The sequence below is a fragment of the Flavobacterium sp. 2 genome (assembly GCF_049949195.1).
GTDB lineage: Bacteria > Bacteroidota > Bacteroidia > Flavobacteriales > Flavobacteriaceae > Flavobacterium.
Window position 1 is genome coordinate 2,076,172 of sequence record NZ_CP188206.1, and the last position, 115,343, is coordinate 2,191,514.

A 115,343-nucleotide genomic window follows, 5' to 3' on the forward strand; every position below is an offset into this window, starting at 1 on the left:
ACGCACAAATATCTAGTTATGCGAATAGCGGAAACGAATATTTAGTATTTTCATCGGCTACAAAAGATCCTTTTGCAGAGAATTATATCAGAAGTATTTCTGTTGGTATTTTGATTAATCCGACAATGAAAAAGAAATTCAAATTCATTGACGGAAAACCTTTGGTGAAACGAATTGTTGGTGTAACTTGTGAAACTTGTTCCGTAAAAGATTGTTTGGAAAGAAGCGCTCCGCCGACTGTTTTGGAGAAAGAGAAACGTCATGAGAATACGGATGCAGTTGTTCAGCAGTTTATAAATCAATATAGTTAAACCATTATGAAATATTTTGCCTTATTAATAACCTTGTTTTTCATCAACTTCAACCAAAAAACGGACAAACTTACTGGCCGTTACAATTATTTGATTGAAGACGACAATTCTTATATCCAAAAAGATAAAATTACTTTTAAGGATAGCGTTTTTGTTTTTGATAACAAGTATTTGCCAAAAGGAAAAATTTCTTATGGTAATGTAATAGTATTGGATCATTTCATTAATCGGGATTTAATTATAAGTATTCCGAAAGATCAAATTGCAAAAGATACTATTGATTTTTTTATGCATGATAAACAAAGTCCCGTTTCTAATTACCTTGATGTAGTAACTGGAAAAGGGAAATTGATTAGGATTAAATAATTCGAGACAATCTTGTCATCTCGACGAAGGAGAGATCGCAATAGAAATTCCAATCCTATAGTCGCCAATCTTTGTCGAGCCACTTGTGAAGAATGGATTAAAATCCATCCCTACAATATGTATTGTTCCTTCGGAACGTTTTCCCTTTATGTCTATTCAACTTCTGAAAACAAAAACTTCTAAATTAGCCCCGATAGAAGTGGAAATCCTTTTGTGTCCGCCGCGGCGGACACAAAAGATTGCAACGGATAGCGGGACTAAACGTCTTTTGAAAACCAAAATTTCTGCTCCTAAAAAACCTTAGAATCTTAGCCACTTAGCACCTCAGAACCTTTCTTAACCTAGATTAAGTGCTTTTCCTCGACCTTGACCGTATCTTTGTACTATAAAAATAACAAAAGGACAAAGTCATGGAAAATATAGTATTGCACAAAGCAGAAACAAGAGGAAATGCAAATCACGGTTGGCTAAATGCTTATCATAGCTTTAGTTTTGCGAGTTGGTACAATCCGGATAGAATTCAGTTTGGAGCACTTCGTGTTTTGAATGATGATACAATTGCTGGTGGAATGGGCTTTGGAACGCATCCTCACGATAATATGGAAATTATTACGATTCCATTAGAAGGAGATTTGGCACATAAAGATAGTATGGGAAATACTGAAATCATCAAAAATGGTGATATTCAGGTGATGAGTGCAGGGACAGGAGTTCAGCACAGTGAGTTTAACCCAAATGCAGATCAACAGACTAAATTATTACAAATCTGGTTGTTTCCGAACAAAAGAAACGTTACGCCACGTTACCAACAAATCACTTTAGATGTTGCTGACAGACATAATAAATTGGCTCAAATTCTATCTCCAAATGCAGATGATCAAGGAGTTTGGATTCACCAAGATGCCTGGTTCAACATGGGGAATTTTGATGCCGGAATCGCAACCGAATACAAAATTAAAAAAGAAGGAAACGGAGTTTATGCTTTCGTTTTGAAAGGAAACGTAACCATCAACGGTCAGGAATTAAACACTCGTGATGCGGTTGGAATTTCAGGAACTGACACTTTAACAATCAAAGCAAATACAGATGCTGAATTTTTATTGATGGACATTCCGATGAATTACTAATTCAAAGATTACAATTAATATTTTTTTTCAGAAACGATATTTAAGTTGATTTTCAACTTATTATCGTTTCTTTTTTTGCTCGAATTTCATCAAAACTCAAAAAGAAAACGTAATTTTATTAGATGAAAATTGGTCTTAATTTACTTAAAACTAACTATTTAAAATTTTCAATCATGAATCCAAATAACCTAACTAAAGAATACACAAACGGCGAAGTAACGATTGTTTGGCAATCCGGAAAATGCATACATTCTGCCAATTGTGTAAAAAACAATCCGGATGTTTTTCATCCAAAAGAAAAACCATGGATTTTACCTGAAGCTTCAACTACAGATAAAATTATTGAGACGATTCATAAATGTCCTTCGGGAGCGTTGAGCTTTTATATGAATAAGAAAAGCTAAGCTTTACGCATTAGTTTTTTTTTGCCACAGATTACACAGATTAAAGTGATTTTTATTCGCCATGAATTGTACAAATTACCACAAATTTTAATTCAATTTATTTTGTGGGAATTTGTGCAATTCGTGGCAATATTTTTTTTAATCCTTTTAATCTGTGTAATCTGTGGCAAAAAACATCCCATTTTTATTTCTTAATCTAGGTTAAGTGCGTTACGCTTACTACCACCGTAACTTTGTCCTATCAAAATGAAACAAATAAATTAATTATTTAAAAAAATAAAATTATGGCAACTACAAAATGGTCAATTGACCCAACACATTCAGAAATTGGTTTTAAAGTTAAACACATGATGTTTACAAATGTTTCAGGTAAATTTGGAACTTATGACGCTACAATTACTACACAAGGAGATGACTTCGAAAATGCAGATATCCAGTTTTCTGGTGATATCGCTTCTATCGACACTGCAAATGCAGACAGAGACGGACACTTGAGAAGCGCTGATTTCTTTGACGTTGAAAATAATCCGAAATTGACTTTCAAAGCTTCATCTTTCAAAAAAATTGATGCTGGAGATTATCAATTAACTGGAGATTTAACAATCAAAGGAATTTCAAAAGAAGTAAAATTCCCAGTAGAATATAGCGGAATCTTGACTGATCCTTGGGGAAATACTAAAGTTGGTTTAAGCATCGAAGGAAAAATCAATCGTAAAGATTGGGGTTTAAACTGGAACTCAGCTCTTGAAACTGGAGGTGTTTTAGTTGGAGAAGAAGTAAAATTAAATATCGAATTACAATTCGTAAAACAAGCTTAATACTTTATAATAGGTTTTAATTTGGTTGGTTAAGAAGCCTGCACTTTTTCTCGGGAGTGCAGGCTTTTTTTATTAGCCACGAATTATTGTTTTTGCCACAGATTTCACAGATTAAAAGGATTTTTTTATGTTTTATGGGAATTAAATAATCAGTGAAAATCCTTTAATCTGTGGCTAAAAAAAACTATCGCACAGTATTTCGAAATTCTGTTGGCGAGATTCCTGTCTGTTTTTTGAAGAATCTGGAGAAATACGAGTAGTCTTCGTAGCCAACTTTGAACGCTACTTCGTTTACAGCTAATTGTTTGTCGATTAACATTCTTTTAATTTCCAGAATTACACGATCCGTGATCACTTCTGTGGCGGTTTTTTGGAGGATTTCATTGCAGATTCTGTTTAAATGTTTTAGCGTGATATTTAATTTTTCTGCGTAGAAAGATGGGAGTTTTTCTGTTCTGAAATATTCCTCTAAAAGCGATTCGAATTTGTTGATTTTGATATTGTACGAATGTGTTTGATGCGAATAGGTTTCGCTGTATTTTCTGGAAATTTCAATGTGAATACAATCTAATAAATTCAACATTTTATCCAATTGCAATTTATTATTCTGATTGTTTTCCTGAATCAGCAAATCAAAATAAGGAAGAATTTTTGGGATTTCTTTTTCTTCAAAAACCATTTCCGGCCGGTTATGAATCGAATGATAAAAATTATAATCGTTGATGTTCTTCTGTCCGAAATACAGATTATACAATTCCTGCGAAAAGATAATTACAAAGCCTTCAATATCTTCAGACAAACTCCAATGATGCATTTGTCCAGGCTGAAGCACAAATAAACTTCCTCTTTTTATTTCGAACTGATCAAAATCGACTTCATGTTTTCCCGAACCTTTTGTGAAAAATACCATTAAATACGAATCATGACGATGCGGTTCTTCGACAAAACTGTGGCTTTTTAAATGCTCTTTAAAAGTATTTACATAAAAATCGCGATGAATATCATTACAGCTAAAATTCTGAACACTATAAACGGGATATTTTTGCATAAAAATGTCTTTATTGTGCTATAAGTAGCGAAGATACTAAAAAGACTTTTACCCAACTCCGAATTACCTTTGTATAAATAAAAAACATTAAAGTCATGTCAAATGCATTAACTCATATTTTAAGCAACGAATGTCCGATTTGTCACAAAGGAAAAGTATTTACAGACAAAAGTATTTTTTTGACTTTCGGTCTTCCAAAAATGAACGAATACTGCAGTCATTGTAATTACAAGTTCCAAAAAGAACCTGGTTATTTCTTTGGAGCGATGTATGTAAACTACGGATTAACAGTTGCTCAGGGAATTGCAACCTATTGTATTGCACAATTTTTCTTTGAGAAAAATTTCGATTTAAGAATCATCCCGATTATTGCTGTTGTGATTACTTTGCTCACTTCTTTCAATTTAAGATTTTCAAGGTTAACATGGATTTACATGTTTAAGGATTATACGAAATAAAAAAGTGTTATTTTTGCCTTTCAATTGAAACTAATTTTCAATTCCAAAAAAATAAAAAACAAATTAGACAAATGAAAGCATACGTATTTCCAGGTCAGGGCGCACAGTTCACAGGAATGGGTAAAGACCTATATGAAAACTCGGCTTTAGCCAAAGAACTATTCGAAAAAGCCAATGAAATTTTAGGCTTTAGAATTACAGATATTATGTTTGAAGGTACTGCCGAAGAACTAAAAGAAACTAAAGTGACTCAGCCAGCTGTGTTTTTACACTCGGTTATTTTGGCTAAAACTTTAGGCGAAGATTTTAAACCAGAAATGGTTGCAGGACATTCTTTAGGAGAATTTTCAGCTTTGGTTGCTAACGGAACTTTATCTTTTGAAGATGGTTTGAAATTAGTTTCTCAGCGTGCTTTGGCTATGCAAAAAGCTTGTGAAATTACTCCATCTACAATGGCTGCGGTTTTAGGTTTAGCGGATAATATTGTGGAAGAAGTTTGCGCTTCTATTGACGGAATTGTGGTTGCTGCCAACTATAACTGTCCAGGACAGTTAGTAATTTCAGGAGAAACTTCAGCTGTTGAAAAAGCTTGTGAAGCTATGAAAGCTGCAGGAGCAAAACGTGCTTTAATTTTACCTGTTGGAGGAGCATTTCACTCGCCAATGATGGAACCAGCGAGAGAAGAATTAGCTGCTGCAATTGAAGCAACAACGTTCTCTACTCCAATTTGCCCAGTGTACCAAAACGTTACTGCAAATGCAGTTTCTGATGCAAACGAAATTAAAAAGAACTTAATCATTCAATTAACTGCTCCGGTAAAATGGACACAATCTGTACAACAAATGATCGCTGACGGCGCTACTTTGTTTACCGAAGTTGGTCCAGGAAAAGTTTTAGCTGGTTTGATTAATAAAATTGATAAAGAAGCAGTTACTGCTAATGCTTAATTTTTAAGTTTTTAGTGATGAGTTGAAACTATACTCATAAAAAATCCTCATTAACGAAATGTTTATGAGGATTTTATTTTATAGCTCTTTTGCTTCTGCCTTGTAATTATTTAAAATTCCAGTAATCAGATAATTTTGATTTCTTTTTTCAAAAAACACATACCAAGTTGTTCTGGCGTTGGGTTTATAAAAAATATATTCTGAACCTAAGTAACTAAAGGGTTTTGGAGTTTTCTTATGCGGAGATTTTTTTATTCTTTCTAGAATTGCATTATGTATATCAGAAACATAATCTTCCGCAGATTCAATAAAACCAAAATATTCCTTTTTATATAACGTTACAACTAAATCATCTAGATATCGAATTACTTCTGGTGTAAAGATAACTTCTATTTTCCCCACCATTCTCTAATTCTTCTAATAGATTCAGCTTTTGCTTGCTCTGGTGTCAATCCTTTTGCAAACTCTGCATCAAAATCAAAAGTTTCAGGATCTATTCCTTTGAATTTCGTTTTTTGAACTTCATATTCTACTCTTGGTTCTTCAACCTTGTTTTTTTTATTTTCTTTGTCCGAATCCATTATTCTTACATTTTATATTCTTACAAATTTACAAAATAAATTAAATCAAAATCTATAAAGCTTTCTTTTCCTTCTTCTTGTAATTCACAATAAAAACCCCAAGAATAATAAGCGCTGTCGCAATAATAAAATCAATTGTAATGACTTCATCCAAAAGCAACCATCCGAGGAAAACTGCAATTATCGTGTTTATATAAGCTAAAATAGAAACCTGAACCGCTGTAACATGTTTTAAAGCATAACTATAACTAAAAAAAGCAATTACAGATCCGAAAATCGACAAATACAAAGCCGCCAAAATACTTCTGGAAGTCCACGAACTAAAATCTGGATTTGGAGAAAAAATGGAAGCCAAAACCAACTGAATACAAGACGCCGTTGTAAATTGATAAAACAAATTGAGTACAATATTATTCGATTTATTGGCGTGTGTTTTGGTATAAATTGTTCCAATAGCCCAAGCCAAAATCGCAAATCCCATAAACATCATTCCGGTTCTGTAATCAGCATCCAAAAACGATCCAAGTCCGTCTTTGAATATAAAAACGACTCCCGAAAATCCAATTAATACTCCAACAAAACCTTTAAAACTCATTTTTTGCAAGCCCACTAAAATGCTTCCAAGAAATATCAATATCGGAGATAAAGCACTTATTACAGAAGCTAATCCACTTGGCAAAGTCTTTTCGGCAATTGTCGTAAAACCATTTGCAATTACTATCATCAAAACCGAAGGAATAAGCTGTTGCTTGAAATTTCCCCAACCAATCCATTTTAATTCTTTTTTGAACAACAAAATAGTCATCATAATCAGTCCCGCCAATCCTTGACGAATTGAAGTTACAAACCAAGGCGGAATCGTTTCAACCGCAACCCTGATTCCTAAAAATGTTGTACCCCAGATAATTCCAACAGCTGCCAGAGCAAAAATCAATTTATAATCTAAACTTTGTTTCATGATAATATCATCTAAAAAAAATCCCAAACTATATTACTATAATTTGGGACCTTAAAATTTTATAATTTTAATGTAAAGGATTATTTATTCCTCACTTTTTGTTCCCATTTCCACGCGCTTGCCATAGCTTCGTCTAAACTTAATTCAGCTTTCCATCCTAAGACATTATTCGCCTTATCTGTGTTTGCATAAGCTTCAGTAATATCACCTTCACGACGTGGCTTAATAACGTATGGTAATTTTTTATCGCTCACTTTTTCAAAACTGTGAATCACTTCAAGAACTGAACTTCCTTTTCCTGTTCCTAAATTAAAAGTTTCAACTTTTGCTAAATTCTTTTTATTCAATAAACGCTGTAAAGCAATTACGTGTGCTTTTGCCAAATCTACAACGTGAATATAATCACGAACTGCAGTTCCGTCTGATGTTGGATAATCATCTCCAAAAACAGATAATTCCTGACGAAGTCCCACTCCCGTTTGCGTAATAAACGGAACTAAATTTTGAGGAACTCCTAAAGGCAATTCTCCAATTTCCACTGATTCGTGTGCTCCAACCGGATTAAAATAACGCAATAAAATAGCACTGATGTTTGTTACTTTAGCAGTATCCGTAATAATCTCTTCTCCTATTTGCTTTGTATTCCCGTAAGGCGACATTGCTGTTTGAACAGGAGCATCTTCTGTAATTGGCATTTTTTCGGCTTGACCGTAAACCGTACAAGACGAACTAAAAATAAAACTTGCCTCAGGTTTTTGCTGTAATTCCTGTAAAAGATACACTAAACTGCTAATGTTGTTTTCATAATACAACAATGGTTGTTCAACACTTTCACCAACTGCTTTTGAAGCTGCAAAATGAATTACTCCAGTAACATCATTATATTTTTTAAAGAAATCCTGAACGGCACTTTTTTCTCTTAAATCAATTTTTTCAAATAAAGGTGTTTTTCCCGTAATGGCTGTAATTCCTTTTAAAACATCTTCTGAAGAATTTGAAAGATTATCGATTATCACAACTTCGAAGCCTTCATTTTGCAATTCGACTACTGTGTGAGAACCAATAAATCCTAATCCTCCTGTTACTAATACTTTCATTTTTTTTGGTTGTTTTTTATGTAGTTAATTTATACGCTTGTCTACCAATAAGAATCCATTTGTTTTTCTGTTTTTGCCAAACGAGCATTATTCCTATTTTAATATCTTTATCAACTCCGCCATCTTTAGTATGAGCTGCGAGTATGTGCCTAACAATCGCAACATCATTTTGAATTGTGATCGTTTGGTCTTGAAAATCGATAGTTACAAAATCGGATTTCCCGCTAACTATTCCCTCAATAAATTCTGTCTGATTTTGAAAATTGCCATTTGAATGGACATAACTCAGCTTTTCTGAAGTTAATGCTTTTAATTTTGCTCCATCAGCATCAATCATAGCCTGGCGCAAAATTTCAACTTGATCAATAACAGCTTTTTCTTCTTTCGAAATTACTTTTTGAGCAAAAGCCGAAAACTGAAGAAAAATCATTAAAATTAAAAGACTACTTCTTCTCATTTTTTATTTATTTAAAAATTCTAAAACAGAATCAGTAATAAATTTAATTTGTTCATCATCAAGTTCTGTGTGCATTGGCAAAGCAATTACTTCCTGAACCAGTTGATTCGTAACTGGAAATTGCTCTTCTTTATAACGAGGATCCAAATATGCTTTTTGAGAATGCAACGGAATTGGGTAATAAATTGCACACGGAATTCCTTTATCTAACAAATGCTGCATTAAAGCATTTCTGTCAGCATCAATAATTCTTAAAACATATTGATGAAAAACGTGATCGTTCTCATTTACATCAAAATCTGGTGTAATTATATGTTTGTTTCCAGCAAAAGCTGCATTATATTTTGTTGCCGCTAAACGACGTGCTTTATTATATTCATCAAGCAAAGGCAATTTTGCATTCAAAACTCCAGCCTGAATACTGTCTAAACGAGAATTCACCCCTACAACATCGTGGTGATAACGCTCATACATTCCGTGATTTACAATTCCGCGGATAATATGCGCCAATTTATCGTCATTTGTAAAAATTGCTCCACCATCTCCATAGCATCCTAAGTTTTTAGAAGGAAAAAATGAAGTTGCTGCAACGTGACCGATTACTCCAACTTTAGTTTTTGCACCCGATTTAGAAATATAATCAGCTCCAATTGCCTGCGCATTATCTTCGATTACATATAAATTATGTTCGGTTGCAATTTCCATAATCGCATCCATATTTGCAGCGCGTCCAAATAAATGCACCGGAACAATTGCTTTTGTTTTTGGTGTAATTGCTTTTTTTACAGCTTCAATATCGATGTTCATATTTACCATATCAACATCAACCAAAACCGGAGTTAACTGCAATAAAGCAATAACCTCAACAGTTGCGGCAAAAGTAAAATCGGCAGTGATAACCTCATCACCAGGTTTCAAACCTAAACCCATCATTGCTATTTGCAAAGCATCTGTTCCGTTTGCACAAGGAATAACGTGTTTTGCACCTAAATAATCTTCAAGATTCTTTTGAAACTGATGAACCAAAGGTCCGTTAATATAAGAATTTGTGTCTAAAACTTCCTGAATTGAAGCGTCAACTGTAGATTTTATTTTTTCATATTGACTCTTTAAGTCAACCATTTGTATTTTTTTCATTTTGAATAACATTTAAAATAAAGACCTGATTTTTAAACATAATCTTTAAAAGGAGCAACAAAAATAGTTATTTAATACCTGCAAACCAATGAAAATAATCGAAAGAAATGTAATTTAGCCACAAAAATAAACAGATGCTTTTTTTATATAATTTAGTTGTTTCTATTGCGGGGTTTTTTCTGAAAATCGTAGCGCTTTTTAGTCCGAAAATTAAGCTTTTTACAGAAGGCCGAAAAAATGTTTTTGCAATTTTAGAAGAAAAAATAAAATCATCAGACAAAACGATTTGGTTTCATTCTGCCTCGCTTGGCGAATACGAACAAGGACTTCCTGTTATTGAAAAAATCAAAGAAAAATATCCGTCGCATAAAATCATTGTAACCTTTTTTTCACCATCTGGATACGAAGTGCGCAAAAATAACACAGTTGCAGACGTCACGATCTACCTTCCATTAGACACAAAAAGCAATGCAAAAAAATTCATAGAATTAGCACATCCCGAACTCGCATTTTTTATTAAATATGAATTTTGGCTTAACTATTTGAAAGAATTAGAAACAAATAAAATTCCAACCTATTTGATCTCTGGTATTTTCAGAGACAATCAAATGTTTTTTAAATGGTATGGTGGTTTTTACAGAAAAGCATTAAAAGCCTTTACTTATTTTTTTGTTCAGAATGAAAAATCAAAAGAAAAAATCGAAGCTATTGGATTTCAAAATGTAATTGTATCTGGCGATACTCGTTTTGATCGCGTTGCTGCCATTTTAGAAAGAGACAATACAGTCGATTATATTGAAAAATTCAAAAATAATCACCCAACTATAGTCATAGGAAGTTCTTGGCCAAAAGATGAAGCAATATTAGCTGAATATATCAATCAAGCTTCGGAAAAGGTGAAATTCATTATTGCTCCTCACAATATCAAAGAAGATCAGATTTCAAGCTTAAAATCTCAAATCACAAAATCAACTGTATTATTTTCCGAAAAAGACCAAGCTGGTGATTTATCAAATTATAATGTTTTTATCGTAGATACTATTGGACTGCTGACCAAAATTTACAGTTACGGAACAATTGCTTATGTTGGCGGAGGTTTTGGAAATCCCGGAATACATAATGTCCTAGAACCTGCTACATTTGGAATTCCAATTTTAATTGGGCCAAATTATTCAAACTTTGCAGAAGCAGTTTTATTGGTAAAACTTGGAGGCTGCATTTCTATTGCTGACGGCAACGAATTAAAAAGTCATTTTGATCGATTACTTACTGATGAAAAATATTTAGAAGAAAAAAGTAAAATTTGCAAAAGTTATATTCAAGACAATAAAGGCGCAACGGATTGCATCATGAAAACAGTTTCAGAAACGATTTAAAAGCCCTCAAAGCTCACCTAATAGCATTATTACCCTAAAAAGCTCTTAAAAGAGCCCATTTTAAGCTTAATGCATTAAATGCTTTTTGCCCAAAAAACAAAACAAACTACAAGTAATACAAACTCAAACGTTATTTTTATTGCCGAATCAGCAACAAAAAATAATTTCTTCGAAAAATACAATAATATAATATTTTTTTACTATTTTGGCATGTTTTTTGATAAATAGAATAATCGTGAGCGATGAAAATATTTTAAAAAAAAAGTGAAAAAATATTTTACATATTAAAAAATTTATATCTTTGCCACGAATTAATAATTAACCTTTTATAATAAAGTAAGATGAAAAAAGTATTTTTAAGTTTAGCTGTTGTTGCTGTATTAACTGTTGTATCTTGTAAAAAAGCTGACGCTGCAGCTACTGAAACTGTAGATTCTACTGCTGTTGCTGTTGATTCTGCTGCTACTGTAGTTGATTCTGCTGCTGCAACTGTTGATTCTGCTGCTGCTAAAGTTGATTCTGCTGCTGCTAAAGTAGAAGAAGTAAAAAAATAATTAGAACCTAAGTTCTAAAAATTTTAAAACCATCATAGCGATGGTTTTTTTTATGCAGAAATTTAAGCCTCTGCAAAAAGCACAAAAAAAGTGTTTGCAATCGCAAACACTTTTTTTTATTTCACATTAATCCATTTCTTCTTCCTCAACAACCTCATCTTCAAAAATCGATTCATTTGACGAAAAATCCAAAATTTCCGATTTCGAAGCATAAGTCACAATCTCTCTTATTCCTTTCTGCAAAAGCAACTCAGTACTATATTTACGACTTGTAGCAAAATGAAGCTCTCCAAGCATCAATTTAAAAAAATACTTTCCCCCAGAACCTTTAAACTTTAAAAACTTCGCAAGCTCAATATTTTCCTTGAATTTCTGTATATCTTCTTCACACTCAAATCTTAATTCATAACTCAAACTTGTAAAAATCACCTTTCCTTTCCTTGAAGTAAACGTGAATTTATATTCGTCATTAAATCGCCTGCTGATTACAAAAGCACCCATTTAGAAATATTAGATTTTAGATTGTTGATTTTAGAATTCTTAGATTCTTAGATTTTTAAAAGAAACCCACTTTACCAATTTCTTTTAAATGCAGTTTTACACAATAAAAAAAGCCTCTTCAAAAGAAGAGGCTTTAGTACTCAGAGCGGGACTTGAACCCGCACGAACATTGCTGTTCACTGGATTTTAAGTCCAGCGTGTCTACCAATTTCACCATCCGAGCATTATATGGTTTTGAGCGAAAAACGGGGCTCGAACCCGCGACCTCGACCTTGGCAAGGTCGCGCTCTACCAACTGAGCTATTTTCGCATTTCAAATTTTTCTTAAAGAACTTGCAACACTTGATTTGTTTCGTATTGCGAGTGCAAATTTAGGACATTTATTCAATTACACAAGCGTTTTTTGAAAAAATATTTTAGTTATTCTATAACATTCTGATAACCTAAACTTTAAACTTGAAAATTTTTATTTTTATTTTTTGACTAACATTCTTTTGATCTCATTCAACTTCATCAGTGCTTCGACTGGCGTTATCGCATTTATATCAAGACCTAGAATTTCTTCTTTTATCTCTTCCAATAAAGGATCATCTAAATTAAAGAAACTCATCTGCATTTCATCATTAGCTGATTTTATTCCGTTTAATACTTCACTGGAATGATTTTTTTCTAATTTCTTTAAAAGCTTTTGCGCTTTTGAAATTACCAACTGAGGCATTCCGGCCATTTTTGCAACATGAATTCCAAAACTATGAGCACTTCCTCCTTTTACCAGTTTACGAACAAAAAGAACAGTATCTTTTAGCTCTTTGACCGCCACATTAAAATTCTGAATTCTCGGAAGCGATTCTGTCATTTCGTTTAATTCATGATAATGCGTTGCAAATAATGTTTTAGCTTTTGAAGGATGCTCGTGTAAAAATTCGGCAATAGCCCAAGCAATCGAGATTCCGTCATACGTACTTGTTCCTCTTCCAATTTCATCCAGAAGCACCAAACTTCTATCTGAAATATTATTCAAAATTGAAGCTGTTTCATTCATTTCCACCATAAAAGTAGATTCGCCCATCGAAATATTATCAGAAGCTCCTACTCTTGTAAAAATCTTGTCCACAATTCCCATTCTAACGCTGTCTGCCGGAACAAAACTTCCCATTTGAGCCAATAACACAATTAAAGCCGTTTGTCTCAAAATAGCCGACTTACCCGACATGTTTGGACCGGTAATCATTATAATTTGCTGAGTTTCCCTGTCCAAATAAACATCATTAGAAATATACGGTGTACCAACTGGCAATTGCTTTTCAATTACCGGATGCCTTCCTTCTTTGATTTCCAACTCAAATGTGTCGTCAATTTCCGGGCAAACATATTTATTTTCTATTGCCAATTGCGTAAACGAACACAAACAATCTAGTTGCGCCACTAAATTAGCATTCATTTGAACCGGTTTAATATAAGTCGCAATCCAGGCAACTAATTGTTCAAAAAGATCTGCTTCAATTTTATAGATTCTTTCTTCGGCTCCTAAAATCTTGGTTTCGTACTCTTTTAATTCTTCTGTAATATAGCGCTCTGCGTTAACCAAAGTCTGTTTACGAATCCATTCTACAGGCACTTTATCTTTATGTGTATTTCGAACTTCAATATAATACCCAAAAACATTATTAAAAGATATTTTCAAAGAAGAAATTCCTGTACGTTCAGATTCTCTTCTTTCAATTCCTTCCAAATATTCTTTTCCAGAAGTTGATATCGCACGAAGTTCATCCAATTCTTCATTTATCCCGCTTGCGATAGCATTCCCTTTTGCAATCGCAACTGGCGCATCTTGATTTAAGGTTACTTTTATTTTTTCTCTTAATAAATCACAAGCATGCAGACTGTCTCCAATAACTTTTACAGCTTCTTGCGGACTTTCAAGCGCCAGCGTTTTAATTGGAATAATAGCATCCAGCGATTCTTTTAGATAGACAATTTCACGAGGCGAAACTTTTCCTGCAGCAATTTTAGAAATCAAACGTTCCAAATCTGAAATTTGCTTGATTTGATATTGAATGTTATGAAGGACTTCCGAATTTGATTTTAAATACGAAACCACATCATGACGTCCTTTTATTTTGTTGCTGTCTTTTAAAGGAAGAGCAAGCCATCTTTTTAATAAACGACCTCCCATTGGCGAAAGCGTTCTATCAATTACATCTAAAAGCGTAACTGCATTTGGATTGTAGCTGTGATACAATTCTAAATTTCGAATCGTAAAACGATCCATCCAAACATATGCATCTTCTGCAATACGCTGGATCGCTGTAATATGTTGTACACGATTGTGCTGTGTCTCTGATAAATAATACAAAATTGCTCCAGAAGCAATAATTCCTTCTTTTAATTCTTCGATTCCAAATCCTTTTAAAGAATTCGTCTGAAAATGTTTTGTCAGCGTTTCTAAAGCATAATCTTCTTTATAGATCCAATCTTCTAAGTAAAAACTATGAAAATCTTCACCAAAAGCAGCTTTAAAATCACCTTTATTATTCTTCGGAACTAAAACCTCACTCGGATTAAAATTTTGCAACAGCTTATCAATATATTCGGCATTTCCCTGTGCCGTCAAAAACTCTCCTGTTGAAACATCCAAAAAGGAAATTCCGATATTTTTATTAGCAAAATAAACCGATGCTAAAAAGTTGTTCGATTTAGACTGCAAAACCTCATCGTTTAAAGAAACTCCCGGAGTTACTAACTCCGTAACACCTCTTTTCACAATAGTTTTTGTCATTTTTGGATCTTCAAGCTGATCACAAATTGCTACGCGAAGACCCGCTTTAACCAATTTTGGCAAGTACGTATTAATAGAATGGTGTGGAAAACCTGCCAAAGCTGTCTCGGTATCTGAACCTGCACCTCTTTTGGTCAATGTTATTCCGAGAATTTTAGAAGCTCTAATGGCGTCTTCCCCAAATGTTTCATAAAAATCCCCTACTCTGAAAAGCAGACATGCATCAGGATATTTTCTCTTGATTTCGTTGTACTGTTTCATTAAAGGTGTTTCTTTCACCACTTTTTCTTTAGCTGCCAAATCGATATATTTTTAAATGAAAATTAAGACAGCGAATTTATAATTTTTTAGCGGCATATCGAAGGCTTCAAAAATTAAAATATTTTAAGAGATTTTTAAGTTGACATTTAAGAATTTTACATAGATTTGTTCTATCATTTAAACAAAGACTATAAAAATGAAAAAAATAATTTTATTTGTTATGCTTGCTGTAGCTGGAGTTACGGCTTCTAACGCGCAATCTGCTAAAAAAGGAACTGCAAAAGTTGCTAAAGTAGAAGGAGCAGGAATGCTTTTTGAAACAGAAACTATTGACTATGGAACAATTGCTCACAATGCTGACGGAAAACGTGAATTCGTTTTTGTTAACAACGGAACAAAACCATTGATCATTACAAACACGCAAGGTTCTTGCGGATGTACTGTTCCTACTACGCCAAAAGAGCCAATCGCACCAGGTGCTAAAGGAATCATTGGTGTAAAATATGCTACTGACAGAGTTGGACAATTTACAAAAACTGTAACTGTTACTTCTAACGCTGAAGGACAGCCAACAAAAGTACTTACTATTAAAGGTACAGTTTTACCAGATCCAGTAAAAAGCTAATCTGAAAATAAAACAAAATAAAATAATTGAAAAAGCTTCCTTATCTTTGGAAGCTTTTTTTATGATTAGAATATAGCAAAAATGAGAAAACTAGAAAATAGCGAATTGGACCGCAAATCGATTGAAGATTTTAAAAAATCAGACAAAACACCTTTAATTTTAGTTTTGGATGACATTCGCAGCTTACACAATATTGGTTCTGTTTTTAGAACAGCCGATGCTTTTTTGATTGAAAAAATCATTTTATGCGGTATTACAGCTACTCCACCAAACAAAGAAATTCATAAAACTGCTCTTGGCGCTACAGAAACCGTAGCTTGGGAACATCATGAAAATGTACTTGAAGTCATTGAAAATCTTAAAAAAGAAAATGTCCTGACTCTTGCTATAGAACAAGTTGAAAGCGCTATTTTTCTTCAGGATTTTAAAACAGAAAAAAATCAGAAATACGCTTTGGTTTTTGGCAATGAAGTTTATGGAGTTGCGCAAGAAGCTGTAGCCATTTGTGATGGCTGTATTGAGATTCCGCAATTAGGAACTAAACATTCCTTAAATATTGCTGTAAGTGCCGGAATTGTAGTTTGGGATTTATTTCAAAAACTAAACTGGCCAGCAAACAATTAAGAATATTTTTACTTAAAAATTGTGATTATTACCTCATTTTTAGACTTTAATTGTTAGAAATTGAAATATTTTTTTTTATTATTATAAAAGTGATACTTTTATAAAATGAAAAATAAGAGTTCCCTAAATATATATATATTATTTATTTTATTGCTGTCCAGTTCTTTTGGATTTGCTCAAATTACGACAACTGCACCTATTGTTAAAGCAACCGGAGATCAGCTTTATTGTCCTCAAAATACAATAAAAATTGTAACTGATTTCTCCATTACACACGACCCTTTAGAAACAGGAACTGAAGGCGTTTTTATTCAGGTTTCATCTGGTTATTCAAGTGGTTTTGATCAGCTTGCTCTTGCAAATCCTGCAACACATCCTAATGTAACTACAAGCTGGGATTCAACAGCAGGAAAATTAAGTATAACAAGTCCAACAGGCGGTAATGTTTTATATTCCGACTTAGTTGCTGCAGTAAAAGATGTGGTTTTCACAAATCCTTCAACTTCAGCTTCGGGAACCAGAACATTTTCAATAACAATTGGTAATGCCAATTATTTACCTTCAACGCAGCACTTTTATTTATATGTACCAAATACTGGTATTACCTGGACTTCAGCACGAGATGCTGCTGCCGCAAGTACTTATTACGGACTTAAAGGATATTTGGCAACCATATTATCAGCAGATGAAGCTAAATTAATTGGCGAGCAAGCATCAGGAACGGGATGGATTGGTGGTAGCGACGCAGAAACCGAGGGAGTTTGGAAATGGGTAACAGGCCCTGAAGCCGGAACTCTAATGACTTATACTTTCTGGAACAATGGCGAACCTAATAATCAAGGAGATGAAGATTATGCGCATATTACACAACCAGGAGTGGGTATAAGAGGTTCATGGAATGATTTATCAAATACGGGATCATTAACCCCCGGAGATGCTTATCAACCTAAAGGGTATGTTGTTGAATATGGCGGATCTACAGGAGAATCGCCTTTAGAAATTGCTGCAAGCACTAAAATTACAATACCTGAAGCAAACGTATTGACACCAAATCCAATTTGTGATTCGGGAAGCTTTACAATAAATGCAACAGCTACGGCTGGAGTGACAATCAGCTGGTACAATCAGGCAACCGGAGGAACGGTAATTGCAACTGGAAGTTCTTATACAACACCAGTAATAAATAATACTACAACTTATTATGTAGATGCTGGTTGCGAATCTAACCGAAAATCAGTTACAGCTGTAGTAAATAAAACTCCTAATACACCAACTGTGGCTTCATCAAATGTTTCCCGTTGCGGACCAGGAAGTGTTGATCTTCAAGCAACAACTAATGTTGGCGTTATCAACTGGTACACTTCTTCAACAGGAGGAACAAGTCTTTTTACAGGAAATAATTTTACAACACCAACAATTACTTCATCAGCCATTTATTATGCAGAGGCATCAAACAGTGGTTGCTTAAACACCAATCGTACCCCTGTAAACATTACCATTTATACTCCGCCGGCTGTTACGGATGAGACAGTTGTATTATGCCAATCTAAAAAGAAAATACTTAATGCTGGAATAGCTGGCATGACTTATTTGTGGTCAACGGGAGCTACAACTCAAACTATCGAGATAGGAACTGGCGGTACATATACTGTTGATGTAACAAGCCCTGCTCCTCAAAGTTGCACGAGCCGAAAAACAATTATAGTTGAAGAACATGAAATTCCGCAAATAGATCGTATTGATGTTGAAGGAACCAGAGCAATAATTTATCTTAAAAAAGAGCAGCCTTATTTTGAATATTCTGTTGATGGTTCAAATTTTCAGGATTCTAATATTTTTTACGATGTTCCAGGCGGATTACAAACTGCTTATGTAAGAGAAAAAGGTGGTTGTGGTGCTACTGCAAAAAACTTTGTGGTTTTAGTTTTTCCAGCTTTCTTTACTCCAAACAACGATAGCTATAATGATGTCTGGGAAGTAACCGGAATGGAGAATTATCCTCAGGCACAAGTCACCATTTTTGATCGCTATGGAAAATTATTAGCGCAATTAAGTACTTCAAGAATGAGCTGGGATGGAACTTTTAATAAAATACAACTTCCTGCATCAGATTATTGGTATGCCTTAAAAATTGATGATACACACCCTATCTTAAGAGGTCATTTTTCATTAAAAAGATAAAATTCATTTTTTATTGTTTCCAAAGCAGTTTTCAATTAAAAAATGTAATTTTAAATATGAAAACCAAATTCTCTTGTGGCTATACTATGGCAATTGTACTACTATATTGTAATACATTATTTGCCTTTAAAAACACGCCTTTGCATGAACGGGAATTTAAAAAAGAAAACAAACCTAAACTTACAACGGCCGCATCTATAATCACTGCAACTGGAAATCAAGTTTATTGTCCGCAAAGCAGTATAAAAATTGTAACAGACGTAACAATCAGCGCAACAGAAGAAATTAATGCGGTCTACATTCAAATTTCTTCCGGATATATAAATAATGAAGATCAATTAAGTCTAATCGGCACTCATCCTAATTTAATTTCAAGCTGGAACCCTGACTCAGGCACACTTACTATTTCGAACAACGCAGGAAAAACAGCTTCACTTTCTGAATTCATTTCAGCCATAAAAGCAGTCGAATTTAGAAATAGTTCCGTAAGCCCAAGCGGAATCAGAAATTTTTCGATAAGCTTGGGACAAGCCAATTATTTACCTTCATCAAAACACTATTACCAATTTGTTTCCAGTCCAGGAATTTCCTGGGGCGATGCTAAAAGAGCTGCAGCTGCGAGCAAATATTATGGGCTTCAAGGCTATCTCGTAACTATCACAACTTTAGATGAAGCAATATTTGTTGGAGAACAGCTTTCTGGCACAGGATGGATTGGAGGAAGCGATACCAGAAAGGAACCTTATTGGCGATGGGAAACCGGCCCTGAAGAAGGAACTGAATTTTGGTACGGCCGTGAAAGCGGATCAACCACAACTTTTGCTTATTGGAATGATTTCAAAGAACCAAATAATGGTGGTGAACTAGCCCTGATAGGAGTTGAAGATTACGCCTATATCACACCACCTGGATATGGCCAAAAAGGAAGATGGAACGATGCTTCTCTTTATGGAAGTTCAGATCCAACCAATGTAAATTATCCGAGAGGATATATCGTAGAATATGGCGGAATGCCCGGAGATGTTTATCCTCAAATAAGCGCCAGCACTTCGCTCACCATGCTTTCAATTACCGAAACAAAAGCTCCAGACATCTGCGGATCTGGAACTACTCTATTAGAAGCCAAAAGCTCAGCAGGAACAATAAATTGGTATGCCGATGAAACAAGCACTGGCATAATAGCAACCGGAAATAATTTTACAACGCCAGTTTTAAATGCAAGCCAAATGTATTATGTTGCAGCCGAATTTGAAGGCTGTCTCACTAAAAGAACTGCTGTTGTAGCAAGAGTAAATATAGTTCCAGAAGTAACTTCTGTTTCAAATCCCGAGCCTGTTTGCGGTTCTGGAATCTTCTTTTTAGAAGCGACTGTTTCTGCAGGCGAAGCAAACTGGTATGATTCAAAAACAGGTGGTTCTCTTTTAGGAACTGGTCCTTTGTTTGTTACACCTAATATTTCTGCAAATACAATTTATTATGCCGAAGCCAATAATAACGATTGCCGTTCTGTTACGCGAACCCCAATAGAAATAAAAATCTACCCACTTCCTGAAGTTCAAGATGAAGTAGTCGTTTTGTGTGCTCCTAATTCGGTTACACTGGACGCTGGAATCAGCAATATGAGTTATTTGTGGTCAACAGGAGAAACGACTCAAAAAATCAACGTTTCTCAATTAGGAACATATTATGTCGTTGTAACTGCTTCTACTTTGGGTAATTGTACAAATCAAAAAAACATCAAAGTAATTGAACTTCCTGCACCTGAAATTCAAAAAATTGAAGTTGACAATAGAACAGTGACTATTATTCTCAGCAATCCTGAAAGCTATTTTGAATATTCTATTGACGGAATAAATTTTCAGAATTCTAATGTTTTTGAAAATGTTTCTGGCGGTTTGCAAACCGCTTATGTGAGAGAAAAAAGTGGTTGCAAAACGGTTTCAAAAAGTTTTATTGTCCTAATTTTTCCTGCGTTTTTTACTCCAAATAATGACTCTTTCAATGATGTTTGGGAAATAACAGGATTGGACAATTATCCTAAAGCCCAAATTACTATATTTGATCGCTACGGAAAATTACTAGCACAGTTAAGTGCTTCAAAAATGAGCTGGGATGGGACTTTCAACAAAATACAGCTTCCGGCATCCGATTATTGGTACACCTTAAAAATTGACGAAAATCATCCTGTTGTAAGAGGTCATTTTTCATTAAAAAGATAAAAATGGATATAGAAACAATTCGCGAAATATGTCAGAAACTGACTGGAACAACAGAAGATATAAAATGGGATCATGATCTTGTTTTTTCAGTAGGAACTAAAATGTATTGTGTTGTTGGCCTTGACCAAAATCCAACTTCGGCTTCTTTTAAAGTTTTGGATGAAGAATTTGAAGAAATGAGTAACAGACCGGGATTCAAACCTGCTCCGTATGTTGCCAAATACAAATGGGTTTTGATTGATGATATTACTCGAATGAAAAAATCAGAATGGGAAAAATACATTCAACAATCGTATCGTCTGGTTAACGAAAAATTATCTGCAAAACTGAGAAAACAACTCGGAATATTATAATTAGATAATGTGTCAATTAGAGAATTAGGAAATGCTCTCGAAACCGCATAAAAAATTATCTAATTTTCTAATTGGCATATTTCCTAATTGAGGTGTTACCCTATTTTTTTCTTGATTTCACTTAAAATATAAAGATAATCCTCATGTTTTTTTACAAAATCGCGATCTGAAACATCTATAATCAAAACATTCAAGTCGGTTTGTGATTTTATATAATCCAAATAACCAGTATTGATTTTCTCCAAATAACTAGCTTCTATATTTTGTTCGTAACTGCGGCCACGTTTTTTAATATTCTGAAGCAAGCGTTCTGTGTTTTGGTACAAATAAATATACAAATCGGGTTTTGGCATTTCTTTGTAGATAATATCGAACAGATTTCTGTACAAACGATATTCATCTTCTCCAAGTGTAATTTTGGAAAAAATCAGTGATTTAAAAATATGATAATCGGCTACAATAAAATCTTTAAATAAATCAAATTGTTTCAAATCATCGGCTAATTGCTGGTAGCGATCGGCCAAAAAAGACATTTCTAACGGAAAAGCATATCGGTTCTGATCCTTATAAAATTTAGGCAAAAACGGATTATCGGCAAAACCTTCCAAAACTGTTTTAGCATTAAAATCTTCAGCAATTTTATGAACCAATGTTGTTTTTCCCGCGCCGATATTTCCTTCAAAAGCAATATAATTGAAGTTTTCTAATGCAATTTCCTGCAACGGACTTTTCAAATTCTGAACGGCTGTACAAACGCTGTCATCCGGAGAAACGGCTATTAATTCGGGAATCGTCTTTTGAAGAATTGGATGTTTCCAATCTAATTTTAAATCTTGAACCGGCAACAACACAAAATTTCTGTTTTGCATCAACGGATGCGGAATTTGCAGTTTTTCAGTTTCTATAATTTCATCATCAAAAGCAATTAAATCAACATCGATAATTCGGGATTGATATCCTTCCTGATTCGATCTGATTCTTCCTAATTGTTTTTCAACTTTTAAAACCTGATTTAATATTTTTTGTGCCGATGAAGTACTGTGCAAAAGCAGCGCACAATTATAAAAAGCGTCACTTTCAAATCCCCAGGCAGGAGTTTCATATAGTTTTGAAACCCTAATAACAGTTCCTACTTCCTGATGTATTAAGGCAATACAACTTTCAATATTTGCTAACCTGTTTCCCTGATTGCTTCCTATAGATAAAACGACTTGATGCTGTGACTTCATAATTAATGCAAAGTAACTAAAACTATTTTAGAATTGAATACATTATTTAGCTGGTTTAAAAATGTAAAATCAACAAATATTTAATAAATCGTATAACGGAGTTAATTCCTATTTAAATATATTTGTAACGAAGCAGTCTTTTTTGCTACTTATTAAAAAAATATACTTATGAAATTTTTAGGAAATGTAATTGCCACTGTGATTGGTATTTTTGTATTTATCATGTTATTCTTTTTCGGAGTAATCCTTATTGGGGCTATTTTTGGAGGAGATGATGCGGTTTCCGTAAAAAGTGATTCGGTTATCGAACTGAATTTAAAAGATATTAAAAATGACTACGCCGGAAAGTACAAAGATCCTTGGGTAACTGTTTTTTCAGAACAAAAAGGAATCGGAATCTCGGATGTTATCAACGCTATTGAAGCTGCAAAAACAGATGACAAAATTAAAGGGATTTCTATTTTAAATGATGAATCTTCTTTAGGTCTTGCTCAATACAAAGACTTAAGAAATGCGCTTGAAAGTTTCAAAAAATCAGGAAAATTTGTTTGGGCTTACGCCAATACTTATTCTCAAAAAGAATATTATTTGAATTCTGTAGCCAATACTATTTATTTAAATCCTGCTGGCGATTTAGATTTCAAAGGCCTTTCGTCTGAAGTAATGTTTTTTAAAGATTTCCAGGACAAATCTGGAATTCATATGGAAGTTATTCGTCACGGAAAATATAAAAGTGCGGTAGAACCATTTTTAGAAAATAAAATGAGCGATGCCAACAGAGAACAAGTTACTGCTTTATTAAATTCTATTTGGGAGACAGTTTCTGCTGATATTTCAAAAAGCCGAAATATTCCGCTTCCGAGATTAAACGAAATTGCAAATGGTTTGCTTGCAAGAACTCCAGAATTGGCAAAAGCAAATGGTTTAGTTGATATTATAGCTTATGAAGATGTTTATCATAACGCGATCAAAAAACAGTTAAAAGTAACTGGCGATGATGATTACAATAAAATTTCAATTGAAGATTATACTCAAAACAATGTTACAACAGCGTTAACTAATACAGCAACTGACGAAATCGCAATTATTTACGCTCAAGGCGAAATTGAAAGCGGTGAAGGCGATGTTACCGTTATTGGAGAAGGTTCAATGCGACGTGCACTTCAGGAAGCCAGAAAAAATGATGACGTAAAAGCAATTGTTTTAAGAATTGACAGTCCGGGAGGAAGCGCTTTAACTTCAGATTTGATTTGGAGAGAAATTGAAGTAACTAAAAAAGTAAAACCTGTCGTAGTTTCAATGGGTAATTACGCAGCTTCCGGCGGTTATTATATTGCCTGTAACGCTAATAAAATTTTCGCAGAAAGCAACACAATTACAGGTTCTATCGGGGTTTTTGGAATATTGCCAAATTTCAGTCCGCTAGCAAATAAATTAGGAATTAATAGTGAACAAGTAAAAACACACGAAAACTCGGCTAATTATAGTCCGTTTGTTCCTGTTGATGAAAAATTCAAAGCTTTCACTTTAGAAGGCGTTGAACATATTTACAAAACTTTTGTAACGCATGTTGCCGAAGGTAGAAAAATGACTTTTGCCCAAGTTGATTCCATTGCTCAAGGAAGAGTATGGTCTGGAAGTCAAGCTTTGAAAATTGGTTTAGTAGATAAAATTGGTGGTTTGAATGACGCTATTGCTGAAGCTGCGAAAATGGCTAAAATAAAAACATACAGCACTCAAAATTATCCAGAATACGAAAAAACATTTGGTGATATTTTATCAAAAATGCCTTTTGCTAAGTCCAAAGAAGCTTTTATAAAAGAGGAAATTGGAGAAGAAAATTATCTGATGATTGAACAGATTAAAAAACTTCAAAAACAAAAAGGAGTTCAGGCGATGATGCCTTTTGGAATTAATATTAAGTAATTCAAATCTTAAAAAATGAAAAAGATATTTTTGTTTTTGAGTGTTTTATTTCTTTCTGCAACAAATGCGCAAAACGCAAAGCAAGACACTTTTAAAGAAACCAATGTAACTTTAAAAATCAATATTGATCAGCTTTACGGAACATTGACCTTTCCTGATGTTACCAAAAAATGTCCCGTTGCTTTAATCATTGCAGGTTCAGGACCAACGGATCGAAACGGAAATAATCCGATGATGAAAAACAATTCGCTGAAAATGCTGGCGGAAGCTTTAGCAAAAAACGGAATTGCATCTTTACGATATGACAAAAGAGGAATTGGCGAAAGTAAAGCTTCAGCTCCAACAGAATCGGCTTTGGTTTTTGAAAATTATACCGAAGATGCCAAAAGCTGGATTAATTTTTTAAAACAAGACAAACGCTTTTCTCAACTAATTGTAATTGGACATAGCGAAGGGTCCTTAATTGGAATGATAGCCGGAGCAAAAGCAAATAAATTTGTTTCGATTGCCGGTGCCGGAGAATCTGCTGACAAATTATTAAAAGAACAGATTTCTTCAAAATCAAATAAGCAGATTGAAGACATGACTTTCCCAATTATCGACAGTTTGAAAAGTGGCAATAAAGTAAACAAAGTTGATCCTCTTTTAAATTCACTTTTCAGACCAGGTATTCAGCCTTATTTGATTTCGTGGTTTAAATATGATCCGCAGACAGAAATAAAAAAAATAGCGGTTCCTGTTTTAATCATTCAGGGAAATAAAGATTTGCAGGTAAATGTTGCAGATGCTGAAAGTTTATCAAAAGCAAGCAAAAATGCTGAGTTGGTAATTGTTGACAAAATGAACCACATTTTAAAAATTATTGACGGCGACAATAAAGCCAATTTTGAAAGTTACAATAATGAAAGCCTTCCTATTTCGGAGGAATTGACCAATAAAATTGTTTCGTTCATCAAAAAATAAATAACATTAAAAAGTAAATCCGTTTGAAATTATCAAACGGATTTTTTATTTCTATAAAAATAATCTATTTCTTACTTTTTAAGAAAACTTTATCTTCGCCCTTTGGCAAAAAAAACTATTTTTGCAATATCCGATTTTAAGTAAACCCTCAAATCTATAAATATGTTTAAGAAAATTTTAAAAATAACCGCCATTGTAATTGTGGTTTTTGTGGCCGCCCTATTCGCCATTCCTTACTTCTTTAAAGACCAAATCAAAGCAAAGATTTCTGAAGCAATTAACGAAAGCGTCGATGCCAAAGTAAGCTTTGCAGATGCCGATTTAAGTTTGTTCCGAAACTTTCCAAACGCTGCAGTTGGAATCGAAAAACTGGTGATAATCAACAAGGCTCCTTTTGAAGGTGACACTTTGGTTTCATTAGGCCAATTAAACTTGAAAATGAGTATTAAAGAGCTTTTTAAAGGAAAAGATGAGCCTTTAAACATTCAGGGAATTACCTCTGAAAATGGTTTGATCAACATTATTTTCAATAAAGATGGAGTTGGAAACTTTGATATTGCTTTAAAAGACAAAAAAGAAGAAACCAAAGATGACAATAGCAAACCGCTTTCTTTAAAAATCCAGAATTACAAAATTGAAAATTTTACGTTCAGATATATCGATCAGGGATCTAAAATCAAAATGGTAATTGACAGTTTGAACCACGAAGGAACAGGAGATTTTACTAATTCAAAATTAGATTTGACTACAAAATCGACAGCAAAAGTATCTTTGGATATGGATAAAGTAAATTACATGAAAAATGTAAAATTGACTTTAGATGCTGTTTTAGGAATCGATCTTGATAAGAGCAAATATACTTTTAAAGAAAATAAAGCTTTAATTAATCAATTGCCTTTAGAGTTTGACGGATTCATTCAAATGACGGACAAAGCTCAGATTTATGATTTGAAGTTTAAAACTCCAACATCTTCATTTACAAACTTCTTAGGTTTAATTCCTTCAGCTTATGCAGCCGGTTTGGATGGTGTAAAAACAACTGGAGATTTTACCGTTTCAGGTTTTGCAAAAGGAGAATTGACAGACACAACAGTTCCAAAATTCAATATTGCGATTGCATCAAACAACGGTTCATTCCAATATCCGAACTTGCCAAAATCAGTTCAAAATATCGTAATTGATACCAAAATCATCAACGAAACAGGAATTCTAAATGATACCTACGTCAATTTAGACAAACTGACTTTCAGAATTGATCAGGACGTTTTCAGCGCTAAAGCGAATATTAAAAATATTACGGTAAACCCAATTGTTGATGCTGCATTAAAAGGAACAATCAACTTGGCTAATCTTTCAAAAGCGTATCCAATCAAAATGGATAAACCGCTTGCAGGTATTTTAAAAGCTGATGTTACGACGAATTTTGATATGGCTTCTGTAGAAAAAAGTCAATATCAAAACATTAAAAATGCAGGAACGATGAGTTTGTCAGGATTTAAATATACTGATGAAAACAATAAATCGATGAACATAAGCATTGCACAAGTTGAGTTTAATCCGAGTAAAATCAACTTAAAACAGTTCAATGCGACAACAGGAAAAAGTGACATTGCCATCAACGGAATTTTAGAAAACTTCTATGGTTTCATGTTTAAAAAACAGGAATTAAGAGGAAACTTCAACATGAGTTCAAATCAATTGGCTGTTGATGATTTTATGACGGCTGGCGAACCTGCAAAAGAAGAAACAAAAACAGCTGCAAAACCAGCTGAGGCAATGAAAATTCCTGCTTTCTTGAACTGTACTTTAAACGCAAAAGCAAATACTGTTTTATATGATAACTTAAAACTAAAAGATGTTTCTGGAAAACTAATTATTAAGGATGAAAAAGCACTTTTAGAGAACTTTAAAACATCGATTTTTGGAGGAACAATTGGTTTGACCGGAGCTGTTTCAACAAAAGAAAAAGTGCCAACATTTGATATGAACTTAGGTTTCAATCAAGTTGATATTGCGCAGACTTTTACGCAATTAGATATGATGAAAAAAATTGCGCCAATTGCAGGAATCATCAACGGTAAATTAAATTCGACTATAAAATTGAACGGAAATCTGGATGCAAATGAATTAACTCCGGATCTGAAATCTATTTCAGGAGATTTAATTGGACAATTACTTTCGACAACTGTAAATGCTAAGAACTCAACTTTACTAAATTCTCTTAGTTCAAACATTAAGTTCTTTGACATGAACAAAGTGAATTTAAATGATATTAAAGCTGCTTTAACTTTTGACAACGGTAAAGTAAATGTAAAACCTTTCGACATTAAATATCAAGATATTAAAGTTACTGTTGGTGGAACTCACGGTTTTGACCAAACGATGAATTACAACTTGAAATTTGACGTTCCAGCTAAATATTTAGGAAGCGAAGCAAATGCTTTCATTGCAAAAATGTCTCCTGCTGATGCTGCAAAATTGGAAAACATTCCAATTAATGCTTTGGTTACTGGTAATTTTTCTAGCCCAAAAATCAGTACTGATATGAAAGCTGCTGTTAGCAGTTTAGCGACTCAGGTTGCAAATCAGCAAAAAGACAAATTAACGCAAAAAGGTACTGCTGCTTTAACGGATTTAATCAATAAAAACACAAAAGCAAAAGATACTACGCAAGCTGCAAAAACAGAAAAAGAGCAAAAAACTCAGGAAGTAACCAAAAAAGCAAGTGACCTGCTTAATGGATTATTTAAGAAGAAGAATTAAACAAAAAAAGGCATCCAAATGGATGCCTTTTTTTATGTTTTAGTTTTTTATATTGCTTTCGAATAGCTATTTAATTTACCGTTATTCAAAATAGAATTTATAGTTTTTGTATATTCTCTTTCTGTATAAGTATTGATATCTATTGCGATGCTGCAATTATCATAGGGTTCATATTTTTTAATATTTGCTCCCGAAAACAATCCTATAGTTGGAGTTTGTACCGAACTAGACAAGTGCATAATACCGCTGTCAGCACCGATAAATAAATCTCCATTTGCAATAACAGATCCTATCTCCCTAATATCTTTACTATAAAATGTTGGCGCTTTAAATCCAATCTGTGAAACGTTTTCGACAGGCAAAATTTCAACAATATTGTAATCTTTATATTCTGTTGTTATTTGTTCGTAGAACTTCTCCCACCAATCTTCGGAAAGACATTTTGCTCCGGTTGCATAAGTAAAAATGAAAATTGTTCTTTTATCATTGTTTACCAATTCATTCAAAATCTTTCTTCCATTTGCAACTTCAGAAGCTGATAATTTCAAATCTAAAGGAGCAATTATTTTATTGCTATTTGTAAATAATCGCAATTTTGTTAAATAATGACGGAAATTATAAACCGGATATTTTGCAATATGCTCAAAATCCTTTTTTTTCTCGGCCTGTTCATCTATTGCATCTCCAAAAAATTTATATTTTGCATTTGAAAACTGAACGGCCAATCTTCCCGATGAAGAGTTTTGATCCACATTGATTACCATATCATAGGATTCATTTTTTATTGAAATCCAAACCTTTAAATATTCAAATAAACTTTTAAAAGGCTTTTTAGGCAAATGAATTGCTTTATTTACGACAGAGTAATTTTCAAAAATAATGGGTGCTAATGTGCCTTTTACGAATAAATCGATTTTACAATTTGGAAACGTTTCAGCAACTTCCTGAACGAGAGGTGTGATCAATAAAAGATTACCTAATCTTCCGTTGGGTCTGCAAATCAGGACTTTTTTGATTTCAGCTTTATCAACCAAAATAAAATCATCCTGCATCTTTGGTTTCCCAATGTTCTTAGTCAAATTACGCATTATATTGCGTCTGTAAACATTTACTTTGCTTAAAACACTCATCTATTAAATAATTTACGAATTATTAAATCTTAAATTTAATTTTAGAAATAATACCTGAAATGATTCGACTCAAATCTAAGGTCTTTTACTTTCTAAAAGTAAATTCTTCCAATAAGCATTTGTTACAAAATTGTAACCAAATGTATTAACATTCACACATTTGTGCTCTTGGAAATTGACTTAAAATTACAGCAAATTATTTAATAATCAACAACTTAATATACTATTAAGCAAAAAACAATCGACGGTTAAGGGAATTCTCTAGACGTTTATTGTGACAACATAACCTTCAGAACCGCGAACATTAAAAACAGTTCCGTTCTCAAATAATAAATACTGCCCTTTAATTCCAACCAGTTTTCCTTGAAAAGAAGGTGTCTTATCTAAATTCAAACTATTAATTTTTGCAGGGTAATTTAGTACCGGATAATTTAATTCGTAAACATCATTTTTTTGGCTGTAAAAATAATCTTTTGCTTCAGCTGGAATTAAGTTCTCCACTTTTGCTTTCTCAACGATAAGATCGCATGTTTCTGATGTAGCTTGAAGCATTTTTCTCCAGTTTGTTTTATCTGTGTAATGATCTTTTAGAGCGACTTCGGTAATTCCGGCTAAATATCTATTTGGAACCTCAACAATAGAAATTGCCTGAGTTGCGCCTTGATCAATCCATCTTGTCGGAACCTGAGATTTTCTTGTAACGCCTACTTTTACTTCTGTTGAAAAAGCCAGATATACAACGTGAGGCTGAAGTTGCGCTTTTGATTCAAATTCTAAATCACGATCTGCAATTCCTAAATGAGCAGTACTCAATTCAGGTCTCATAATCCAATCACCAGCCGCTGCGCTTGAATAAAAACAATCATAACAAAAACCTTGTCTGTATATTTTTTTCTTTTTTCCGCAATTTAAACACTGAAAACCCACAAAATTTATTTCAATATCTTTATTCAATAATTGATTCATACTTAAGAAACTATCTTCGAAAACCAAATAATATTGAATTGGATTTCCCATTTCAGTTTGCATTTTTGTAAGTACTCCTTGATATTGCATGTGATTTTTAATTTTAAATTGCTAATTTTAGATTTGTAACAACTCCGAGAAATTAGAGTTTTTATTGTTAAATTTCCAATTTATGCATTGGAATCTTTGTCTCAAATAGGACTATTTTTGCAAAAAAATACTATTTTTGATACAAGGACAAAGTTAATGTTTGTCTGCCGATATTCAAATCTTAAATTTATGAGTTTTGCTTTTTGAGCAAAAATTCAAAATCTAAAATAAAAATCTTCATGCCTGTATCTATCATAAATTCTTTCGCATCTTGGGTCCTTAAACAAAGGATACACCAAATCGAGCTTTTTCTAAAATACCCGAATGAAGTTCAGGAAGAGCTATTGCATAATTTATTGACGGCTTCAGAAAATACTGTTGTGGGGAAAAAATATGATTTTGCATCGATAAATTCATACAGGACTTTTGCCGAAAGAGTTCCCATTTCGACCTATGAAGAATTACAGCCTTTAATTGAACGCACACGCCAAGGCGAACAAGGCGTTTTTTGGGAAACACCAATAAAATGGTTTGCAAAATCAAGCGGCACTACAAATGCCAAAAGCAAATTTATTCCGGTAAGCAATGAAGCTCTTGAAGATTGCCATTATAAAGGAAGCAAAGATTTGCTTTGTTTGTATTTGAATAATAATGAAGATTCTGAATTGTTTTTAGGAAAAAGTCTTCGCTTGGGCGGAAGCTCTCAGATTTACGAAAACAACAATACTTTTTTTGGCGATTTATCGGCAATTTTGATTGAAAACATGCCTATTTGGGCCGAATTCAGCAGTACGCCAAGCAGCAAAACTTCGCTTATGAGCGAATGGGAAAGCAAAATCGCAGCGATTATAAATGAAACCAAAAACGAAAATGTAACCAGTTTTGCAGGAGTTCCATCCTGGATGCTGGTTTTAATGAATAAAGTTTTAGAAAATACCGGAAATCAGAATTTGCTTGAACTTTGGCCAAATCTTGAAGTTTACTTTCATGGAGGTGTAAGTTTTTCTCCTTATAAAGAACAATACAAGAAAATTTTGCCAAGTTCTGATTTTAAATATTACGAAATTTACAACGCTTCCGAAGGCTTTTTTGCTATTCAGGACTTAAATTATTCTAGCGATTTATTACTGATGCTGGATTACGGAATTTTCTATGAATTTATTCCGATGGATACTTTTGGAACTCCAAATCAAAAAGTGGTACGTTTAGCCGATGTTGAATTGAATAAAAATTACGCCATCGTTATTACGACCAATTCTGGTTTATGGCGTTATTTAATTGGTGATACCGTTCGATTTACATCATTAAATCCGTACCGAATTCGAGTTACCGGAAGAACTAAACATCATATTAATGTTTTTGGGGAAGAATTAATGGTTGAAAACACCGATCAGGCAATTGCTAAAGCCTGTCAAATAACACAAACTGAAGTTATCGATTATACGGTTGCTCCTATCTTTATGCACGACAAAGAAAAAGGTGCGCACGAATGGATGATTGAATTCAAGAAAAAACCGGCTGATGTTGGTCTTTTTCAAAAAGTTCTCGACGAAACTTTGCAAACTTTAAATTCTGATTACGAAGCGAAACGCTACAACAATATGACATTAAATCCTTTGGTGATAAATGTTGCGCGCGAAAACTTATTTTATGATTGGTTGAAGGAACGTGATAAATTAGGTGGACAACATAAGATTCCGAGACTTTCTAATCAGAGGGATTATTTGGAACAGTTGAAAGAGATGTAAATGATAAAATATTTTCCTTAAGATTAAAAACTAGATTTTATATAACAAATTCAATAAAAAATAATGTCAGCAAAAGATTATTTCGAAATTACTTATTGGTTAATTAGCTTATTAATTTTAGGATTTACAATTTATTATATTAAAACTTCACCTATTAAGGCTGTAGAAACAGGGCGTAAACTTAATGACGAACAGAATAAATATAATGCAAAAAGTGAATTATTTCTAACTCTTTTTTCTCTCCGAGGCAATCCTACAAATTATAATTTCGTAAATGGTCTCAATCAAATTGATATCGTTTTCGAAGATGTACCAGCTGTTTTAGAAGCTTGGGAGAGACTTTATAACTCTTTAAATACAAAAGATCAAGTTAATCCTATTCAAGAGTGGAGTTTATTACGAACTGAACTTTTATCTGAAATGGCTCAAAGCTTAGGATATCAAAAACTTAAACAAACTGCTATTCAGAGAAATTATTCTCCACAAGCTCATGCAAATCAGGATGATGAAAATTGGAGCTTTAATCAAGCCGCAAAAAAGTTTTTTGAAACGGGCACGATATTATATAATATGCACATCGAATCTCTGGAATTAATGAACGAGAATAAAAAAGCTAATCCTGACAATAATCAATAAAACAAACTTTACTACTTCTTTTAAAAACACATAATTCCACTAAATCCGCATGAGGGATAGAAGTGGAAATCCTTTTGTGTCTCGTTTTTTTTTTAACGAGACACAAAAGATTGCAACGAATAGCCCGACCCGGAGGGGCATGCCCATATAAAAAAACCTCAGCTCTTTGAAAAGACTGAGGTTTTGTTTTTTATTCTGATTGTAGAATTTCTAGTGTGATTTCTCCTTCGTCGAAATGACAAACTAAACTTTACATCATATCAATGTATCGATCGTGATATCCTAAAAGATATAAAACACCATCAAGTCCTAAACTAGAAATTGACGTTGAAGCGCTTTCTTTTACTTTTGGTTTTGCGTGGAAAGCGATTCCGAGGCCGGCTAAGTTTAGCATTGGCAAATCGTTTGCTCCGTCTCCTACTGCGATTGTTTGATTGATGTGGATTCCCTCTTTTTCAGCGATTGCTTTTAGTAATTCGGCTTTCTTTTCTCCGTTTATAATATCACCTAAATATTTACCAGTTAATTTACCGTCTTTAATTTCCAGTTGATTGGCGTGAACGTAGTCGATTCCTAATTCTTTTTGCAGATAATCTCCGAAATAAGTGAAACCTCCCGAAAGGATTGCGGTTTTATATCCATAATACTTAAGCGCTTTCATCAAGCGATGTGCGCCTTGGGTAATTGGTAAATTTATTGCAACATTTTGTAAAACTTCTTCACTCAAACCTTCCAGTAAAGCCATTCGTTGTTTGAAACTTTCGTTGAAATCAATTTCACCATTCATCGCCGACTCAGTAATTGCACGTACCTGATCGCCTACTCCATTTAATTCTGCCAATTCGTCAATAACTTCGGTTTGGATTAAAGTCGAATCCATATCGAAGCAAACCAAACGGCGGTTTCTTCTGTAAATATTATCTTCCTGGAACGAAATATCGACATTTAAAGTTCTTGAAATCTCCATAAAACTTGCCGTCATGACAATTTTATTTACAATTTCGCCTGTAACCGATAATTGAATACAAGAACGCGGATATTCTTCTTTTTCAACAATTGAAGTTCTGCCTGTTAATCGTATAATCGAATCAATATTCAGGTTTTGATCTGACATAATTTTAGTCACTGCAGCCAACTGAGAAGCAGCCAGTTTTTCGCCTAAAATATTGATAATATAACGTTGTTTTGATTGTGATTTTACCCATGTTTCGTAATCTTCGATAGAAATTGGAATAAATTTCACTTTGATTTCTAATTCGTAAGCCTTGAACAATAAGTCTTTTAAAACGGGCGCTGAAGATGAACCTGCAGCAATTTCAAACAAAATTCCTAAAGAAAGTGTATCGTGAATATCGGCCTGACCGATATCTAAAATATTAGCATCATAAGCCGCCAATACAGCTGTTAAACCTGCTGTAACCCCTATTTTATCATGTCCTGAAACCTTTAATAAAATAATTTCTTTATCCTCTATTGCCATTTTTCCTTTATTGATTTTGAAGCGACAAAAATCGGCAATCTATTGGTGATAAAAAAGAATAATCTTTGTTTTTTTTGCAAACAAAAAGCGCATATACATGCGCTTTTTGAAGTAATTTAACAATTATGTTCCGCTTTTAGAATAACATAACTTATTGTTATTTAGCTGGCTGATTTTCATCAAAGTTTACCATCCAGTTGATTCCAAACTTATCTTTGAACATTCCGAAATAAGCGCCCCAAAATGTTTTATTCAAAGGCATTTCTACTTTTCCGCCTGCTGAAAGTCCGTTAAAAATTCGATCTGCTTCTTCAGTACTTTCTGTATTGATCGAAATTGAGAAGTTTTCTCCAAAAGGCAAATCGCCAAATCGTGTCGAGCTGTCGCTTCCCATTAAAATAGTATCACCAATTGGCAATGAAACGTGCATAATTCTTTCAGCATCTGCTTCAGAAACTTCGTCACAGCCTTCTTCTTTAGGCATGTCTTTAAATTTTCCGATGTATGGGAATTCACCTCCAAAAACGGATTTATAAAATAGAAATGCTTCTTCGCAATTTCCATTAAATAGTAAATAAGGGTTTACTGCTGCCATGATTTTTTTTATTTAATTGTTGATTGTTAATTATTTTTTTGATTCTCTCTATTCTATTTCTCTGCTAATTCTTTTACTTTCTCTAATCCTTTTGGAAAAGCTTCTTTAAAATAATCAATATACTTTTCGACAACATCAACTTGAGCTGTCAAATCAGTAAATTCATTATCTGGCGTTAATCTATAGGTTTCCATTGCTCCACTCCATTTTTTTGTTTCTTCGTCAATAGGCAATTCTTTAAAATCTTTAATCTCTCCTATATGTTTGAAGGCCATATATTCATTTGGAATTTTAGTTTCGATAACGCTGTTCATTCCTTCGCCGCTTGGTGACATAAAATGTATTTTGTCGCCTTCATTCCAATCACTTATTGCATACGAGCCTTCGCAAAAAGCGCCCGTCCATTCTCTATAAGTGGCATCGTTCCATAAAATCTCCCAGACCTTTGCAGAAGGAGCTTTAATTCTAATTTTAAATTCCAATTTTTCCATAACTACGATAGTTTACTAAAATCCATAAACAAAACATTCCAGCGATGTCCGTCTAAATCTGCAAATCCAAAGCCATACATCCAGCCTTGGCTTTCTGCTGGTTCTGCAAAAACAGTTCCTCCGGCTTCAGTCACTTTCTTGGCTAATTCGTCAACTTCTTCTCTGCTTTCGGCATCAATCGATATCAGAACCTCAGAACTTGATTTTGTATCTGTAATAGCATTTTGCGAAAAACTTGAAAAAAGCATTTCTTCAAAAAGCATAACCACAAAATGTCCTTCACCAACCACCATGCAAGTAGAACTTGGTGTATCGTGCTGTTCATTGAAAGAAAAACCTATTTTCCAGAAAAAATCTTTCGCTTTTGCAATATTCTTAACAGGCAAATTCAACCATATTTGTTTTGTCATTTTTTTGATTTTTTTGTGTTAAACAATTTATTTTAAAACATTAGTTATGTAAGTCAATTTGAGTTTAATCTGTATTACAATCTTTAAACCTCTGCACCATTGAGGTTTTGCATCTAAAAAAATTAATTATTTTCAATATAATTTTTAAAATTATCTAAAATCGCCTGCCAGCCTGCGCGCTGCATTTCTTCAGGATTTACGGTTTCAGGATCAAAACTTTCAACGATTTCAACACCTTCTGCAGTTTGAGTAAAAGTAATTTCAACTTTTCTTCCATCAGCCATAACATACGAAAGCGCTTCATTTGGTTTCACCAAAGTAAATTCACCTTCAAAATCAAAGCTCATGCTTCCGTCTTTTGCCGCCATTGTCGATTTGAATTTTCCTCCTTCTCTCAAATCAGCTTCAGCGTAAGGCGTATGCCAGTCTGGAGAAGCAAAACTCCATTTTGTAATATGTTCCGGCGTATTCCAAAACTTCCAAACCTTTTCTGCAGATGCATTAACTGTGCTTTTTATTGTTATCATTATATATTAAGTTTAGTTTTAAAATTTTTCTGTATATTTTTTAAAGTTGTCAATTACATCTTGACACCATTGCTTTTGCATGCTTTCAGAATCCGTTTTATTTGGTTCAAATACTTCCGTAATTTTTACGCTTTCTCCTAAATCCTCAAAATGAATACTTCCAATTCTATTATTTGAAAGTTTGTATTCTATTAATCGAAACTTTTCGACTTTTACATAAATTCCTTCAAAATCAAAATGCTCATTTTTGTCTTTTGATGTCATTTTATACCTAAACTTTCCTTCCACCTTCAAATCATTTTCGGCATAACTTGTATACCAATTATCAAAAGCAGTATTCCAGTTTTCGATGTGTTTTGGCGTAATCCAAAAATCCCAAACTTTTTCTATTGATGCATTAATTGTATTTTGAACTGTTATCATCTTTGTTCAATTAAATTAATTACATGTTTTCAGGAATCTGACTTTCATCCATATAGAAAATTTCCCAATGATGATTGTCAACATCTAAAAAAGTTCTTTGATACATCCATCCGTAATCTTTTGCCGGAATATAATCTACTCCACCCGCTTTAATCGCTTTTTCTATCATTTCATCTACTTGTTCACGAGAATCCAAAGAAATTGAAATTAAAACTTCGCTTGTTGTAGCAGCATCGCAAATTTGCTTTTCGGTAAAGGTTTTATAAAACTCTTCTACCAAAAGCATCACAAATATATTTTCGTCAATAACCAAACAAGCTCCTTTTTCATTTGTGAATTTTGGATTAGTCGAAAAGCCTAATTCATTATAAAAAGCCACTGCCTTATTTAAATCTTTTACGGGAAGATTTAAGAATATCTTTGTTTTCATCTTTATAAAATTACAAATTATAAAAACAAATTTAAAATTTTAGGATTAACTTAAAGTTACATAAAAAGTCATTTTTAGGGTCATTTGAGACAAATTATCTACTTTTGTAAGAATGTAAATCTTTCAAAAAGAAAAAATTATGAGCAAGAAAACAGGTTTAATTGTGCCCCACGACTATAAATTGTTGAGCATAGCAGCGATTTTAGAAGTTTTTGAAACAGCCAATAAATTGAGTAAAGAACATGAAAAGCCTTTTGAAATTATGGTTTTTCAATCGGCTGGACAAATTCCTCAAGAACAATTATTTGGCTATAAAGTTCATGCCATTGAAAATTCGGACATTGCTTTAGATTTGATTTTGATTCCGGCTTTTACCACAGATAATATGAGCGAAATGATTGCAAAGAATAAAGATTTTATTCCGTGGTTAAAAAAACAGCATCAAGCTGGAGCTGAATTAGCGAGTTTTTGTACCGGTGCCTTTTTGTTTGCCGCTTCGGGATTATTGAATGAGAAATTAGCGACTACGCATGTTGACGCCTGCAGTGCTTTTACAAAGGCTTTTCCGTTAGTAAAATTAAAACCTGAAGAAACTTTAACAGCCGATGGAAGTTTATATACCAGTGGCGGTTCAACCTCAACATTTCACTTATTGATTCTTTTGGTTCAGAAATATTGCGGAAACGAGATTGCAGTCCAAATTGCCAAAATTTTCTCCATCGACTTAAATCGATACAAGCAGAGTTATTTTAGCACTTTTAGACCAAATCATTTGCACAACGATACTTTGGTTGCCATGTTGCAGCAAAAAATCGAAAGCCAATACCATTCAATTGAAAAACTGGAAGAAATCACCAAAGATATTCCAACCAGCGCTCGCAATATGACACGCAGATTCAAGCAAGTAACGGGAATTCCGCCAATTGAATACCTACAAAACATCAGAGTTGAAAGCTCCAAAAAATATCTGGAACAAACACAACTTTCAATTTCAGAAATTATCGAAAAAACGGGTTATAACGATCCAAAAGCATTCCGAAAAGTGTTTTATAAAATGGTTGGGATGAAACCTATTGAATACAGAGAGAAATTCAGAGTTCAGTAATTTTTATCGTAGAGACGCACTGCAGTGCGTCTAACAATTGATTTAAAAATAATCTAAAAACATTAATATGCATACGTACACGCACTGCAGTGCGTCTCTACAGTAAAAAAACACAGAAAAACACTTATTACGATGCCGTTTCGATCAGGGCTAAACGAGAAGTTTCATTTTCATGACATCCATAAATTAAGATTTAATAATCCACATCAAAACTTTTTTGTTCGTTTTCAAAAGTTCATCGATTTCTTTCATGCTTTCGTTTGAAACTGCCGGACAACCCCAGCCTTCAGGAGTTCCTTCTGGATAAACTTCATTCTCTGAAACCGCCTCCCAAGAATGCAAAACTATTGCACGATTTCTCGCATTTGAATTGGTTTTGTCTTTTCCCTGCAAAATGTAATTGACTTTAATTCCCCATTGACTAACGCCTCGATCTAAAACAACATATTTACCCAGCGAGGAACAATGCGAATCAAATTCATTACTAAGCTGTACTTTTTCTTTAGTCGCTGTCGCGCCCCATCTATTATCTCCGCAACCGTGACTAACCATGCAGGATTTCACAATTATATTCTTTTGAAAATCATATACAAAAAATCGTTTTAAACCAGAATGCAATCCCAAATCAATTAAAATAAATTTATCGTTATTTAAATTGTTTCGAAGAGCGTACTCTTTTGCTTCTTTGTAAAATTTACTGTAATCAACTTCGACTCGGGGTTTGGGCTCTCCAATTATTTCAGTTTTATTTTCATTTTTAGAAACCACAATTTCTTTCTTATCTTTTTGATTACAAGATAAAATCAAAACCAAACCAATTACAAAAATCACGTTTTTCATGTCTACAATTTACATAAAATCTCAAACGAAAATCTTGCTTAAAAAGTATAAAAAAACCTGCTCAAATAAATGAACAGGTCTAAAAGAGATTTGCCAAAACTGACAAAGTTATTTTTCTAATTTACGAAGCAATTTCCATACGCTTCAATAGGTTTTTACTCAAAGTATGTTCTGCATATTCTTTGTCGATTGTCAAAGTTGTATCATTAGAACTTGGCAATTCGTACATCGCATCTGTTAAGATAGCTTCACATAACGAACGCAATCCACGAGCGCCTAATTTGTATTCTAAAGCTTTATCAACAATAAAATCCAATGCTTCATCAGTAATACTAAATTCAACATCATCCATTAAAAATAATTTCTGATATTGTTTTACCAATGCATTTTTAGGTTGTGTCAAAATTGCACGCAAAGTTTCTCTGTCTAAAGGATCCATATGCGTCAATACTGGCAAACGACCAATAATCTCCGGAATCAATCCAAAGTCTTTAATATCTTTTGGAATGATATATTGCAATAAATTGTTTTTATCAATATTATCGACATTTTTAGAAGTTGAATAACCAACTGCCTGACGATTCAAACGTTTTGAAATAATACGTTCTACTCCGTCAAAAGCACCACCGGCAATAAACAAAATATTTTGAGTATTAACCTCAACAAATTTTTGATCCGGATGCTTACGTCCTCCTTTTGGCGGTACGTTTACAACTGTTCCTTCTAATAATTTTAATAAAGCTTGCTGTACACCTTCACCAGAAACATCACGTGTTATTGACGGATTATCACTCTTACGGGCAATTTTATCAATTTCGTCAATAAATACGATTCCTCTTTCGGCTTTGGCTACATCATAATCTGCTGCTTGTAGTAAACGTGTCAAAATACTTTCGACATCTTCACCAACATATCCAGCTTCTGTAAGTACAGTTGCATCAACAATTGCCAAAGGAACGTCTAACATTTTTGCGATAGTTTTTGCTACCAATGTTTTTCCAGTTCCGGTTTGACCAACCATGATAATGTTACTTTTTTCAATCTCAACTTCGTCGTCTAATTGCTGTTGCATTAAACGTTTGTAGTGATTGTAAACCGCAACCGACATAACCTTTTTTGTCTGATCCTGACCAATAACATATTGATCCAGAAAAGCTCTGATTTCTTTTGGTTTCTTTAAAATCAAGTCCCCAATAAGTTTCGCATTTCCGCTAGACTTTAATTCTTCTAATACAATTCCGTGTGCTTGTTCAATACACTTATCACAGATATGTGCATTAATACCCGCAATCAATAAATTAGTTTCTGGCTTTTTTCTTCCACAAAACGAACATTCTAATACTACTTTTGCCATTCTTTATTTAAGTTACTAAGCTGCAAAGATACTAAGTTTCTAAGCTTTTTAATTAAAACTTTAAAACTTAACTCCTTACAGCTTAATATTTTTTTTGTTTAAAGTTTAAAGTTTCAAATTTCAGGTTCTCCAAAGCAACTTGAAACATGAAACCTGAAACTAATTTTTAGCTTCTTCTTAATACTTCATCAATCATTCCGTATTCTTTTGCTTCGTCGGCTTTCATCCAGTAATCACGCTCACTGTCTTTATGCACTTTATCAAAAGTTTGTCCAGAATGGTGTGAAATAATGTTGTATAATTCATCTTTTAATTTCAACATTTCACGTAAGTTGATTTCCATATCTGTTGCAACCCCTTGTGCTCCTCCAGATGGCTGGTGAATCATTACTCTTGAGTGTGGCAATGCTGAACGTTTTCCTGCTGCTCCGGCACATAATAAAACTGCTCCCATAGAAGCTGCCATTCCTGTACAGATTGTTGCAACATCAGGTTTAATGAATTGCATTGTGTCATAAATTCCTAGTCCTGCATAAACGCTTCCTCCTGGAGAATTTAGATAAATCTGAATATCTTTTGAAGCATCAGCGCTTTCTAAAAATAATAACTGCGCCTGAACAATATTAGCGATTTGATCATCGATACCTGTTCCTAAAAAGATAATTCTGTCCATCATCAATCTTGAAAAAACGTCTAATTGAGAAACGTTCAACTGGCGCTCTTCGATAATGTATGGAGTCATGTTTGTTGGGTTCATCGCTGCTATGATTTTGTCATAGTACATTGCGTTTACTCCTTGGTGCTTTGTAGCAAATTTTTTGAATTCTTTACCGTAGTTCATATGTATCTGTTTTACGTTTATTTGGTGTATATCTTTTTATTCTCCGCAAAGGTCATACCTTTTTAAAAAGGATGTCAATTTGTCTTATTTCTAGCCCAGATAGTAGTGAAAAGCTTTTTGAAATGGCAACTAATTTTTGTTGGTAGAAAAAAGCGACCAACGGAAGCTCTTTTTATACTTTACAAAAAAAGGCAGCAATGAAAAAACTTGTAACGGATAGCTGGATTAGCTCCTGAAAAGTAATCAAAAATAAATTAAAACAAAAGAGCGTCAGGAAAAAATCCTGACGCTCCATAATAATTGTTTTCTTAGAAATTATTCTCCGTAAGACGCAGCAATAAATTCTTCGTAAGTAACTTCTTTAGTTGTTGGGTTTGCTTTTTCTTTGAAGACATCTAACATTTTAGCTGCTACAACTTGCTCAGAAAGTCTTTTCACTTCTTCCTGGTTAGATAAAACTCTAGCCACGATTCCTTGAACTTCTTCGTCAGTTGGATTTGTTTGTCCAAATTGAGCCATTTGTTGTCTGATAGCATTTGATGTAAACTCTTTCAAGTCTTCAAATGTAATTTGGATATTACTTTGAGCTAATGCTTTTCCTTCGATTAATTGGAAACGTAAACCTTTTTCAGATCTTGCGTATTCAACTTCAGCTTCTTCTGCAGAAAGTTTTTTCTCTCCAACAGTTTGCAACCATTTTTTCAAGAATTCAGCTGGTAAATCAAATTTAGTGTTCTCGATCAAGAAATCCTGAACATCTAATAATAATTTTTGATCTGCTTGTTGTGCGAATTGAGATTCAGCATCTTCTTTAATTTTAGATTTTAAATCTTCTAAAGAAGCTACTTTTCCTTCACCAAAAAGTTTGTCAAATAATTCTTGGTTTAATTCTGCTAATTCAGAACCGTTGATTGCTTCGATAGTAAAGTTTACTTCGATATCTAAACCGTGAACATCATCATGAGCTACTTTTAAGTAATCCATTAATTGGTGATCATCTTCGAATAAACCTTTTGTACTTACTGTAACAACATCTCCAACTTTTTTACCGATGAATTTATCTCCAGCTTTTTTGTTGAAAGTAGATACAGAAATTGTAGTTGTATTGTTGATTCCTTTTTCTTCGTTTGTGAAAGTTCCAGTTAAATCTGAATCAGCTTCAACTTTATCCTGAGGAATTGCTTTTCCGAATTGTTTTTGGATACGCTCAACTTGTCCGTCGATTAATTTATCATCAGCAGTAACGATATATTTTACGATATTGTTTTTAGCTTCTAAATCAATTTCGAAGTTTGGCACTAAACCAATTTCGAATTCAAAAGTTAATTCTTCTGCATCCCAGTCAAGGTTTTCGTTTTCTTTAGCAAGAGGAGTTCCTAAAAGGTTTAGTCTTTCAGATTGAATGAAACGCTCTAAAGCCAAGTCAACTACTTTCTTGATTTCTTCTTGTTTAATAGCTTTTCCGTATTGTTTTTCAACAAGATCTTTAGGAACTTGTCCTTTTCTAAATCCTTTTACTTGAGCCAAAGGCAATTTTTCATTGATTCTTTTTGCTACTTGACCTTTATAATCCATATGAACAACGTTCATAACAATTGTCTCGTTTACAGCGTCTATTGCTACTCTTTTAATATCCATCTTCTTCTTTAATTTACATAATAAAATTGGGTTGCAAAATTATAAAATTTTTGCAACCCAACCAAGTTTTTAATCTATTGTATTTGAAGCAGTTTTAATCTGCTCAATTTGCTTTATTTATCGTCTCCAAGTATCTTATATGTGATAGATTGCAGAATTGACAAAATAACACTAAAAATTAAGGCCGTCCAGAATGAATCGACAGCAAAACCTCCGACAATTTTAGTACAAGCCAAAATCATTAAAGCATTTATGACCAGTAAAAACAAACCTAGTGTAACAACAGTTACTGGCAATGTTAACACCACTAAAATAGGTTTTATAAAAACATTCAGCAAGCCTAAAACTACTGCAACAATTACAGCTGTTCCAAAACTAGTAACCACAACCCCCGTTAAAAGGTTAGATAATAATAAAACCAAAGCAGCTGTGACAAGAAGTCTGAGTAATAATTTCATAGTTTTTCAGGTTTAAAATTTATTTAAAAATAATAAAATTTTCATCAAAAGTGCTATTCTTTTAAAAACCCCGCCGTAATTTCAAAAAACATTTTAGGGTTTTCGGCATGAAGCCAATGTCCGGCATTTGGAATCGTTTCTAATTTTAAATTCGGAAAATGCTCTTTTATCGCATCAATATCTTCATCCTGAATATAGCCCGATTCTCCTCCTCTAATAAATAATGTCGGTTTATCAAAAACCAAACCTTCTGCCAAAGGTTTTCCAATTGCATCCAGATTATTATTAAAAACTTCCAGATTAAATCTAAAGGCTAATTGCCCTGGTTCCTTCCAATATAAATTCTTTAACAGAAACTGACGTGTCCCAAAATCAGGAACATATTGCGCTACAATTTCCTCAACATCAGCTCTGCTTGGTTTTACTGAAAAATCAACCGCATTCAATCCTGCCAAAATATCCTGATGATGTTGCTTGTAAAATCTCGGACCGATATCTGCCACAATTAATTTATCTACAATTTCGGGATGTGTTGTTGCAAAAAGCATTGCTACTTTTCCGCCCATCGAATGTCCAAGAATATCAATTCTCGTTAAATTATTTGCTTGGCAATATTCAAATACATCCTGAACCATCGCTTCATAACTCCATTCATCGGAATGAAAACTACGCCCGTGATTTCTTAAATCTAAAATATGAACCTGAAATCCGGCTTCTACATATTGACCTGCGAGTGTTTTCCAATTGTCTGACATTCCCAGAAATCCATGCATTATAACAAATGGTTTTCCTTCGCCTTCTATTTTTGAGTAAAGCATACTTTTATTTTTACTTTGAAGATTTATTTCAATTTATTCAAATACATATTTACAACATTATCTAAACCAAGATAAAGCGCTTCAGAAATTAAAGCATGCCCAATTGACACTTCAAGCAAACCTGGGATATTCTCTTTGAAAAATTTGATATTATCCAAACTCAAATCATGTCCGGCATTGATTCCTAAACCTAATTCATTTGCTAATTCTGCTGCTTTTGTATAAGGCTCGATTCCTTTTTTGTTTCCTAAATCATATTGATGTGCAAAAGCTTCAGTATATAATTCAATTCTGTCAGTTCCAGTTTTTTTTGCGCCTTCAATAATTTCCAAAACCGGATCAACAAAAATTGAAGTTCGAATTCCGTTTCGCTGAAATTCCTGAATTACTTCTGTCAAATATTCTTGATTTTTAATTGTATCCCAACCTGCCGAAGATGTAATTGCTCCAATGGCATCTGGAACTAAAGTAACCTGATCTGGTTTGCATTCTAAAACCAAATCAATAAAATTATGCTGTGAATTTCCTTCAATATTATATTCAGTCGTAACAATTGCTTTTAAATCGCGAGCATCCTGATAACGTATGTGGCGCTCATCTGGACGAGGATGAATCGTGATTCCCTGAGCTCCAAATTTCTGAATATCGGCAGCTACTTTTAATAAATCAGGAACATTCCCGCCACGTGCATTTCTTAAGGTTGCAATTTTATTGATATTTACACTTAACTTTGTCATATAAATAGATAATTAATTCTAGTAACACTATATTTGTAATGACAAAAATACAAAGTAAAACGTCGTAGTTTTTGGTATTTTTTGATTATTTTGCAAGGAAATATCTTCAATTGATTTATGACAGAAATTACAAACTATATCACCAATGATTTCAGAGCGATTGATAGTCAGGAAACGATAGCATCTGTTCAGGACTTTTTTGCTGATGTCGATTTTTCGCATTTTCCGGTTTTAGAAGGCGGAATCTTTATAGGAAGTATTGCCGCTGACGATATTGAAACTTTCGATACAGATAAAAAGGCAATTGACTACAAATATACTTTAGAACGTTTTTTTGCCCGAAAATCAATGATCTGGCTTGACGTTTTAGAGGTTTTTGCTAAAAATCATACTAATACAATTCCGGTATTGGATGAAAACAATGAATATATTGGATACTATGAAATGGAAGATATCATGCGATTCTTTCAGGAAACTCCATTTCTAAAAGAACAAGGAGGTATCATAATTGTTCAAAAAGGTCTTTTGGATTATTCTATGGGCCAGGTAACACAGATTGTAGAAAGTAATAACGGAAAAATCCTGGGCTGTTTTATTTCTGAAGCCGATTTGGAAAATGTCCAGATTACAGTCAAAATAGGGGTTGGGCCAATGAATGAAATCATTCAGACTTTCAGACGATATAATTATGAAATTATCTCTGAACATCAGGAAGATGCCTATATCAACAGCCTTAAAGAACGTTCTGATTATTTAGACAAATACCTTAATATATAGTATTGTTTGTTGAATCGGTTAATTGTTTAATCGTTTTGACGAAAAAAAATTAACGATTAAACAATTAAACAAAAATCGATTAAACAGCAGATGAAAATAGCCATTTACGGACAATATTATCAAAACAGCACCGAGCCAATTATAAAAGATATTTTCTCGTTTTTAACCTCCAATAATGTTGAAATCGTTATTGAGGAAAATTTTCTTCAAATGCTTTATGAAAAACAACTCGTAAAAAGAGATTACAAAACATTTTCATCGAGTACGATTTTAGACAATAGTTTTGAAATGCTGATTAGTATTGGTGGTGACGGAACCGTTTTGAGATCTGCTGCTTTAGTGCGTAATTCTGGAGTTCCACTATTAGGTATTAACGCTGGCCGCTTAGGATTTCTTGCCAAAGTTCAAAAAGAAAACATAGACGGTTTATTGCAATATGTTATTGATCAGAATTACACAACATCTGAAAGAACCTTGCTTGGCTTAACTTCTGAACCAGACAATGAAGCTTTCAAAGAACTAAATTTTGCAATGAACGAAGTTACTGTCAGCCGTAAAGACACTACTTCGATGATTACTGTAGAAACGTATTTAAACAATGAATACCTAAATTCATATTGGGCTGACGGTCTAATTATCTCTACGCCAACCGGATCTACAGGTTATTCTTTAAGTTGTGGCGGGCCAATATTAACACCAGATGTAAAAAGCCTAGTTATTACACCAATCGCACCACATAATTTAACAGCACGCCCTCTTGTGATTCCTGATGACACTGAAATAACATTACGAGTTACAGGAAGAGAAGATCAATATTTAGTTTCTTTAGATTCCAGAATTTCATCTGTAAAGAACGAATCTATCTTAAAAATCAAAAAAACAGATTACAAAATCAAAATGGTAGAGATTCCAGGCGAAACTTTCCTGAAAACTTTGAGAAATAAACTGCTTTGGGGAGAAGACAAAAGAAATTAAGTCTTTTTCTGACGGCTTACTATACGATAATACCACTTTTTCTCGTTCTGCATGTATCGAATCCGCATTAAATGTCTCAAAATCATAATGTAAATTGAAAAAAAAGCACATTTAATCAAAGCAACGTTGATTCGTATCGATAATTATTATATTTGCACGCAATTTTGAATTAAATGAAGAAAATTTTTAATTTATTGTTATGTTTTTTCCCCTTTATTACACTAAATGCTCAGATCAATGAGATTGGTGTCTTTCTAGGCGGAAGTAACTTTGTTGGAGACGTCGGAAGTACGACATATATCAATCCAGACAAACTGGCTTTTGGCGTATTATACAAATGGAATAAAAGTCCGCGTCATGCGTATCGCTTTTCTTATACACAATCTACAGTTGCTGGAAATGATTTGGACTCAGATGAGACAGGTAGAAGCAAAAGAGGATATCGCTTTAGAAACAATATCAAAGAACTTTCTGCTGGCTTGGAATTCAATTTTTTTGATTTCAACCTGCATGATTATCATACAAAATTTACTCCTTATATATATTCAGGTTTAAGTTACTTTTTTTACGATGATTTATACATTAGTGGAGGAGAAACGAGAAAGTACAAAACCTCGAGTTCGATTGCCATTCCGATGACTTTCGGAATTAAATCGAATGTAACACCTCATTTTATTATAGGAGCAGAAGTTGGCGCTCGCTATACTTTTACTGACAATATTGATGGAAGTAATCCGTCAAGCAGCAATTTTTCGAATTTGCGTTTTGGAAATTTAAATAATAACGATTGGTATGTCTTTTCTGGAATTACATTAACGTATACCTTTGGACAAAAACCGTGCTATTGCGCAGAATAATACAATGAATTTACTAGATACTATAGATCGCACCAACCTCCCAAAACACCTTGCCATTATCATGGACGGAAACGGGCGCTGGGCAAAACAACAAGGATTTTTACGCGCTTTTGGTCATGAAAACGGAACAAAATCAGTAAAAAAAACAATTACCAACTGTGCCAAACTCGGCATTGAATATTTAACGCTATACGCTTTTTCAACAGAAAATTGGAATCGCCCAAAACTAGAAGTTGAAGCGTTAATGAAAATATTAATCAATTCATTGAAGAAAGAACTTGTTACCCTACAAGAAAACAACATAAAACTTAATGCAATTGGAAATCTTGAAAAATTACCTAAATCAGCCCAAAAGGAACTTTTAGACGTTATTGAGAAGACAAAAAACAATACTCGTCTTACTCTTACACTGGCTTTAAGTTACGGATCACGAGAAGAATTGGTAAATGCCGTGAGAATCATCAGCGATAAAGTTAAAAATAATATAATTTCATTAGACACTATTGACGATTCAATTATAAATGAGCATCTTTACACGCAAAATTTACCAGACGTAGATTTATTAATACGAACAAGTGGAGAACATAGAATAAGTAACTTTTTGCTGTGGCAGATAGCCTATGCAGAATTGTATTTTACGAATGTCTTGTGGCCAGACTTTAAAGATCAAGATTTATATGAGGCTATCATTAGTTATCAAAAAAGAGAACGTAGATTTGGAAAAACCAGTGAACAAATTAAATAATTTTTTAGTGTTACAAAAAAGAGTACAAATAGTCCTTACCCTACTACTTTTGGGTAGTTTTTCACAAATAAAAGCACAAGATCGAGTTCCTTTTGATCAAGGAAAAAAATATATTCTTGCTAAAGTTTCTGTTGTTGGTAAAATAAGCTTCAATGAACAAACTGTTGTTACCTTTTCTGGCCTTCAAAAAGGACAGGAAATAACAGTTCCTGGTGAAGAAATCAGTAGCGCTATCAAAAAATTAGGCAAACTTGGCCTTTTTGATGAAATTGCATTTTATGTAAATAAGGTAGAAAATGACAGTATTTATCTGGATTTAGATATCGTAGAACTTCCTAAATTAAACGAAGTTAAAATCGTTGGTGTAAAGAAAAGCAAAGTCGAAGGACTTATTAAGGATAATAATTTGACAAAAAACAAAATTGTCAATGAAAACTTAATTACGACGACCAAAAATTACATTGAAAATAAATACAAAAAAGAAGGTTACTATAACACAAAAGTTATCATTACAAACACACCTGACACTCTTGCCGGAAACCAAGTGAATATGCTTGTCCGAATTGACAAGGGTGATAAGGTAAAAATTAGCAGTATTGACTTCATCGGAAACCAACAACTTACTGATACTCAATTAAGAGCCGCAATGAAAGACACAAAACAAAAGAATGTTCTACGTGTCTTAAAAGCTTCAAAATTCATACCTGAAAAATACAAAACCGACTTAGAAAAAGTAGTTGCTGCTTATAAAGAAAAAGGATATCGTGATGCACGTATTATCTATGATTCTGTGACTTATAACAAGCAAAAAAATATGCTTGCTATCAAAATTAATGTAGAAGAAGGAAACAAATATTACTTCGGAAATATTAAATTTTTAGGAAATACTGTTTATTCTGATCAATTACTACACCGTTATTTAGGAATCAAAAAAGGGGAAACTTACAACGGAGTTTTACTTGAAAAACGTATTGCTGATAAAACAAAACCAGATGCAGAAGATATTACAAACTTGTACCAAAACAATGGTTACCTGTTCTCTAATATTAATGCCGTAGAGGTAAAAACAGTAAACGATACAATTGATTTTGAAATTAGAGTTACAGAAGGTCCTATTGCTTATTTCAACAAGATATATGTTACAGGAAACGACAAAACAAATGACCACGTAATTTATCGTGAGCTAAGAACTAAGCCTGGAAACAAATACAGTAAAGAAGAATTAGTTAGAACTATTCGTGAAATTGGTCAGTTAGGTTTCTTTGACCCGGAATCTATCAAACCAGAATTTAGAAATGTTGACGCTGGAGCCGGAACAGTAGATATCGAATATCAACTTGTTGAAAAAGGATCTAGTCAGGTTGAGCTTCAGGGTGGTTACGGCGGAGGTGGTTTCATCGGAACCTTAGGTCTTTCGTTCAACAACTTCTCGGCAAGAAATATTTTTAACAAAGAATCATACAAGCCACTTCCGATGGGAGATGGTCAAAAAGTAGCACTTCGTTTACAAGGAAGTACCTACTTCCAAACGTATAGTTTATCATTCTCTGAACCTTGGTTTGGAGGGAAAAAACCAGTACAATTTAGTTCTGCGATTTCTTACAGTAAACAGTTCAATAACAATTATGCAACAAGAACTGTTGATAAGAGCAAAAGTTTTAATATTTTTACAGTACAAGTTGGTTTAGCAAAACGTTTACAAGTACCTGATGATTTCTTTGTATTATCACAATCTGTAAGTTACCAGCACTATGACTTAAACAACTATTACACTGGATTGTTTACTTTTGGTAATGGAGCATCGCGAAATCTTGCTTATACTATTGGTCTTACAAGAAATAATAAAGGAACAAATCCTATTTTCCCAATTTATGGTTCGGAATTTAGTATTTCAGCAAAAGTAACACCTCCATATTCTTTATTTAACGGAATTAAATATGGAGATCTAGAAAACCAAAAAGAATACAAAACACAATATACTGGAACACCAACATCTGGTGTAGATGGCCAGCCATTAAACACAGGTGATTATGTAAAAACAGAAACTGTTAACGGACAATCTGGGTATGTAAGTGTTGGGTCTGACTATGCAAGCGCTGATACAGATGTTGCTAAAGTCGATCAAAAGAAATACAATTGGTTAGAATATTATAAAATTAAATTTAAAGCAGACTGGTATACTAAAGTTTATGGTAAATTAGTTTTAAGAACCCTTACAGAATTTGGTTTCTTAGGAGCTTACGATCAGGCAAGAGGTGTTGTACCGTTTGAGCGTTTTTATTTAGGTGGAGACGGAATGGCGCAATACTCAATGGACGGTAGAGAAACGATAGGTCTAAGAGGTTATCCAAATGGATCATTGACTCCAACAAATGCAGCAGGTCAGCAAATTGGAGCAACAATTTATAACAAATTCTCAATGGAGTTACGTTATCCTATTACATTAAAATCGTCAGCATCAATTTATGCATTGACTTTCTTAGAAGCAGGTTCGTCATATCCAACATTTAAGGATTATAATCCGTTTGATTTGAGTCGTTCTGCGGGTGTAGGTTTACGTGTTTTCATGCCGGCATTCGGATTATTAGGAATTGATTTCGGTTACGGTTTCGATGCTCTGCCTAATTCTGTTACCAATAAAGCAAATGGATGGGAAACTCATTTCATTATTGGACAACAATTTTAGACAATTAGCGTTTGGTTAAAAATCATCAATAAAGTTATGTTATGAGAAAACAGTTTTTATTTTTATTTTTAGCCTTGATTGTAGCAAATACAAGTCAGGCACAGACACGAACGACAAGAATTGGCTACATCGATATGGAGTATATTCTTGAAAACGTTTCTGACTATAAAGAGGCAACAGCTCAATTGGAGCTAAAGGCTCAAAAGTGGAAACAAGAGATTGAATCCAAAAAAATAGAAATAAATAAACTGAAAGAAAGCTTAAAAGCCGAAAAAGCGCTTTTGACGAAAGAACTTATTGATGAAAGAGAAACAGAAATAAAATTCATGGAAACGGAGATGATGGATTATCAGCAGAAGCAATTTGGTTCTGATGGAAATCTAATTCATCAAAAGATGGCATTAGCCAAACCAATCCAGGATCAAGTTTTTACTGCAGTGCAGGATATTGCAGAAGCTAAAAATTATGATTTTATTTTTGATAAATCTTCTGATTTGACAATGCTTTTCAGTAATAAAAAATTTGATATTAGCGATCAAGTTATACGAGTTTTAAATAGAACTGATAAAAGAGAGCAATTGACTAAAAAACAATTGAAAGATCAGGAAATCAAAGAAACTCGTGAAAATGAAATTGACGAAAATCCAGCAATGGCCGATCGCCAAAAAGCACTTGACGAAAAGAGAGCTGCCAGAGAAAAACTAATTGAAGACAGAAGATTAGAGCAGGAAGCGAAGAAAAAAGAATACGACGACAGAAGAAAAGCGATTCAGGCGGAAAGAGAAGCTAAAAAAAATGGCACGGTTTCTGAACCTGCAAAAACAACTGAAGCAGCAAAAACAACTGAAACCAGTAAAACTGATGCAACAGCGAAACCTGCAACAGGAACTGAAACTTCACCAGCAGCAACTGAGCCAGCTGTAGACAAAGCTGCTGAAAGACAAAAGTTGTATGAACAACGTAAAAAAGAATTAGAAGAAAGAAGAAAGAAAATATTAGAAGAGAGAGAAGCGGCTAAAAAAGCAAAAGAAGCCGAAACACAAAAACCTAATACGACCAATAATTAATTAATATTTTAAAAATGATGAAACAAATCAAAACTTTACTAATTGCTGCCGTTTTAATTTTAGGCGCAAGTAACACAATGAATGCACAGGCTAAGGTTGCCCATGTTGATGTTAGCGAGATTATGTCGAAAATGCCTGCTATGCTAGATGCTCAAAATCAACTACAAAAATTAAGTGGTACATACGACGCAGAATACAAAAAAATGGTTGAGGAATATCAAACTAAAATCAAAAAGTACGAAACTGAATCTACTACAGCAACTGAAGCTGTTAACACAGAGCGTGCTAAAGAAGTTCAAGATATGCAAAAAAGAATTGTTGATTACAGAGACAATGCACAAAAAGAACTACAACAAAAAGATAATGATATCATGAAACCAATTATGGAAAAAGTGAAAGCTTCTATCCAAAAAGTTGGAAAAGCTAAAGGTTACCAATATGTTTTAGATGGTTCTACTCTTATCTTAGCTGATGGTCCAAACATTACTGCTGATGTTAAAAAAGATTTAGGATTCTAATAAACGAATTTCTTCTTATCAAAAACTGCTCAACACTAAAAGTTTGAGCAGTTTTTTTTTACAATAAATTAAAGTAAAAAAAGAAAATAATTCGTGGATTTCAACTAAATTCAAATACCAATTTATTTCAAAAAATATTAAATTTGTATTATGACAAACAATAATCCTATAGGCGTTTTTGATTCTGGAATTGGAGGAACTTCAATCTGGAATGAAATTCACAATCTCCTTCCAAACGAGAAAACCATTTATTTAGCAGACAGCAAAAATGCACCTTACGGTCAAAAAACCAAGGAGGAAATTGTAGCGCTCAGTAAAAAGAATACAGATTTGTTAATTGAAATGGGCTGTAAATTAATTGTTGTTGCCTGTAATACTGCAACCACAAATGCAATTCGAGAACTTCGTGCAGATTATGATATTCCGTTTATAGGAATCGAGCCCGCTATTAAACCAGCAGCAAATAATTCTAAAACTCAGGTTATCGGAATTTTAGCTACCAAAGGAACTTTAAACAGCGAACTGTTTAACAAAACAGCCGAAATGTTTCAGCATACCACTATAATCGAACAAGTTGGTTATGGTTTAGTTCAGCTTATAGAAGATGGAAATTTAAACTCCCCTGAAATGACTCAGCTGTTAGAATCTTATTTACAACCAATGATCGATGCCAATATTGATTATCTTGTTTTAGGCTGCAGTCATTATCCATACTTGATTCCTCAGATAAAAAAAATTCTGCCGGACCACATCCAAATCATAGATTCTGGAGAAGCGGTGGCCCGTCAGACTCAAAATATTTTACGTGAAAAAGTTGGTTTTTCTGAGCTTAAACAAAGGGAACCTGAATTTTATGTCAATTCAAATCCGGCAGTGTTAGAATCAATTTTAGATCATAAATATCCTGTAATTCACAAGGATTTTTAACGTTATTCAATTTTTCGCTTGACGAACCAAATTCCGTCTAACGATAAATTTAACGACAATTTATGGTAATTTTCTTTTATTAGATCATCCGCTATTCTTCCTTTTTGTCCATATGAATAGGAGATATTCAAGGTGGTTAATGTATTTTCTATCGGAAGAGAAAGTCCAATTGAAAATGCGGCATTATTTACGCGCTTTCCATCCACTTCAAGATAACCATTATCAAAATTGGCTCCCATTGCGTATTGCACCCTATCCCAGTATTTCCGAAAATCTTTTTTGGCACGATATGTAAATCCAAGGGCAAACCGATCCTGATTTACAAAATTCCCGTATAGCTCAGATTGATTGGTTCCGTTCCAAAAGCTTTTTTCATAATCTAAAGTCATATTCAAGTTATTCTTAAAGCGTTTGCTGAACCCCACTCCTATTTCCAGAGGCATATAATAATCATCAACATCGGAAGCTACATTAGACTGGACAGTTGTAATAACCTCATCTGCAATAACTTCAACACTCTGTACTTTTGACGCTTTGACTTGAGCTGGCAATTTAATTACCGGAGCAATTGTGAAGGTCGAATCAATTTTGTACTGCGCTCCAAGTGTTGCTCGAAGGCCGTTATAACTCGTCTTTTTGGTGACTGTTGTGAGTGTATTTTGAATCAGGAAATTTCGTTCATCGGCCGTACTTCCAAATAATACTGAGCCAGACAAGCCAACAGAAAGTTTCTTCCCAAATCTGTATCCATATGAAAAATCAAAATTATTTAATCCGCCAGATCCAACTGCTGTTAAATAGTAATATTCCTGACTATTTTCTATAGGCAATTTTAGATTTGAAATTTTAAAAGCACCACTTGAATATGGACGTAATGCTAAACTAAATCCTGAATTTTTAGTTACAGGAAAAGCAAAAGCCAGGTGTGAAAACTGAAAATTATTTCTTTTTTCTGAGCGAGAACTGCTTTGATAAGTTGTTGCAATAGCTCTTCCTCCAATATCAAACATAAAATGATTTAATGAAGTAAAACCTAACGATGCAGGATTTAAGTTATTGATAAAAGTATCTGAAGGCAAAGCCATTCCTGATGACCCAATTGAAGGAAGAATTCCAAAATCAGATTCATAAACGCTTCCAACTCCATAAAGAGAATATGGCGAACTTGAAATACTTTGAGAAAATGAAGTCAGCGACAATAAAATAGCGCCACATAAATAAATTATTTTACTTTTCATTTAATATGATATATAATAAATTTTCAATTGAATTTTGTTATTCAAATGCTTTTGATCACCTAAGACTATTCGATTTACGGTTTTATAAATTCCGGGAAGGGCTAAAATCAAAGACGATCTTGCATCAGATTTTTTCAGCATTTCCCGCTGCAAAAAATTACCAACCGGAATTGAATATCCTACATCTTCATTGAACTCATCACTCTTTTTATTCAAAATACCATAAACAGTTGTTCCGGCAGAATTTACTAATGAAGCACTTATTCGGTTTAGATTATCTGCTACAAATACAGACAAGGAATCTGCCAAAGGATATTTTGAAGAATATGTATTATTGACCGGCTTTAAAATAAGTTCTGCATTGACAATCGCACCATTATCTGAAATGTTCTTCAGCTGTTTTATGTTTGGAAAATCAATTCTGCAGGCCACACCTGTCCCCGACTGAATGAAGCCTTGCCGATCAGTGAGCGAACTGGATAATTTACTGCTTGAAATTGGCAAATTCTGGAGCAAAGTTCCCGTTTTATCTGACGAAATAGCATTGAACTGTCTTTCCGGATCTGTAATTGTAAAATCTACGACATAAGATATTTCCTCGGTATCGGCCTGATATTTTGAATAATACAAACGTACTTTGCTAGTTCCCACATGAAAACCAATCATACTAGATGAGTTTGAAGTTGAAGGAACAATAACAAGGCCTCTGAGATATTCTGAAAAACTATCAAAATCTGTAATTTCTCTTTTTTTAAGTTTTTGAAAAAGCGCCGAACCAAATGCATCACTCATTTTTATTGTAATAGAATCTTTTTCGATTGGTCTTGGCTTATATGAAATGCTTCCGATACTTTCACTGTTATAGGTCAGTGAGGAATTATTATAAAAATTCTCATCTTCAGAATTTGGTTTTACTGTTTGCATCACTGTATGAATATCCAACGTCTGGACTTTTGTAGTATCTCCATAATAGTAATTGTCATATTTTAAAATCATGGCAATCGAATCGAAAACATAATTGACATTTTCTGTATCTGAGCCACCTCCTGAATTCAAAGAATAGGAATCTCCAGCCAATTGGAAATAACTATTTGATTTTACTTTTCCAAAAACAGGATCATCATAATTTCCAACTAAAATTCTGCTTTTGTTTGAAGTAATCAATGAATCAAAATTTATTGTTGCCATATCCACTGTAACAGTATCAATTAAAATCACTTTGTTGTTGACCGCTAAATAATCTGATCCAACAACAAATTCACCTGCATCAGTATCAGTTCCACAGGAAAGTATCGTGATAGCAAAAAAGAACATCAATATAAACTTGTGCATAATAAAATTTTTCGGCAAATATAGAAGGCTGTAATCTGCACCACACTATAACATATACAGCCACTGTTTTTTGGACTACAAACAGTAAAAAAACATCTATGATACAGCAACACAAACCAATCTCCGATTCAACCTCTAAAAAAGCGATTTAGTCTATCAAAAAACGCCATACATATATATTCTTTTTTTTTAAAGCATCAGCCATCTACTTTTGAGCCAATAATTAAGTAATGAGAATAAGGCTTTTAATATGTTCGGTTTTTACAATTTCATTTTTTAGTATGAAGGCTCAAGAAACTTTTTTGGCAGATGTGAATTTAAAAACAGAACCTACTGATAAAATTGATTTCAATGAAAGCAATATTTCGGTAGTATTCAATAAAAAAATACGCGCTAAAAATCAGGTTACAAACACATCTGAATATTCTAAGCTGAATGTAAATTATGAGTTTTCGGAATTTGAAAATCTAGATCGGTTTAATCAATTTCAAAACAAAACGGACTATATACTTAAGGCTTCAGATAAAACAAAATTGAAATTTTCGGTTAAACCAATGTTCAGTTTTCAGGAAAATTTAGATTGGTCAGATTTTACTCTGCTAGGTAGTTTTGAAGTTAGCCAACAATTGAATTCCAGAACAAATATTACTATTGGTGGCGCACGATCAGCCATTTTTGGAGCTGCAAAATTTATTCCTATAGCGACAATAAACTATACGATAAGCGACAAAAGCATGGTTTCAGTTGGTTTTCCGGATTCAAAAATTTCATATTCAAATAATGTCCGAAATACATTCAGTTTAACAAACAGTTTCAATGGAAGTTTTTATCATTTAGATCAAAAACCAGTTTTAGATTATGCTGCTTCAAAAATGAGTTTATCACAAATGACATCCGCTTTTGAATATGAAAGAAATGTAGATTCAAATTGGTTTTTGAATTTTAAAGCAGGCTATGATTTTAACAAAAAATACAATCTTATTGATTCTGAAAACCATACCGTATATAATTTTAATACAGGAAATGGGTACATTTTTGGCATTGGCATCAAATACAAACAATAAATAAATTTAATACATTATGAATAATTTGAAAAAAGGAATATTATTCGCGACTCTATTTTCGGCTCTCGTTTTTGTAGGCTGCAGTAATGATGATAACGATGATGATTTGATTGGAAACTGGATTAAAAAGTCGGCATTTGATGGCCCTGCTAGATCTAGCGCCACAAGTTTTGTTATTGGCGATTATGCATATGTAGCAACTGGTTATACTGGCGATGTGTATTTAAAAGATTTATGGGCTTATAATTCTAATGGAGATTACTGGGAGCAAAAAGCTGATTTTACAGGTGTAGGAAGAAGTTCTGCTTCGAGTTTCACTCTGAATGAAAAAGGATATGTTGGTCTTGGTTATGATGGAACTAATAAATTAAAAGATTTTTTTCAATATGATCCAACAAGCAACAGTTGGACTCAAAAAGCAGATTTTGCCGGAACAGGTCGTTATGGTGCACTTGGATTTCAAGTAGGCGGAAAAGCTTATTTTGGGACTGGTTATGATGGAAATTATCTGAAAGATTTCTATCAATATAATGACCAGACAAACGCGTGGATATTGGTAAATGGTTTTAGCGGAAATAAAAGACGTAATGCAACTGTTTTCGTAATTGGCGACAAGGCTTATTTAGGAACAGGAATCAATAATGGTGTTTATCAGGAAGATTTTTGGGAATTTGACCCAGCCACAGACGTTTGGACAAGAAAGCGCGATATTGACAAAGATACTGATGATGATTATTCATACAATGATGAATATGCCGTGACACGTTCAAATGCATCAAGTTTTTCTATAAATAGTCTAGGATATGTTGTGGGCGGCGATGGTATAAAAACGGTGTGGGAATATAATCCTTCAACTGACCTTTGGACGGAAAGAACTTCTATGGAAGGCGCAACCAGAACCGATGCTGTTGGTTTTGCTATTAATAACCGTGGGTTTTATATGCTAGGCCGAACGGGTTCAACTTATTTTGATGATGCCTGGGAATTTAAACCTCTTGACGAACAAAGCGACGATGACAATTAATACCAAAAAACAATTCTTCTGGAGTAAAATCCAGAAGAATTTATTGTTTATTTTATTTGTTTTACAATTCACAGCATGTGCAAAAAAAGAAGCATTTAAAATTGCTTCTTTCCAAACCAAAATAGGCTGGGGATATACTATTTCAAACAAAGACAAAATTTTAATAAAACAATCTATTATTCCGGTAATTAGTGATATAAAAAGCTTTTCAACAGAAAAAGAAGCTTTAAAAACAGCAGAATTAGTGGTTAGCAAACTAGACCAAAATATGTCACCCACTCTAACGAAAAATGATTTAATTTTATTAAAAATAAAATTCTAAATGAAGATTGACGCCATTAAAAATACAAATTCAAACAAAATTCTATTTCATTGTATCATATGGATTTTCTTTATATTGACTTCTTTAATTCAATTTTACGAAAGCCCTTTCCGAATCAATAATGATTTTTATGCACAATGGGTTACGGGAATTATATTGTTTTATCTGAACTATTTTTACTTGGTTCCGGTTTTGCTTTTAGAAAAAAAATATTGGCTCTACTTTGTTTTTGCTCTTTCGCTAATCATCTTGTTTATGATTATCCGAACAAATTATTTTATTCCGGAATTCAGACATCTGAGACCTGAGAACATGCGTCCGCCAAGAATGATGCCCGATCCACAATTTTTTCCAAAAGGCGCACATTTTAGAACTCAAATAAGGCAGCCTTTCTTTTTTAAAGTTGCCCCTTCTTTTTTTTATATTTTAATACTTACGATAAGCGCAATTATTAGAACGCTGACTGAATTTTACAATAATCAGCAAAACAAATTAATTGCCGAAACACATAGAACAAGTACTGAATTGATTTATTTGCGAAAACAAACTAATCCGCATTTTTTATTCAATTCCTTAAACAGTATTTATTCATTAGCACACAAGAAATCTGATTTGGTCCCTGATGCCATCGTGACATTGTCTGAACTCATGCGATATATGTTGTATGAAACTGACAATAAAACGGTGGCTTTAGAAAAAGAAATCAACTATATTCAGAATTATATTGAATTGCAAAAATTGAGGCTTAATAACATTGAGGATATTGTTATAAATGTTCATGGTGATACAAAAAACAAGTTCATTGAGCCTTTGCTCTTAATTTCGTTTGTTGAAAATGCCTTTAAATATGGAACCGATTATAAAGGTGCAGCTCATGTCAAAATCAAAATTTTTATTCATGAAAACAGCCTTGATTTTTGGATAGAAAACACAATCGAAAACTATGTAAAAGATCCTGAAAACTCAGGAATTGGATTGGTAAACATTCAAAACCGACTTGATCTTCTTTATCCAAATGCACATCAGCTTGCTATTACGCAGGACAATCAATATTACAGAGTTCATCTTCATTTAAATTTAGATGAAATTCAAACAGCTATTAGTTAAAATGAGATTGTGATTGTGCTTAAACGTTAAGAGATAATTATAAAATAAACGCTTATTTTATGAAAATTTTAAAACTTAATTGATTGATTTCAAAGTACTTTTGAGCACCAAAACAAAATTTTTAAAAATCTAATTTACAACAGATGAAATGTGTAATTATTGACGATGAACCTTTAGCAGTTGAATTATTAGAAGATTTTGTCAAAAAAGTAGACTATCTTGAATTGATAAATACTTTCAATAATGCTATTGATGCTGTATCTTTTATCAATCAAAACAATGTTGATTTAATTTTTCTCGACATTCAAATGCCTCACTTCTCTGGAATTGATTTTTTAAATACAATTGAAAAGAAACCTTTGGTAATTTTTACAACTGCCTATTCTGATTATGCGGTCGAAGGTTTTAATCTTGGTGCCGTTGATTATTTAGTAAAACCTATTCCGTTTCATCGCTTTTTAAAATCGGTAGTGAGAGCGCAGCAAATTATAAATCCTGCAACAGCAATTCAGGCCATTTCTGAAAATACAACTGTACCCGAATTAGAACAAGATTTTATGTTTGTAAGAGCAGAATACGAAAATGTGAAAATGAATTTTGCAGACATTCTGTTTATCGAAGGACTCAAAGATTACGTGAAAATTTACACTACAGATAATAAATTCACGCTGACTTTAATCAGCTTAATAAAACTCGAAAATTTGCTTTCAAGCAAAGGATTTTCGCGAATTCACAGATCGTATATCATTAATATAAAACATGTCAAATCGATACAAAAAAATAAAGTTTTGATTAGCGATAAACGAATTCCAATCAGTGAAAGCTATAAGACTGCTTTTTTCGAAAAAATCAATTTGTAAAACAATTAAATTTCAAAATAATCCCGATAGCTATCGGGACCCAAATTCCAATTTTGACATTACAATTGGAATTTGGGATTTTTTTATTTTATCATTTTAAAAATTTTATTCTTCGTTTTTAAACCAACCCGAATACATTACATAATTATTTGAAATGCGTTCGATTTCCCCAGCAAAATCAGATTGATTGATGTCTTTCACCTTTTTTGCCGGTACGCCAGCGTAAATACTTCCTGATTCGACAACAGTATTTTGAGTTATAACTGCTCCTGCAGCAATAATTGAATTGCTTTCGATTACACAGTTATCCATAACGATTGCCCCCATTCCGATTAAAACATTATCTTTTACAGTACAACCGTGAACAATTGCATTATGTCCAATTGAAACATTGTTTCCAATAATTGTTGGATGCTTTTGATAAGTACAATGAATAATCGCTCCGTCCTGAATATTTACTTTATTACCAATTTTAATAAAGTGTACGTCACCACGAATAACTGCATTGAACCAAACGCTGCACGAATGTCCAAAAGAAACATCACCAACAATTGTAGCATTTTCAGCAACATAACAATCCTCTGGGATCAAAGGAGATTTTCCGTTTACAGATTTGATCAACATAGTAAATTAATTAATAGCAGGACAATTACAATCGTAACGTTCTTTTTTACAAAATAAATTGATTCCTAAAGTAATTTGGTGATAAGCACCAGTATCAAATTTCACATCACCCATAACTTGTGAGTACGTATAAGCAAACATAAAATTGTTAAAATTAATTCCAATTATCGGCGTAAAATATTGCAACTTTTGAGCCTTCACACCACTTCCAGTACTGTATTGTGCACCATCAAAACTTCTTCTGTATGAAAGTGCAGCCCATAAACTTCCAAAATCCATGTTTTTATAGCCTTTAAAGTTCAAGTCAATTGTTTTTTCTTTTGTCTTGTCAAAAACCTGAAGCAATACAGAAGGTTCCCAGGTGTAATTATCATTCTTGCCAAAAACATATCCGGTACTAAACAAAAACTTTCTCAAATTATCACTTTCATAATCTGTATACAATTCTCTTCTTGTTTCTAACAATCCCTGAACGGTAGCGTGTGCATAAAAGTTCAAATAATTATAAGACGCTCCAACATCAACATTGAAATAAGAATCTTTTTGAATTGAACCAAAAACAATCGGGTCAAAAGTTCCACCAAATTTAGTTTCATCTAACTGACTCTGAATAACGCCTCCGCTAATACCAAATGAAAGCTGATTCAAATCAAGCTCATCTCTCGAAAACATAATATGGTGAGCATACGTAAGTTTCAATCCTTTTTGAGAATGGTATCCGTTTTTATCATTAAAAACAATAATTCCGGCTCCAGAACGTTCTCCTATTCTGCCATTAAAACTTAAAGTTCCTAGCGATGGTGCGTCGTCTTCTCCAAACCATTGTTTTCTTGCTGTTAATCTAACTTTGGCACAATTTGCTGCACCAGCCATTGATGGATGAATCAAATAAAGGTTATCGGATAAATAATCAGAATAAACAGGAATTCCTTCTTGTGAATACGAGTAAAATGAGGTAACCAAAAAAATAAATAAAACCTTGATTCTAAATTCCATAAAGGCAAATTTGTTTAAGTAAATTTCCGACTCTTCTATTTTAATACGATTTATTTGTAAAGAGTCTTAATTATTTTATTAAAAAACCAAATATAGGTATTAGTAGAAAATAACTTTACTAAATTTGCAAAAAATATATGACCATGACAAAAATCACTATAAAAGAAACACAAAACCCTACTATTCTTAAGTTTGAGTTTGATGATTTTATTACTCAAAATCAAAATTTCGAGTTCAAAAACATTGATGAAGCGAAATCTTCACCTCTTGCACAGCAATTATTTTATCTTCCGTTTGTAAAAACAGTATATATTTCAGGGAATTTCATTGCAATTGAGCGATTCAGCATTGTGGATTGGGACGATGTAAAAGATGCTGTAGCAGAACAAATTGAAGCCTTTGTTGATAAAGGTGGTGTAATTATTACTATTGACGAAAACACTCCTAAAAAACAACCTATTACGGTTTATGGAGAAACAACTCCAAATCCGTCCGCTTTAAAATTTGTAGTTAGCAGAATGTTGACCAGAAATGCCGTTGAATATAAAAACATTGATCAAACTGCTTCTTCTCCACTAGCACAGGAATTATTTAAATTTCCTTATGTAAAAGAGGTTTTTATTGATGAAAATTACATTTCGGTAACAAAATATGAAATCAATAACTGGGATGAAATTACATTAGAATTAAGAACTTTTATCAAACAATTTATCGAAAACGGAGGAACTGTTTTAGATGAAAGTTTGATTGAAACTAAAGCTAAAAATGAAGCTTCAAAAGATGAAGCATTTGACAAATTAGATGTGACTTCACAACAAATCATCAATATTTTGGAAGAATATGTGAAACCAGCAGTTGCGGCTGATGGCGGAAACATTGCTTTTGATTCCTACAATGAAGACAACAAAACTGTAAAAGTAATTTTGCAGGGTGCTTGTAGTGGTTGTCCATCATCGACTTTTACTTTAAAAAGCGGTATCGAAAACATGTTGAAAAGCATGCTGAATGATGAAGCAATTACAGTTGAAGCTTTGAATGCTTAATTCAAATTACATACATAAAGAAAAACGTCCGCATAATGTGGACGTTTTTTTTACTTAACCTTATAGTAATCTTATTTTCAATAAATTATCAACACAAGAACATTTTTATTCTGCAAAAAAGTTTAATATTGTATTCTTAACCAATCAATATAAAACTATGGGATTATCATCTTTTTTCAAAAATTTATTTGGCTCGACCAAAGAATCTGTAACCGAATTGGCAAATAATGCCGAAAGTACTTTTGAGCAAGCTAAAGAAGCTGCTGCTCCATACATTGAAAAAGCTGAAACTTTTGCAGAAGAAACCATTGCAAAAGCAAAAGAGGCATCAGAACCGATAATCGAATCTGCTTCAGAATATGCACATCAGGCTAAAGAAGTTGTAAGCGAGTATGCTGAGAAAGCATCAGACGCTATTAGCGATGTTATTGAAACCGTAAAAGAGAAAACTGCTGATGTCGTTGATGATACGAGAGCAATCGCTTCTGAAACTGTTGTTGACGCAAGCGAGCCAGCAATTGAGGAGGCTGACAAGGAATAAAACTGCATTCTTTTCTTATAAAAATAAATATTCTTTATATTTGCAAAATATTTCACCTTCTCTTTTGAGAAGGTTTTTTTATTCTTAAAATACAATTATGAGCCCAGAACAGTTAGCAAGTTACACCACAAGATTAGTCAATTTATTAGTAGATTATTCTCCAAAATTATTCTCAGCATTCCTGATTTTATTTGTTGGTTTATACGCCATTCGATTAATAAACAGATTGATCCGAAAAATAATGGTAAAGCGAAATTTAGACCCTACCTTGACTAAATTTCTCGCCGATATTTTATTGTGGGCACTCCGAATTTTATTATTTGTGACTTTTATTTCAAAAATCGGAATTGACACTTCTTCTTTTGTTGCTATTTTAGGAGCAATGGGACTTGCTGTTGGTTTATCACTTCAAGGTTCACTTTCTAATTTTGCCGGCGGAATGCTGATTATTGTTTTCAAACCTTTTAAAGTGGGAGATACGATCGAAGCACAAGGCGTAATTGCAACAGTATTAGAAATTCAGATTTTTGTAACTAAAATGCTTACTGGAAACAATCAGACTGTTTTTGTTCCAAATGGCGCTTTATCAAACGGAACAATCATCAATTATTCTATGCAAGGAGAAAGAAGAGCAGATTTGACTTTTTCAATCGCTTATGATTCAGATATTAAAAAAGCAAAAGATATTCTTTTGGATGTTTTAAATAAAAATCCAAAAGTACTTAAAACACCAGCACCAGAGGTTTTTGTAAAAAACTTATCAGCAAGTTCTGTTGATTTTGCAGTGCGTCCTTGGGCAAAAAACACCAATTATAGTGCTGTTTTTTCTGAAACATTAGAAAATTGCAAAACGGCTCTAGATCAGGCAGGAATTTCTGTTCAGCCGTATACAATTCAAAAATAAAATTGATTATTGTTTTTTTGACGGCAATGTCATCATAAAATCTTTTAAATAATAAGGTTCAAAATAAGCGACATCAACAGTGTCGCTTTTTTGATATTTATCGTAACTGATTTTACTCATTTCGCGTGCCGAAGGATATTTGATTTCTTCTAAAAAGATAAAGTTTTCTTTCGTCAAAACTGTTTTACATTTATCAGCACAATCACCAACAAAATAAAGTGGTTCATTGTATTCTGCAAAAGAATCTTCACTAATAATTTCTGCCTGAATAGCTCTTTCTGCTTTTAAATGAGCCGTAAAAATTTCACTATACACTTCCATTCTTCTGGCATCAAGCATCGGAATAATTTTCCCTTCTGAAACTGAAACTCTTGAAGCCAAAGTTTCCAGCGTATTAACAGCTATTAGCGGAATATTTAAAGCGTAACATAATCCTTTTGCTGCAGAAACACCAATTCGCAATCCTGTATAAGAACCCGGTCCCTGACTTACAGCAATCGCTGCTAAATCCTGAACCGAGATTTTTGATTCTGCAATTATCTCTTCAATAAAAACATGAAGTTTTTCGGCATGCGAATATCCTTCTTCAGCTATCTCTTTACATAAAATGGTTTCTCCATTTTTTGCAATTGATACTGAACAATTTTTGGTCGCTGTTTCGATGTTAAGAATGAAAGACAATGTATTTATTTTAAAATTTGAGTAATATTTTATTTGAAAACAGTTGCAAAAAGAAAAAATGCTATTAAAATCAATATAGGAAGCATACAAAGATTAAGAGCCAAAAAGCCCACATACATCATAAACTTTTTTCCGGATGAAAAATAGACAAATTCTTCATTATAATATTCTGTTTTATATGCCACATAATGAGTAAAGCAAAGAAACACAATTATTAAAATCAATCCAAGCTCTATTGACTCAAGAAAACCTGCTGGCGGACTACCACATAATGAAATCATAACTAGCCGAATTTATTTCTTAGGTGTTTCGGCTTTTTTAAGCTTTACTTTATCGCCAGAATTCAAATCTTTTGAAACAGTTGTATATGGTCCTGTAATCACAACATCCCCGGGTTTTAATCCAGACATTACTTCAATATTAGTATCATCCTGAATTCCGGTTTTAATGATTCTGATTTTAGCTTTATCACCAACTTTTACAAAAACACATTCGTATTTTTTATCGCTTTTTGGCGCTGCTTTTTTATCTTCATTTGGATCTTCGACTTTAAAATCTTTTACTGCTGTTGTATCAGATTTTACAACGACAGAACTAATCGGAACTGCCAAAACATTCGTTTTAGTTGTTGTAATAATATCAACCGTAGCCGTCATTCCAGGTCTGAAAGGCGAATAAGCTGCTGGTTTTCCTTCCAATAATTCTTTATAAGAATCTTTTAAAATTCGAACTTTAACCTTAAAGTTAGTAACTTGATCTGAAGTCAAAGCTGTACTTGCCGAATTAGAAATACTGGTTACTATACCTTTGAATTTCTTTTTCAAATAAGCATCTACTTCAACATTTGCTTCGTCTCCAATTTTAATTTTTACAATATCATTTTCGTTGACATCAACTTCAACTTCCATGTTATTCAAATTGGCAACGCGCAAAAGCTCTGTTCCAGCCATTTGCTGTGTTCCTAAAACACGCTCTCCTAATTCAACATTTAATACCGAAATGGTACCATCTGCAGGCGAATAAATAGTAGTACGCCCTAAATTGTCTCGAGCTTCAGTAACAGATGCCGTAGCACTTTGAACATTATAATATGAACTTTGTTTTGTTGCTTTTGCCACTTCATAAGCAGATACGGCTTTGTCCCAGTCTGATTTTGAAATTACGCCTTTATCATACAAAGTTTTGTTACGCTCATAATTTGCTTTAGCCTCTCTAAAGCTCGCGTCAGATTGTGTCAAACCTGCTTTAGTTCCTGCCAAATTTGCAACAGAACGCTCTAAACCTGAGGTGTACAAATCAGGATTTATCTTTACCAATAAATCTCCTTTTTTAACAACCTGGCCTTCTTTTACATTTAATGCTATAATTTCACCCGAAACCATTGAAGCGATTTTAACTTCAATTTCTGGTTGAATTTTTCCAGTTGCAGATACGGTTTCAACAATTGTTGAAGATTCAACTTTTGAGATTTCTACTTCTTTTCCTTCATCCTTATTTCCTATAACTCCCTTTTTCGACAGAACTATTAAAGTACCAATTATAATAATTGCACCCCCAACTAAGAAATAAATTGTTTTTTTTGACATAAGTAAATTATTTTGCAGGAATTGGAACAATTGGAATTCCAAAATAGAATTCAAGAATTTTTATTTTAAATAAATAATCGTATTTCGTTCTGATAACATCAGATTGTGCATTTGTTAATAATGTTTGAGCCTGAGTAAAATCAAATGAATTCATCAATCCTACATCATACTTTTCTTTAGCATAATTATAAGCCTGTTGTCTTGCCTCTAAAGTTACCGTTGCAGCTTCGTACGTATTTAACGCAGCTTTTGCATTTGTAAACGCAGTGTACACGTTACGTTGCAAATCTAAACTTTTTTGTTCTAAATCTATTTTAGATTTCTCTAAACTTACTTTATTTCGTTCAACATTGTTTCTAACTGAGAATCCATTGAAAATTGGAACATTCAATTGCAAACCAAAATTATGTCCTTTATTGTCGCTAAACTGTTGGAATATTGGATCTGGCCCTGTAGTATAAGGCTGATTTTGATCGTCAAATTTTACTTGATCACTATAACTTGCTCTTGTGTTAAAGCCATAAAAACCAGTAAGAGTTGGCTGATAAGCTCCTTTAGCAATTGCTACATTTTTTTCGGCAATTTCAAGATTGGTTTGCGCCAATTTTAATTCGGTTCTAGTTTCTTTTGCTTTATTATAAATATCAGTTGGGCTTTGCGCCATGATATTATTTTCATCTTTTGCATTTGTATCATCTACAACATCAAAATCAGCAAATTCTTTAAGCTGTAAAAGTTGTGCTAAACTCAGCTTTGAGATCAATAAATTATTCTCAGAAACTGCAATATTTTGCTTATCAGTTGCAATAGTTGCTTTCAGATCAAATAAATCACCGCGCGGAATTGTTCCGGCACTTACCATTTCTTCAGAACGCTTTAAACGTTTTTCATCAATAGTAAGTTGTTCTGTTTTGATTTTTAAATCTTCTTTATAGCCCAAAATCTGAAGAAAAGCATTCGCAACGTTCAACGAAACATCTTCCTGCATTTTCAATAATTGATATTGAGATGCAATAATAGCAAGTTTTGTTCTTCTGTAGGTATTTTGGTTTTGCAGACCTTTGTAAATATCAACTCCAGCATTTAAACCTACAGATGAGTACTGCGTTGTCTGATTACGCAAAACACCTGTAGTCACATCCTGGTTCAAACCAATATTCCATGAATGCGATGCATTTCCGTTTACTGATGGAAGATATCTGCCAAAAGCATCTTTTTTATTTATTTCAGCATTTTGAACATCTAATTCCGAATTTTTAATCGTGATATTATTATCCAATGCATATCGTACACATTCCTCTAATGTCCATTGTTTTGTCTGCGCCTGACCTGATACTGCAAATCCGAAAAGCATGGCAAAAACTAAACTATTTATTTTATTTATTTTCATATATCTTGAATGAAGCACAGCAAAAAAAGCCATGCAAATTTAACATTTTAAAAACCCAAAAACTCTCTTAAATAATTAAATTATTTTTTCTCCTTGTCACCTTCGTTGATCAAGCCCTGATTCCAGATTTTGATTTTATCTGAATCTTTTACACCGCTTTTAACTTGAACATAAATTCCGTCACTAACTCCTAACACTAAATCTCTTCTTTGAAATTTTTGTGGAGCAGTTTCAACTTCTACATAAGGTTTTTGAGTTTTTTTGTCAAACTGCACAAGTGATTCTTTAATAGCTAAAACTTTGTCTGCTTTCTCTAATATAATTGATGCGTTTGCACTTAATCCAGCTCTGATAAAAGTATCTCCTTTATTTTCTAATTTGGCTTTTATTTCAAACTGAATAGCGCCATTCTCTACAACACCCTTTGGTGCAATATCTGTCAAAACTGCATCGAATTTTTTATTTTCAATTGCTCCAACAGTAATTTCAATAGGCATTTTTTCTTTGATTTTACCTACTTCAGATTCGTCAATTTTTCCAATGAAAATCATTCTTCCAACATCAGCCACACTAGCAATTGTAGTTCCTTCGTTAAAGTTATTACTTTCAATAACCTGATTTCCAACTTTTACAGGTACCTGCAATACCATTCCGTTAACTGTCGAACGAATTAATGTATTTGCATAAGTTCCTAAAGATGTTGTTGTTCCTGTTTTAACAATATCTAAACTTTGTTTTGCAGCCAAGTAATTTTGTTTGGCTTGCTTATAAGCTACTTGAGCAGCATCAAAGTCATTAGCAGAAATTACATCTTTATCAAAAAGCGTTTTTTGTCTTTGATAGATTTTTTCCTGATTATCTAATGCGATTTTTGCTGTCTGTACTTGATTTTGAGTACTGCTTACGTTTGAAACATTGGCAACAACTCTAATTTTAGCAATCATATCTCCGGCCTTAATTTTTTCACCAGCTTTGATATATACTTCTTCAATAATTCCTGAGATATTTGGTTTGATTAGGACCTCTTCATCAGGTTGAATATTACCCGTTGCAATGGTATTTTTTACGATCGTTTTAATCTCTGCCTTTTCTGTTTGAAAGACTATTGGCGACTCTTGATTTTTAGCATACAAATAATAAAGTGCACCAAAGAAAACTATTGCAATAAAGATTAAAATGGTTACGGTTACTCCTTTTTTCATTTTGTTTTTGGTTTAATCGATTATATTTTGATTGATAATTTATTCTGTTCGTAAAGCGTCAACTGGCTTCACATTAATTGCGGTCTGTGCTGGAATAAATCCGGCAAGCAAACCTGAACCTACTAATATTAATAACGCAACAAATACAACTCCTAAATCTACGCTTGGACTAGCAAACATAGTATTACTATCTGGCGGCATGGAATCCAGAATCATATTTAAAATAGCTATAATCCCAGTGGCAACTGCTATTCCTAACATTCCTGAAATAATAGTCAAAAAGATAGATTCTGATAAAATTTGTCCGCGAATTGCTGCAGGAGTTGCTCCTAAAGCTCTTCGAATTCCAATTTCTTTTGTACGTTCTTTAACTACAATAAGCATAATATTCGAAATTCCAATCACTCCCGAAATCAGAACCAAAGTTCCAACAAAATAAGCAATGATTTTCAAGATATTAAACAAACTCTGCACTTTATTAAACTGTTCGTATAAATCAAAATTACCCACCGCTCTGTCATCCGCAGGATTTATCGAATGCAATGCTTTAATAATTTCCAGAATTTTTGGTTTTAAATCAGTAATAGAAGTTTCATCCTTTGCAGTAAGCGCCATCCATCCCACTTTATCTCCGTAATTAAAAGCTTGCTGGAAAGTAGTAAACGGGATAAAAATATTTTTTTGTTCCTGTTCTGCATTTCCACCTTGTTGCTTGGATTTATACACTCCAACAACCATAAAGTTTATTCCGTTGATTTTGATATAAGTTCCAATAGCTTCCTCCTCTTTACCATAAAGTTCGCTGATCACTCCCTTACCAATTACGCACACTTTTCTTCTACCTTCAATATCCTGTTGATTCACAAATCTACCTTTTATGATATCCATTGGCTGTTGTTTAATCAACTCAGGATAATCTCCATAAATGGTAAATGCTGATGTTTTTGTACCTCGCACAACATTATTTGTTCCGTTAAAATCTCCTAATTGATTTCTTGGCGAAACATATAACAAATCTGGCAAAGCAGCTTTTAGTGCTGTAACATCACTATTTCTAAAATCATAACGTCTTGTTTTTGGCAAACCTTTATATGCTTTTGATGTTGTTTGGCTCCACATAAACATGGTATTTGTGGCAATTCCGTCAAAACCTTTTTTAATTCCGTTTTCAAGACCATTTCCAGCTGCAAGCAAAATCACCAAAATGAAGATTCCCCAAAAAACTCCAAATGCAGTCAGAATAGTTCTGAAAGGATTTGCAGTCAAGGCCTGTAAAATTTCGTCCCAATTATCTTTTTTAAACATAATTATTCGTCTCTAAGTGCTACAATAGGTTTAATTTTAGCTGCTCTGTATGCCGGAAAAAAACCAGCCATTGCACCAGCGAATACAAGTAAAACAAGTGTTGTCAATGCTACACTGAAATCTACTTCAGGGTTTCTGAAATATTCGCTCTGTACCATTGGCCCGACTAATTCCAACAACAATAAACTTGCTAATAATCCAACAAAACCAGCAATTGTGGTAATAAAGATGGATTCATGAAGTATCATTGTAATAATAGAAAATGGCGATGCGCCAAGCGCTTTTCGAATTCCAATTTCTTTAGTTCTTTCTTTTACGATAATCAGCATAATGTTACTTACACCAACAACTCCCGCTATAATCGTACAAATACCAACCCACCAAAAAAACAATCTGATATATAAATTCAAATCATAAAATTGCTTTGCATCTTTTACTGAGTTATATGCACCAATTCCGCTATCATCGTCTGGTGCGACCATATTTTTACTTTTAAGCAAATCTTTCAAATCCTGAGTAAATTTTTCAGATTGTGCCAGCGCTTCATCATAATCATTTGTCTTTTTCAATGTAAAAAACATATTACTGATTTTGTCACCAGCTCCAAAAGCTCTTTGTACTGTAGTCAAAGGCAAATAAGCTCTTGCTTCTTCTCTTTCTCCTCCCGGATCTGTAAAAACACCTATTACTTTAAAATTGATATTGTTGATTTGTATTTCTTTTCCAAGCGCATCCTGATCTTTAAACAAATCGGTTTTTATTTTCATCCCAATAGTAGCTACCTTTTCATTGTTTTGTAAGTCTTTACTATTAACATAACGCCCTTGAACAATCACAAGATTTTCAACCTGACCATAATCAGGATCAACACCTCTGTATTGATAATTTCCATTTTCTTTGCCGTAAGCAAACTGTGCTCCCCAATAATTTTGTGTTGAGGCCCTTAAATCCAGTTTATCTTCAAATTTTTGAACGGATTGATTATAATCACTATTTCTAAACTGGACTTGTCTTCCCGGGTTAAGTCCTTTGTACTCCTTTGTAGTTGTACCTGACCAAACTTCTATAATTCCAGCGGCATCGCGTTCAAATTGTTTTTCAATACCATTTTGAAGACCTTTTCCCGCTCCAAGCAAAATCACCAAAATAAAAATTCCAGACGCCACTGAAACTCCGGTCAAAAATGTACGCAGCCGGTTTTTGGAGATTGCTTCAAATATTTCTTGCCAACGCTCAATATTAAACATAAGATGAAGCTCTAACTTGTTCTACTTTTTTATCATCGATAATTAATCCGTCTTTCAGGACCACATTTCTCTTGCACATAGCGGCAATATCGGGTTCGTGTGTAACGATCAAAATAGTTTTACCTTCATCGTTAATTCCTTGAATAAGTTCCATTACTTCATAAGAAGTTTTAGTATCCAAAGCTCCTGTAGGCTCATCCGCAAGCAAAACTTTTGGATTTGAAGCTAATGCTCTTGCAATTGCAACACGCTGTTTTTGACCTCCTGAAAGCTCATTTGGCAAGTGGTGCGAATGGGAACCCAAACCAACTTTCTCCAAATATTTCATAGCAATGTCATAACGCTCTTTTCTTTTTATCCCTTGATAATACAACGGCATAGCCACATTATCAAGTGCACTTTTATAATTAATCAAGTTAAAAGACTGAAAAACAAATCCTAAAAATTTATTACGATATTTAGAAGCTATAGTTTCGTTCAGTTTTTTAATTGGAGTTTTATCTAAAGTATAACTTCCAGAATCAGCCTCGTCTAAAATTCCTAATATATTAAGAAGCGTCGATTTACCAGATCCTGAAGATCCCATGATAGCTACAAGCTCACCTTCTTCAATATTAAAATTAATACCTTTTAACACATGCAGTTCTGAACTTCCCATTTTATAGGATTTATGCAAATCTTTGATTTCAATCATGGTATTGTTAATTTTTTAAAACAATAATAATATTTTTTATAAGTAAATTATGATAACAAAACGTTAATAATTTCATTTTAATATTTAAATAAGACGGCGCACTTTTGTAATTGTTACACTTTTTCACAATTATTTAATTGTTTTCTTAATTTTGTATCACTCAAAAAAAATTGTAACGATGAAGTTTACTTCAATTTTCGCTCTATTTACAGCAACTGCATTCCTTGCAAGCTGTTCCACATCTCAAAAATTAGAAACTCTAAAACCTGAGCCAGACGATGCAAGTCCTTTGGTATATGATGCAAATCCATCTTTTATTAATTTGCCGATAACGGTAAAACTAGCTGATATTGAAAATCAAACCAACACGCTTCTAAACGGATTGATCTATGAAGACAATAATATCGAGGATGACGATATTGAGATGAAAGTTTGGAAGCAGGCACCGATAAAAATCCAGAACGACCCTTCAAATCCTGATAAAAAAATCAAAACAATTCTGCCATTAAAAGCAACTGTCAAATACAGAATTGGGACTAAAAAATTAGGCGTTGATCTATATGACACACGTGAATTTAATTTAAACGGGGTTATCACATTATCGAGTGATGTTGCGCTCACCAATTGGAAATTAAATACTAAAACAGAATTCAAATCATTAGATTGGAATGAAAGTCCAACTATGATGGTTTTTGGAAAAAGTATGCCGATTACTTATTTGATAAATCCAGCAATTTCTATTTTCAAATCAAAAATCGAAAAGAAAATCGACGAATCAATTGAAAAATCAATGGATTTTAAGCCAAATGTTTTAACTGCGCTAGAAAAAATTTGTACGCCTTTTCAAATGAGCGATACTTATGAAAGCTGGTTGAGAATTGCTCCTGTGGAAGTTTATTCAACGAACGCGAAACTGAAAAATGATTCCTTTTTATTAGACATGGGGATGAAATGCAACATGGAAACCATTGTTGGAAAACAACCGGAATCTAAATTCAATGCCAATAAAATTGTTTTGAAACCTGTTGCTAAAATTCCGAATCAAGTTAGTGCTAATATCGCAGCAATCTCAACCTATGCGGATGCCTCAAAAATAATGACGAAAAATTTTGCCGATCAGGAATTTGGATCTGGAGGCAAAAAAGTTACCGTTAAAAATGTTTCCATTTGGCACAAAGACGGAAAAATGGTTATTGCGTTAGATGTTTTAGGCTCAATAAACGGAACATTATATCTTAACGGATTTCCGCAATATAATCCTCAGACAAAAGAAATCTATTTTGAAAAACTTGACTATGTTTTAGATACCAAAAGCAAATTGATGCGAACTGCAAGCTGGTTGGGACAAGGTTATATTTTAAGAAAAATGGAAGCAAGTTGCCGTTATTCAATTCAGCCGAATTTGGAAGAAGGCAAAAAAAGTATGGCTTCCTATCTTAAAAACTATTCTCCAATGCCCGGAGTTTTTGTAAACGGAAAAATGGAAGACATTCAGTTTGATAAAATTCAATTGACTAATCAGGCGATTATCGCTTTTATCAAAATAAACGGGACTGTGAATGTATCTGTTAATGGATTGAAATAATTAGTCTTTAATTCTTATTTTTTAATTATATAACAAAAAGACCATCATTTCTGATGGTCTTTTTGTTATGAAGAGCTGCCTTTTTATGCTTCTTCACCTGCGGTAATAATATCAACATGAGTAACTATCATGTCGCCGTATTCATAGAGATCTCTTTGAGTCCAAATTATTTCATTTCCTTTGGGCCGGTATATCCAATACCATGGAATATGCTCGCTCACATGCACTAAGAGTGAAGCACGCTGGTTAAGACTTCCTTCTTTTCTCTTTTGTTCTTCTATGCTGGTAAATCTAAAGCAAAAAAGAAAACTATGTTTTTCATTAATAACACTACCCGTTTTTATTTCAGGCTTAATTTCCTTAAAAAGATCTTTTAAAGGTCTGTTTGTAAATAACTGTTCATTATCTTTTAGTTTATACAATTCGCTTAGATTTTGTACTAATTGTTGCGAATAAATATTATGCTGCAATACAAAATATAGTACTGCAGAAATTTTTAATATAGTTTTCATAAAATTAAAAGGCTTATATATTATCAATTGTATTTTGAAATCCCAGAGCCAGTTTTAATTTGACGCTGGGATTTAAGTAATTTAGAGATTCGTATTAATAAACAATTTCAATTTGTCTCACTATTAGATTGCCATATTTTTCCAAATCTCCTTGGCTCCACACAGTTTCTTTGCCTTTTGGCCTATTTTCCCATTTCCAGTCAATACTATCTTTTAAGTCAATAAAGAGAGACAATTTGTTTCCTTCATTGTTTATTCGTTGTTCTCTAGTAATAAATCTAAATTCAAAAAAAGGAGGATCATTATACGCAAAAACAACTTTTATTTCTGGTCTTATTTCTTTAAGTAAATCTTTTAAGGGTTTATTGATAAACTGTGTTTCATTATCTTTTAGTCTATACATATCATTGATACTTTGCACTAATTGTTGAGAATGTGTCTTTTGACAAAGAAATAGCAATAATATTGTTAAAAATTTAAATATGTTTTTCATGTTTTTTTATTTATTGTTAACTACAAGGAATTAATTCATATTTTACTGAGTCATTAGCTTGTTTAGTTTCTTTAATTTTAAGAGGGTAAAATTTTCCATCAGTTCCCTGTCTTAGAAATGTTATGCCTGAATTATATTTATCTAAAACGAAAGCCTTTGCTCTCGATTCTGATTCTATACTATAAGAATTCAAATTTTCAAAAACATTACTCATTTCTTGATACATAAATTTAGGATAATGCGCAGGTGCTTTTGTTTTAGAATCAGTAAGGTATGTTGCAACAAAGACCTGTGCAGCTGCCAAATCGGTTACTACTGCAGCGTAAACTTCTTCTTTATTAGGAATAACAAAACTACCGATATAACTAGGGTAAAGTTTGCTTAGTACAGTGATATTGCTCAAATCTTTTCCGGAATGTATTGTAGAATTTGGGTGATTATGCAAATTGGTAAAAAAACCTTGTATAGAATGATTTACAGCTACATTGCTTTTTTCACCAGGATTCATTGTATCAGCATATATCTGTCCTCCTGCATTTTTCCCTAAAGTAATACCAGATTCTTTATTGTAAAAATCTGGCGTATTTTTTATATCCTGCACCGCTTTTTGAAAAACAGGATTTGCGCCTAAAGTAGTGAGTTCCTTCGCTAATACACAGGGATCTTTTATGTTTGTAGGTGAGTTAGTTGCTGCTGTACTGTTTCCTGTAATAACGAAATCTTCCTCTTCGTTTATAGGTGTGGTAAAATTCACAATTCCAAAATCCTTATATATGCTCGTATCTGCCCATACTACTTGCAAATTGTTATTTGTACTGTGCTGCGAATCATTATATTTTGATGTTTCAGGATTATCAACTGTTATACTCGTTATGGCTATAGGCGAATTAGCAAAAACTTGGACCGTCAATTTAGAATAAATATCTACTCCCTTTGTATCCCTTATAGGATCAGAAAGAGTAACTGTACCTACCTTTTCTCCATTAACAACAAGATCCACTACTTTTTTACTCGTACTGGTGTTCGGGTCTCTTAATACTTTTGCACTTTGGGTATGAGTTTCTCCGGGTTTTACTTTTTTGGATAGTACAAGCTGCGATACAGTTTGCCTGTCGATAGCACCGCCTTCACCGCCAGAACCTCCTCCTGAAGGATATCCAGGATTACTGGGCCCTGTACTATATTGCTCATTATAATAGTCGTTGTTACTGCCAATATAATCGTTTGCGTTTTGATCCCAGTAATTAGAAGCATAATCCCACACAGGAGTGCTTGGAGGGTCATAAGCATCTACAGGAACCTCGTTTAATTTTTCTCCTAAGTCAAAACCTGGAGGCGGCTCATTTTCGCTTGTTTGTGCTTTTATAGCTGTACAAAAAAACAGCAAAAACAGCAGCATGATTCTAAAATCTATTTTTCTGTTTAACATGGCTTATTATTTTATAATGGTTTTGGTATGTAGTATTTGGTTTTCTTGTATCTGCAGAATATAAATTCCTTTTGGCAGTGAACTGGTTTCTAGCGTAAACGACTGCATTCCTGCTTCCATATTAGCCGTGGCTGTCTTTACTGGCTGTCCAGTTGCTATGCTAGTAAGGGTCAGGTTAATTTTGGCAGGATCTTTCAATTCAAAAGCCACATATAGCTGTTCGTCAAACGGCACAGGATATACTTTTATAAAATCTGTTTTCTGTGAAGCCAGCGCGAGTAATAATGCTTCGTCATCAACATTAGTCAGTACATTTTTTGGCCTTAGTACTAAAGTAATAGGCGGTCCCGGCTCTCGCCAATACTCAATAAAACTGGACACATCGAAAAGTAAATATGGTACGTTGTTATAGTTTTTTTGATTAATGCTCATTCCTAAAACATCATAATCGAGTTTGTCATTTTTAAAATCATGCAGGTATAATTGTTCGAGCTTAAATTTAAAATTATCAACAAAAAGGGTATTTTCCTGAAGCTGTGCGTTGTCTTTAAAAGTCTGTCCGTTAAACGCTATTGTAGTCTGCAAAACATTCTTGTCATTTTTGCTGAATGTAATATTTATAGGCATTACACGTACTGGAGTGGTTCCAGACCAGTCATATTCTATAAAACGCCCTGTCCATTCTCCTACAATATTTTTTGGTTTGATATTTGGGTTTTGTGTTTCGTCAGAAATTATAATTTCCCTGCTTTCAGAAATTAATTCGGGATCAATTTTTTTAGCTGCTTTTCCAGCTTCATCAATAGCATTTTCTGTTTGATTTAAAACTTTATCACGTTTTTCGTTTTGTATGTTTTTTATGAAAGCTACGCTGTTTGGGGTTGTATTTCCATAAAGGTATTCCAGCGCTTTATCACTATTCTGCTGCACTCCATATCCTAAATAATAACAAACACCCAGCCAGTGTTTTGCCATCGCATAGTCGCTTTTTTTAAACCATTCTACCGCCTGTATATAATCCTGTGGTACACCAAAGCCTTTTAAATACATATATCCCAACATATAAGCGGCACGCTGGTTGTTTTGGTTAATTGCTTTTTTGTACCACTCAACAGCTTTGTTCATGTCGAGTTTACAACCACGTCCTTCGCTGTATAGTTTTCCTAGATTATATTCACCTACAGCATTACCACTTTTAGCCGCTTTTTCAACATATACAAAACCTTTAGACTCTTCTTTTTCTACTCCTAAGCCATATACATACATAAGGCCCACATAGTTTTGTGCTAATGGTTCACCATTTTCTGCGCAAATCAACATATCGTGAAAGAGACTGTCGTAATTTTTATACAGTTTCTTGTCATCCAGAATTTTTCTGGCTTTTTCAAGTTTTTCTTCACAGTTCACTTGTGCCGTGGCAGAGAGAACTGTAAACAGAAAAATAAATACAAAATTTTTCTTCATAATAATTAGATTATTGGTTAATGATATAGTTAGTATGTTTTTGGATTTTATTAAGTTGTATTTAATTCCATTCAAAACCATTCGTGTTTTCACCGCTTGATTCTTGAATTTTTATATTGTACTCTTTACACCTTTTTTTAAACTCTTTTTCAAAATTGAATCGCAAGATTCCTAGTTTTGGTTTTTGCTGTGTTTTGTCAAAACTGTAATATGCTGTTGTTAAAAGCTGATTTAAGTGATAATTATAGATAAAAGTGTATAGCTCCTTTTTTGTTTTTCAGTTAAAGCAGTATTGCTATTAATCAATTGTTCGTATTCGATTTTTGCATTTTCATGTGCCTCACTTCTGTAATCTTCCACAATAAATTCAGCGTATTCTTTGTAGGTAAGAAGACTGTTTATTTTTCTTGCATAGAACGTTCTCGCATTGTTGATCTTAAAATTGTACAGCGTACCCGGATCCTGAATACTGTAGGGAGCATCAGCTTGCTTCTTTTTTGCATCCAAATCTTTTAAAATCCGGTTTCTTTCTTCAATTATTTTCAAGAGTTCCTCTATTTTACTTTCTGTTAAACCTGCTTTTTTTACATTTTCATAAAACCTTTCTTTAGTAGTTTTTTGAACTTCAATGCTGTTTTGTGACTGCATTCCGTTTACGAAAAGGAGCAATGCAAGGATGTGGAATACATTTTTCTTCATAATTTTTATTTTTTTTAGATATGTATATTTAGTACCATTCAATTTGTTTAGTCTCACTGTTAATTCTAAAAATTCGTTCATAACCATTACTTTTGGGACAAAGTGCAAGAAGAAGAGCGTTATCAGGAATTTTGCTGAATTTTATAAAGTCTCTTTCTGAGGTAGCTTCTTCAAGTTTTTTCCAACCATTATCCCAGACATAGAGTGTGAATATTTCATTTTCAAATACTTCAAATGAATTGAAATCTAGTCCAGGAGCTTTTTGGGGCTTGTCTCTCGATACGCTATACGAAAAGGTCTTGTTATAATTTGGAATCAGAATTTGCTGCTTTGTATTATTATCTAGAAGTACGGGATAACGTGCATAATTCATTTTCTTTGCCGTTGGATCGTAAAAACTTGGTAGATAAACGATGTTGGAACCTAAATTTTTAAATTCGATTGTATTTCCTTTTTTTTCTCCCCAGTCTATTACTCTCCATTTTGCAAGATTGAAAACATTTAAATAGGCTATCTCATTCTGATTTTTAGCATTTACTGGATAAGTAATTTTTCCAGTATCAACATATTCATGTGTTACATCGAGAATGTTTTTTTCTCTCAAAAATCCATCAGGAATCAATAATGTATCTTTCAATGCTGCCAGAGAATTTTGCTGAATAGAAAAAGTTTTTCTATATACTTTAGCCAGTCGTTTTTCTGTAGCATTATAAGCATATGGAAGTCCTTGGGGATTTCCGAAGCAATTACCGTTAAACGGAATATGTTTCCCGTTTTCATCAATAACGGTATCCCAAAAATGTCTTTTTGATGAAGCGCCGTATTCTGGTGTAAAATCAAATGTAACCGCAAGTCCCATTGCCCTACATGCCAATAATGTCAAATTTGCCAGATCATTGCATGCACCTTCTCTTCTAAAAAGCAATTGTTTTGGGCTTAAATAAGGAATTGGGTCAGGGCGACTGCTTAAAAATCTGAAATTTTTAAGTTCTAAAATAGTTTGGGTAGCAACATCAACAGGCTGGTTTATATTTTTTGCATTCAATTGTGCTTGAGATACCAATTGCAAATATTCAGAGCGCCAATCTTCCAGTGGTTCAGTTAAACTTCTATACGGAAGAATATATTCGCAAAAAGTTTTAAAGTCATAAGAGCGAGACCACGGATTGTTTTTCCAGGATTTAAAAGCAAGATCTATGTATTTTATTAAAAATTCAGGTGTAATTATATCAAGATCTTTAACACAATATAATTCAGGCTTTAGGCTGATACTGTCTTGCAATTTTTTGAAAGCTTGCGTTGCCAATTTTAAATCAGGATAATCCAATTCATTAAAATCAATTTTCCTATTCTTGCCGTCAACCCATTTGTAGTTTTCACTGTAATGAATCTCAATATTATCAATTAAAAACGCTGCTGCTTTTCTTTTTTCTATATCAGATTCATAATGTTTATACAATACAGTTTCCAGGCTCTTTTTTGTCATATCAACATTCGAAATCGATTGAGAAAAAAGAGATGCATATAGCATAAAAAAAGACCAAAAGTAAGTTTTCATTTAAAAAAGTAAGTTTTATTGTACAATTTTAAAACAAAAATGTAAGAAAATAAATTTAAAAATGTTAAATTTACAAATTATATGAAAAAATAATTTTAGTATCTAAATAATGAAAAATCAACAACTCTTCATTTTTTTAACACTTTTACTCTTGTCGTTGCTAGTAAGATTTAATCTAGGAAATCTTCCATTTTTAACGGGAAAATATATTTATTGGCTGTTTATAACCTTAATAGGAAGTGTTGTTTTTTTATTCCAAAACCACAATAGAAAATGGGAATTGAATCAATTTGATATCTGTATACTTATACTGTTTTTTGGTGGATTGTTAAATTTTGTATACTTGTCTAATGCAAGCGTCTTCAATTTAAAAGTATGGCACTTTAGTGCCTATTTACTTCTATACATAATTTTAAGACGATCACTTTGTGGGAAAGAAAAGATTTCAGAAATTTCAAAAAAAATATATTATTTACTACTGCTCGTGGCTACACTGAATTCAGCAATCGCGATTTTACAAGAAAGTAAATTACTATCTTCTTCAAATGAATACTTTCAAGTCACAGGATTGTTTTTTTCTCCAAATCATTTAGCCTTATTTCTTGCTATTGGTATTTTAAGTTTGATTGAGCTAACCCAAGAAGTCAAATCACGACTTAGCAAAGTTTTACTTTTTATCTGCTTTCCTATTTTAGCCTATGGCCTATATCTCTCAAAATGTCGGGGTGCGTTTGTCGCATTAATTGTCGCAATGCTGTTTAACTTGAATACTTCAAAACGAGAGATTCGAGAACTCATCTTTTCTAAGAAACTATTGTATGCTTCTGCAATTGTAAGCTGTTTTTTTATAATGATTTGGAACACCAATACATTTAAATCTCAATCAGCATCCGGTAGAATGTTCATTGCCAAGCATTCTTTAATACAGCTTAAAGACAGACTTTTGACTGGTTATGGCTTTGATTCCTTTTCATTGCAATATAATTTAACAAAGGCTGATTATTTTTCCGTACAAAGACCGTGGGAAGAAACTAGAAATGCAAGTTATTTATATAATGCAAATAATGATTTTCTAGAATTAGGTTTTGAATTGGGGATGATATGGATTGCTATATTTTGCATTTTTATCATAATGTTGTTCATCAAATCAAAGCATAATAATATAACGAAGGCTTGTAGTTCAATACTTCTTTGCATCATTATTTTTGCATTTACTAATACAATTCTGCCAGTACCTTTGTTTGCGGTTTTAGGCTGCATTTTTACAGTTGTCATTATCAATGAATCACAAATAAAACCTGTTCTATCTTTTAAACAGAACTATTTCTCTGCAATTATTACAACTATTTTCATCGCAACATTTTCTTCTATTATTGCTCTAAGATTAAACGCAGAATATAAGCTGAAGAAAATCTTTAATCAAGAGGAAATTGCAGGTTTAAAAAAGACAGAGAATTATGTTACTAAAATCGACGCAAATGGCGAACAACTTTTTATGGCAGGCATAATTTTTATGAAAAATAATAATCCCGAAGAAGGACTTAGATACTTGACAAATGGTTTTAACCAATCAGGAAAGCCAACCTTAGGTAAAAACTTAGCAAAACTTTTTGAGAGAATGGGCAATTATGATAAAGCCGAGGAAATTTATATTTACAATAAAAATGTAGAACCCTTTAGATTTAATGCTAGAATAGATTTATTTAATTTATATCAAAAAACAAATCAGAGAGGAAAAGCAAGAGAAATAGCTAAAGAAATTCTTTATTTACCAATAAAAATTCCATCAAAAGAAATCGAGTCATTTAAAGAAAAAGCCAAAAACTACTTAAAAAATTAAATAAAAAAAGCAGTCTAAATTTAGACTGCTTTTTTCTTTTTAGATTGGTACATTCTGTAAATCAGAACACCAATTATACCTACTAGCAAATACGGAATTACCATTAAATATACAATTCCGTCATTTACCGCCTCAGCTTTTTTTACATTAGAATCTCCCGCAAGTGCTGCACGACACATCGCACATTGCGCATTCGCCGAAATTCCAATTAAGAAGAAACAAATTCCAAAAAACAAAGTTTGAAATTTTGATTTTAAACCTTGAATATTATTTTTTTTACTAATTAGCATAATACGGAGAAATCATTAAAAATACTACAACGCCAGTTACAGCAACATATAGCCAGATTGGAAAAGTGATTTTAGCTATTTTTTTATGTCTGTCAAATTGCTGTCCAAGTGCTCTTACATATGAAATAAGAACAAGTGGAATAATCGCGATAGAAAGTAAAATATGAGTTATTAAGATGACAAAATACACCAATCGAAGTGAGCCAGCTTTTGCACTTTCTACCGCATCAAGAATACCATCGTGATTTAAATCTCCAAATTTAGTAGAATCTGCAGTCATATGATAAGCAACATACATTACCAAAAAAGCAACAGACAAAGCAATAGCAAAAGTCATTAAACGTTCATGCAATAAACGTTTTCCGTTTTTAATAGCCATTACAGCTGCAACAAGCACAACCGCTGTTATACCATTTATTGTTGCATAAACCGGAGGTAACATAGATAATGGTTCAACATTATAACCAAAATCTTTTAGTTTTACACCAAATAAAATTGCAACTACAACCGGTATTATAATTGAAACCGCAATTATAAATTTATTATATTTTTTTTCTATTGAATTATCTTCCATTTTATTCTTCTAATAATACTTTAATATCTTCTTGAATTTCTCTAACTCCTTTTTTGTCTAAACCATCGTAATACAAAATAGGGTTTCCAAACTCATCTTTTCTGCAACGGATTTTCCCATCTTTATCAATTAAAGCAAATAAGCCTGAGTGCTCAAAACCTCCATTCACCTTATCATTTTCTCCTGCATACAAATTGAAACCTTTGTTAGACAAATCCATAATTGTTGCTTTATCACCAGTCAGAAAATTCCAATTTGAAGATTTAACGCCTAATAACTTAGCATGATCTTTTAAAACTGCCGGAGTATCATGACCAGGATCTATTGTAATAGAAACGATTCCGAAATTAGGATTTCCAAAGAATGTTTTCTCAATTTCCAGCATGCTTAAATTCATCTTTGGACAAATTGAAGGGCAAGTAGTAAAGAAAAATTCCAAAACATAAACCTTTCCTTTGTAGGTTTGATTTGAAACTTTTGCACCATCTTGATTTGTCAATTCAAATTTTGGAGCTGGTCCAATGGTTAATAATTTAGCTGTATCTTTTGCACCTTTCAAACCAACGTTATCCAAACGATTCCCTTTTACAACTTCGCCGTTTTGAATTCTGTCAACAATTTTTGGCACTGCATAAATTCCGAAAATCAAAACGATAAACGAAATCCCGATGTATGATTTATTTTTAAACATGTAGGTAAAAATTAAAGTTGTTTAGTGGCATTATGGTTCTTTTTAAGAGCCGCACGATATTCGTATAAAATGATTTTGAAATCATCCAGCATTTCATTGCTTAGCTCAGAAGGATGAAAAGTATTGTATCCCTCTTTATACTCCTTTTTATCTTTTCTTCCTCTAAGATTTCTTTCTTTATCAACAATATAAACATTTGGAGTTTCAAGGTTCTTATTTAGTTTTTCTTTTAGATGAAGTCCATCATAAAACTTTTGAATTTCTTCATTTGAAGCAAATACAAAATTCCAATTTTTAACATCTGTAAAAGGAGATAAAGCATCAACTATTTTTTGAGCTTTTTTTTCAGTTCCAAGCGGACACAGAATTACAAACTGAAGATCTTCAAAACCGTTATAACGTTTGTAGATTTTTTCATTTAGATTAAAATAATTACCTCGGTTTTCTAAAATATTTGTACCTCCAAAACCAAGTACCGTAATTTTTTTATTAAGAGAGATTTTCTTACCGCTTAATGAATTCCAATTTCCAAAGTCAGCTACTTTAGGCGTTATTACAGGAAGAGTTGTAAAACTATTTACACCAGAAGCAAAAAACAAATAAGCTACAATAGGCAGAACAAAAAGGACAAAGAGAACTATATTTTTTTTCATTGTTTATGCGGGAAAATATTGAGGTACAAAAATAAAAAAAGCTCCGTTAATCGGAGCTTCTTTTCGAATTAATATCATGTTAAAAATTCCATTTAATAGTAGAATCTTTAAAAACCCCATAAATATAATGTCCTTCTGTCAAAAGAATAAACAATAAATATAAAACTAGGAAAATAACTGGCGATACAACAGACCATCTAAGGCTGCTTTTTTCACCTTCCATGTGCATAAATGCCCATACAATATAATATGCTTTGAATATTGTAAGGATATAAAATATCCAGTTCAATAAATTCAAACCTACAAAATGATTACCTTCTAAAACTGCAGGTTTGTAGATACCAAGAATAACCTCTACTGTAGTTACTACTGATAGTAATATAAAAACAAACCAGATTCTTCTTGTATTTGATACGTATTCGTGACCGTGTGCCATAATAATAAATCTTAAAAAATTAAACTAAGTAGAAAACTGTAAATACGAATACCCAAACTAAATCTACAAAGTGCCAGTATAATCCAACTTTCTCTACCATTTCGTAGCTTCTTCTTTTCTCGTAAGTTCCTAATAATACATTAAAGAAAATAATGATATTAATGATAACTCCAGAAAATACGTGGAATCCGTGGAATCCAGTAATGAAGAAGAAGAAATCAGCAAATAATTTGCTTCCGTATTCGTTTCTTGTAAGGTTTGCACCTTCTACTACATATTTTGCAGTTGCTAAACGAGTTTCAGCTTCTGCTCTAGTCAGAACTTTTTTACTCTTTTTTCCGTTATTTTCAATAATCTGTTCTGTTCTTATCAACAATTCAGGATGTGCTTTAAATCCAGCCTGTACTTCAGCAACTGTGTATGTAGCCTGCGTTTCAGCATCTTCCATAAACCAAGTTGAATGGCTTCTTGTTAAAGCTTCTCTTTGTTCTGGCAATTTTACAGCAAACTCTTCAAGAGCAACTCTTTCTCCTTTTGCATTAACAAACTGCAATAAACTTCCACCTGCTGTTTCTACTGCGCCATATTCTCCTTTAATGAAGTTTTTCCACTCCCAAGCTTGAGAACCAACGAAAATTAAACCTCCAATAATAGTCAAGAACATATAAATAGCAACTTTTGTCTTTTTTAATTGATGACCTGCATCAACAGCTAAAACCATTGTTACAGATGAGAAAATCAAAATAAAAGTCATTAAGGCTACATAATACATAGGAGCCGAAACGCCATGCATAAATGGGAAGTGAGTAAACACTTCATCAGCCAATGGCCAAGTTTCAATAAATTTAAATCTAGAAAAACCATAAGCAGCAAGAAATCCAGAGAATGTCAAGGCATCTGATACGATAAAAAACCACATCATCATTTTACCATAACTTGCTCCTAATGGCTGGATATCCTCTCCGCCTCCCCAAGTTTTTTCGTTGTTATTTGCAGTAGTAACTGTCGCTTCCATAAAAGATATTCGTTAAAAAGTTCCCAAATTTACGTTTTTTTCTTATTTAAAGAAATATAAAAATAAAAATAAATATACCCATAATAAATCCAAAAAGTGCCAATACATCGCACCTAGTTCTATACCAAGAGTTTGAGTCGAATTGTATTTTTGTTTAAAATGATTATAAATTATAATTAAAAGTGAAATTAATCCGCCCGCTAAGTGCAATAGGTGTGTTACAGTAACAACATAAAGAAAAGTTGTAGTAATTGAGCTACCTTGTCCTGTAAAATAATATCCTTTTTCAACGATTTGTCCAAATCCCTGAAATTGCAATACAACAAATAAAACCCCTAAAGCTAAAGTTCCTAAAAGCAATCCTGTAACAGCGCTCCTATTATCTTTCTGAATGGCTTTTTTTGCTAAATAAAATGTAACGCTACAGCCAATAATTACTGCTGTACTATAATAAAATGCTGTTGGCAATTGAAAATCCTTCAACCAGTCAGCTCTTGATTTACTAACCACAAATGCACTTGTAAGTCCTGCAAACATCATGGTCATACTTACCATGGCGAATAACAAAATCAGTTTTGCCGATTTTGATTTTCTTAATTGTTCATCACTTGCTTTAATTGTCATTTCCATAACTATCTTAAAAATTTATCTACTATAAATACAATCTGTAATAGTGAAATGTACGAAACACTCACCAGCATTAAAGTTCTTGCCGACTTTGCCGTTCTCAACTGATACAGTTTTACTGCGTAAAAAAGCATCCACAATCCTAATAAAAACACTAAAGCTGCTGCAATTGGAGAAATAAACAATTGCCCTGTATACCCCAAAACTGGAAGCAATGAAGCTATGATCAGCCAAATTGTATACAGAATAACCTGTAAAGCGGTTCCTTTATCTTTCTTTCCTGTCGGAAGCATAAAGATTCCTGCTTTTTCATAATCTTCATATAAAAACCAGCCGATTGCCCAAAAATGAGGAAATTGCCAGAAAAACTGAATTAAAAATAAAGTTCCCGCCTCAATTCCGAATTCACCTGTAGCAGCAACCCATCCTAACATAAATGGTATTGCTCCAGGAAAAGCGCCAACAAACACAGATAATGAAGTAACTGTTTTTAATGGTGTATAAATACTTGTGTATAAAAATATCGAGATTGCAGCAAACATTGCTGACTTGGCATTAATGGTATAAAGCAAGCTGATTCCGATAATAGTCAACAAACTTGCTACAAACAAAGCCATTTTTGGAGACATACGTCCAGAAGGAACAGGACGGTTTTTTGTTCTGTCCATTAAAGCGTCTATGTCTTTTTCAATTACCTGATTAAATGCATTTGAAGCACCAACCATACAGTAACCGCCAATTGACAAAACAAGCAAAATACTCCATTTAAAAGGATGTTCATCATTTACACCCAACAAATATCCGGCAATAGAAGAAAACAAAACACTGATAGCCAAACCAGCCTTTGTAATCTCTTTGAAATCCAGAAATATTGATTTTAGTGAAATTGTATTTTTAGTAGCGTTCAAACCTCTATTGTTTGTATATTTTTTTTGAGTGGTGCAAATGTACAAATTAGATTGTAGAATACAGAACTATAAATTTAGATTTTTTTCAATAAAACCTTTACAAAATAAGGACTTGCAAATCTTTAACACAATTATTTCGAAAAATCTTATAAAAATCCTAGTAATCGAAATACCAATTAAAAATATCTGAACGTAATCCGATGCTAAACCAAGTCGTACTTTGCTTAAAAGTTGTAGCTGTATCTTGAGTCGGATCAAAGTTTCTGTAAATAAAACTTCCAAACAATTTCAGGTTTGTCATTGGGTTTATCAAATAACCTCCTTGAACGTCAGCAATAAAAACATTTGTTTTATTTCCCTGACCTACTTCTACTCCTTTATCATATGGACGTTTTACATCATAACTTTTATAAATATCGCCTCCATAATTGTACGAGTCTTTAGTTGTATTAAAATCAAGACCTCTTTTTCCAACAGTAAATTTAGCATCTCCAAAAATACGTCCTTTATGATAACGTCCAATTACAACTAATTCATTGAAATTTCCACCCCATTGATGACCAAGACTTTGATTATTGTGTCCATAATTTGTAATTACGGCACTATGTGAATACACATAAGGACGAACATGATTATACTCGACTTGAAACAAAAGATCTTTTACATCAAATGCATTATAATATTTTCCTCCAATTTGAAAACCGAATTTATTTTTCCAGCTTTTATCGCCCGCTTTTACATCAGAAACTGAAAATTCATCGATTAAAAACTGAGAATATAAATTTATACTGTTATTCCATTTATATTTTCCAGTAATACCCAACATCGCATTTCCGCTTCTTGAAGAAGAAGTAAATTCAACTGTACGATAAAAAATAATTGGATTCACAAAATTCACATCAAATCCTCTATTATTGGTATCTGTCCAAACAACAGATTCGAAGAAACCTAAATTCAGTCTGTTTGAAACATTCCAGCTTAGATAGTGATTAGCCATAAACTTTGTGGCGTATGTTTTATCAACTGTAACTTCTGGCCTAACATCTTTCAACCACATATAAGTATTCGTATATTTTATTTTCCAGAAAGTAGTATTAATTTTAAAATACGGATATGGGCTCGCTCCGTCGCTTTCAATCAATGAACGATAACCATCACCTATAAAATTTCTTCCGTAACCTAACTGAAGATCGAAAAATTTATATGGTGTATAGGTAATATTTGCCTCTGCCAAAGGAAAATCGTATGCATCAGTTTTAAAACGTTTTGCAATTCCAACTCCAGGAATAATTGCCGGATTTCCTCCAGATGGTTTTAGTGATTCAGCATAATCATTGAAATATCCGGCAAATCGGCCTTGGCTTTCAAAAATTGTTGTTGTAAAATTTATTTGTTTCCCTAAACCTCCTCTGAAATTTAAAGCACGTGTATTAACATAAGTATAAGAAGCATCAAGATCTGAAGCTTTTCCCATCTGCAAATCAACAATCGGATTTAAAGCCAGCCAGTAATCTTCTCCCTGAATCTGCACTAAATTTTCATTCCACCATTTTCTTCCAAGCCATGTTGAAGTCTTTTTTTGAAGTGACTCATTTACAGCTTTCAAATTATAATATTTTGAAACCTCCGCATAGGTATAAGGTTTTGAAGAAGTATGACTATTACTTCCAACTTGATTCATTGCACCATCAAACTGTGCGTAATAACTATGAGAAAATGGAATATTTAAATGGCTTTCGAATTCTGGATTATTGTATTTTTTATAAACAATACTATCCAATTCTGTCATTGGTTTTTCAGTTGGTTTTAAAATCTGCGCAGCTGCCGCGGCTTCTGCTGCCAATTGATCTGCACTTTTTAACGGTATATTTATTGTAATAGTGTATTTTGAATAAGTCGGCTTTCCATTATAAGTTGACGGCTTAATTGTTGGAAACTTAGCAAAAACACGTTTCGCTTCATTAGACAAATCTTCATTTGCCGTATTTACATAAATCACCTTAAAAACACCAGTCGCATCTACTTCAAAAAGTACCTTAACTTCTCCTTTATAATTATTTTGCTTTAAATTTTCCGGAACTTCAAAATTTTGAAAAACAAAATCCTGAACTTCTTTGTAAAAGCAGTTTTCCAATTTTTTATCGATCAAATTTTCGCAATTCTGAAAAACAGGGAATTGTTCACTTGTAAATCCAGATTTAACTGAGGAAGCATTATTTTCTTGTGCAAAAGCAATTAAAGAAGTTAGCATTAAAATAAAAGTCAGGGCGCTTTTATTCATTACGTAGGTTTTGGTTTTCATTTAATATTGATTTGTGGTATTCTCTCCGCCAGCAATTGCTTTTGCTGCCGAAGTTCCGATTCGCTTAACTCCTAAACGAATCATTTCTATTGCGTCTTGATATGATCGAACACCGCCCGCAGCCTTAACTGGCAATGGCGATGCGTTTTCTAACATTATAATTATCACTGGGACAGTCGCTCCATTGGGCAAATCATTTTCCGTTTTAAAAAAACCTGTAGATGATTTTACAAATACTGATGCGTAATTTTCCTCTTTAAAATTAGAAATCACAACATTTTTTATCAAAGCCGAAAGCTGGATAATTTCTTTATCAGTCAAAGCTGCTGTCTCAATAATCCATTTTACGGTTTTATTGTGTGCTAATCCAATTTGGGTACCTATTAAAATTTCATTTTTAACTAATGCAATTTCGCCGTTTTTGAAAGCTTGATAATTACAGACAAAATCCAAATCATCCGCTCCGTTTTCAATTGCTTCATTTGCTTCTTTAATTTTGGTTTCCAAATCTGATTTGCCTTCCGGAAAATCAATAACAGTACCAACAAGCAAAGACGAATTCGCTTTCAAAATCATATTTTTAGCCAAGCTAACATGTTCTGGCCGAATCATAATTAACTTAAAACCTTCTACAATTGCTTCTTCAATTGCATTTTTTACAACAATATTATTTTCTGCTTCAGAAAGCCCAGCTTGCGAAGCAGTTTTAAGATACGTTGAATCAAGGTATTGCTTAATGTTCATGATTTTCCTATTACGTCAGATCGGCACAAAAATACATTTTAAATTGAAAAAAAAGCATTATTTATAAGGGTTCATTTTATGATAATAAAAAACCCACCGAAGTGGGTAATTATATTCCTATTATTTTATCAATCAGCTTCCTAAATCCTATAGCAGAAAACACTCCGGCAGTTGCTCCGATCGTATTTGCAAGGACATCAGTTACATCTGGAGTTCTTGTAGTTGTTAAAACACCTTGAAGAATCTCGATTGTAATTCCAAAGAAAACTGAAAATATAAATGAAATCAAATATGCTTTATAATCGTTTGCATGCTGACCTTTCAATTCTTTTTTGAAAAACAAAATCCACGAAATTGTAAATCCGAAATGAAAACAAAAATGAACGATTTTATCTATACTCGGAAAATCTATTGCCGGTATATTACTTGAATTCGTCAAACAAAAATAAGTAATGATACCTGAACAAATAATCGCCCAAATTAAAAGAAGTTGTTTAGGCACCGATAAGTTGTTTGTAAGCTGCATCAGACAATAACGAATCAATTTCTGAAGCGTCAGCAATTTTTATTTTGATCATCCATCCTGCTCCGTAAGGATCAGAGTTCACAGTTTCTGGGGCACTTTCTAAACTATCATTGAAAGCAATAATTTCTCCTGTTAAAGGCAAAAATAAATCTGAAACTGTTTTAACAGCTTCAACTGTTCCAAAAACTTCGTCTTTATCTAATGTCTGATCTAAAGTTTCTACCTCAACATACACAATATCCCCTAACTCTTTTTGTGCAAAATGAGTAATTCCTACAGTCGCAACATCGCCTTCGATGCTAACCCATTCATGATCTTTTGTGTACTTTAAATTTGCTGGTATGCTCATAATAGTATGTTTGAAAATTGATAATTTAATAAATAAGTCACAAATGTAATAATCTTCTAATAAAATTTAGTTCAGAATTCTAAATTTAATTTCCGAAATTATATCTCAGCGTAAATCCTGATCTAATATTTGTAAGCGGGAAAGAAGTCGAAATAACTGCTTTCGAGAATGAATGGTCATAATAAAATATAGCTGTCAGATTTTTACTGAATGCATAATCTGCTGTTAATTTTAATGCCCAAATATTTTGTCCTGCTGCCAACTGGTTATTGTCATAATCTAAATAACGCACCAATGTTTGATTATTTCGATATGAAAAATCAGCTTTTATGTTAATATCACTTTTAATAATTCCCGTTGGATTATCCGCTAAACGAGATGAAAAAATAACATCTTTAAATCGATAACCCATTCCTACAACGTACTCTACACCTCTTACTTCAGTCAGCAAGTTATTGTCGAAACTCATTGACAATGCCCTGTCTCTTTTTATTTCAGTCAGCAAACGGAAAGAACTTTTCAGCTCAAAATCAACTCGAATCAACGGACTAAACTGTTCTACTAAATTGACATTTGACATTATCGTTTGATTATAAAAGTTCGAGTTTATATCTTGCCCGTTTGGATTCTCATAATAATCAAAATTAGACCTAAATTGATTTATGGTATAGGATGCACGGTAATTGTGCTGCAATGAAAAACGTCTAAAGTGATCTTTAAAATACTTAAAGCGCATCAACCCATTATATTTAATCGACCAGTTTGGAATAGGAAAACTTCTAAAAATACTAGTCGAAGCGTTCGACGCATCTTTTCCTGTATATGCCGCTAAAAAAGAAGGAAGCAATACCGCCTGATTACTTTTACCATAACCTATCGGATAACCGTCATTTGACTGAATTAACTTTCTCTGACTGTTATTTGGATTTGAAAGATCTTCTATAGGTGCATTAGGATTTTCAGGAGGAAGTGCTGTTGCATCATATCTCGGAATCGCTGAACCTGCACCATAATGATCCTCTGCCAAACGATTTGCAATTACCAAACGATTATTTCTAAAATCATCAAATGCAGCAGATTCATTTTCATTGCTTGTCGCAAAAGATGTTTTAATTAGCACTGTTGAAATTGAAAACATTCCATAAGTATAAGGTGACAAAGGCTTATAAAATAATTGTCCTATTGAATCTCTAACACTATATTGCTCTGATGAATTTTCAGAATATGCACGATCCATCGCTAAATCAATTTTTAGATCTGGCAATAAATCCATGTTCGCAGTTATTTTTAAAATCTTATTTTCTACCTGCGTGAAATTTTGGTTGAAATTATCATAATTCGTTAACCATCCATTTTTTGCTGATTCATATCGAACGTCATCCTGACTTCCAAAAATAAATCCTAACGATGGTTTTGCTGTACCAAAGAAACCAACACTTGGCGTATATCCTGGTAAAACTGTTCCGCTATTTTTAGTATAATTAACCTGAATGTTTTTTACACTTGTTAAAACTCCAATTAAACCATCATAAAACGGACTATTTTTTTCTACAGGTTTTGCAGTATTATTCACAACTTTTTCTCCAGGTTTTGGAGGCCCGGCTGGTTTAGGTTTTGCAGCTGTTTTTGCACCTGGCGTCAATCCTAAATATTTATATAATAAATTCATATTTAAGGTTGTCGTCAATGTATTTGAGTTGGCATTCTGAATTGTATTTCCTAAATTATACGTAATTCCATCATCAGCAGTAAATTCAGACATAGCTGTAGAAGCACGTTGCCAACTGTAATCAGCTGTATAAGAATAACTCGCTTTTACAAAACTCAGAACCGGAATTTTATACAATGGAATTTCATAATTCAATACTAATTGCTGCAAATGCTGATTTGGTGTACCAATGTCTAAATAATCATCCCAAATATTAAAATCTTCTTTTGGTGTTTTATCTTCATTCAAATAATTCTTCACAATATTATTTGATGCCGCTGTATAATTTAATTTTAATGATTTAGTCAGATTAAAACCAAATCCATATTGGTAATTAAAAGCAAAATTTCTTCTGTAAAGCGGATCAAGTCCTATACCTTCAACCTCAACCTGTCTATATTGTTGACGATTGCTTTGTCTTAAAATATTTGTATTAAACGTAATATTCGAAGGCAAATAATTAAAATTGAAATCGCTCAGCATTTTCCAATAATCACTTTTTTTCATGAATTTGGTCTGCTTGAAAGGCACAACTTCTTTTGGCTGAAAAGTATAAGCATAATTTACAGCAGAATTTGATTGTTGATCTCTATAATCTTCAACTTCATAATCATGGCGTGCCACCTCATTATATGATTGTGAAAAAGTGAAATTTTCAACATCATAAACATGCGGTTTTTGTTCTGGAGCCCTATCTTTTCTTACACCTATAAAGTTGATGCTTTTACGTTTTGTATAATCAATTGCACGAGTCCTGATATTATCTTTTTCTGCCTGATCAGTAGTTTCGTTAAGCAGCTGATCTAATTTAATATCCTGATTAAAAGGATCATATTCTGGCGTAATAACTTCTTCACCAATTGCATAATTAAAAGGCAAATTGATTCCCCATTTATGTGGCAATAATTTTCCTAAATTTAAATTGGTTACAATATTATACTGCTGAATATCTTCACGATCTCTTTCATTTGCACCTTGCTCCAGCGATCCAAATCCAATCGTACTTTTTCTTCCTGTTGCAGAAATGGTTGCAAAATCAGCCATATTGGTATCGACATTTAATAATGCCGCCATACCGCCTTTATTGTCCAGATCTGACATACGAAGCTCATTGAACCAAACCTCTCCTTTTATATCTTTATGATCGGCCCTGCTCTTAACTCCCACCATTAAATTTCGAACCAAACCAAAGTTGGGATTTCCTTTAATACCTAATCTTAATTTGCTGTCACCATCACCTCCGTCTGGAATTAAATCCGGATCATCATCAGGATAATAAACCCCATTAATATCTCTTTTAGGAGAATTAATATCCAATGGCATTGCCTTAATTTTCATTCTGGTCAATAAATCTAACGCCAAATCGATATTATTCTCTTCCATCCAAACCAAATCCGGGCTTATCGTACAAGACCCTCCTGTTTGTGTAACTTTTAACGGAATTTCAACTTGGTAATAGTTTTGAGTAAAGTCATTACCAAAACGAATAAAACCAACCATTTCATCGTCTCTTAAAGTAGCTTCATTAGGAAGAGATTCAGCGTGCAAGAACATTTTCAGTTTTTTGTATTGACGCATATCAACACTTACATTCTTGAAAGCAGCTCTAGAATCTAAATATTGTAATCCTGCCCCTCCAATTCGAACTGCTAAAGCCTGCTCATTTTGATTGATTATCGTATTGTTGTTATACAATTGTTCTCGCTGAACACCTGGCGGAATAACATAATTTACTGGACATTTTGTTCCGTTTTCCTGAATATTAACTGCGGCAACATCAAACTGAACTCCGTCATCATCTGGATTTGGATCATTTGCATCAAGTGTACCAGTATATTTTCTCCATTCACCTCTAACTAAATCCAAAGCTCCAAATCGCACTGTCATTTGATCATTAAAACCAGTCATAAACATACGCATGAAACGAATCGATCTAAAATCAGAAATGTTTCCGATTGTATTTTCTGGTTTTGATACCGGAATCTTAAACTGAATCCATCTTGCATTTGTAGTTCCTCCGTTTGGCAATTCGACATTACTTACTTCGCGGATATCCGTAATATAATTTGACCCAACCTGCATTCCTGGTTTCAAATCAATGCTGTATTCATAATAAGCATTAATCGTACTCATAGTGTTGTCACGATTAATGTCCTCTACATCTGGCAATGTTGTTGACCCACGATTAGGATCATTAATACTAACAGCAGAATTGCCTTCTGTACCATTATATTTTTTGTAACGATTGATAACTCCTCCGTCTGTATTCAGATAATAAGTATAGTTATCAGCTGCGGGATCTTGTTCCCCTGCATAATTATTATAAATCGCAGCTTCTTTAGCATCTGGCAAACCATCTAAACCAACGTCTTGATTTTTACGATTATCTGGGTTAGTATCAAATGCATAAATCAACGATTGAGAAGCTGGAACATCACCCCAAATAGGTTGCGGATTTACCATTACCTGATCCGGACCTAAACCATTTTCATATTGTTTTCTTCCGTCTTTTAAAACATCTTCAGAAACTTCACCTAAGTTGAAATAGATTTTACCTGTATTATTTGCCGGAGCTTCACCGTTTCCAACATAAGGATCCAATACCCAAAACTGAATATATTCAACATTACCCTGTTCGAAATTTGTTGAATTCAGCGCACGCATAATTCCTCCAAAATTAGACGAAGCTGCACTTGAACTAAAATTTGGGTTATTATTATAAGGTCCTCTGTCAGACGGGAAATAAGTTAAATCAAGTGTATTAACCACCTGAATCTGACCTTGGGCAATATCTGTATTTGGATATAACTCTTTACTGTAAATTCTTCTTGTAGAATTCAATGACAAATCATCGTTTGAAATACCGGATGGTTTTGAGGAGTAAAAAATTGGATCGATTGTATACCAAGCCAATTTTGCTCGTTTAAATCCGTAATCAAGCGTATTTGAATTAGCGTTAAATGTATTATCATTAATCGAATTTACAAAGGGAGTTGACGCTAAACTCCATGCATATGCAGATCTCATGTCAATTGTTGACTGAGAACCTTCAAAATCATCAATATAAATTGTTGCTTCGCCTTCAAAATCACTTGCTTTTGGAGCATCGGGTTTTAAAAAAGCAACTTCACCTCGTATCGAAAGATTTGACGGAACATCAGTATCCATATTTGGAAGCTTATTCACTAATCTGGTAAGGAATGGAACTTCTGTTGCATAATTACCATTGAATCCAAAAATTGTATTGTTTACTGATTCCTGACCGTAACTTGATTTTTGAGTAAACGGTTTTTCCGTCATTTTTAAATACGTACCGCCGACAACAAATTTGTCTGAAATTTTATGTTCAACATTGAATCCAATAAATCTTCGGGTTTGCTGTCCAAAAATAGAATTATTCTCTAATGAAACTTCAATTGGTGTATTTGAAGCCTGAAGCGATGGATCTAAAATTTGAACTCGTCCTAATTGATAATCAACGCTATAATCGATACCTTCAACAAGTCTTCGTCCGGCTGCCATTACAACAACAGAACCTTGAGGCACGTTAAAGGCTCCAATTGGGATTCCGTTACTTCCTGAAGATTTATATTTTCCTCTAAGTAAAAATTTATTCTTGTCACTGTCCTGCAATGCACCAGATTGTGTATTGCGATACATGCTTCTAAAAACGTATTTCTGCTGGTTCGGATTATATGTACTTGGGTCATTGTAGGTTTCTGCAGAATTTGAAACATGCAATTTGTTAAACAATACTTCTCCAAAAGGCTCTTTTGAAGTAAATATAATTCTACCATTTTGAACATCAACAGTAATACCTGGCAAATAATCAAAGAAACCATCTCCTCCTGTTTGTGGATCATTGTTATAATTCAACTTATCCAAATTAAAGACATTCAGCAAAGGAGTCTGATCTACTTTATTATCAGGGGCTGGATTTGGCGGAAAAGTAGATCCCGTTACCGGAGTAATATAGTTAATTGGAGAAGGATCAGTATACAAGATATTCATTCTAAAATCATCTTGTTTGATTTGATATGCCTGTGGAATTTGATAAACGTTTTTCATCATCAGATTCCAAACCGGATTTTGCACATTTGTCAAGTTGCTTTTAAGCATCTTCAAAATCAAACTTTGTGTAATAATCGCCTGATTAGAATTATTATTATTTCCGGTCACAACTGTAGCATCAACACCGTCACTTCCAAATTCTCCAACTTGATAAACCTTACCTCCTTCGGTATATTCATAAGCTACAGCCAGAATCTCATCATTTGCCAAACGTTGCTGCAATGATATATATCCTAACTGCGGATTGAAAGTAAATTCATTTGCTGTCAATTTGCGGGCATTCTCTAATATTGAGTAATCAGTTCCTTCGCTTACATTTGTATTATTGAATCCAGATTTTGCCGTAACGATTTCTCTAATATTCGAATTTAAAAATGATCCCGCTTGACCAATTGCTGCAGGATCGTACGCATTATTCTCATTATCAGCAGGTGAATCAACAGGCTTATTAAAAAATCCTGCAGTTGAACTGATAACAACAACTTCGTTATCAGGAACACCGCTAAGAGGTCCTTCACCTAAATCCTGAAGCGCAATAACATTACGAAGGTTGTTACTTGTTGTGCTTACCCTGTTTTGCTTATTAGTTACCCAAACCTCTATTCGTGTTACCTGAACACGACTATTGATAACGGGATAACTTTTTAACGAAGCATCATACCTGTCTCTAAAGAACTGAGACAAGAAAAAGTGACGGTCATTATCATAATCCAACGCATACAAATCAAAATTTTGCACCGTACCACCTCCTTCGGCTACAACACTCTTTGTTTGTGATTTTTGCTCGGAGAAAACACCTGTTACCGTTGTTTTTCCAAACTGTAATTGTGTTTTTACACCAAATAAACTCTGCGCACCACGAATTAAAGTACTGTTTAAAGGCATGCTGACATTACCTACTTCGACTTTCTGAATAATATCATCTTCAGAAGGAGTGTAAGCTAATTTAAATAAGTTTTGAAAAGCAAATGTAGATTGAGTATCATAATTAGCATTTACTTCTAATCGTGTTCCTACTTTTCCCATCAAACTCATACTGATTCTTTGATCAAAATCAAATGTGAGACTGGACCTGTTTCGGGGTGAAAATGATGGATTGTCTTGCTTTGTATATCGTATCCCCAAGTCCATTTCAACAGAACCTGTGGGTTTTACGTCAATTGTATTGCTCCCGAAAATACTTTCGAAAAAGCTTGAGTTAACATAATATCTTGGAAGTAAATTCTTTTTTGCAGCCTCACTTCCTGCTTTTTTTCCATCTATAGCATCAGCTTTTTTTCTGAAATAATCTCGACGAGACTCTTTCAGAACTAAATCTTCATATTCTTTGGGAGTTAAAATAATAGGATAGTTTACTGGAAAACCATCAACTGAATTAGTATAAATATACCGATCTGATATTGGATCGTATTTATAGGCCGAAAGTATGCTTGGAGGATCTTTCAACTCTAACTTTCCTTTGGAAAACTGAGTTTTAGTTGTATCTTGAACTGCCGGATTTACTTGCGATTGCAAAACATTACCGCAAAATAAAACCAGTAAAAAAATACAAATTTTACGCATACATTTGGTTTATGTTAGTTGAGTTACAAGCTTTTTAATGCCCTTTTTATGATGGTTTCTGCTGTAGCTTCCGGATCATCTTTTACGATCTTTTCGACTACTTTTTCAGAAGCTTTTCGAACAAATCCTAAAACTTCCAAAGCAGATAACGCTTCATCTCTGTTTGTATTGTTTTGAACTACTGAAACTTCATCCAAATCATACAATTTTAACACTTTTTCTTTTAAATCAAGTATAACTCTTTGAGCTGTTTTGCTTCCAATCCCCTTAATTGACTGGATAACTGCTACGTCTCCAGATGCAATCGCATTAATAATTTGTTTTGGTTCAATCGAAGACAACATTGTTCTTGCAATATTAGCTCCAATACCAGAAACAGATAATAACATTCTGAATATTTCGCGTTCTGACTTTTCAACAAAACCAAATAAAGTATGCGCATCTTCTTTAATTTGAAGATGCGTATACAATTTTATAAAATCAGCATTAGGAATTAACGAAAAGGTATGCAAAGAGATATTTACATGGTATCCCACTCCACCACAATCAATTACAACTTCTGTGGGATTCTTTTCAACTAATTTCCCTTGCAAATGTGCTATCATAAATATAATTTATAGTACCAAATATACATAAAAATAAGATTTTTCTCTTTTCTATATTGGACTATTGTGCTAATTTATTTTTTTTAATTTCTTTTTCCTGAGCATCGATAACTGCAATTGCAGCCATGTTGACCATTTCTTCAACGCTTGCTCCTAATTGGAAAATATGTACAGGTTTGTTAAGTCCCATCATAATTGGGCCTATTGAACCTGCTTTATTCAATTCTTTCAATAGCTTATAAGTGATGTTTGCCGACTCCAAGTTAGGGAAAACCAATGTGTTTACTTTTTTTCCTGCTAATTTAGAGAAAGGGAATTTTTCTTTTAGCATTTCTGAATTTAAAGCGAAATCTGCCTGAATTTCTCCATCTACAATCAATTCAGGATGATTTTTATGCAGATAAGCAACCGCTTCTCTAACTTTTGATGCATTTTGATGTGTTGATGAACCGAAGTTTGAATAAGAAACCATTGCAATAACTGGCTCAATACCAAACATTTTTGCAGTTTTTGCAGTCATCAATGCAATATTAACTAAATCTTGAGCAGATGGATTAATATTGATTGCAGTATCAGACAAAAACATTGGGCCACGTGCTGTAAGCATCATATTTGCAGTTGCAACAAGTGAAGCTCCAGGTGCTTTTTCAATTAATTGAAGCATTGGTTTTACAACACTTGGATAACTTCTTGAATGACCAGTTACAACCGCATCTGCTTCACCTTCATTTACCATCATGGCTGCAAAATAGTTTCTTTCACGCATGAATTTCTGAGCATCAAGCAACGAAACACCTCTGCGTTCTCTTGTTTCCCAGTATGAATTTGCAAATCTGTTACGTCTTTCTTCTTCTTCGTTTGTTTTAGGATCGATGATTTCAAGATCAGCATCAAAACCTAATTCAGCTTTTAATTCTAATATAATTTCTCTGTTTCCTAATAAAATTGGGAAACCGATTCCGTCTTCGTAAACAATCTGTGCTGCTTTTAAAACATTTAAATGATCAGCTTCAGCAAAAACAATTCGTTTTGGATTTAATTTAGCGCGATTAGTAATTAAGCGCACCATTTTATTGTCATTACCCATACGTTCGCGAAGCACATCTTCATAAGCGGCCCAGTCAGTAATAGGATGTTTTGCTACTCCAGATTCCATCGCCGCTCTCGCCACTGCAGGAGCTACAACTGTAATTAAACGAGGATCAAAAGGTTTAGGAATGATATATTCTTGGCCAAAACCTAATTTTGTCGCGCCGTACGCAACATTAACCTGCTCTGGAACTGGTTCTTTTGCCAAAATAGCTAAAGCTTTTACAGCCGCCATTTTCATCGCTTCGTTAATTTTTGTAGCTCTTACGTCAAGTGCTCCTCTAAAAATATATGGAAAACCAAGAACGTTGTTAACCTGATTAGGAAAATCAGAACGTCCTGTAGCCATAATAACATCTTTACGAGTTTCTACAGCCAGATTATAATCGATTTCCGGATTTGGATTTGCCATTGCAAAAACAATCGGATTTTCAGCCATTGTCAATAACATTTCTGGCGACATAATATTTCCAGAAGAAAGTCCGATGAAAACATCAGCACCTTTTACAGCTTCTGCTAATTCAATTTTAGCGCCGTCAAAAGCATATTTCAATTGCAAATCAGATAGTGAAGGATTGTCTTTTGTTAAAAGTCCTTTACTATTATACATTAAAACGTTTTCAACTTTTACACCTAATAAAACATATAAATCTGTACAAGCAATTGCAGCCGAACCTGCTCCTGAAACTACAACTTTAACATCTTCAGCTTTTTTTCCAGCCAATTCTAATGCATTGATTAAAGCCGCTGCAGAAATAATTGCAGTTCCGTGCTGATCATCGTGCATTACCGGAATATCTAATTCTTCAATTAGTCTTCTTTCGATTTCAAAAGATTCCGGTGCTTTAATATCTTCAAGATTGATACCTCCAAAAGTTGGAGCGATATTTTTTACAGTCTGGATAAACTCTTCTACGTTTTTTGTATCGACTTCGATATCAAAAACATCAATATCAGAGAATATTTTAAATAATAAACCTTTTCCTTCCATTACAGGTTTTGATGCTTCAGGACCAATATCCCCAAGTCCTAAAACGGCTGTACCATTTGAAATTACAGCTACTAAATTTCCTTTTGCTGTGTATTTATAAACGTCTTCAACGTTTGCTGCAATATCTAAACATGGCTCTGCAACTCCTGGCGAATAAGCCAGCGATAAGTCTCTCTGGGTTGCGTATTTTTTTGTTGGAACTACCTGAATTTTTCCTGGAGTCGGCTCTGAATGATACAGCAGCGCTTCTCTTCTTTTACTCTCTTTGTTCATTATTTTTAGCTTTTATTCTAGCTTACAAAGATATAAGTCTTAGTTTAAAATGGGGCGTTTTTAGTGCTTTCTTTTGTTAAAATAACAATTTACGGCATCAAAAAAAAATAGTCCTTCAAAATCAGGACTATTTTTACAACTATATATTTTGGCTTTTTTTTATTGCGAAATATAAGAATTCAAGTGGTTTATGGTATCTTTTTGAATTTCGATAATGGCTTTTACAACATCGCTTATGGAGATAATTCCAACTACAGTTCCATCTTCTAAAACTGGCAAATGTCTGAATCTTTTTGTGCTCATCAGCTCCATGCAATCTTCAATATTATTTGAAAGATTTACTGTAATAACATTGCTTTCCATAATTTCATGAACAAAAGTCTCTTTTGACGATTTATCCTTCAAAACAATTTTTCGAGCATAATCCCTTTCAGATAATATTCCTTTTAGGTCAGTTCCATCAATTACAAGAATTGCCCCTATGTTTTTTTCGCCCATTACTTTCAATGCTTCATAAACTGTTGTAGTTGAAAGTACGGAATAAACATTTCTTCCTTTTGCGTTTAGTATTTGATTTACAGTCATATCTGAAAAAATTTAGATTTATAAAGTTAAATAAAAAATGACAAAACTTTTTATTAAAATTTACTTTTTAAAAATCTAATTCGTTCATTTTAAATAAAATACACTACATTTCAGTTTTTCAAAATTATTCAATAAAGAATGAAATCAATTGAAGAAGTTTTTTGTGAAAAATTTGTTTTTTTAACGCTTTCTATGGTTTCATAAAAAAAGAGCTCCTTTCATAATTAGAAAAGAGCTCCTTTTTTGATTGTTTCTTTTTTACAAACCAACGATGATAAATTCACTTCGTCTGTTTTGCTGATGTTCTTTTTCAGTACATTTTACGCCATCAGCACATTTGTTTACCAATTGAGTTTCACCATAACCTTTTGCTGTTAATCGGCTTCCATCAATTCCTTTGCTTATTAACCAATCTTTTGTTGATTGTGCTCTTTTATCAGATAAAATTTGATTGCTTTCTGCAGATGAACGGCTATCTGTATGCGAACGAATATCTAATTTTATATTTGGATACTGATTTAAAACATCAACAACTTTATTTAAATCAAGTTCCGATGTTTTTTTGATGGTTGCTTTTCCTAAATCAAAAAAGTTCATTGGAATATGAAGTAATTTGGCTAAATCTGTTCCGATTTTTATTGGTCCTAGTTTAACTGGTTTTACAACTGTTTTTTTGATTTCGATTGCTTTAGTAGCTAAAGGTTTGAACATTTTTTGCATTGTAAAATCCAAAGTTGTTTTACCATTTTCTTTTTTAAGCACTGTCGAAATATCTTTTATTCCATAATCAGTTTTTGATGCTCGGATAGAATATTTTTTACCGCATTTTATTTTTGGAAAAATATAATTCCCTTTATCATCTGTTACGATTGTCGAAAGAGGATTAAAATTTTCATCGAATAAATTTAAACTTACATTCGATAAAACCTCATTCGATTCAGCATCAGAAACTGTTCCCATTAAATCTTGTTCGCAAACCAATCTTTTAGTTTCTGCAAAACGATAAACATCGTCTAAACCGTGGCCATTATTTCTATTAGAAGAAAAGTATCCGGTTCTGTTTTTACTGTCAATTGTAAATCCGAAATCGTCTTGTTTTCCGTTTACTGGTTCTCCAACATTTTGCACATCATCTTCAATTGTGCTGTCAGGGTTTATTTTTGTAACGAAAATATCAAGTCCGCCAAGTCCCGGGCGTCCATCTGAAGCAAAATAAAGTTCATTTTCATTTGAAACAAAAGGAAAAGTTTCTCTTCCTTCCGTATTAATTATTGGTCCTAGGTTTTGAGGCTGACCAAAAGTTCCGTCTTCATTTATTGCCACTTTAAACAAATCTGACTGTCCTAAAGTCCCTGGCATATCTGACGCAAAATACAATGTTTTTTCATCGATACTTAATGCAGGATGTGCCGTGCTATACTGATCGCTGTTGAATGGAAGTTCTTTTTCATTCACCCATTCATCATTAATAAATTCCGCTTTATAAAGTTTTAAAAGCGTTACTTGCTTGTCATTTTGCCCTCTTTTTCCGTCGGTGAAATTATTTCTGGTAAAATACATTGTTCGGCCATCTTTTGTGAAAACTGGCGTCGATTCATTAAATTTTGATTTCTGTTTTTTACGAAATAATTCCGGCTTGCTGACGCTTCCGTCTGGCATTAAATCAGCTATATATAATTTCGAAAAAGATTTGTTTGTCCATTTAAAACTAGTCTTTGCAATTCCGCCCGTATCTCTTGCTGAAGTGAAAACAATTTTTTTATCCAAAATAAAACTTCCATAATCAGAATAAGGTGAATTAATTCCGGCATCTGCAATTTCATAACGACCCGAATTTAATTTGATTTGTTCCAAATAGTTTTTATCATTTCGAATTAAAGAAGCTCTTTGTTGTGAATTTGCTTTTTGATTGAATTTTTCTAAAACTTCATCGGCTTTACGATAATTTCCTGATGCTTTTAAACATTGTGCATATCGGTACAAATATTCTGGTTCTTGTTCTTCATTCAATATGAATAACTCATTATACCATTGCAAAGCCGACTGTAATTCGCCTATAAAATAATAGGAATTAGCTAATCTTTGCACTATTTTTTCATCTTTAGTTCCTTTTTCTATCAAACTTTCATATGCTTTTATAGCATCTACGAAGGCATAATCATCATACTTTTTATCTGCGGAACTTATTTTTGTTGTCTGTGCATTTACTTTGAAAAAAAGAAATACAAACAAAACAGAAAAGCTTACTATTTTAATTCTCATGATCGGTATCAAATTAGAAAAATCTTGGAGATGTCATTTTTTTATAACTATTGAAAAACTCGAATCGAAGGAAAATCTCATGAGATCCCGAGTTATATCGTCTTAAATTGGTAGTTTCATGATCGTATCCGTATCCAACATACATCCCCTTTGATACTTGAAAACCTGCCATTGCACTTACTGATGCGCTCCAGCGATAAGCAAGTCCGACTACGAATTTATCATAAAACATGAAATTACCCGAAACATCAACTTGCAATGGTGCTCCCTGAACCATTTTAGTTAATAAAGCAGGTTTAAATCGGATATATTCTAATTTGTCCAGATTGAATACGTAACCTGCTATGAAATAATAATTTATTTTTTCTTTGAAAATAGCTGTGTTGTTATCATCATAACGATTTGTTTCAATGAAATTTGGAACAGAGAATCCTAAATATGCTCTATCAGAATGCCAATAAACCCCTGCTCCAATATTTGGTGAAAATTTATTGTCTAAATCCTGAAACTGTTCATCTCCTTGATTTTCAAAGCTTAATTTGCTGACATCAAGATTAAACATATTCGCCGTAGCTTTTATTCCAAAAGAAAGTTTAAATGATTCAGAAGTAGGAATACTATAAGACAAATCAGCCGATAAAGTATTTTCAACCGTTGGTCCAATTTTATCATTGACCAAAGAAACACCTAAACCTAATTTGCTATTATTGCTTAAAGGTGTATTTAATGAAAATGTACTTGTCTCTGGAGCACCATCAAGCCCGATCCATTGTGTACGATACAATCCAAATACATTCAATACACCTCTAGAACCAGCATAAGCAGGATTCACCGAGATTGTATTGTACATATATTGTGTGAACTGCGCATCTTGCTGAGCCGAACACACGACTGAAAAAAACATGAAAATTAAAATTAATTTTTTCATTTAGTAAGCTTTTAAAACGGCTTGACTTTTAACCAAGCCGCTTATCATTTTTTATTTATTTAGATACAAGTAACCTGACTGTTCATGCTGATTTGAATCGCTATCTTTATATTTCAAAATATAGAAATAGGTTCCTACTGGCAATCCATCTGATTCTTTGATCGTCGCGCGTCCTGCTGAAACTCCCACAAAAACTCGGTCTTCATTATTATAATGATCGATGTCAAATACAAGAACTCCCCAACGATTATAAATTTCAACTGTATTATCAGGATAACATTCTATTCCCTGAATATAGAATCTTGCATTTTTTGAATCTCCATTTGGAGAAAAAGCATTCAGTACTTTTATTTTACAGCCATCTAAGCTCAATACTGTAGGACGATCTCCTGAATTGCTTTCATCATCAGATTTGTCCTCAACTTCAACTCCTTTTCCACTGCGTCCAGTTGCTGTTGCCTGATTACTTACAGTACCAAGAATAATATCACTTTGAGTAATTTTATATTTCGCTGTGAAATTATTGTCATTTGATTCGCCAACTTCAAGATTAATTGTTTGTCCAGAAATAACGACACCTGGCAGAGGATCTGAAACGCTGACATTGGTCAATGGAACATTTCCTGTGTTAGTCACTTTAAATTTATAAGTGATTGTTTCACCTGCATTTGCAAATCCATTTCCGTTTTCATCATTGAATACAGCTGTTTTAATAATTGCAATGTTTGGCACTTCAACAAAAACATTCAATGTTGATGAACTACAATTTGATGAATTTGCTTTTTCACATACTTGATATACTAAAGCATAACTTCCACCAGGTGTGTTTGGTTTCACATTTACGGTTCCGTCTGCATTAAATTCAAAATATGGGCTTTTTGGTGTATTAGATATCACAACATTTGCCGGATCAATTGGCAAGCCATTCACTAAATCATTGTCTAAAACATTAATAAATTCTAGCTGTCCATTAATTCCATCAACATTTACCAGCAGATCATCTTTTGTAATAATCTGTGGTGCAGGTGCAGGATCTTCTGAGTTGACAACGGTAACATTTACAACCGCCTGACTGCAATTTGATGAATTTGAAGCTTCGCAAATTTGATAAGTCAATTGATAAGTTCCTGATGGTGTTCCTGTTTTAACATCAACAGAACCATCTGCATTTAAAATCAAATTAGGATTTGCAATCACAGAGCTTAAAACAACAGCTGTTTGATTAAATGTTGCTCCATTTAAACGGTCATTACTAAATATATTCAATGCTGTGCTAATACCTTTTTTAGCATCAATTGGTCCAGCACTATCATTATTTGCTTTGATTTCAAAAGTTGGTCTTGCATTACATTGTGGTGTTGCTGGCGGATAACTCACTATCATACTTACAGTAGGATTTAATGAAAACTCCATTGTGACACCAGTTCTTGTTTTTTCAAATCCATCAGCACCTTCCGTCCATTGTCCATTTGCAAATAACCATCCTGGCCAGTCAACTCCAATTCCGTTACTATCTACAATTGCTCCCGGCCATAAAATGCTTCCGCTCAATGGCAAATTAGTCTGTGCAGCTACAACATTATTATCACTGTCTATCCATTTTACAGTCAATAAATTATTGGTTGTAAAATTATCTGGCGTTACATTGTATGAAACATAAGGAACATTATTAGAGCAATAACTATTCGTAGTTACAGTAATTGTTGGAAGAACAACTGTTACTTTAACATCGGCTATTTTGCAATTTGTTGTGTTCAATTCACAAACCTGATACGTTAGTGCATAAGTTCCTGCTGGTGCATTTTCTTTTAGTATAATTGTTCCATCTGGATTCAATGTTAAATATCCAGCTGGATCAGCAATTGTTACTGATAGGTTTACATCAGAAGCCGTAATTGGCAATCCATTTTTAGTATCATTTTCTAAAACATTTACAACTGTCACCGGATGATTAACTCCTGCAATTGGACCTACTAAGTCATCTTTCAATACCAATAAGTCTCCCGTAACCTGAACATAACTCTTAACCGTGTCGCAGTTAAGCGCATGGTCGTTGTCACAGATCGTATATTCCACTTCGTAGCTTCCTGAAGCGGTGCCCGGAGCCACCGTGATGGTTTTGTCTGCATTGATTGTTAATCCTGTCGGAAGTGTGCTTACCAGTGTGAAGGTTACCTGGCCTGCACCTGCGCCTACCGTAACCGGAGTTCCGTTCAGCGTATCATTGGCAGTCAAGGATATCGTCGTGCCTCCGTTGTTGCTGTTGATCGCTGTTGTGGTTTCCGTCACAGCATCGATTACAGGGATTACTATCGGAGCATTCACCGTCAAGTTTACTGTCGCCGTCGAGCAGTTCGATGCATTGGTCTTGTCGCAGATCGAATACGTCAAGCTGTAACTTCCCGCAGGAGCATTAGCACCAAGGGTTGCAACTCCTGTCGTCGGATCCAAGGTCAGGTAGCCTGAAGGGTCCGCAACGGTCGTCGTTATTTTTACTTCCGATGCCGTCAATGGCTGTCCGTTTCTGGTATCATTGTCTACAACCGTAATGATCGTCTGGGCTGTTGCCGACTGTGTCACTGCGGTCGGATTGTCCGTATTGGCAACCAGTACATCACCCGTCACCTGGATATAACTCTTGACCGTATCGCAGTTAAGCGCATGGTCGTTGTCACAGATCGTATATTCCACTTCGTAGCTTCCTGAAGCGGTGCCCGGAGCCACCGTGATGGTTTTGTCTGCATTGATTGTTAATCCTGTCGGAAGTGTGCTTACCAATGTGAAGGTTACCTGGCCTGCACCTGCGCCTACCGTAACCGGAGTTCCGTTCAATGTATCATTGGCAGTCAAGGATATTGTCGTGCCTCCGTTGTTGCTGTTGATCGCTGTCGTGGTTTCCGTCACAGCATCGATTACCGGGATCACAACCGGAGCATTTACTGTTAGGTTTACACTCGCAGTCGAGCAGTTCGATGCATTGGTCTTGTCGCAGATCGAATACGTCAATGTGTAGGTTCCCGTAGGAGCATTAGCGCCAAGGGTTGCAACTCCTGTCGTCGGATCCAATGTCAGATAACCTGAAGGGTCCGCAACTGTCGTCGTTATTTTTACTTCGGATGCCGTCAATGGCTGTCCGTTTCTAGTGTCATTGTCCACAACCGTGATGATCGTCTGGGCTGTTGCCGACTGTGTCACTGCGGTCGGATTGTCCGCATTGGCAACCAGTACATCGCCCGTCACCTGGATATAACTCTTGACCGTGTCGCAGTTAAGCGCATGGTCGTTGTCGCAGATCGTATATTCCACTTCGTAGCTTCCTGAAGCGGTGCCCGGAGCCACCGTGATGGTTTTGTCTGCATTGATTGTTAATCCTGTCGGAAGTGTGCTTACCAATGTGAAGGTTACCTTCCCTGCACCTGTCCCGACCGTTACCGGTGTTCCGTTCAGCGTATCATTGGCAGTCAAAGAGATCGTCGTGCCTCCGTTGTTGCTGTTGATCGCTGTCGTGGTTTCAGTAACAGCATCGATTACAGGGATTACTATCGGAGCATTTACTGTTAGGTTTACACTCGCAGTCGAGCAGTTCGATGCATTGGTCTTGTCGCAGATCGAATACGTCAAGCTGTAGGTTCCCGCAGGAGCATTAGCACCAAGGGTTGCAACTCCTGTAGTCGGATCCAATGTCAGATATCCTGAAGGGTCCGCAACTGTCGTCGTTATTTTTACTTCCGATGCCGTCAATGGCTGTCCGTTTCTAGTGTCATTGTCCACAACCGTGATGATCGTCTGGGCTGTTGCCGACTGTGTCACTGCGGTCGGATTGTCCGCATTGGCAACCAGTACATCGCCCGTCACCTGGATATAACTCTTGACCGTGTCGCAGTTAAGCGCATGGTCGTTGTCGCAGATCGTGTATTCCACTTCGTAGCTTCCTGAAGCGGTGCCCGGAGCCACTGTGATGGTTTTGTCTGCATTCAGCGTTAATCCTGTCGGAAGTGTGCTTACCAATGTGAAGGTTACCTTCCCTGCGCCTGTCCCGACCGTTACCGGTGTTCCGTTCAGCGTATCATTGGCAGTCAAGGATATTGTCGTGCCTCCGTTGTTGCTGTTGATCGCTGTTGTGGTTTCAGTAACAGCATCGATTACAGGTCTTTCTATAACAATCTCCACTGTTGCAGAATCGCAAACGCTAGCGTTTGTTGACATACAAATCGTATAAGTAATCAGGTGTGTACCTGCAAGCGTATTAGGAGCAACTGTTATTGTTCCATCAGAATTAAAAGTTATTCCTGTTGGAAGTGAACCAGTCGAAACAGTAACATCTGTTGGCAAAAATGAACTTCCATTTATTTTGTCATTAACAAAAACTGTCGAAATAGTTCCGCCTGCTGCTCCATTTATTACCGATGGAGTATCATCTTCTGCGCAGATGTAATTTGAAATCGTTACGTTTGAAGAAGCTGTCGATTGACATCCCAAAGAGTTTGTAACTGTATAATTATAAGTGTTACCAGCAATTAAACCAGTAATTGTTGTTGTCCCTGTATTTCCAGTTATATTTCCAGGATTAATAATCCATGATCCTGTAGGCAAACCACTTAATTCAACACTAGCAGTTGACGATGAACATGTTGGTTGAGTTATTGGTCCAACTATTGGACTTGCAATAGAATTTAGCGTCAAATTAAGGATCTGATCCGCAGTGCAGCCGTTGTTGGTGATTTTAAGTGCTGACTGGTTGGTGCTGTAAACCGTATTGTTTGCCGCCCATGTATACGTCTCTCCCGAACAGATGCTCACTGTAGTGACAACATCCGCAGGTTTCGGCGTTACAGTCAGATTAAGGATCTGATCTGCAGTACAACCATTATTTGTGATCTTAAGTGCAGACTGGTTGGTGCTGTAAACCGTATTGTTTGCCGCCCATGTATACGTCTCTCCAGAACAGATGCTCACTGTCGTGACAACATCCGCAGGTTTCGGCGTTACAGTCAGATTAAGGATCTGATCTGCAGTACAACCGTTGTTGGTGATTTTAAGTGCAGACTGGTTGGTGCTGTAAACCGTATTGTTTGCCGCCCATGTATACGTCTCTCCAGAACAGATGCTCACTGTCGTGACAACATCCGCAGGTTTCGGCGTTACAGTCAGATTAAGGATCTGATCTGCAGTACAACCGTTGTTGGTGATCTTAAGTGCAGACTGGTTGGTGCTGTAAACCGTATTGTTTGCCGCCCAGGTATACGTCTCTCCCGAACAGATGCTCACTGTAGTGACAACATCCGCAGGTTTCGGCGTTACAGTCAGATTAAGGATCTGGTCTGCAGTACAGCCGTTGTTGGTGATTTTAAGTGCAGACTGGTTGGTGCTGTAAACCGTATTGTTTGCCGCCCATGTATACGTCTCTCCAGAACAGATGCTCACTGTCGTGACAACATCCGCAGGTTTCGGCGTTACAGTCAGATTAAGGATCTGGTCTGCAGTACAACCGTTGTTGGTGATCTTAAGTGCAGACTGGTTGGTGCTGTAAACCGTATTGTTTGCCGCCCAGGTATACGTCTCTCCCGAACAGATGCTCACTGTAGTGACAACATCCGCAGGTTTCGGCGTTACAGTCAGATTAAGGATCTGGTCTGCAGTACAACCGTTGTTGGTGATCTTAAGTGCAGACTGGTTGGTGCTGTAAACCGTATTGTTCGCTGCCCAGGTATACGTCTCTCCCGAACAGATGCTCACTGTAGTGACAACATCTGCAGGTTTCGGTGTTACAGTCAGATTAAGGATCTGGTCTGCAGTACAGCCGTTGTTGGTGATCTTAAGTGCAGACTGGTTGGTGCTGTAAACCGTATTGTTCGCTGCCCAGGTATACGTCTCTCCCGAACAGATGCTCACTGTAGTGACAACATCCGCAGGTTTCGGCGTTACAGTCAGATTAAGGATCTGGTCTGCAGTACAACCATTATTTGTGATCTTAAGTGCAGACTGGTTGGTGCTGTAAACCGTATTGTTCACTGCCCAGGTATACGTCTCTCCCGAACAGATGCTCACTGTAGTGACAACATCCGCAGGTTTCGGCGTTACGGTCAGATTAAGGATCTGATCTGCAGTACAGCCATTATTTGTGATTTTAAGTGCAGACTGGTTGGTGCTGTAAACCGTATTGTTCGCTGCCCAGGTATACGTCTCTCCCGAACAGATGCTCACTGTAGTGACAACATCCGCAGGTTTCGGCGTTACAGTCAGATTAAGGATCTGGTCTGCAGTACAGCCGTTGTTGGTGATTTTAAGTGCAGACTGGTTGGTGCTGTAAACCGTATTGTTTGCCGCCCATGTATACGTCTCTCCCGAACAGATGCTCACTGTAGTGACAACATCCGCAGGTTTCGGCGTTACAGTCAGATTAAGGATCTGGTCTGCAGTACAGCCGTTGTTGGTGATTTTAAGTGCAGACTGGTTGGTGCTGTAAACCGTATTGTTTGCCGCCCATGTATACGTCTCTCCAGAACAGATGCTCACTGTCGTGACAACATCCGCAGGTTTCGGCGTTACGGTCAGATTAAGGATCTGATCTGCAGTACAACCGTTGTTGGTGATTTTAAGTGCAGACTGGTTGGTGCTGTAAACCGTATTGTTTGCCGCCCATGTATACGTCTCTCCAGAACAGATGCTCACTGTCGTGACAACATCCGCAGGTTTCGGCGTTACAGTCAGATTAAGGATCTGGTCTGCAGTACAGCCGTTGTTGGTGATCTTAAGTGCAGACTGGTTGGTGCTGTAAACCGTATTGTTTGCCGCCCAGGTATACGTCTCTCCCGAACAGATGCTCACTGTAGTGACAACATCCGCAGGTTTCGGCGTTACAGTCAGATTAAGGATCTGGTCTGCAGTACAGCCGTTGTTGGTGATTTTAAGTGCAGACTGGTTGGTGCTGTAAACCGTATTGTTTGCCGCCCATGTATACGTCTCTCCAGAACAGATGCTCACTGTCGTGACAACATCCGCAGGTTTCGGCGTTACAGTCAGATTAAGGATCTGGTCTGCAGTACAACCGTTGTTGGTGATCTTAAGTGCAGACTGGTTGGTGCTGTAAACCGTATTGTTTGCCGCCCAGGTATACGTCTCTCCCGAACAGATGCTCACTGTAGTGACAACATCCGCAGGTTTCGGCGTTACAGTCAGATTAAGGATCTGGTCTGCAGTACAACCGTTGTTGGTGATCTTAAGTGCAGACTGGTTGGTGCTGTAAACCGTATTGTTCGCTGCCCAGGTATACGTCTCTCCCGAACAGATGCTCACTGTAGTGACAACATCCGCAGGTTTCGGCGTTACAGTCAGATTAAGGATCTGGTCTGCAGTACAGCCGTTGTTGGTGATCTTAAGTGCAGACTGGTTGGTGCTGTAAACCGTATTGTTTGCCGCCCATGTATACGTCTCTCCCGAACAGATGCTCACTGTAGTGACAACATCCGCAGGTTTCGGCGTTACAGTCAGATTAAGGATCTGGTCTGCAGTACAGCCGTTGTTGGTGATTTTAAGTGCAGACTGGTTGGTGCTGTAAACCGTATTGTTTGCCGCCCATGTATACGTCTCTCCAGAACAGATGCTCACTGTCGTGACAACATCCGCAGGTTTCGGCGTTACGGTCAGATTAAGGATCTGATCTGCAGTACAACCGTTGTTGGTGATCTTAAGTGCAGACTGGTTGGTGCTGTAAACCGTATTGTTCGCTGCCCAGGTATACGTCTCTCCCGAACAGATGCTCACTGTAGTGACAACATCCGCAGGTTTCGGCGTTACAGTCAGATTAAGGATCTGGTCTGCAGTACAGCCGTTGTTGGTGATTTTAAGTGCAGACTGGTTGGTGCTGTAAACCGTATTGTTCACTGCCCAGGTATACGTCTCTCCCGAACAGATGCTCACTGTAGTGACAACATCCGCAGGTTTCGGCGTTACGGTCAGATTAAGGATCTGATCTGCAGTACAGCCATTATTTGTGATTTTAAGTGCAGACTGGTTGGTGCTGTAAACCGTATTGTTCGCTGCCCAGGTATACGTCTCTCCCGAACAGATGCTCACTGTAGTGACAACATCCGCAGGTTTCGGCGTTACAGTCAGATTAAGGATCTGGTCTGCAGTACAGCCGTTGTTGGTGATCTTAAGTGCAGACTGGTTGGTGCTGTAAACCGTATTGTTTGCCGCCCATGTATACGTCTCTCCCGAACAGATGCTCACTGTAGTGACAACATCCGCAGGTTTCGGCGTTACAGTCAGATTAAGGATCTGGTCTGCAGTACAGCCGTTGTTGGTGATTTTAAGTGCAGACTGGTTGGTGCTGTAAACCGTATTGTTTGCCGCCCATGTATACGTCTCTCCAGAACAGATGCTCACTGTCGTGACAACATCCGCAGGTTTCGGCGTTACGGTCAGATTAAGGATCTGATCTGCAGTACAACCGTTGTTGGTGATCTTAAGTGCAGACTGGTTGGTGCTGTAAACCGTATTGTTTGCCGCCCAGGTATACGTCTCTCCCGAACAGATGCTCACTGTAGTGACAACATCTGCAGGTTTCGGCGTTACAGTCAGATTAAGGATCTGGTCTGCAGTACAGCCGTTGTTGGTGATTTTAAGTGCAGACTGGTTGGTGCTGTAAACCGTATTGTTTGCCGCCCATGTATACGTCTCTCCCGAACAGATGCTCACTGTAGTGACAACATCTGCAGGTTTCGGCGTTACAGTCAGATTAAGGATCTGGTCTGCAGTACAGCCGTTGTTGGTGATTTTAAGTGCAGACTGGTTGGTGCTGTAAACCGTATTGTTCGCTGCCCAGGTATACGTCTCTCCCGAACAGATGCTCACTGTCGTTACGACATCTGCAGGTTTCGGAGTTACAGTCAGATTAAGGATCTGATCCGCAGTACAGCCGTTGTTGGTGATTTTAAGTGCAGACTGGTTGGTGCTGTAAACCGTATTGTTTGCCGCCCAGGTATACGTCTCTCCCGAACAGATGCTCACTGTAGTGACAACATCTGCAGGTTTCGGTGTTACGGTAACATTTACAGCTGTTCTAGTACTTTCACAACTATTTGTAGTTTGACTTACATAATAAGTTCCATCGGTCAGTGTTTCAGTTCCTGAATATAATGTTCCGCCAGAATTGGCATTATACCATTTTAAATTATTTCCTGTTGCTACTAAATCATTTACTGTTTTTCCGTCAACTACGCAAAATGTTTGAGATGAAGCTGAAGGTGCCGAAGGGATCGCATTTACTGTTACTGTCACAGGAGTAGAAGAAGCGCTATAACATCCAGAAGCGTTTGTTACCTGGACACTATAATTCCCTGAATTTGATACTGTAATAGTCTGTGTTGTTGCTCCATTAGACCATAAATATCCTATTCCGCTAGTTGAAGTCAAAACCACACTCCCACCTGTACAGAACGTTGTTGAACTTCCTGCAGAGATACTCGGTGTTGCTGGTGTAGGATTTACCGTAACTGCAACTAAAATTCTGCTACTTTCACAATTATTAAGTGTTTGGCTTACATAATAATTTCCTGATGTTAATGTTTCCGTTCCATTATAAAGCGTTCCTCCTGAACTTGCATTGTACCACTTTAAATTTGTTCCTGAAGTAACAGTTAAATCACTAACTTTTTTAGTATCACCAGCGCAAAATGATTGAGAATTAGCAGTTGGCGCAGCAGTTGTATTTACTGTTACCGCAACTGCTGTTCTAACACTTTCACAACTATTTAAAATTTGGCTAACATAATATGTTCCTGAAGATAATATTTCTGTTCCAATATATGCTGTTCCACCTGAATTGGCATTATACCATTTTTTAGTTGCACCTGAGGTTAAAGTAACCACCAAATCATTAACTGTTTTATTATCAGTCGCACAAAATGTTTGGGCTGAAGCTATCGGAGCTGAAGTGGTGTTTACAGTTACTACTACTGCAGTTCTTGTACTCTCACCACAAGTATTTGACTGGCTTACATAATAAGTTCTTGTTGTCAATAATTCAGTTCCTATATAGGCAGTTCCAGCTGTTGCAGCATCATACCATTTTTTTGTC

At 34.2% G+C, this 115,343-nt stretch carries 101 protein-coding genes and 2 tRNA genes (2 of these 103 only partly in view); 38 read left to right on the forward strand and 65 right to left on the reverse strand.

The features are described 5' to 3' along the window. The 5 genes from ACNFIH_RS08900 to ACNFIH_RS08920 form a co-directional block, all read left to right on the forward strand. A protein-coding gene (locus tag ACNFIH_RS08900; protein ID WP_426486345.1) for a helix-turn-helix domain-containing protein crosses the window boundary here: on the forward strand, nucleotides 1-311 show its 3' portion. Its footprint begins 1,171 nt before the window's first position; the window shows 311 of its 1,482 coding nt (coding positions 1,172-1,482); its start codon lies beyond the left edge, outside the window; its stop codon occupies nucleotides 309-311. A gap of 6 nt (nucleotides 312-317) precedes the next feature. Continuing rightward, a complete protein-coding gene (locus ACNFIH_RS08905; protein WP_035651667.1) occupies nucleotides 318-677 on the forward strand; it encodes a hypothetical protein in 360 nt (119 codons plus the stop codon). A 410-nt stretch (nucleotides 678-1,087) separates the two neighbouring features. Further along, nucleotides 1,088-1,804: a pirin family protein gene (locus ACNFIH_RS08910; RefSeq protein WP_426486346.1), complete on the forward strand. Its 717-nt coding sequence runs from the start codon at nucleotides 1,088-1,090 to the stop codon at nucleotides 1,802-1,804. A gap of 173 nt (nucleotides 1,805-1,977) precedes the next feature. Then, nucleotides 1,978-2,208 (forward strand): (4Fe-4S)-binding protein, encoded by a 231-nt coding sequence (locus ACNFIH_RS08915; protein WP_426486347.1) that lies wholly within the window; start codon nucleotides 1,978-1,980, stop codon nucleotides 2,206-2,208. Between the two features lie 284 nt (nucleotides 2,209-2,492). Beyond that, entirely contained in the window at nucleotides 2,493-3,026 is a 534-nt protein-coding gene (locus tag ACNFIH_RS08920) for a YceI family protein (RefSeq protein WP_132989352.1), read from the forward strand. Between the two features lie 184 nt (nucleotides 3,027-3,210). On the opposite strand, the gene ACNFIH_RS08925 is transcribed toward ACNFIH_RS08920, so the two are convergent. Beyond that, on the reverse strand, nucleotides 3,211-4,074 hold the full coding sequence (locus ACNFIH_RS08925) for a helix-turn-helix domain-containing protein (RefSeq protein WP_426486348.1): 864 nt from the start codon (nucleotides 4,072-4,074) through the stop codon (nucleotides 3,211-3,213). A gap of 95 nt (nucleotides 4,075-4,169) precedes the next feature. Between ACNFIH_RS08925 and ACNFIH_RS08930 the strand changes: the two genes are divergently transcribed. Next, complete coding sequence (locus ACNFIH_RS08930) at nucleotides 4,170-4,532, forward strand: DUF983 domain-containing protein (RefSeq protein ID WP_426486349.1); 363 nt, start codon at nucleotides 4,170-4,172, stop codon at nucleotides 4,530-4,532. 71 nt (nucleotides 4,533-4,603) lie between these two features. Next, the gene (fabD, locus tag ACNFIH_RS08935; protein ID WP_155102558.1) at nucleotides 4,604-5,479 is read left to right on the forward strand and encodes an ACP S-malonyltransferase; all 876 of its coding nucleotides are present in this window, start codon (nucleotides 4,604-4,606) and stop codon (nucleotides 5,477-5,479) included. A gap of 78 nt (nucleotides 5,480-5,557) precedes the next feature. Here fabD and ACNFIH_RS08940 read toward each other — a convergent pair whose 3' ends face one another. From ACNFIH_RS08940 to ACNFIH_RS08965, 6 genes are all read right to left on the reverse strand, one after another. Further along, nucleotides 5,558-5,884, reverse strand: a complete 327-nt coding sequence (locus tag ACNFIH_RS08940; RefSeq protein ID WP_426486350.1) for a hypothetical protein — start codon at nucleotides 5,882-5,884, stop codon at nucleotides 5,558-5,560. After that, entirely contained in the window at nucleotides 5,869-6,060 is a 192-nt protein-coding gene (locus ACNFIH_RS08945) for a hypothetical protein (RefSeq protein WP_426486351.1), read from the reverse strand. Before ACNFIH_RS08945 ends, ACNFIH_RS08940 begins: the two co-directional genes overlap by 16 nt. A gap of 52 nt (nucleotides 6,061-6,112) precedes the next feature. Then, the gene (locus tag ACNFIH_RS08950; protein WP_426486352.1) at nucleotides 6,113-7,018 is read right to left on the reverse strand and encodes a DMT family transporter; all 906 of its coding nucleotides are present in this window, start codon (nucleotides 7,016-7,018) and stop codon (nucleotides 6,113-6,115) included. An 80-nt stretch (nucleotides 7,019-7,098) separates the two neighbouring features. Beyond that, entirely contained in the window at nucleotides 7,099-8,115 is a 1,017-nt protein-coding gene (galE, locus tag ACNFIH_RS08955) for a UDP-glucose 4-epimerase GalE (RefSeq protein ID WP_426486353.1), read from the reverse strand. 16 nt (nucleotides 8,116-8,131) lie between these two features. Continuing rightward, a complete protein-coding gene (locus ACNFIH_RS08960) occupies nucleotides 8,132-8,572 on the reverse strand; it encodes a nuclear transport factor 2 family protein (RefSeq protein WP_426486354.1) in 441 nt (146 codons plus the stop codon). 3 nt (nucleotides 8,573-8,575) lie between these two features. After that, nucleotides 8,576-9,709 carry a DegT/DnrJ/EryC1/StrS family aminotransferase gene (locus tag ACNFIH_RS08965; RefSeq protein WP_426486355.1) on the reverse strand — a complete coding sequence of 378 codons (1,134 nt, stop codon included), beginning with the start codon at nucleotides 9,707-9,709 and terminating at the stop codon, nucleotides 8,576-8,578. A gap of 134 nt (nucleotides 9,710-9,843) precedes the next feature. On the opposite strand from ACNFIH_RS08965, the gene ACNFIH_RS08970 reads away from it, so the two are divergent. Next, entirely contained in the window at nucleotides 9,844-11,085 is a 1,242-nt protein-coding gene (locus tag ACNFIH_RS08970; RefSeq protein ID WP_426486356.1) for a 3-deoxy-D-manno-octulosonic acid transferase, read from the forward strand. 341 nt (nucleotides 11,086-11,426) lie between these two features. Continuing rightward, on the forward strand, nucleotides 11,427-11,639 hold the full coding sequence (locus ACNFIH_RS08975; RefSeq protein WP_035651649.1) for a PG1828 family lipoprotein: 213 nt from the start codon (nucleotides 11,427-11,429) through the stop codon (nucleotides 11,637-11,639). A 126-nt stretch (nucleotides 11,640-11,765) separates the two neighbouring features. Here ACNFIH_RS08975 and ACNFIH_RS08980 read toward each other — a convergent pair whose 3' ends face one another. The 4 genes from ACNFIH_RS08980 to mutS all read right to left on the reverse strand — a co-directional run bounded on the left by ACNFIH_RS08980 (nucleotide 11,766) and on the right by mutS (nucleotide 15,219). Next, nucleotides 11,766-12,140 carry a DUF1508 domain-containing protein gene (locus ACNFIH_RS08980; RefSeq protein WP_426486357.1) on the reverse strand — a complete coding sequence of 125 codons (375 nt, stop codon included), beginning with the start codon at nucleotides 12,138-12,140 and terminating at the stop codon, nucleotides 11,766-11,768. A 137-nt stretch (nucleotides 12,141-12,277) separates the two neighbouring features. Beyond that, nucleotides 12,278-12,363, reverse strand: a tRNA-Leu gene (locus ACNFIH_RS08985). Between the two features lie 14 nt (nucleotides 12,364-12,377). Next, nucleotides 12,378-12,450: transfer RNA gene (locus ACNFIH_RS08990), tRNA-Gly, on the reverse strand. A 162-nt stretch (nucleotides 12,451-12,612) separates the two neighbouring features. Further along, complete coding sequence (gene mutS / locus ACNFIH_RS08995) at nucleotides 12,613-15,219, reverse strand: DNA mismatch repair protein MutS (protein WP_426486358.1); 2,607 nt, start codon at nucleotides 15,217-15,219, stop codon at nucleotides 12,613-12,615. Between the two features lie 157 nt (nucleotides 15,220-15,376). On the opposite strand from mutS, the gene ACNFIH_RS09000 reads away from it, so the two are divergent. The 5 genes from ACNFIH_RS09000 (at nucleotide 15,377) to ACNFIH_RS09020 (ending at nucleotide 21,182) form a co-directional block, all read left to right on the forward strand. After that, the gene (locus tag ACNFIH_RS09000) at nucleotides 15,377-15,805 is read left to right on the forward strand and encodes a DUF1573 domain-containing protein (protein WP_142450457.1); all 429 of its coding nucleotides are present in this window, start codon (nucleotides 15,377-15,379) and stop codon (nucleotides 15,803-15,805) included. Between the two features lie 81 nt (nucleotides 15,806-15,886). Then, nucleotides 15,887-16,429 carry an RNA methyltransferase gene (locus tag ACNFIH_RS09005; RefSeq protein WP_035651642.1) on the forward strand — a complete coding sequence of 181 codons (543 nt, stop codon included), beginning with the start codon at nucleotides 15,887-15,889 and terminating at the stop codon, nucleotides 16,427-16,429. 105 nt (nucleotides 16,430-16,534) lie between these two features. Beyond that, complete coding sequence (locus ACNFIH_RS09010; RefSeq protein ID WP_426486359.1) at nucleotides 16,535-18,610, forward strand: T9SS type B sorting domain-containing protein; 2,076 nt, start codon at nucleotides 16,535-16,537, stop codon at nucleotides 18,608-18,610. Between the two features lie 56 nt (nucleotides 18,611-18,666). Then, entirely contained in the window at nucleotides 18,667-20,829 is a 2,163-nt protein-coding gene (locus tag ACNFIH_RS09015; protein ID WP_426486360.1) for a T9SS type B sorting domain-containing protein, read from the forward strand. Nucleotides 20,830-20,831: 2 nt separating this feature from the next. Next, nucleotides 20,832-21,182 (forward strand): MmcQ/YjbR family DNA-binding protein, encoded by a 351-nt coding sequence (locus ACNFIH_RS09020; RefSeq protein WP_426486361.1) that lies wholly within the window; start codon nucleotides 20,832-20,834, stop codon nucleotides 21,180-21,182. A gap of 95 nt (nucleotides 21,183-21,277) precedes the next feature. Here ACNFIH_RS09020 and folK read toward each other — a convergent pair whose 3' ends face one another. Beyond that, nucleotides 21,278-22,411 carry a 2-amino-4-hydroxy-6-hydroxymethyldihydropteridine diphosphokinase gene (gene folK / locus ACNFIH_RS09025; RefSeq protein ID WP_426486362.1) on the reverse strand — a complete coding sequence of 378 codons (1,134 nt, stop codon included), beginning with the start codon at nucleotides 22,409-22,411 and terminating at the stop codon, nucleotides 21,278-21,280. 168 nt (nucleotides 22,412-22,579) lie between these two features. Here folK and sppA point away from each other — a divergent pair, with 168 nt between their 5' ends. From sppA to ACNFIH_RS09040, 3 genes are all read left to right on the forward strand, one after another. Continuing rightward, nucleotides 22,580-24,337 (forward strand): signal peptide peptidase SppA, encoded by a 1,758-nt coding sequence (sppA, locus tag ACNFIH_RS09030; RefSeq protein WP_426486363.1) that lies wholly within the window; start codon nucleotides 22,580-22,582, stop codon nucleotides 24,335-24,337. Between the two features lie 15 nt (nucleotides 24,338-24,352). Beyond that, complete coding sequence (locus ACNFIH_RS09035) at nucleotides 24,353-25,300, forward strand: alpha/beta hydrolase (RefSeq protein ID WP_426486364.1); 948 nt, start codon at nucleotides 24,353-24,355, stop codon at nucleotides 25,298-25,300. A gap of 162 nt (nucleotides 25,301-25,462) precedes the next feature. Then, nucleotides 25,463-28,063 carry an AsmA-like C-terminal region-containing protein gene (locus tag ACNFIH_RS09040; protein WP_426486365.1) on the forward strand — a complete coding sequence of 867 codons (2,601 nt, stop codon included), beginning with the start codon at nucleotides 25,463-25,465 and terminating at the stop codon, nucleotides 28,061-28,063. 47 nt (nucleotides 28,064-28,110) lie between these two features. Here the strand turns inward: ACNFIH_RS09040 and ACNFIH_RS09045 are convergent, their stop codons facing one another. Then, entirely contained in the window at nucleotides 28,111-29,193 is a 1,083-nt protein-coding gene (locus ACNFIH_RS09045) for a glycosyltransferase family 9 protein (RefSeq protein ID WP_426486366.1), read from the reverse strand. 261 nt (nucleotides 29,194-29,454) lie between these two features. Next, on the reverse strand, nucleotides 29,455-30,249 hold the full coding sequence (locus tag ACNFIH_RS09050; protein WP_426486367.1) for a DUF2797 domain-containing protein: 795 nt from the start codon (nucleotides 30,247-30,249) through the stop codon (nucleotides 29,455-29,457). 239 nt (nucleotides 30,250-30,488) lie between these two features. Between ACNFIH_RS09050 and ACNFIH_RS09055 the strand changes: the two genes are divergently transcribed. Both ACNFIH_RS09055 and ACNFIH_RS09060 read left to right on the forward strand, forming a co-directional pair. Next, entirely contained in the window at nucleotides 30,489-31,997 is a 1,509-nt protein-coding gene (locus ACNFIH_RS09055) for a GH3 auxin-responsive promoter family protein (protein WP_142450446.1), read from the forward strand. A gap of 63 nt (nucleotides 31,998-32,060) precedes the next feature. Beyond that, nucleotides 32,061-32,633: a DUF6680 family protein gene (locus ACNFIH_RS09060; RefSeq protein WP_426486368.1), complete on the forward strand. Its 573-nt coding sequence runs from the start codon at nucleotides 32,061-32,063 to the stop codon at nucleotides 32,631-32,633. A gap of 250 nt (nucleotides 32,634-32,883) precedes the next feature. On the opposite strand, the gene serB is transcribed toward ACNFIH_RS09060, so the two are convergent. The 7 genes from serB to ACNFIH_RS09095 all read right to left on the reverse strand — a co-directional run bounded on the left by serB (nucleotide 32,884) and on the right by ACNFIH_RS09095 (nucleotide 36,989). After that, nucleotides 32,884-34,113 carry a phosphoserine phosphatase SerB gene (serB, locus tag ACNFIH_RS09065; RefSeq protein ID WP_035651620.1) on the reverse strand — a complete coding sequence of 410 codons (1,230 nt, stop codon included), beginning with the start codon at nucleotides 34,111-34,113 and terminating at the stop codon, nucleotides 32,884-32,886. Between the two features lie 157 nt (nucleotides 34,114-34,270). Next, nucleotides 34,271-34,708, reverse strand: a complete 438-nt coding sequence (locus tag ACNFIH_RS09070) for a VOC family protein (protein ID WP_035651618.1) — start codon at nucleotides 34,706-34,708, stop codon at nucleotides 34,271-34,273. 53 nt (nucleotides 34,709-34,761) lie between these two features. Next, complete coding sequence (locus tag ACNFIH_RS09075; protein ID WP_426486369.1) at nucleotides 34,762-35,199, reverse strand: SRPBCC domain-containing protein; 438 nt, start codon at nucleotides 35,197-35,199, stop codon at nucleotides 34,762-34,764. A 2-nt stretch (nucleotides 35,200-35,201) separates the two neighbouring features. Continuing rightward, nucleotides 35,202-35,609, reverse strand: a complete 408-nt coding sequence (locus ACNFIH_RS09080) for a VOC family protein (RefSeq protein ID WP_426486370.1) — start codon at nucleotides 35,607-35,609, stop codon at nucleotides 35,202-35,204. Nucleotides 35,610-35,731: 122 nt separating this feature from the next. Further along, nucleotides 35,732-36,136 carry an SRPBCC family protein gene (locus ACNFIH_RS09085; RefSeq protein WP_426486371.1) on the reverse strand — a complete coding sequence of 135 codons (405 nt, stop codon included), beginning with the start codon at nucleotides 36,134-36,136 and terminating at the stop codon, nucleotides 35,732-35,734. Nucleotides 36,137-36,154: 18 nt separating this feature from the next. Beyond that, nucleotides 36,155-36,559 (reverse strand): SRPBCC domain-containing protein, encoded by a 405-nt coding sequence (locus tag ACNFIH_RS09090; RefSeq protein WP_426486372.1) that lies wholly within the window; start codon nucleotides 36,557-36,559, stop codon nucleotides 36,155-36,157. 19 nt (nucleotides 36,560-36,578) lie between these two features. Beyond that, nucleotides 36,579-36,989 carry a VOC family protein gene (locus ACNFIH_RS09095; RefSeq protein ID WP_426486373.1) on the reverse strand — a complete coding sequence of 137 codons (411 nt, stop codon included), beginning with the start codon at nucleotides 36,987-36,989 and terminating at the stop codon, nucleotides 36,579-36,581. 139 nt (nucleotides 36,990-37,128) lie between these two features. Here ACNFIH_RS09095 and ACNFIH_RS09100 point away from each other — a divergent pair, with 139 nt between their 5' ends. Next, nucleotides 37,129-38,094 carry a GlxA family transcriptional regulator gene (locus ACNFIH_RS09100; protein ID WP_426486374.1) on the forward strand — a complete coding sequence of 322 codons (966 nt, stop codon included), beginning with the start codon at nucleotides 37,129-37,131 and terminating at the stop codon, nucleotides 38,092-38,094. 186 nt (nucleotides 38,095-38,280) lie between these two features. On the opposite strand, the gene ACNFIH_RS09105 is transcribed toward ACNFIH_RS09100, so the two are convergent. From ACNFIH_RS09105 to ACNFIH_RS09135, 7 genes are all read right to left on the reverse strand, one after another. Next, on the reverse strand, nucleotides 38,281-38,934 hold the full coding sequence (locus ACNFIH_RS09105) for a murein L,D-transpeptidase catalytic domain-containing protein (RefSeq protein WP_426486375.1): 654 nt from the start codon (nucleotides 38,932-38,934) through the stop codon (nucleotides 38,281-38,283). 121 nt (nucleotides 38,935-39,055) lie between these two features. Next, the gene (gene clpX, locus ACNFIH_RS09110; protein ID WP_035651600.1) at nucleotides 39,056-40,288 is read right to left on the reverse strand and encodes an ATP-dependent Clp protease ATP-binding subunit ClpX; all 1,233 of its coding nucleotides are present in this window, start codon (nucleotides 40,286-40,288) and stop codon (nucleotides 39,056-39,058) included. Between the two features lie 166 nt (nucleotides 40,289-40,454). Then, nucleotides 40,455-41,129, reverse strand: coding sequence for an ATP-dependent Clp endopeptidase proteolytic subunit ClpP (clpP, locus tag ACNFIH_RS09115; RefSeq protein WP_426486376.1), 675 nt, complete (start codon nucleotides 41,127-41,129; stop codon nucleotides 40,455-40,457). Nucleotides 41,130-41,444: 315 nt separating this feature from the next. After that, the gene (locus ACNFIH_RS09120) at nucleotides 41,445-42,767 is read right to left on the reverse strand and encodes a trigger factor (RefSeq protein ID WP_426486377.1); all 1,323 of its coding nucleotides are present in this window, start codon (nucleotides 42,765-42,767) and stop codon (nucleotides 41,445-41,447) included. Nucleotides 42,768-42,880: 113 nt separating this feature from the next. After that, nucleotides 42,881-43,225, reverse strand: coding sequence for a phage holin family protein (locus tag ACNFIH_RS09125; RefSeq protein ID WP_081909381.1), 345 nt, complete (start codon nucleotides 43,223-43,225; stop codon nucleotides 42,881-42,883). Between the two features lie 53 nt (nucleotides 43,226-43,278). Further along, nucleotides 43,279-44,043: an alpha/beta fold hydrolase gene (locus ACNFIH_RS09130; protein ID WP_142450433.1), complete on the reverse strand. Its 765-nt coding sequence runs from the start codon at nucleotides 44,041-44,043 to the stop codon at nucleotides 43,279-43,281. A gap of 23 nt (nucleotides 44,044-44,066) precedes the next feature. Next, on the reverse strand, nucleotides 44,067-44,780 hold the full coding sequence (locus tag ACNFIH_RS09135; protein ID WP_426486378.1) for a pyridoxine 5'-phosphate synthase: 714 nt from the start codon (nucleotides 44,778-44,780) through the stop codon (nucleotides 44,067-44,069). Between the two features lie 117 nt (nucleotides 44,781-44,897). Between ACNFIH_RS09135 and ACNFIH_RS09140 the strand changes: the two genes are divergently transcribed. From ACNFIH_RS09140 to murI, 8 genes are all read left to right on the forward strand, one after another. Then, nucleotides 44,898-45,557 carry a CBS domain-containing protein gene (locus tag ACNFIH_RS09140; RefSeq protein WP_426486379.1) on the forward strand — a complete coding sequence of 220 codons (660 nt, stop codon included), beginning with the start codon at nucleotides 44,898-44,900 and terminating at the stop codon, nucleotides 45,555-45,557. Between the two features lie 90 nt (nucleotides 45,558-45,647). Continuing rightward, on the forward strand, nucleotides 45,648-46,532 hold the full coding sequence (locus ACNFIH_RS09145) for an NAD kinase (RefSeq protein WP_035651584.1): 885 nt from the start codon (nucleotides 45,648-45,650) through the stop codon (nucleotides 46,530-46,532). A gap of 173 nt (nucleotides 46,533-46,705) precedes the next feature. Next, entirely contained in the window at nucleotides 46,706-47,389 is a 684-nt protein-coding gene (locus ACNFIH_RS09150; RefSeq protein ID WP_426486380.1) for a DUF6089 family protein, read from the forward strand. A gap of 4 nt (nucleotides 47,390-47,393) precedes the next feature. Then, the gene (locus ACNFIH_RS09155) at nucleotides 47,394-48,134 is read left to right on the forward strand and encodes an isoprenyl transferase (protein ID WP_035652056.1); all 741 of its coding nucleotides are present in this window, start codon (nucleotides 47,394-47,396) and stop codon (nucleotides 48,132-48,134) included. Beyond that, complete coding sequence (locus ACNFIH_RS09160; RefSeq protein ID WP_035651578.1) at nucleotides 48,067-50,820, forward strand: BamA/OMP85 family outer membrane protein; 2,754 nt, start codon at nucleotides 48,067-48,069, stop codon at nucleotides 50,818-50,820. The genes ACNFIH_RS09155 and ACNFIH_RS09160 overlap by 68 nt, the downstream gene beginning before the upstream one ends. Before the next feature lie 41 nt (nucleotides 50,821-50,861). Next, nucleotides 50,862-51,887 carry an OmpH family outer membrane protein gene (locus ACNFIH_RS09165; protein WP_426486381.1) on the forward strand — a complete coding sequence of 342 codons (1,026 nt, stop codon included), beginning with the start codon at nucleotides 50,862-50,864 and terminating at the stop codon, nucleotides 51,885-51,887. Between the two features lie 14 nt (nucleotides 51,888-51,901). Beyond that, entirely contained in the window at nucleotides 51,902-52,405 is a 504-nt protein-coding gene (locus tag ACNFIH_RS09170) for an OmpH family outer membrane protein (protein WP_426486382.1), read from the forward strand. Between the two features lie 150 nt (nucleotides 52,406-52,555). After that, the gene (gene murI, locus ACNFIH_RS09175) at nucleotides 52,556-53,332 is read left to right on the forward strand and encodes a glutamate racemase (RefSeq protein WP_426486383.1); all 777 of its coding nucleotides are present in this window, start codon (nucleotides 52,556-52,558) and stop codon (nucleotides 53,330-53,332) included. A gap of 2 nt (nucleotides 53,333-53,334) precedes the next feature. On the opposite strand, the gene ACNFIH_RS09180 is transcribed toward murI, so the two are convergent. Further along, on the reverse strand, nucleotides 53,335-54,570 hold the full coding sequence (locus tag ACNFIH_RS09180; protein ID WP_426486384.1) for an aromatic hydrocarbon degradation protein: 1,236 nt from the start codon (nucleotides 54,568-54,570) through the stop codon (nucleotides 53,335-53,337). Further along, nucleotides 54,571-55,902: a DUF4270 family protein gene (locus ACNFIH_RS09185; protein WP_426486385.1), complete on the reverse strand. Its 1,332-nt coding sequence runs from the start codon at nucleotides 55,900-55,902 to the stop codon at nucleotides 54,571-54,573. A gap of 281 nt (nucleotides 55,903-56,183) precedes the next feature. Between ACNFIH_RS09185 and ACNFIH_RS09190 the strand changes: the two genes are divergently transcribed. From ACNFIH_RS09190 to ACNFIH_RS09210, 5 genes are all read left to right on the forward strand, one after another. Beyond that, nucleotides 56,184-56,966 carry a DUF6268 family outer membrane beta-barrel protein gene (locus ACNFIH_RS09190; RefSeq protein ID WP_426486386.1) on the forward strand — a complete coding sequence of 261 codons (783 nt, stop codon included), beginning with the start codon at nucleotides 56,184-56,186 and terminating at the stop codon, nucleotides 56,964-56,966. Nucleotides 56,967-56,982: 16 nt separating this feature from the next. Beyond that, complete coding sequence (locus ACNFIH_RS09195; protein WP_426486387.1) at nucleotides 56,983-57,990, forward strand: Kelch repeat-containing protein; 1,008 nt, start codon at nucleotides 56,983-56,985, stop codon at nucleotides 57,988-57,990. Between the two features lie 43 nt (nucleotides 57,991-58,033). Continuing rightward, nucleotides 58,034-58,312, forward strand: a complete 279-nt coding sequence (locus ACNFIH_RS09200; protein ID WP_426486388.1) for a DUF4907 domain-containing protein — start codon at nucleotides 58,034-58,036, stop codon at nucleotides 58,310-58,312. Further along, nucleotides 58,313-59,419 carry a sensor histidine kinase gene (locus ACNFIH_RS09205; protein WP_035651559.1) on the forward strand — a complete coding sequence of 369 codons (1,107 nt, stop codon included), beginning with the start codon at nucleotides 58,313-58,315 and terminating at the stop codon, nucleotides 59,417-59,419. Nucleotides 59,420-59,562: 143 nt separating this feature from the next. Beyond that, complete coding sequence (locus ACNFIH_RS09210) at nucleotides 59,563-60,279, forward strand: LytR/AlgR family response regulator transcription factor (protein ID WP_426486389.1); 717 nt, start codon at nucleotides 59,563-59,565, stop codon at nucleotides 60,277-60,279. 105 nt (nucleotides 60,280-60,384) lie between these two features. On the opposite strand, the gene ACNFIH_RS09215 is transcribed toward ACNFIH_RS09210, so the two are convergent. After that, nucleotides 60,385-60,903 carry a gamma carbonic anhydrase family protein gene (locus ACNFIH_RS09215; protein ID WP_035651550.1) on the reverse strand — a complete coding sequence of 173 codons (519 nt, stop codon included), beginning with the start codon at nucleotides 60,901-60,903 and terminating at the stop codon, nucleotides 60,385-60,387. A 6-nt stretch (nucleotides 60,904-60,909) separates the two neighbouring features. Next, nucleotides 60,910-61,899 (reverse strand): PorP/SprF family type IX secretion system membrane protein, encoded by a 990-nt coding sequence (locus ACNFIH_RS09220; protein WP_035651549.1) that lies wholly within the window; start codon nucleotides 61,897-61,899, stop codon nucleotides 60,910-60,912. A 143-nt stretch (nucleotides 61,900-62,042) separates the two neighbouring features. Between ACNFIH_RS09220 and ACNFIH_RS09225 the strand changes: the two genes are divergently transcribed. From ACNFIH_RS09225 to ACNFIH_RS09235, 3 genes are all read left to right on the forward strand, one after another. Continuing rightward, entirely contained in the window at nucleotides 62,043-62,942 is a 900-nt protein-coding gene (locus tag ACNFIH_RS09225; RefSeq protein ID WP_035651548.1) for a NifU family protein, read from the forward strand. Nucleotides 62,943-63,099: 157 nt separating this feature from the next. Further along, nucleotides 63,100-63,483 (forward strand): YtxH domain-containing protein, encoded by a 384-nt coding sequence (locus ACNFIH_RS09230; protein WP_426486390.1) that lies wholly within the window; start codon nucleotides 63,100-63,102, stop codon nucleotides 63,481-63,483. Between the two features lie 97 nt (nucleotides 63,484-63,580). Next, a complete protein-coding gene (locus ACNFIH_RS09235) occupies nucleotides 63,581-64,387 on the forward strand; it encodes a mechanosensitive ion channel family protein (protein ID WP_035651528.1) in 807 nt (268 codons plus the stop codon). A gap of 6 nt (nucleotides 64,388-64,393) precedes the next feature. On the opposite strand, the gene tsaB is transcribed toward ACNFIH_RS09235, so the two are convergent. The 8 genes from tsaB to ACNFIH_RS09275 all read right to left on the reverse strand — a co-directional run bounded on the left by tsaB (nucleotide 64,394) and on the right by ACNFIH_RS09275 (nucleotide 72,492). Further along, entirely contained in the window at nucleotides 64,394-65,068 is a 675-nt protein-coding gene (gene tsaB, locus ACNFIH_RS09240; RefSeq protein ID WP_426486391.1) for a tRNA (adenosine(37)-N6)-threonylcarbamoyltransferase complex dimerization subunit type 1 TsaB, read from the reverse strand. A 29-nt stretch (nucleotides 65,069-65,097) separates the two neighbouring features. Then, nucleotides 65,098-65,349: a hypothetical protein gene (locus ACNFIH_RS09245; RefSeq protein WP_426486392.1), complete on the reverse strand. Its 252-nt coding sequence runs from the start codon at nucleotides 65,347-65,349 to the stop codon at nucleotides 65,098-65,100. A 12-nt stretch (nucleotides 65,350-65,361) separates the two neighbouring features. Further along, nucleotides 65,362-66,654: an efflux RND transporter periplasmic adaptor subunit gene (locus tag ACNFIH_RS09250; RefSeq protein WP_426486393.1), complete on the reverse strand. Its 1,293-nt coding sequence runs from the start codon at nucleotides 66,652-66,654 to the stop codon at nucleotides 65,362-65,364. Nucleotides 66,655-66,661: 7 nt separating this feature from the next. Then, nucleotides 66,662-68,044, reverse strand: a complete 1,383-nt coding sequence (locus ACNFIH_RS09255; RefSeq protein ID WP_426486721.1) for a TolC family protein — start codon at nucleotides 68,042-68,044, stop codon at nucleotides 66,662-66,664. Between the two features lie 80 nt (nucleotides 68,045-68,124). Then, complete coding sequence (locus tag ACNFIH_RS09260; RefSeq protein WP_426486394.1) at nucleotides 68,125-69,246, reverse strand: efflux RND transporter periplasmic adaptor subunit; 1,122 nt, start codon at nucleotides 69,244-69,246, stop codon at nucleotides 68,125-68,127. 39 nt (nucleotides 69,247-69,285) lie between these two features. Continuing rightward, entirely contained in the window at nucleotides 69,286-70,551 is a 1,266-nt protein-coding gene (locus ACNFIH_RS09265) for an ABC transporter permease (RefSeq protein ID WP_426486395.1), read from the reverse strand. A gap of 2 nt (nucleotides 70,552-70,553) precedes the next feature. After that, nucleotides 70,554-71,798, reverse strand: a complete 1,245-nt coding sequence (locus ACNFIH_RS09270) for an ABC transporter permease (protein WP_426486396.1) — start codon at nucleotides 71,796-71,798, stop codon at nucleotides 70,554-70,556. Then, nucleotides 71,791-72,492, reverse strand: coding sequence for an ABC transporter ATP-binding protein (locus ACNFIH_RS09275; RefSeq protein WP_035651510.1), 702 nt, complete (start codon nucleotides 72,490-72,492; stop codon nucleotides 71,791-71,793). The genes ACNFIH_RS09270 and ACNFIH_RS09275 overlap by 8 nt, the downstream gene beginning before the upstream one ends. 178 nt (nucleotides 72,493-72,670) lie before the next feature. Here ACNFIH_RS09275 and ACNFIH_RS09280 point away from each other — a divergent pair, with 178 nt between their 5' ends. Next, nucleotides 72,671-74,077: a DUF4403 family protein gene (locus ACNFIH_RS09280; RefSeq protein ID WP_426486397.1), complete on the forward strand. Its 1,407-nt coding sequence runs from the start codon at nucleotides 72,671-72,673 to the stop codon at nucleotides 74,075-74,077. Between the two features lie 83 nt (nucleotides 74,078-74,160). Here ACNFIH_RS09280 and ACNFIH_RS09285 read toward each other — a convergent pair whose 3' ends face one another. The 6 genes from ACNFIH_RS09285 to ACNFIH_RS09310 all read right to left on the reverse strand — a co-directional run bounded on the left by ACNFIH_RS09285 (nucleotide 74,161) and on the right by ACNFIH_RS09310 (nucleotide 80,232). Beyond that, nucleotides 74,161-74,589, reverse strand: a complete 429-nt coding sequence (locus ACNFIH_RS09285) for a hypothetical protein (RefSeq protein ID WP_426486398.1) — start codon at nucleotides 74,587-74,589, stop codon at nucleotides 74,161-74,163. A 94-nt stretch (nucleotides 74,590-74,683) separates the two neighbouring features. After that, the gene (locus tag ACNFIH_RS09290; protein ID WP_426486399.1) at nucleotides 74,684-75,082 is read right to left on the reverse strand and encodes a hypothetical protein; all 399 of its coding nucleotides are present in this window, start codon (nucleotides 75,080-75,082) and stop codon (nucleotides 74,684-74,686) included. A 16-nt stretch (nucleotides 75,083-75,098) separates the two neighbouring features. Next, a complete protein-coding gene (locus ACNFIH_RS09295) occupies nucleotides 75,099-76,511 on the reverse strand; it encodes a hypothetical protein (RefSeq protein ID WP_426486400.1) in 1,413 nt (470 codons plus the stop codon). 6 nt (nucleotides 76,512-76,517) lie between these two features. Beyond that, nucleotides 76,518-77,975, reverse strand: a complete 1,458-nt coding sequence (locus ACNFIH_RS09300) for a T9SS type A sorting domain-containing protein (protein ID WP_426486401.1) — start codon at nucleotides 77,973-77,975, stop codon at nucleotides 76,518-76,520. A 231-nt stretch (nucleotides 77,976-78,206) separates the two neighbouring features. Continuing rightward, complete coding sequence (locus tag ACNFIH_RS09305) at nucleotides 78,207-78,674, reverse strand: hypothetical protein (RefSeq protein WP_426486402.1); 468 nt, start codon at nucleotides 78,672-78,674, stop codon at nucleotides 78,207-78,209. Between the two features lie 28 nt (nucleotides 78,675-78,702). Beyond that, nucleotides 78,703-80,232: a transglutaminase-like domain-containing protein gene (locus ACNFIH_RS09310; protein WP_426486403.1), complete on the reverse strand. Its 1,530-nt coding sequence runs from the start codon at nucleotides 80,230-80,232 to the stop codon at nucleotides 78,703-78,705. Nucleotides 80,233-80,341: 109 nt separating this feature from the next. Here ACNFIH_RS09310 and ACNFIH_RS09315 point away from each other — a divergent pair, with 109 nt between their 5' ends. Continuing rightward, entirely contained in the window at nucleotides 80,342-82,072 is a 1,731-nt protein-coding gene (locus ACNFIH_RS09315; RefSeq protein WP_426486404.1) for an O-antigen ligase family protein, read from the forward strand. Between the two features lie 20 nt (nucleotides 82,073-82,092). Here ACNFIH_RS09315 and ACNFIH_RS09320 read toward each other — a convergent pair whose 3' ends face one another. The 19 genes from ACNFIH_RS09320 to ACNFIH_RS09410 form a co-directional block, all read right to left on the reverse strand. Then, the gene (locus ACNFIH_RS09320; protein ID WP_426486405.1) at nucleotides 82,093-82,362 is read right to left on the reverse strand and encodes a hypothetical protein; all 270 of its coding nucleotides are present in this window, start codon (nucleotides 82,360-82,362) and stop codon (nucleotides 82,093-82,095) included. Then, entirely contained in the window at nucleotides 82,352-82,936 is a 585-nt protein-coding gene (locus tag ACNFIH_RS09325) for a DUF420 domain-containing protein (RefSeq protein WP_426486406.1), read from the reverse strand. The genes ACNFIH_RS09320 and ACNFIH_RS09325 overlap by 11 nt, the downstream gene beginning before the upstream one ends. A 1-nt stretch (nucleotide 82,937) precedes the next feature. Then, on the reverse strand, nucleotides 82,938-83,627 hold the full coding sequence (locus ACNFIH_RS09330; protein WP_426486407.1) for an SCO family protein: 690 nt from the start codon (nucleotides 83,625-83,627) through the stop codon (nucleotides 82,938-82,940). 11 nt (nucleotides 83,628-83,638) lie between these two features. Further along, a complete protein-coding gene (locus tag ACNFIH_RS09335) occupies nucleotides 83,639-84,280 on the reverse strand; it encodes a hypothetical protein (protein ID WP_426486408.1) in 642 nt (213 codons plus the stop codon). Between the two features lie 79 nt (nucleotides 84,281-84,359). Next, on the reverse strand, nucleotides 84,360-84,716 hold the full coding sequence (locus ACNFIH_RS09340) for a cytochrome C oxidase subunit IV family protein (RefSeq protein ID WP_035651494.1): 357 nt from the start codon (nucleotides 84,714-84,716) through the stop codon (nucleotides 84,360-84,362). A 19-nt stretch (nucleotides 84,717-84,735) separates the two neighbouring features. Further along, nucleotides 84,736-85,731, reverse strand: coding sequence for a cytochrome c oxidase subunit 3 (locus ACNFIH_RS09345; RefSeq protein ID WP_142450404.1), 996 nt, complete (start codon nucleotides 85,729-85,731; stop codon nucleotides 84,736-84,738). 42 nt (nucleotides 85,732-85,773) lie between these two features. Then, a complete protein-coding gene (locus ACNFIH_RS09350) occupies nucleotides 85,774-86,361 on the reverse strand; it encodes a cytochrome c oxidase subunit 3 (RefSeq protein ID WP_142450403.1) in 588 nt (195 codons plus the stop codon). Nucleotides 86,362-86,363: 2 nt separating this feature from the next. Next, entirely contained in the window at nucleotides 86,364-87,266 is a 903-nt protein-coding gene (gene cyoE, locus ACNFIH_RS09355) for a heme o synthase (protein ID WP_426486409.1), read from the reverse strand. 157 nt (nucleotides 87,267-87,423) lie between these two features. Continuing rightward, on the reverse strand, nucleotides 87,424-89,547 hold the full coding sequence (locus tag ACNFIH_RS09360; RefSeq protein WP_426486722.1) for an energy transducer TonB: 2,124 nt from the start codon (nucleotides 89,545-89,547) through the stop codon (nucleotides 87,424-87,426). Nucleotides 89,548-89,568: 21 nt separating this feature from the next. Beyond that, nucleotides 89,569-90,312 carry a deoxyribose-phosphate aldolase gene (gene deoC, locus ACNFIH_RS09365; RefSeq protein ID WP_426486410.1) on the reverse strand — a complete coding sequence of 248 codons (744 nt, stop codon included), beginning with the start codon at nucleotides 90,310-90,312 and terminating at the stop codon, nucleotides 89,569-89,571. A gap of 109 nt (nucleotides 90,313-90,421) precedes the next feature. Next, nucleotides 90,422-90,814, reverse strand: a complete 393-nt coding sequence (locus tag ACNFIH_RS09370) for a VanZ family protein (protein WP_035652048.1) — start codon at nucleotides 90,812-90,814, stop codon at nucleotides 90,422-90,424. Continuing rightward, complete coding sequence (gene gcvH / locus ACNFIH_RS09375; protein WP_035651485.1) at nucleotides 90,807-91,187, reverse strand: glycine cleavage system protein GcvH; 381 nt, start codon at nucleotides 91,185-91,187, stop codon at nucleotides 90,807-90,809. The genes ACNFIH_RS09370 and gcvH overlap by 8 nt, the downstream gene beginning before the upstream one ends. A gap of 85 nt (nucleotides 91,188-91,272) precedes the next feature. Beyond that, nucleotides 91,273-98,529 (reverse strand): cell surface protein SprA, encoded by a 7,257-nt coding sequence (gene sprA / locus ACNFIH_RS09380; protein WP_426486411.1) that lies wholly within the window; start codon nucleotides 98,527-98,529, stop codon nucleotides 91,273-91,275. 23 nt (nucleotides 98,530-98,552) lie between these two features. Beyond that, entirely contained in the window at nucleotides 98,553-99,134 is a 582-nt protein-coding gene (gene ruvA, locus ACNFIH_RS09385) for a Holliday junction branch migration protein RuvA (RefSeq protein WP_426486412.1), read from the reverse strand. A gap of 61 nt (nucleotides 99,135-99,195) precedes the next feature. Continuing rightward, nucleotides 99,196-101,487: an NADP-dependent malic enzyme gene (locus ACNFIH_RS09390; protein WP_035651478.1), complete on the reverse strand. Its 2,292-nt coding sequence runs from the start codon at nucleotides 101,485-101,487 to the stop codon at nucleotides 99,196-99,198. 159 nt (nucleotides 101,488-101,646) lie between these two features. Further along, nucleotides 101,647-102,072, reverse strand: coding sequence for a CBS domain-containing protein (locus tag ACNFIH_RS09395; RefSeq protein ID WP_026730719.1), 426 nt, complete (start codon nucleotides 102,070-102,072; stop codon nucleotides 101,647-101,649). A 258-nt stretch (nucleotides 102,073-102,330) separates the two neighbouring features. Then, nucleotides 102,331-104,334 (reverse strand): OmpA family protein, encoded by a 2,004-nt coding sequence (locus ACNFIH_RS09400; protein ID WP_426486413.1) that lies wholly within the window; start codon nucleotides 104,332-104,334, stop codon nucleotides 102,331-102,333. Between the two features lie 13 nt (nucleotides 104,335-104,347). Next, nucleotides 104,348-105,262: a PorP/SprF family type IX secretion system membrane protein gene (locus ACNFIH_RS09405; RefSeq protein WP_426486414.1), complete on the reverse strand. Its 915-nt coding sequence runs from the start codon at nucleotides 105,260-105,262 to the stop codon at nucleotides 104,348-104,350. Between the two features lie 51 nt (nucleotides 105,263-105,313). Then, nucleotides 105,314-115,343 carry the 3' portion of a gliding motility-associated C-terminal domain-containing protein gene (locus tag ACNFIH_RS09410; RefSeq protein ID WP_426486415.1) on the reverse strand. Its footprint extends 2,999 nt past the window's final position, so only the last 10,030 of its 13,029 coding nucleotides appear in the window; its start codon lies beyond the right edge, outside the window; the stop codon is at nucleotides 105,314-105,316.

Coding starts and splice junctions, on each gene's coding strand:
- ACNFIH_RS09035 (WP_426486364.1), top strand. CDS start 24,353: ATGAAAAAGATATTTTTGTTTTTGAGTGTTTTATTTCTTTCTGCAACA.
- ACNFIH_RS09070 (WP_035651618.1), bottom strand. CDS start 34,708: ATGGCAGCAGTAAACCCTTATTTACTATTTAATGGAAATTGCGAAGAA.
- ACNFIH_RS08945 (WP_426486351.1), bottom strand. CDS start 6,060: ATGGATTCGGACAAAGAAAATAAAAAAAACAAGGTTGAAGAACCAAGA.
- clpP (WP_426486376.1), bottom strand. CDS start 41,129: ATGAACTACGGTAAAGAATTCAAAAAATTTGCTACAAAGCACCAAGGA.
- ACNFIH_RS09010 (WP_426486359.1), top strand. CDS start 16,535: ATGAAAAATAAGAGTTCCCTAAATATATATATATTATTTATTTTATTG.
- sprA (WP_426486411.1), bottom strand. CDS start 98,529: ATGCGTAAAATTTGTATTTTTTTACTGGTTTTATTTTGCGGTAATGTT.
- ACNFIH_RS09075 (WP_426486369.1), bottom strand. CDS start 35,199: ATGGAAAAATTGGAATTTAAAATTAGAATTAAAGCTCCTTCTGCAAAG.
- ACNFIH_RS09060 (WP_426486368.1), top strand. CDS start 32,061: ATGTCAGCAAAAGATTATTTCGAAATTACTTATTGGTTAATTAGCTTA.
- ACNFIH_RS09325 (WP_426486406.1), bottom strand. CDS start 82,936: ATGGAAGATAATTCAATAGAAAAAAAATATAATAAATTTATAATTGCG.
- serB (WP_035651620.1), bottom strand. CDS start 34,113: ATGGCAATAGAGGATAAAGAAATTATTTTATTAAAGGTTTCAGGACAT.
- ACNFIH_RS09260 (WP_426486394.1), bottom strand. CDS start 69,246: ATGAAAAAAGGAGTAACCGTAACCATTTTAATCTTTATTGCAATAGTT.
- ACNFIH_RS09230 (WP_426486390.1), top strand. CDS start 63,100: ATGGGATTATCATCTTTTTTCAAAAATTTATTTGGCTCGACCAAAGAA.
- gcvH (WP_035651485.1), bottom strand. CDS start 91,187: ATGAGCATACCAGCAAATTTAAAGTACACAAAAGATCATGAATGGGTT.
- ACNFIH_RS09095 (WP_426486373.1), bottom strand. CDS start 36,989: ATGAAAACAAAGATATTCTTAAATCTTCCCGTAAAAGATTTAAATAAG.
- ACNFIH_RS09170 (WP_426486382.1), top strand. CDS start 51,902: ATGATGAAACAAATCAAAACTTTACTAATTGCTGCCGTTTTAATTTTA.
- ACNFIH_RS09140 (WP_426486379.1), top strand. CDS start 44,898: ATGACAGAAATTACAAACTATATCACCAATGATTTCAGAGCGATTGAT.
- galE (WP_426486353.1), bottom strand. CDS start 8,115: ATGAAAGTATTAGTAACAGGAGGATTAGGATTTATTGGTTCTCACACA.
- ACNFIH_RS09000 (WP_142450457.1), top strand. CDS start 15,377: ATGAAAAAAATAATTTTATTTGTTATGCTTGCTGTAGCTGGAGTTACG.
- ACNFIH_RS09245 (WP_426486392.1), bottom strand. CDS start 65,349: ATGATTTCATTATGTGGTAGTCCGCCAGCAGGTTTTCTTGAGTCAATA.
- ACNFIH_RS09100 (WP_426486374.1), top strand. CDS start 37,129: ATGAGCAAGAAAACAGGTTTAATTGTGCCCCACGACTATAAATTGTTG.
- ACNFIH_RS08920 (WP_132989352.1), top strand. CDS start 2,493: ATGGCAACTACAAAATGGTCAATTGACCCAACACATTCAGAAATTGGT.
- ACNFIH_RS09330 (WP_426486407.1), bottom strand. CDS start 83,627: ATGTTTAAAAATAAATCATACATCGGGATTTCGTTTATCGTTTTGATT.
- ruvA (WP_426486412.1), bottom strand. CDS start 99,134: ATGATAGCACATTTGCAAGGGAAATTAGTTGAAAAGAATCCCACAGAA.
- ACNFIH_RS09220 (WP_035651549.1), bottom strand. CDS start 61,899: ATGGAATTTAGAATCAAGGTTTTATTTATTTTTTTGGTTACCTCATTT.
- ACNFIH_RS09190 (WP_426486386.1), top strand. CDS start 56,184: ATGAAGGCTCAAGAAACTTTTTTGGCAGATGTGAATTTAAAAACAGAA.
- ACNFIH_RS09105 (WP_426486375.1), bottom strand. CDS start 38,934: ATGAAAAACGTGATTTTTGTAATTGGTTTGGTTTTGATTTTATCTTGT.
- ACNFIH_RS09215 (WP_035651550.1), bottom strand. CDS start 60,903: ATGTTGATCAAATCTGTAAACGGAAAATCTCCTTTGATCCCAGAGGAT.
- folK (WP_426486362.1), bottom strand. CDS start 22,411: ATGAAGTCACAGCATCAAGTCGTTTTATCTATAGGAAGCAATCAGGGA.
- ACNFIH_RS08950 (WP_426486352.1), bottom strand. CDS start 7,018: ATGAAACAAAGTTTAGATTATAAATTGATTTTTGCTCTGGCAGCTGTT.
- ACNFIH_RS08910 (WP_426486346.1), top strand. CDS start 1,088: ATGGAAAATATAGTATTGCACAAAGCAGAAACAAGAGGAAATGCAAAT.
- ACNFIH_RS09145 (WP_035651584.1), top strand. CDS start 45,648: ATGAAAATAGCCATTTACGGACAATATTATCAAAACAGCACCGAGCCA.
- ACNFIH_RS09255 (WP_426486721.1), bottom strand. CDS start 68,044: ATGAAAATAAATAAAATAAATAGTTTAGTTTTTGCCATGCTTTTCGGA.
- ACNFIH_RS09210 (WP_426486389.1), top strand. CDS start 59,563: ATGAAATGTGTAATTATTGACGATGAACCTTTAGCAGTTGAATTATTA.
- ACNFIH_RS09250 (WP_426486393.1), bottom strand. CDS start 66,654: ATGTCAAAAAAAACAATTTATTTCTTAGTTGGGGGTGCAATTATTATA.
- sppA (WP_426486363.1), top strand. CDS start 22,580: ATGAAATTTTTAGGAAATGTAATTGCCACTGTGATTGGTATTTTTGTA.
- ACNFIH_RS09290 (WP_426486399.1), bottom strand. CDS start 75,082: ATGAAAAACATATTTAAATTTTTAACAATATTATTGCTATTTCTTTGT.
- ACNFIH_RS09225 (WP_035651548.1), top strand. CDS start 62,043: ATGACAAAAATCACTATAAAAGAAACACAAAACCCTACTATTCTTAAG.
- ACNFIH_RS08970 (WP_426486356.1), top strand. CDS start 9,844: ATGCTTTTTTTATATAATTTAGTTGTTTCTATTGCGGGGTTTTTTCTG.
- ACNFIH_RS09045 (WP_426486366.1), bottom strand. CDS start 29,193: ATGAGTGTTTTAAGCAAAGTAAATGTTTACAGACGCAATATAATGCGT.
- ACNFIH_RS09305 (WP_426486402.1), bottom strand. CDS start 78,674: ATGAAGAAAAATGTATTCCACATCCTTGCATTGCTCCTTTTCGTAAAC.
- ACNFIH_RS09320 (WP_426486405.1), bottom strand. CDS start 82,362: ATGCTAATTAGTAAAAAAAATAATATTCAAGGTTTAAAATCAAAATTT.
- ACNFIH_RS08965 (WP_426486355.1), bottom strand. CDS start 9,709: ATGAAAAAAATACAAATGGTTGACTTAAAGAGTCAATATGAAAAAATA.
- ACNFIH_RS09085 (WP_426486371.1), bottom strand. CDS start 36,136: ATGATAACAATAAAAAGCACAGTTAATGCATCTGCAGAAAAGGTTTGG.
- ACNFIH_RS09185 (WP_426486385.1), bottom strand. CDS start 55,902: ATGCACAAGTTTATATTGATGTTCTTTTTTGCTATCACGATACTTTCC.
- ACNFIH_RS09015 (WP_426486360.1), top strand. CDS start 18,667: ATGAAAACCAAATTCTCTTGTGGCTATACTATGGCAATTGTACTACTA.
- ACNFIH_RS09310 (WP_426486403.1), bottom strand. CDS start 80,232: ATGAAAACTTACTTTTGGTCTTTTTTTATGCTATATGCATCTCTTTTT.
- ACNFIH_RS09195 (WP_426486387.1), top strand. CDS start 56,983: ATGAATAATTTGAAAAAAGGAATATTATTCGCGACTCTATTTTCGGCT.
- ACNFIH_RS09050 (WP_426486367.1), bottom strand. CDS start 30,249: ATGCAATATCAAGGAGTACTTACAAAAATGCAAACTGAAATGGGAAAT.
- ACNFIH_RS08930 (WP_426486349.1), top strand. CDS start 4,170: ATGTCAAATGCATTAACTCATATTTTAAGCAACGAATGTCCGATTTGT.
- ACNFIH_RS08980 (WP_426486357.1), bottom strand. CDS start 12,140: ATGGGTGCTTTTGTAATCAGCAGGCGATTTAATGACGAATATAAATTC.
- ACNFIH_RS09150 (WP_426486380.1), top strand. CDS start 46,706: ATGAAGAAAATTTTTAATTTATTGTTATGTTTTTTCCCCTTTATTACA.
- deoC (WP_426486410.1), bottom strand. CDS start 90,312: ATGAACATTAAGCAATACCTTGATTCAACGTATCTTAAAACTGCTTCG.
- ACNFIH_RS08925 (WP_426486348.1), bottom strand. CDS start 4,074: ATGCAAAAATATCCCGTTTATAGTGTTCAGAATTTTAGCTGTAATGAT.
- ACNFIH_RS08960 (WP_426486354.1), bottom strand. CDS start 8,572: ATGAGAAGAAGTAGTCTTTTAATTTTAATGATTTTTCTTCAGTTTTCG.
- ACNFIH_RS09135 (WP_426486378.1), bottom strand. CDS start 44,780: ATGACAAAGTTAAGTGTAAATATCAATAAAATTGCAACCTTAAGAAAT.
- ACNFIH_RS09350 (WP_142450403.1), bottom strand. CDS start 86,361: ATGGAAATGACAATTAAAGCAAGTGATGAACAATTAAGAAAATCAAAA.
- ACNFIH_RS09160 (WP_035651578.1), top strand. CDS start 48,067: ATGAGGCTATCATTAGTTATCAAAAAAGAGAACGTAGATTTGGAAAAA.
- ACNFIH_RS09360 (WP_426486722.1), bottom strand. CDS start 89,547: ATGAATAAAAGCGCCCTGACTTTTATTTTAATGCTAACTTCTTTAATT.
- ACNFIH_RS09295 (WP_426486400.1), bottom strand. CDS start 76,511: ATGTTAAACAGAAAAATAGATTTTAGAATCATGCTGCTGTTTTTGCTG.
- ACNFIH_RS09180 (WP_426486384.1), bottom strand. CDS start 54,570: ATGAAAAGTAAAATAATTTATTTATGTGGCGCTATTTTATTGTCGCTG.
- ACNFIH_RS09390 (WP_035651478.1), bottom strand. CDS start 101,487: ATGAACAAAGAGAGTAAAAGAAGAGAAGCGCTGCTGTATCATTCAGAG.
- murI (WP_426486383.1), top strand. CDS start 52,556: ATGACAAACAATAATCCTATAGGCGTTTTTGATTCTGGAATTGGAGGA.
- ACNFIH_RS09090 (WP_426486372.1), bottom strand. CDS start 36,559: ATGATAACAGTTCAAAATACAATTAATGCATCAATAGAAAAAGTTTGG.
- ACNFIH_RS09405 (WP_426486414.1), bottom strand. CDS start 105,262: ATGAAAAAATTAATTTTAATTTTCATGTTTTTTTCAGTCGTGTGTTCG.
- ACNFIH_RS09125 (WP_081909381.1), bottom strand. CDS start 43,225: ATGAAATTATTACTCAGACTTCTTGTCACAGCTGCTTTGGTTTTATTA.
- clpX (WP_035651600.1), bottom strand. CDS start 40,288: ATGGCAAAAGTAGTATTAGAATGTTCGTTTTGTGGAAGAAAAAAGCCA.
- ACNFIH_RS09335 (WP_426486408.1), bottom strand. CDS start 84,280: ATGAAAAAAAATATAGTTCTCTTTGTCCTTTTTGTTCTGCCTATTGTA.
- ACNFIH_RS09235 (WP_035651528.1), top strand. CDS start 63,581: ATGAGCCCAGAACAGTTAGCAAGTTACACCACAAGATTAGTCAATTTA.
- ACNFIH_RS09285 (WP_426486398.1), bottom strand. CDS start 74,589: ATGAAAACTATATTAAAAATTTCTGCAGTACTATATTTTGTATTGCAG.
- ACNFIH_RS09040 (WP_426486365.1), top strand. CDS start 25,463: ATGTTTAAGAAAATTTTAAAAATAACCGCCATTGTAATTGTGGTTTTT.
- ACNFIH_RS09130 (WP_142450433.1), bottom strand. CDS start 44,043: ATGCTTTACTCAAAAATAGAAGGCGAAGGAAAACCATTTGTTATAATG.
- ACNFIH_RS09400 (WP_426486413.1), bottom strand. CDS start 104,334: ATGAGAATTAAAATAGTAAGCTTTTCTGTTTTGTTTGTATTTCTTTTT.
- ACNFIH_RS09120 (WP_426486377.1), bottom strand. CDS start 42,767: ATGGATATTAAAAGAGTAGCAATAGACGCTGTAAACGAGACAATTGTT.
- ACNFIH_RS09280 (WP_426486397.1), top strand. CDS start 72,671: ATGAAGTTTACTTCAATTTTCGCTCTATTTACAGCAACTGCATTCCTT.
- ACNFIH_RS09340 (WP_035651494.1), bottom strand. CDS start 84,716: ATGGCACACGGTCACGAATACGTATCAAATACAAGAAGAATCTGGTTT.
- ACNFIH_RS09165 (WP_426486381.1), top strand. CDS start 50,862: ATGAGAAAACAGTTTTTATTTTTATTTTTAGCCTTGATTGTAGCAAAT.
- fabD (WP_155102558.1), top strand. CDS start 4,604: ATGAAAGCATACGTATTTCCAGGTCAGGGCGCACAGTTCACAGGAATG.
- ACNFIH_RS08905 (WP_035651667.1), top strand. CDS start 318: ATGAAATATTTTGCCTTATTAATAACCTTGTTTTTCATCAACTTCAAC.
- ACNFIH_RS09080 (WP_426486370.1), bottom strand. CDS start 35,609: ATGACAAAACAAATATGGTTGAATTTGCCTGTTAAGAATATTGCAAAA.
- ACNFIH_RS09270 (WP_426486396.1), bottom strand. CDS start 71,798: ATGTTTAATATTGAGCGTTGGCAAGAAATATTTGAAGCAATCTCCAAA.
- ACNFIH_RS09265 (WP_426486395.1), bottom strand. CDS start 70,551: ATGTTTAAAAAAGATAATTGGGACGAAATTTTACAGGCCTTGACTGCA.
- ACNFIH_RS09315 (WP_426486404.1), top strand. CDS start 80,342: ATGAAAAATCAACAACTCTTCATTTTTTTAACACTTTTACTCTTGTCG.
- ACNFIH_RS09395 (WP_026730719.1), bottom strand. CDS start 102,072: ATGACTGTAAATCAAATACTAAACGCAAAAGGAAGAAATGTTTATTCC.
- ACNFIH_RS09205 (WP_035651559.1), top strand. CDS start 58,313: ATGAAGATTGACGCCATTAAAAATACAAATTCAAACAAAATTCTATTT.
- ACNFIH_RS09020 (WP_426486361.1), top strand. CDS start 20,832: ATGGATATAGAAACAATTCGCGAAATATGTCAGAAACTGACTGGAACA.
- ACNFIH_RS09300 (WP_426486401.1), bottom strand. CDS start 77,975: ATGAAGAAAAATTTTGTATTTATTTTTCTGTTTACAGTTCTCTCTGCC.
- ACNFIH_RS08975 (WP_035651649.1), top strand. CDS start 11,427: ATGAAAAAAGTATTTTTAAGTTTAGCTGTTGTTGCTGTATTAACTGTT.
- ACNFIH_RS08915 (WP_426486347.1), top strand. CDS start 1,978: ATGAATCCAAATAACCTAACTAAAGAATACACAAACGGCGAAGTAACG.
- ACNFIH_RS08940 (WP_426486350.1), bottom strand. CDS start 5,884: ATGGTGGGGAAAATAGAAGTTATCTTTACACCAGAAGTAATTCGATAT.
- ACNFIH_RS09345 (WP_142450404.1), bottom strand. CDS start 85,731: ATGGAAGCGACAGTTACTACTGCAAATAACAACGAAAAAACTTGGGGA.
- ACNFIH_RS09275 (WP_035651510.1), bottom strand. CDS start 72,492: ATGATTGAAATCAAAGATTTGCATAAATCCTATAAAATGGGAAGTTCA.
- ACNFIH_RS09155 (WP_035652056.1), top strand. CDS start 47,394: ATGAATTTACTAGATACTATAGATCGCACCAACCTCCCAAAACACCTT.
- ACNFIH_RS09055 (WP_142450446.1), top strand. CDS start 30,489: ATGCCTGTATCTATCATAAATTCTTTCGCATCTTGGGTCCTTAAACAA.
- ACNFIH_RS09005 (WP_035651642.1), top strand. CDS start 15,887: ATGAGAAAACTAGAAAATAGCGAATTGGACCGCAAATCGATTGAAGAT.